This window comes from Bradyrhizobium sp. AUGA SZCCT0105 (assembly GCF_018129565.1).
Taxonomy (GTDB): domain Bacteria; phylum Pseudomonadota; class Alphaproteobacteria; order Rhizobiales; family Xanthobacteraceae; genus Bradyrhizobium.
The window spans coordinates 1-112,319 of the sequence record NZ_JAFCMK010000015.1 but is presented as its reverse complement, the minus strand read 5'-3'; the positions used below and the strand labels follow the sequence as shown (position 1 = coordinate 112,319).

The following is a 112,319-nucleotide window of genomic DNA, read 5'->3' as shown; positions in this document are numbered from 1 at the left end:
CGGCGCGCTCGAGGTGACGCTCGACCGCGGCCTCGAGGACGACTGGTTCGGCTCGCCCTTCATCATCACCTTTGCGGCGATCAGCGCCACGGCGTTCGTGCTGATGATCCCGTGGGAGATGACCCGCCGCAATCCGATGATCGACCTGCGCATGGTCGCGACCCGGCAGTTCGGCGCCTGCTTCCTGGTGATGCTGGCGACCGGCGCCATCCTGCTTGCGACCACCCAGTTCCTGCCGCAGCTGGTGCAGCAGGATTTCGGCTACACCGCGACCTGGGCCGGCCTTGTGCTCTCGCCCGGCGGCGTGGTCACCATGGTGATGATGTTCGCGGTCGGCCGGCTCGCCGCCAAGGTGCAGCCGAAATATTTGATCGTCGCCGGCGCACTGGTGATCGCCGCCTCGATGTACAGCATGACCAACGTGTATGCCGATCTCGGCTTCTGGTTCATGGCGCGCTCGCGCATGCTGATCGGCGTCGGCCTGCCCTTGATCTTCGTGCCGATCATGGCTGCGTCCTATGACGGCATTCCGCCCGACAAGACCGACCAGGCCTCCGCGCTGATCAACGCGGCGCGCAACACCGGCGGCTCGATCGGCGTCTCGATCGTCTCCAACGTGCTGACGCATCGCCAGCAATTCCATCAGAGCCGGCTGGTCGAGCAGGTGACACCGTCGAGCCCGCAATACCAGGACACGCTGCACCAGGTCACCGATTTCTTCGTCGCCCAGGGCAATTCACTGGCGCAGGCGCATCAACAGGCGATCCAGTGGATCGGGCAACAGGTGCAGACCCAGGCCTCGTTCCTGTCCTACATGGACGCGTTCTGGGTCCTGATGCTGATCTCGCTGTCGGCGATCCCGCTGGCGCTGACCTTGCGCAAGGTCAAGCTCGGCGGCCCCGCCCCCGTCGGCCACTGACGAGTGCAGAGGTCAACCGCGATACGCCCGCGCCGCAGATCGGCGCGGGCGTATTGATTCGAGATCGTTTCGACGCAGATCAGATCCCGCGCGTAGCGGCAATGATCGTGTCCCGCAGCCAGCGGTGCGCCGGCAGATCGTCGAAGCGGCGGTGCCAGCTCATGATGCTCTGCAGCTTCGATGCATCGAACGGCAGCTCCCGCATCTCGATCGGATAGGCGCGGCGGAATTCGAGCGCGAGCTTGCGCCCGAGGATCGCCACCATGTTCGATTGCACCAGGACCGAGCCTGCGGATAGATACGGCACATCTGACGCAATAGTGCGGCTCGCCTTGCGGGCCCGCAGCCAGGCATCGATAAAATCCAGATCTTCGCCGCTGGAGGTGATCGCAAGGTGCGGCAGCTCGACCAGCGTCTCGCCGGTCAGCTTCTTGCGCAACGCCGGATGACCGGCCCGCAGCACGGCGACAAAGCGGTCCTCGATCAATCGGCAGGCGGCAAACCGCTCGCCCTCCAGCGCGCGGGCGGAGATCGCAAGATCGAGCTCGGCGCGATCGAGCCTGTCGGCGAGATTGAGCGTCCCGCTCGGCACCAGCGTCAGCCGCACTTTCGGCGCCTGCGCGCGCACCGCCGCGATGATCGAGCCGGCCGCGACCACCGCGGCATAATTATTGACGGCAATGGTGAAGCGCCGTTCCGCCTGCGCCGGATCGAAACGATCCCCCTCGACCGCGAGTTGCAGCTCGTTGAGCGCCTTGCGAACCGGCAGCGCCAACGCTTCCGCCCGCGGCGTCGGCAGCATGCCGGACGGCGTGCGGACGAACAGCTGGTCTTTCAGCGCATGACGCAGCCGGTTCAGCGCGTGGCTCACGGCGGGCTGGCTGATGGCAAGCGCGCCGGCCGCGCGCACCACGCTGCGCTCGCGCATGACGGCGTCGAACACCAAGAGCAGATTGAGATCGAGATTGCGCATCCGCATGCCGTCATCATGCATGATCTGAATTGGTGGATAAAGACAATTCATTTGAATAATATCGGGCTAGAGCCCAGCTTCCGGGTATGTCCGAAAGCCCGCACAGCGCAATCGCAGCCCGACCCCGTCGCGCCACCACGGGCGTGCTGGTCGGCGTCCTGGTCGCCCCCGATGCCGCGTCCATCGCCATGCCGGAAACCTTCACGCGCTGGCGCCGGCTGACGCCGCTGGCGACGTGGCTGCCGATCGACCTTCGCGAAACCAGCTATGCCGGCATCCTGAGCGGCGTCGCCGCCGCGCTCGATCGCGTCGACATGATCCCGCGGCAGCTGATCCTGATCGGCGAGGGATCGGTCGCGCGGCGCATGCTCGAACTGGCGCTGCGGGGCGAGCTGCCCTGCGGCGGCATTGTCGCGATCGACGTCGCCTCCGACGCACTGCCGTTTCACATCGTGCCGACGGTGACCGCGATCCGGCTCGTCGTTCATCGCAACGACGATGCGCCGCAAGGCAGCCTGATCGGCGCGTTGCGCGCCGCCGATCTCGACGCACGCATCATCCACCTCGATTTGACCGCCGGCCGCGGAACGGAAGCGGCCGCCGCGAGCGCAACTGAAACCTTTGTCCTAGAGCTGGTCGCAACGATCGGCCGCCGGACAACCGATGGAGCTGGTGACCTATGATATCCAAAGCCTTCAAGATCGCTTGCGCGGGCCTGGTGGCCGCCGCCGCAATCGGCGCCGGCGCTTATGTCGTGCATCGGCCGGACGATGCAGCGGACCATGCAGCAGCGGCGACGCAGTCCGCCGCGGCCACACCCGTCGTTCCGGTGACGGCGGCGAAGGTCCTGCAGCATGATGTGCCGATCGTGCTGGAGGGACTGGGCACGGTGACGCCGATCAACACCGCCACCATACGCACCCAGGTGCAGGGCACGCTCGACAGCGTCGATTTCGTCGAGGGCAAGCAGGTGAAGCGCGGCGATGTGCTCGCCAAGATCGACCCGCGGGTCTACGAGGCCCAGGTCGACCAGGCCGAGGCCGCGCTGGCGCGCGACGAGGCGAGCCTGAAGAACGCTAGGACCAATTTGGCGCGAACCCAGCCGCTCGCCAATCGCGGCTTTGCGACCCAGCAACTGCTCGACACCCAGGACTCGCAGGTCACGCAGGGCGAAGGCACCGTCGCGCTCGACAAGGCCGCGCTGGAAGCCGCGCAAACCCAGCTGAGCTTCGCCACGATCACCGCACCGTTCGACGGCGTCACCGGCATCCGCCGCATCGATCCCGGCAACATCGTGCACCCGACCGACACCAACGGGCTCGTGGTCCTCACCCAGCTGCAGCCGATCGCGGTGATCTTCACACTGCCGTCCGGCGAGATCCCGGGCGTGCGGCAGGCGCTGGCGTCCGGAGACGCCTCGGTCGAGGTCTATGATGCACAGAACAAGCGCAAGCTCGACCACGGCAGCCTGATGCTGCTCAACAACCAGGTCGACAGCACGACCGGTACAGTGCAGCTGAAGGCGTCCTTTCCCAATGTCGGCAACACGCTGTGGCCCGGCACCTTCGTCAACGTCCACCTGACGATCGCCGTCCGCCACGACGCGCTCACCGTGCCGCTGACGGCGGTGCGCCAGGGACCGGACGGCGGCTTCGCCTATGTGGTTGGCGCGAACAACGTCGTCAGCATCCGCAATGTCACCACCGGCCAATCGCGCGACGGGCAGATCCTGATCGAGCAGGGCCTCGCGGCGAACGAGACCGTGGTCACCGCGGGCCAGTACCGGCTCAATCCGGGGACGACGGTCGAGATCGTGCCCGATGACAAGAAAGACCAGGTCCAGGACGCAACCACCGCAAGCGCAGGCATGCTGCCATGAACATCTCCGCAGGTTTTATCCGCAAGCCCGTCGCCACCGCCTTTCTGGCCATCGCCATCGTGCTGGTCGGCATGATCGCCTTCGTGCGCCTGCCGGTCTCGGCGCTGCCGACGGTGGATACCCCGACCATCCAGGTCACCGCGCAATTGCCCGGCGCCGATCCGCAGACCATGGCCTCCTCAGTCGCGACACCGCTGGAGCGGCAATTCGGCCAGATCGCAGGCCTCACCGGCATGAGCTCGAGCAGCGGGCTCGGCAACACCCAGATCACGCTGCAATTCGCGCTGAACCGCAGCGTCGATGCGGCCGCGCAGGACGTGCAGACCGCGATCGATGCGGCATCGGGGCAATTGCCCAAGACCATGCCGTCGCCCCCGACCTTCCACAAGGTCAACCCGGCCGACGTGCCGGTGCTGCTGATCGCGCTGATGTCGGACACCGAGCCGCTGACCAAGGTCGACGACTATGCCGACAGCATTTTGGCACAGAAATTGTCGCAGGTGCCGGGCGTCTCGCTCGTCACCATCGGCGGTATGCAAAAGCCCTCGATCCGGGTGCAGGTCAATCCGGCCAAGCTCGCCGCCGCGGGGCTCGATCTCGAGCAATTGCGCACCACGCTCGGCAACATCACCGTGAACCAGCCCAAGGGCGTGCTCTACGGCAGCCAGCAGGCCTATACGCTCGCCACCAACGACCAGGTGCTGGTCGCGAGCAAGTATGACGATCTGATCATCGCCTATCGCAACGGCGCGCCGGTCCGCCTGCGCGATATCGGGCATGCCGTGGTGGCGGCCGAGGACATCACGCTGCATGGCTGGTACAACGACAAGCCCGCGATCATCCTCGCGATCCAGCGCCAGCCCGGCGCCAACGTGATCAGCACGGTCGACGGCATCAAGAAGCTGCTGCCGCAGCTGGTGGCGAGCCTGCCGTCCGACATCAAGGTCCAGATCGCCTCCGACCGCACCCAGACCATCCGCGCCAGCGTCGCCGACGTTCAGCTCACTTTGGTGCTGACCATTGCGCTGGTGGTCGGCGTGATCTTCCTGTTCCTGCGCAATCTGTGGGCGACCATCATCCCCGCGGTCTCGGTCCCGATCTCGCTGATCGGCACTTTCGGCGTGATGTATCTGCTCAACTACAGCCTCGACAATCTGTCGCTGATGGGCCTGTCGATCGCGGTCGGTTTCGTCGTCGACGATGCCATCGTGATGATCGAGAACATCTCGCGGCATATCGAGGAAGGTCTCTCTCCAATGCAGGCCGCCCTGAAGGGCGCCGGCGAGATCGGCTTCACCATCATCTCGATCTCGGTCTCGCTGATCGCGGTGTTCATTCCGCTGCTGCTGATGGGCGGGGTGATCGGCCGCATGTTCCAGGAATTCGCCGTCACGGTCTGCGTTGCCATCGTGGTGTCGGTGATCGTCTCGGTGACCCTGACGCCGATGATGTGCGCCTATCTGCTGTCGCCGCACCAGGGCGCCAATGCCGGCGCAGTGTCGCGCACGCTGGAACGCGGCTTCGTCGCGATCCAGGCGGCCTACGAGGCGGTGCTTGCCAGGGCGTTGCGCTACAAGGCCACGACCCTGTCGGTCATGCTGGCAAGCGTCGTGGTGACCGGCCTGCTGTTCGTGAGCATCCCCAAGGGCTTCTTTCCCCAGCAGGACACCGGCATGATCACCGGCATCACCGAGGCCTCGGCGGACATCTCGCCGGCGCAGATGGCGACGCTGCAACGCAGTGTCATCGACGTCATCGCCAAGAATCCCTCGGTTGCCAATGCGACCGGCTATATCGGACCGGGCGGCCCGACCGTGACCGAGAACAACGGCCGCCTGTTCCTGCTGTTGAAGCCGCGCAACGAGCGCAATGCATCCGCCGACCAGGTGATCCGGCAGCTCGACACCGCGCTGCAGAAGATCAAGGGGATGTCGGTGTTCATGCAGGCGACGCAGGACATCAATCTCGCCAGCCGCCTGTCCAAGACGCAGTATCAGTTCACCCTCACCGACGTGAACCAGGACGAGCTCAATTTGTGGGCCGGCAAGCTGTATCAGAAGCTGAAGACGTTGCCGGAACTGGCCGACGTCGCGACCGACCAAGCCAACGCCGCGCGCCAGCTCAAGCTGCAGATCGACCGAGACGCGGCCTCCCGCCTCGGCATCGATCCGGCCGCGGTGGACAACACGCTCTATGATTCATTCGGCCAGCGTCACGTCGCCCAGCTGTTCACGACACTCAACACCTATTACGTGATCCTCGAGGTCGATCCGTCGTTCCAGCTCGGCCCCTATGCGCTCAACCGCATCTACGTCCGCTCGTCCGCGGGGACGATGGTGCCCTTGAGCCAGATCGCGAGCATCGATTACGGCACCGCGCCGCTCTCGGTGAACCACCAGAGCCAGTTTCCGTCGGTCACGCTGAGCTTCAATCTGGCGCCGGGCACAGCGGTGGGAACCGCGGTCGCGGCGGTCCAGAAGGCGACCGCCGACCTGCACGTGCCGTCGACCGTGATCACCAGCTTCCAGGGCAATGCGCAGGCGTTCCAGGCGGCGCTCGCGTCGACGCCGATCCTGATCCTTGCCGCGGTGGTCGCCGTCTATCTGATCCTCGGCATGCTCTATGAGAGCACGATCCATCCGATCACGATCCTCTCGACCCTGCCGTCCGCCGGGCTCGGCGCACTGCTCGCGCTGTGGGCGTTCGGCTTCGGGCTCGACGTGATCGGGCTGGTCGGCATCATCCTGCTGATCGGCATCGTGCAGAAGAACGGCATCATGCTGATCGATTTCGCGCTGGAGGCCGAGCGCCACCAGCATCTCCCTGCCGAGCAGTCGGTCTACATGGCCTGCAAGGCGCGCTTCCGCCCGATCCTGATGACGACGATGTGCGCGATGCTCGGCGGCGTCCCGCTGATGATCGGCACCGGCACCGGATCGGAGCTGCGTCAGCCGCTCGGCTTTGCCATCGTCGGCGGGCTGATCGTCTCGCAGCTGATGACGCTGTTCACGACGCCGGTCGTGTACATCTATCTCGATGGCTTGACCCAGTGGATCAACCGCATGCGCCGCGGCCGTTCGGGTGAGCCTGCGGCACATCCGACATTGTCGACCTGAACGCTGCCGGGGAGACGCGCATGGACATGCGTCATGTAGGGATGCGAGGGACCAGCGCAGTTCGCGAGGCCGCGTTCCGCTTCTGGGCGATCCGGACCTTTGCCGCAGCGCTGGGCGAAATCGGAGGCCATGCGGTCGCGGGCAAGGGCAGCCACGTCCTGGCCGCGGCCGGCGTGGTGTCGATCGGGGTCCTGTACGCGCGCGATCGTGCCGGTCGGATCGCCTTCTGGCCGGTGCTGGTCGGCGTCCTGGTCCTCAGCGCGGCATTGGCCCATATGGCGGACCGGTCGCTCGGGATCGGCGATCTTGTCGCCTCCGTTCAGCTGGCGGCGCTGTTCGCGCTCGCCCTGATCGTTTGGGCCCGGGTGGCGGGAGCAACGGGATTTCTCTGCGTCGGCTCGGTCCGCGACCAGGCTCCGTTCTGGATCGTCGCGATGCTGGCGGAGGCATTCGCCAGTTCGTTGGCCGACTGGGTAGTGGACCCCGGCCAGACCGGCTCGTCGATCGTGCTGCTGGCCGTCGCGATCGGCCTGCCGGCGGTGGCCGCGGCCCGATGGGCGCGGATCGGGCGTCCCGCGCTGTTCTGGACCGCGTTCGTGCTGACCGGGATTCTCGGCGCGCTATGGGGCGACATGCTGATCCGCCTGATCGGAGCCGGCCACGCGCTCTCGACCTGACCTCAAGCCGCCCGGCGGCGCCGGCCGCGCCACCACAGGCCGAAGGCGATCGTGACCGCGGCGGCCAGCGAGAACCAGGTGATGGCGTACTGCATGTGGTCGTCCTTGAGCCGCACCTTGAGCGGTCCGGGCTTCGGCGTGCCGCTGTCGGGCACCGGCCCCTCGAGGTCGATATAGAACGGCGCGATTTGAGCTCCATCTTTGCCCCAGCCGAGCGTCTGCGCCATCGCGCGATGATCGCGCACGAACCACAGCCGCTTCGGCAGATCTTCCTTCGGCGTCAGCCGGCCCGGCGGCTCGGGAAAGCGGATGTAGCCGGTCAGCTCAACCGGCGCGCCGGTGACGAGGCGGCCTGTGACGCGATCCTCGAAAGCGCGGTCCTGCATCGTGTTCTGGACAAAGCCGGTGTTGATCACGACGGTCTCGCCGCTGGCGAGCTTGGCCGGCAGGAACGCCCAGGTGCCGGGCCCCGAAACGTCGTCGCGCACCGCGGAGCCGGAGCTGAAGACCATCGCGTCCGGCTGCTTCGCGTAGGTCGCGGTCAGGGTGACGCGGCGGAATTCGTCCCTCGCCGAGGTCAGCGTGGGCCACGCCGACGGCGGCGGCAGCGCCTCGGTCGGGGCGGCCAGCCGCTCGTCGAGTGCGGCGACCAGCGCATGCTTCTCGACCCTGCGCTGCAACTGCCAGACGCCGAGAGCGATGAACACCGCGATCAGGATCAGCGTGAAAATGCCGAAGCCGGCCGCGCTCGGCCGAGTAGAACCTTTCGACGCGTTTTCTTGGCGCGAACCTGTATCCACTTCGCTGGAAAACGCCTTGTTCGTCGTGTCATTCATTCCGGGTCGCGCTCGATCAACTGGCCTTCGGCGGCCTTGTGGTGGAATTGCAGCGCGATCAGAAGCGCCTTCATCGAACGCAGCGGCAGGATCGTGGTGACCACGATCAACGGCAGCCACAACGCCGCATGCACCCAGAACGGCGGCTGGTACTTCACCTCGACGATCAGCGCCGCCGCGACCACGATGGCGCCGGCCAGCATGATGATGAAGACCGCCGGCCCGTCGCCGGCATCGATGAAGGCGAAGTCGAGGCCACAGGCCTGGCAGCGCGGCGCCAGTGTCAGGAAGCCGGAATAGAGCTTGCCCTTGCCGCAGCGCGGACAGCGGCAGGCGATGCCGCGCAGCGCGCTTTCGGTCACAGTGGGCGGGGTGTCCGTCATCGGTTCTCTTCAAAAGCAAAGGGGGCGGCCATCAGGCCGCCCCCTCTTAGCACGTCAGCGAGGTTAGTGTGCGCCGTGAGCCATGGACTCAGCGCCGTGGCCCCAGACGTAGATGCAGATGAACAGGAACAGCCAGACCACGTCGACGAAGTGCCAGTACCAGGCGGCGAACTCAAAGCCGAGGTGCTGCTTCGGCGTGAAGTGGCCGGCATAAGCGCGGATCAGGCAGACCAGCAGGAAGATGGTGCCGACCAGCACGTGGAAACCGTGGAACCCGGTCGCCATGAAGAAGGTCGAGCCGTAGACGTTGCCGCCGAACGAGAACGTCGCATGGGCGTACTCATAGGCCTGCACACAGGTGAAAAGGGCGCCGAGGATCACGGTGAGGATCAGGCCCTGCTTGAGGCCCTGGCGGTCGTTCTCCAGCAGCGCATGGTGCGCCCAGGTGACGGTGGTGCCCGAGGTCAGCAGCAGCAGCGTGTTGAGCAGCGGCAGATGCCAGGGATCGAAGGTCTCGATGCCATGCGGCGGCCACGTGCCGGGGACCGAGCAGGCCCCCATCGCCGTGCCGGCGCCGCAGCCGAACACCGCATCGCGGGTGGCATGCACCGCATCGGCCGGGAACAGCGCCGAATTGAAGAACGCCCAGAACCAGGCGACGAAGAACATCACTTCGGAGGCGATGAACAGGATCATGCCGTAGCGGTGGCTGATCTGCACCACGCGGGTGTGGTCGCCCTTGTACTGGGCTTCCTTGATCACGTCGCCCCACCAGCTCGCCATGGTGTAGAGCACGCCGATGGTGCCGACGCCGAACACGATCGGCGCGGCGGAGAACATGTGGTGCATCCAGCCGATCGCACCGAGCGCCATGATGAAGGCCGAGACCGAGCCGACCACCGGCCACGGGCTCGGGTCGACGAGATGATAGTCGTGATGCTTGACTTGCGCCTCAGCCATTGCCGTCTCTCCATTCGCGTGCCGCAAGGCACGTCTTAATCTTGAAATTCCAGAACTAGCCGCCCTTGCGCTGCTCCGCCTCGCCCGCAGCCACGGGCTTCGGCGCGGCATCGCGCACGGGGAAGAAGGTGTAGGACAAAGTGATGGTCTTCAGCGTGTCGTTCTCGCTGTCCCTGGCCAGCGCAGGATCGACATAGAACACCACGGCCATCTCGCGCTTCTCGCCCGGCGCCATGGTCTGTTCGGTGAAGCAGAAGCAGTTGATCTTCTGGAAATAGGCGCCGACCGTGAGCGGCGCGACGTTGTAGGCGGCTTGTCCGGTCGTGGTGCGCGCCGACTGGTTGGTCACGGTGTAATACACCGTGACGACCTGGCCGATCTTGACGTCGATCGTGTTCTGCTCGGCCTCGAACTTCCAGGGCAGGCCCGGCGCGACATTGGAATCGAAGCTGACCGAAATGGTGCGCGCGAGCGGCGCATCCGTCGGCACCGAGGTCGCGACCTGGGTGGTGCCGTTGAAGCCGGTGGTGCGGCAGAACCAGTTGTAGAACGGCACGGCCGCGTAGGACGCGCCGACCATCAGCACCACCACGAAGCCGCAGATCGACGCGACCACGGCGTCGCGTGTCAGCATGCGGCGCGTGACCTTGGCGCCCTCGCCTTGCGGAGCCTGCGGTGCGCCCTGGTTTGCCATCTCACTCACAGCGGCCGCACCAGCACGGCCGGCCCCTTGACGAGGGTGACGGCGAAGAACAGCACGACCATGACGCCGAGCGCGAGCGCAATGGCGATCGAGCGCTGGCGGCGGCTCTTGAGCTGCGCCTCGGTGAGGACGATTCCTTCTGGTTCGCGTTTCTCGTCCATTGGTATCCCATGCGCCCCCATCTTGCCCCCCGGCGTCCCTACCCGATGAAGACAGGCAGGATCGCGCGGACCACCACCTCGGCGAGGAGGACGGCAAACAGCGCGAACAGATAGAGGATCGAGAAGGCGAACAGCCGGCGCGTGGCGCGGTTGGCTGCAACGCCCTCACGGCGGCGATAGACCTCGATGGCGAGCCACAGCATGCCGGCGCCGAGAACCAGCGAAGTGACGCCGTAGATCGCGTCGAAATAGCCGAGCGGCCACGGCGCCAGCGCGATCGCGACCAGTACGACGGTGTAGAGCAGGATCTGCAGCCGGGTCGCGTCGGGACCGGCGACCACCGGCAGCATCGGGATGCCGGCGCGCGCATAGTCGTCGCTGCGGAACAGCGCCAGCGCCCAGAAGTGCGGCGGAGTCCAGAAGAAGATGATCAGGAACAGCAGAATCGGCTCGACCGAAAGCGAGCCGGTTGCGGCCGCCCATGCCACCACCGGCGGCAGCGCGCCGGCAGCACCGCCGATCACGATGTTCTGCGCGGTCCAGCGCTTCAGCAACATCGTGTAGATCACGGCATAGAAGAAGATGGTGAAGGCAAGCAGCGCGCCCGCCACCCAGTTGACCAGGATGCCGAGCGTCATCACCGAGAAGAAGGCGAGCGTCAGGCCGAAGGCGGCCGCCTCGGCCGGGGTGATCCGGCCGCGCGGGATCGGCCGGTTGGCGGTGCGCGACATCAAGGCGTCGACGTCGCTCTCATAGGCCATGTTGAGCGCGCCGGAGGCGCCGGCGCCGACCGCGATGCAGAGGATCGAGGTGAACGCCAGCACCGGATGGACATGCACCGGGGCGATCATCAGCCCGACCAGCGCGGTGAAGATCACCAGCGACATCACGCGCGGCTTCAACAGCGCGATGTAGTCGCCCACTTCGGCCTCGGAAATCCGGGGCAGCTCGATGGCGTTGTGATCGACAACCGACAAGATCAGGTCTCACTTCTCTCAAAAGGCGCGGCGCACCCAGGGTGCGCCGCGTTGTCTTGGACTTACTGCACGCGGGGCAGCACTTCGAACTGGTGGAACGGCGGCGGCGAGGTCAGCGTCCACTCCAGTGTGGTCGCACCCGCACCCCACGGATTGTTCGCGGCCTGCTCCTTGCGGACGAACGCATCGATCACGCCGTAGATGAAGATCAAGACGCCGATGCCGGAGATGTAGGAGCCCCAGGAGGAGATCAGGTTCCAGCCGGCGAATGCATCCGGATAGTCGACGTAGCGGCGCGGCATGCCCGACAGGCCGAGGAAGTGCTGCGGGAAGAACACCAGGTTGACGCCGATGAAGGTGAACCAGAAGTGCGCCTTGGCGATCCGCTCCGAGTACATGTAGCCGAACATCTTCGGGAACCAGTAGTACCAGCCGGCGAAGATGCCGAACACGGCGCCGAGCGACAGCACGTAGTGGAAGTGCGCCACCACGTAATAGGTGTCCTGCAGCACGCGGTCGACGCCGGCATTGGCCAGCACGACGCCAGTGACGCCGCCGACGGTGAACAGGAAGATGAAGCCGATCGCCCAGATCATCGGCGCCTTGAACTCGATCGAGCCGCCCCACATCGTGGCGATCCACGAGAAGATCTTCACGCCGGTCGGCACCGCGATCACCATCGTGGCGGCGACGAAATAGGCCTGCGTCGCCGACGACATGCCGACGGTGTACATGTGGTGCGCCCACACCACGAAGCCGATGCCGCCGATCGCGACCATGGCGTAGGCCATGCCGAGATAGCCGAACACGGGCTTGCGCGAGAAGGTGGAGACGATCTGGCTGACCATGCCGAAGGCGGGCAGGATCAGGATGTACACTTCGGGGTGGCCGAAGAACCAGAACAAGTGCTGGAACAGCACGGGATCGCCGCCGCCGTCAGCCGCAAAGAAGGCGGTGCCGAAATTGCGGTCGGTCAGCAGCATGGTGATCGCACCGGCGAGCACCGGCAGCGACAACAGCAGCAGGAACACGGTCACCAGGATCGACCAAACGAACAGCGGCATCTTGTGCAGGGTCATGCCCGGCGCGCGCATGTTGAAGATCGTGGTGATGAAGTTGATGGCGCCGAGGATCGACGACGCACCGGCCAGATGCAGCGACAGGATCGCGAAATCGACTGCCGGACCGGGATGGCCCGAGGTCGACAGCGGCGCGTACATGGTCCAGCCCGCACCGACGCCGTTGGCGCCCGGCTCACCCTCGACGAAGGTGGAGAGCAGCAGCAGCGCGAACGAAGCCGGCAGCAGCCAGAACGAGATGTTGTTCATGCGCGGGAACGCCATGTCCGGCGCGCCGATCATCAGCGGCACCATCCAGTTGCCGAACCCGCCGATCATCGCCGGCATGACCATGAAGAAGATCATGATCAGACCGTGCGAGGTCACGAACACGTTATAAGTGTGGGTTTCGTGGAATATCTGGACGCCCGGGTACATCAACTCGGCACGGATCGCGATCGACATCGCAGCGCCGATGATGCCCGCGATCACCGCAAAGACAAGGTACATCGTACCGATGTCCTTGTGGTTCGTGGAGTAGAGATAGCGCCGCCATCCGGTCGGATGGTGGGCGTGATCATCATGGGCGTGATCGTCGTGTGTCGCTGCGCCTGTCGCCATGTTCAAAATCCTGCCTTGCAGTCCCTCTCGGACCTTGCGGTCCCGTCGCCCTTATTCCGTCCGCGCCGTGAGCCGTCAGGCTTACTGCGCCGCCTGACCAGCCGAGGCGTAGGAATTCGCCGGGTTGGTCGCAAACTTCTTCTTGGCCCCTTCAACCCAGGTCGCGAACTCCTGGTCGCTGACGACCCGCACCGCGATCGGCATGAAGGCATGGTCCTTGCCGCACAGTTCCGAGCACTGGCCGTAGAACACGCCGGTCTTGGTGGCCTTGAACCAGCTCTCGTTGAGGCGACCGGGGACCGAGTCGATCTTCACGCCGAAGGCCGGCACCGCGAAGGAGTGGATCACATCGGCGCCGGTGGTCTGGATCCGCACCACCTTGTTGACCGGGACCACCATCTCGTTGTCGACGCCGAGCAGGCGAGGCTGCTTGTCCTTGTCGAGCAGCGAGTCGAACTCGAACTTGCCGTTATCCGGGTAGGCGTAGGACCAGTACCACTGCTTGCCGGTGACCTTCACGGTGAGGTCCGGCTTCGGCACGTCGAGCTCCAGAAACAGCAGGCGGAACGACGGCACCGCGATGCCGACCAGAATCAGGACCGGGATCAGCGTCCAGGCCACTTCGATCAGGGTGTTGTGGGTGGTCTTGGAGGGGACCGGGTTGGCCTTGGCGTTGAACTTCACCACCACGATGACGAGCAGCGCCAGCACGAACAGGGTGATGACGGTGATCAGCACCAGCAGGAAATTGTGAAACCAGATGATGTTTTCCATCACCGGGGTCGCAGCTTCCTGCAGCGTGTGTTCCCACGGCGCCGGCTGCCCCATTTCGGCGAAGGCCGATCCCGCGGCGACTGACGCCACACCCGCCACCGCCAACCCCAGCAATTGCCTGCCCAACCGGCCAATCGACATCTTCATGCCGTTCGCGCTCCCTTGCATTATTCCCCAACGCACCGCCGGCAATTGACCGGAGATACAGCACGATCCGCCCTGACAAATGGCCTTCCGGACATACCCGTCTCTGAGTCAAGGTGGGTACGGGAGCCAGATCGCTAGAACGCGTCGAAATCCAGCCTCTCAAACCATAATTCGCAGGCGCTCGCAATGCAGTAGTACGGCCGAAAGCCATGCGCGTGCGATGAAGCTGCCGCTCGCGATTTTTCCCGCAAAATCAAGCGAAAGTCGCCGAAACAACGCCGCGCACTGTTGACAGGGGGATTGCCGGATGTAGGCACAGACGGGATAGCCTGCAGGAACCTGATTCGCTGCGAGCTGCCCCAATCCGGCGCGGGAATGGCTTCAAGATCGCCTTCAAGGCGCCCAATTGCGGTATCAGTCGACTGATGCGTGCTACCCGGCGGCCTCGACGGCCGGACCGACCGAACAATCAAAGGATCGACCCCGGATGGGCGCTTCGAAAATTCAGGCAGGACGAAAGGCCGGCTGGCTCGGCGGCCTGCTGTTTCTGGCCCTTTCTCTCGGCCTGACCCAGCCGGCGAACGCGCAGGGCGCGGTACGCTCGGTCCATGGCGACTGGCAGATCCGCTGCGACACCCCGCCGGGCGCCCAGGCCGAGCAATGCGCGCTGATCCAGAGCGTGGTAGCCGAAGACCGCTCCAATGCCGGCCTGACCGTGATCGTGCTGAAGACCGCCGACCAGAAGAGCCGACTGATGCGCGTGGTCGCCCCACTCGGCGTGCTGCTGCCCTCCGGCCTCGGCCTGAAGCTCGACAACCAGGACGTCGGCCGCGCCGGTTTTGTCCGCTGCCTGCCCAATGGCTGCGTCGCCGAGGTCGTGATGGACGACAAGCTGCTCGGCCAGCTCAAGAACGCCAAGACCGCGACGTTTATTATCTTCGAGACCCCGGAAGAGGGCATCGGTTTCCCGCTCAGCCTGAACGGGCTGGCTGAGGGCTATGACAAATTGCCGTAGGGTGACTCACCCTGCTGCGTCACAGGCACAGCAGCACGTAGCCCCGGATGGAGCGCAGCGCAATCCGGGGCTAGTCAATCCGCGATTGGAGCGGTCCCGGGTTTCGCTGCGCTTCATCCGGGCTACGCCATCTCACCGCCCACCGCCCGCATAATAGTCGAACAACCCGCTCGCCTCCGCGGAGAGCCAGTCCGCCTCGCCCGTCATGTAGCCTTCGACCTGTCCGGTGATGCCGATCAGGAATGAGATCGGCATGCCGTAGAGCGCGAACGGCGTGTCGAGCTGGGCGGCGTCGACGCGCGAGACGAGACCGCCGGGATCGAAGCCGATCGTGAGGTGACGAAGCTTGAGCTGCCTGACGTAGGGCGCGACCAGCGCGCGGTTGCGATCGGTGCTGACAGCGACGACGACGAGATCGCTGCGGCCGCTGGCGGCGAGGCGATCCAGCATCGGAAGCTCGGTCCGGCACGCGGCGCACCAGGTGGCCCAGAAGTTCACCAGCAACAGCCTGCCTTTGAGTGCAGTGAGGTCGATCGCGCCGCCGGCCAGCGCCGGTATCGCCACCGGCGGAACCGGGCGGGCGCCTTGAACCAGCGTGAACTGATGCCGGATGGTGCCGAATGGCGGCGGTCCAGACGCTGCGCGCGTCCGCGCTGCCGGCATCGCGAGCGCGGCGCCGGCGCCGATCATGCCGGCGACGAAGGCGCGGCGGGTGGGCACGCGAACTGACGTCATGTTGGAGTTCTCCGCTCGGGCTTGTTCGCTCAGGACCGGATGTAGGACCAGCCGGCTTCTTGCAATTCGATGATGCGTCCGGGCCCGTTCGGCACCAGATCGACATTGTCGAGCAGGACCAGCGGATGTCCCTCGGCGCGTTCCATGCCGAGCTTGGTGGCTTCACAGACCACGAAGCGGATGTCCGGCGTGAGCCCCCGCACCACCCGCAACAAATCCTTCACCGGCGAGGTATCGGCGCGCAGCATGTGGACGCCGGCATTGTAGGCAACGACCTCGATCTCGAACGGCTCGTTGCGCTCCCGATAGTGTTTCGGGAGGTTGAGCGCGGTCGAGATCAGCGCACGCATCGTGGTCGGATCATCCGAGTTGATCGGCAAGACCACATGGTGCACGCGCGGCTCCGCCTTCTTCAGCTCCGGCTTGGAGACCGCCGCTACCGAACCGGTGAGCAGCAATGTCACGGCGAACGGCACCGCGAAGGCCAGTACGAGCCCCGCGGCCAGCGTCAGGATGCGGCGAGAGACTCGCATCGCACCCACCTCACGGTGCGCTCGGGACCAGGGCGAACTGGCTGCGCTTGGCGTAGGCGACGATCGCGCTCAACGTCAGCAGCACCAGGGCGGGCACCGGCGAGCCACCGATCAGGAACAGATGCGTGATGGTGGCGCCGATCATGATGCAGCTCAGCAGCAGGCCGCCGAAGGCCGCGACCGGGGGCACCAGGATCAAGACCGCACCGAGCAGCTCGAGCGATCCGGTGAAATAGCGGAACCACTGGCCGAGCCCGATATGCTCGAATTCCGCGACCAGCATCGGCACGCCATAGAGCTTGGCGGCGCCCGCAGCGGCAAACGCCAGAGCGAGCAGCCCCCTGACGACCCACAGGGTGACCGATTTCCAGCGCGACGGCGCGGCGGTAACGGCAACAGACATTGATGGCTCCCCAATTGTTCGTATCGACCGGACCGCGCGGCCACCCGCCCATTTCGGTGACCGGCCCACGGCTTTCGATGCACTAAATTCGGGAGTAAGATGAAAAGAACAAGTAGGATGCTTTTTGTGAGGTAGTATGAAAAAACTGACCATTGAGCCCGCCGAGCCTCCGGCGGCACCCCAGCCGTGCAATGGCGACCTGTCGGCGCAATTTCATCGGGCGCTGTCGGTGCTGGCCGGGAAATGGAAGGGCGACATCCTCTGGCAACTAGTCGAGCGCAAGCGCCGGTTCGGCGAATTGCGGCAGGCGATCCCCGGCGTGACCCAGCACATGCTGACCACCCAGCTGCGCGATCTCGAGGCCAACGGCCTAGTCAAGCGCACGGTTTATCCCGAGGTGCCGCCGCGGGTTGAGTACGAGATGACGCCGTCAGCCAAGGCGCTCAAACCGGTGTTCGATGAACTGTACCGGTGGGCGCAGGAGCATGGTTTCCCGACCTCGGCGCAGGGCGCCGCCGGTGGCGCGCAGCCGAAGCCGGCACCGCAATCGAGCGATGCCGACGAGCCGGAAAGCCAGCCGCGGAAGGCGGATCGGCGCGGGGTGATGACGACAAGGTGACGATCGCGTGGGGCTGCCGTGATCGACCGCATAGCCGCAGGCACTCCCGGTTTGCCGCCCCAAACACTATCTTTGCCGATCGCCGTCCAGGCCTGAACCGGGACCGGCACAGGTTTCCGGGTTGTAAGGTGAGTTTTCCGCTCGTCTCTGCTTCAATCGCCCGAAAGTCCTGCTGCGGGTTCCGCACTGGCAATCAGCTGCGCTTCAGGCAAGGATGACAGGGAACGCCTAAGGAATCGCACTGCGTCGGAGTGACCATGACCAATCCTGCCACCACCTCCCTGCTCGACCGCGCCAATCTGGACCGCGATGCCGTCCGCCGCGAGGTGTCCCGCGGACTTGAAGGCGCCGACGACGGCGAGTTGTTCCTGGAGTTCGGGCAGACCGAGGCGCTGGTGTTCGACAACGGCCGACTGAAACAGGCGACCTACGACACCTCGCAGGGCTTCGGCCTGCGTGCCGTCAAGGACGACGCGGTCGGCTATGCGCATTCCTCCGACGTCTCGATCCCGGCGCTGATTCGCGCAGCGGACGCGGTGGCGGCGGTGCGCGGCGGCTATGCCGGGACTTTCACCGCGGCGCCGGCCCACACCAATGTCAGGCTCTATGGCGACGAGAACCCGCTGGATGGCCCAGCGTTCGAGGCCAAGGTCAAGCTGCTCGGCGAGATCGACGCCTATGTCAGGGACAAGGACCCGCGGGTGCGGCAGGTCTCGGCCAGCCTCACAGCGACCTGGCAGGTGGTGGAAATCCTGCGGCCCGACGGCGAGAGCTATCGCGACATCCGCCCGCTGGTGCGCGTCAACATTTCCGTGGTCGCCGGTCAGGGCGACCGGCAGGAGAGCGGCAGCAAGGGCTATGGCGGCCGCGAGGGCTATGCGCGCTTCATCGAGACCAAGGCCTGGCGCGATGCCGCCGACGGCGCGCTGCGCGAGGCGCTGGTCAATCTCGAATCGGTGCCCGCGCCCGCCGGCGAGATGGACGTCGTGCTCGGCGCCGGCTGGCCCGGCGTGATGCTGCATGAAGCCGTCGGTCACGGGCTCGAGGGCGACTTCAACCGCAAGCAGACCTCCGCTTTCGCCGGCCTGATGGGCCAGCAGGTCGCGGCCAAGGGCGTTACAGTGGTCGACGACGGCACCATGGCGTCGCGCCGCGGCTCGCTGTCGATCGACGACGAAGGCACCCCGACCAACCGCACCGTGCTGATCGAGGACGGCGTTTTGGTCGGCTACATGCAGGACCGCCAGAATGCCCGCCTGATGGGCATGAAGCCGACCGGCAACGGAAGGCGGCAGAGCTATGCCCATGTGCCGATGCCGCGCATGACCAACACCTACATGCTGTCGGGCGATCGTGACCCGGCGGAGATTCTCGCCTCGGTGAAGAACGGCATGTATGCCGCCAATTTCGGCGGCGGCCAGGTCGACATCACCTCGGGCAAATACGTGTTCCAGTGCACCGAGGCCTACAAGATCGAGAACGGCAAGCTCGGCGCGCCGCTGAAGGGCGCCATGCTGATCGGCAATGGGCCGACCGATCTCCACAGGATCACCATGATCGGCAACGATCTTGCGCTGGATACGGGAATCGGCACCTGCGGCAAGAACGGCCAGGGTGTGCCGGTCGGCGTCGGCCAGCCGACGCTGCGGATGGAACGGATTACGGTCGGAGGAACGGGCTAGTGAGCAGCGGAAACGAAGTCGTGGCGGCCAAGCCGACCAGCTGGCGCGGGCAGGCCGTGCAACTGGCGGCGATCGTGGCCGTCGTGTTCCTCGCCAAGGGCGCGATCGCCGAGCCGTTCTACGTGCCGTCGGGCTCGATGGAACCGACGCTGCTGATCGGCGACGCGCTGGTCGCCTCGAAATTCCCCTATGGCTACGGCGCGGCGTCGCTGCCGATCCAGATCACGCTGCCGGAGACCGGCCGGGTGTTCGGCGAGACGCCGAAGCGCGGCGACGTCGTCGTGTTCCGCTGGCCGGGCGACCGCTCGCAGGCCTGGGTCAAGCGCGTGGTCGGGCTGCCCGGCGATCGCATCCAGATGCGGCAGGGCCAGCTCTTCATCAACGATCATCCAGCGGCACTGAAGCCCGATGGCACCGGCTTTGCCGAAGACGATCGCGGCGGCGGCGAGGATGCCTACCGCTATATCGAGACGCTGCCGAACGGCGTCAGCCACGCGATCTTCAAGATCCGCGACAATGGCAGGCTCGACAACACGGCCGAGGTGACGGTGCCGCCAGGCAATCTGTTCGTGCTCGGCGACAATAGGGACAATTCCGCCGACAGCCGCGTCCCGGTGCGCGACGGCGGCGTCGGCCTGTTGCCGATCGACAATCTGATCGGCCGCGCCGATGCCGTGGTCGGCTCCTGGGACATGGGCATCCGCAGCCAACCGGTCTGGACCTGGCTCTCCGGCTTCCGCCTCGCACGCTTCTTCACCTCGGTGCAGTAAGCTCTAACGGACCCGTAGCCCGGATGGAGCGCAGCGCAATCCGGGATCTCTCGCTCGGCAAGATGTCCCGGATTTCGCTTCGCTCCATCCGGGCTACATTCTTTATGGGATGATTGCCGTGACCTTCGACGACATCAGGCGCATTGCACTGGCGTGGCCGGAGGTCGAGGACGGCTCTTCCTACGGCACGCCGGCGCTGAAGGTGCGCAAGAAGATGCTGGTGCGGCTCAAGGAAGACGGCGACAGCCTGGTGGTGCCCGGCGTGCCGCCCGATGAGCGCGACATGCTGGTCGAGAGCCAGCCGACGGCGTTCTACTTCACTGATCACTACCACGACTATCCGATCGTGCTGATCCGCCTGTCGAAGGCCAAGCGCACGACCGTCGAGCCGCTGCTGCGCCGGCACTGGCGCACGCTGGCATCGAAGAAAGCGGTCAGGGACTACGACGCGACCGTTCCATCGTGACGCAAGACCAATTCCTCACTGCTGTGCTGCGCAACCCGGTCAATCAAGCGATAACCGACGAGCTGCACCGCGTTGCCCTGCCCGACGCCTGGCTGGTGTCCGGCTGCCTGGTGCAGACCGTGTGGAATGTGCTGACCAGCCGGCCGATCGATCACGGCATCGGCGACTACGACATCTTCTATTTCGATCCGGATACGTCGTGGGAGGCCGAAGACGTCGTCATCCGCGACCTCAAGGCGCGGCTTGGTCATCTCGGTGTCGCGATCGAGGCGCGCAACCAGGCCCGCGTCCATCTCTGGTATCCCGACAAGCACGGCCTGCCCTACCCCGCGCTGTCGCGCTCGACCGACGGCATCGATCGCTTCCTCACCGCGACCACGCAGATCGGTATCCGCCGCAGCACCGATGTTTGCGACGTCTATGCGCCGAACGGTTTCGACGATGTCGCCGGCATGATCGTGCGGCCGAACCTCACCGCGAATTTTTCCGCGGCGAATTATGCGAACAAGGCCGCGCGGTGGAAGGCGTTGTGGCCGGAGGTCACGGTGCTGGCGCCGGAGTAGCCTGTCGTCCCTGCCTAGTGCGCAATTGCGCACGGGAGCAGGGACTCATAACCACAGATGGAGGTTGTTGGGCGGTCCTGAAATGACAAGTCCCATTCGCCACGTCCGCCGCGGAGTATGGGTCCCTGCTTTCGCAGGGACGACGATGTATGTGCGGCCCTAACGCACCACGCCTGACGTGAACCCCGCCTTGCGATGCTGCGTGCCTGATCTAGGCGTAGATGATCAAGCTCAGACTCACCAGGAAAATCACGGCAACGCCAAGCAAGATGGACAGCAGGAACCAGTACCGGTCAAACATCGACGTCTCCAAAGGAGTTCTCCCAGCTTGTTGATTGGTATCAGCGGACAGCCGCGAGATGCATGTCGCCCAACGTCGTCGGCAGGCTACGCGTAATGAGGTCGACAATCGCCCGGTGCAGGCCCTCATCGTTGCCATCGCCCGAGCTGATCGGAAAATTCCCGTCGACCGGCCGGCTCGGACCGGCGAGCGGGACATTCCCGGCATTGCCCAGCGGCTGGGCCGCCTTCTTGTCGATGACGTCAAACGTCTTGCCGTCGATCACTCTGATTTCGTAGAGCGCATAGATCTGGCTGTAGGATTCCGTCACCGTGCGGTAAGTGATGAAGCCGACGCCTTCGACCTTTCGGTGGCCGCCACCGTAGACCGCCTGCGCCTTGGTGATGACGATATACGCATCGAGCCCTTGCGGAGACACTTCGGTTCGAACCAGCTGCTTGAACGGATCGCCGCGAACAAGGTTGGCGGGCGTGAACACGGAATCCTTGATCGTGGCAAAGGCGGAACGGCTGTAGGTGACCGGCTGCACCTGAAAGCGGCCGCCCAGCGCCGCCGTCGCCTGCTGGACGATCAGATCATCAAGTCCCCACGGCTCGATAGGGAAGCTTTTGCTGCCATTGTCCAGGCCCGTGAGCCCTCCCTTGGCGACGGTCACTTGATCGCCGACCGCCGAAATGATGCCGACGGTCTTGACCGCCTGCAGCTTGCTGTCGCTGGTCGCAAACGTCGCGCACCCGGCCACATTTGCGGCGACAAGAACGACCGCCGCGAAGCTCGCACATCGACCGCTGCGGCGCATGGGCACTCATTGAACCTTGACGTCGAATGAATAGGAGGCGCCGACGCCGAACGTAGTCTGATTTGCCGAGCCGCGGACCGTCACGATCGGGCTCTTCGCGGCGTCGCCGAGCAGTCGATCATATTCGACATAGGAATGAACTTCCCACTTCGGATTGATCCGATACGACAGCTGCGCGCCGACGCCGGCCGAATGCGCCCCGCCTTTGGCGTCAAAGACCGGCAGCCCGGTCGCCATCGCATGCACGGTATCGATGCTGAAATAGGGCGAGACCGCCTTCGCAGTCTCCACCGTGAAGCGCGGTCCGGCGGAAACGGTGAAGCCACCAAACACCGGCACGATGAAGTCCGCCGAGAAGTCGGAAACGATGCCGTGGTGCCCGCCAAGGCCCTGGCGCGTCTCGTTGCGCACACGAAACCAGTCGACCGGAAAGTATTCGACGAATCCGCCGAGCTCGAAGGCCGCGCTGACGTCAGCAAGACCGTTGAGCTCGGAATACCTGCTCGCTCTTCGCGACGTCACGAACTTGCCGACGGGGCCGGCCCGAAAATCACCGAAGTCGACGATCGCGATGCTTGCGTTGTCGCGCGGGCTGCGAAACTGGTCGACGGTGCCGGGGCGACGGATCGCGAAAATCGGGACCGGGGCGAACTTGCTGTGGTTTGTACCCTCGAAGTCCGGTCTGGACGCCCCGCTCGCGCCAATCATCACAGTCCAGTTGCCCGAGACCGAGGGCAGGAAAGGGACTGAAAAAGGCGGAGCCGGCAACGTGAACGCGGTTTGCGCGGCAGCCTGACCGGGAAAGGCCGCGACAACGCCGAATGCGGCAGGAAGAGCAGCAACGACGGCACGACGCGCGGCCTTCGCCGCGCAAGAACGGGAGAACTCTCGCATGGCGGAATGCTCAAAACCTCTGACCTGGGCCTTGTGGGAAGGGTTGCTGCATGGTCGCGGGTAGGTGGCCTGTGAACATTGCCCGAAGATTGCCGCGCCGCGAGCGCGCGCAAGACGCGAAAGATTCGTGGCTTGTCTCGTCAAAGCGGACTGTCGATAGGTGCTGTGAGCGCTGAACCATCGCTGGCGCGATGCCGACACAATCGTCTGCAAGATCATCGGCCGACCATGCGAGGGAAGGTCTGTGCGCTTTCTCGTGATCGAAGACGAACCGCAAATCGCCGCCTATCTCGACCGGCTGCTCGGACAGCTCGGCGGCGTTATCGACATCGTCGAATCCGTTACGGATGCGAGACATGCGCTCAGCAGTTTCAACTACGATCTGGCGATCGTCGACCGAATGCTGCCCGATGGCGATGCGCTCAATATCGTCACGACGCTGAGCCGACAGCCGGACAGGCCGGCCATCATCATGCTGACCGCCAAGGACGCCAAGGAAGACGTGATCGACGGGCTGAACGGCGGCGCCGACGACTATCTGGGCAAGCCCTTCGAGCCGCAGGAGTTCATCGCGAGAGCACGGGCCGTGCTGCGGCGGCCCCGCGTATCCGTGTCGTCAATGCTCTCGTTCGGCAATGTCGAACTGAAGATCGGCACCAACGAGGCGACCGTCGCCGGCCACAAGGTCCTGCTCCGGCGCCGCGAGGCCTTGATCCTCGAGGCGCTCTTGATGCGACGCGACCGCGTCATCGCCCGCGAGGCACTGATCGAGGCCATCTACGGATTCGACGACGAGATCGAATCCAACACGCTCGAGTCGCAGGTGTCTCGGCTTCGCAAGAGGCTGTCCGAACTTGGCAGCAACGTCGAGATCCGCAGCATGCGCGGCATCGGCTACATTCTGAGGATGGCAAATATCCGATGACGTCGATCGCGCGGACATTGACGCTCTCGCTCGGGACGGCCGCCGCCGTGATTTTCTTCGCCGCGCTCGGCCTCGTCTTCTGGCTGTTCATCGCGCAGGAGCCAGAACGCAGCGGCTGCTTTGCGGCCGCCTACGTTCTTGGTCGCGCCACCGAGGTCAACCCCGGCGACGGGGTCACAGTCCGCCCCACCGCCCGATTGGAAGAGCTGAAATCCCAAAGTCCGGATCTGTGGTACGTCGTGGCTTACGGCGATATGACAAGCGAATTCGGGCGCGAGCGCAGGCCACAGCTTCCGGTTTCGCTGCCCTTTGTCGGGCCGAGCGGTCTTTCCATGCTCAAGTCGCTCGACAAGAAAAGTTCGTTCTGCATGGTCGTCATGCACACCGGCCACGTCCCCGAACTCGTGATGATGATCGGAAACGCCCACGTCCGTCCTGACCAGATCGCGATGTGGTTCATCCTGAAAAATCTGTTGGAGATTTCCCTCTACGCGGCGGGGTACGTATTGATCGTGGCGATCGGCGTGTTCCTCGCCGCGCGCTTCGTGGCGCGCAGCATCGAACGGGTGACGAAGCTTGCGCTCGCGATCGATCCGGCCGCGCCGCAGGGATCGATTTCGCTCGATCGGGTCCCCGCAGAACTGAAGCCGCTGGCGACAGCGCTGAACCGCGCGTTTGATGAAATCCACGCCTACATCCGGACGCAGCGCCGGTTCCTGGGCAACGCCGCCCATCAGCTCCGCACCCCCCTGACGTTGCTGCGCGCAAGGGTCGAGGACGTGGCCGATCCCGCCTTGCGGGTGGAGCTGATTCACGATGTCCGCCGGCTGACATCGCTTGTTTCGGCCATGCTGGACCTGGCGCGGCTGCAAAACGGGACGCTCGAAAAGCGGCCGATCGACCTTGCGACCGTGACGCGCGACGTGCTGGCAGATTTCAGCCCGTCGGCTTTGGACGCCGGGATCGAACTCTCGCTGGAACACAGCGACGAACCGGCCACCACGGTACAGGGCGTCGAAGCTGCTATCAGGAGCGCGCTGGCCAACCTGGTCGGCAACGCACTGATTCACGCCCGGGGCGCCCGATGCATCAGGGCCAGCCTCAGCCGCGGCCGCGTATCGATCAGCGACGACGGCGCCGGACTCGCTCCGGGCTCGGAGCGCAAGCTGATCGAGCCATTCCAGACCGGCGGCACGGCCAGGAACAGCGCCGGCCTCGGCCTGTCGATCGTGCAGGAGATCATGGCCTCACATGGCGGTGAGCTCGTCATTGCGTCGAACCGTGGACAGGGAACGACCGCTTGCCTTCGCTTTCCGGAGGCCGCGTTGGCCATGCCAATTCAGCGCGCGGCCGGGGTAACCTGAGAGCGGCCGGTTGATGCGGATCGGATGGGCGATCATCGCGTCCAGAGGCCGGTCAACACCCAGCGACGCATCCGGGAGCCCGAGCGCCTGCCAGGGCGTCGCCCCTTTTCCCGGATCAGGTCACGCACCGACGATGCGCGGTGGCGCTACCGCACCACGCCCGACGTGAACCCCGCCTTGCGGCGCGGCGGCTTGATCTCCTTCTTCAGGAAGCAACGCGCGTCGCGGCCGGCATAGCCGGGCCGGGCATAGGTCCAGGCGCGGCACTTGTTGTCGGCGGTGCAGGCGGCCTGGCAGGCCTCGTCACCGTCGCTGCTCTTCAGCTCGAAATTCTTGTAGTCGCCGCCGAGGCGGTCGATCGAGGTTTCGATGGCGCCGTTGCGCGGTTCGACCACGCCCGCGCCACGCACCCCGGAGACGCAGCAGACGTCCTGCACCCGCGCCGGCACGCTGTTCTTCAGCCAGCACACCGCGCCATTGTTGGCGTCGGTCGGATAGTTGAAGCTCCAGGCGCGGCAGCGGCGGTCGCGCTCGCAGGTGAGCGCGCAATCGGCGGGATCGCCTGATGTCACCGGCGCATTCAGGTAGTCGCCGCCGGGACGGTCGAAATTGGTCTGCGCCAATGCCGGGCGTGCGACGAAAGCGGCCGCAAAAACCGCAAACACCACCATCCACGCCCTAAAGAGGCGACCTATCCCCATGACATTGCTTTCAAATTCGCACAGCCCCGCGCACTCCACGGGGCGTCATTTGAACGCCATGAACCTGTACGGCTGATGAACGGCGGGTGCGACACCACCGCCGTCCGCGCGCGTTGCGGACCCGAATTCAGGCTGAGCGGGGACTAGAACGCGTACTCCTGATAGGCCGGTTCCACCGAGCCCTTCCACGGACCGTTGAACTTCTCGAGCATCTCCTCCGCCGGCGAGCGGCCGGTCTCGATGATGCGCTCGAGCGGTTCGAGGAAGCGGCTCTCGTCGCGTCCGAGATGATCGATCCGGCCACGCCGCCGCAATCCGGCATGCGACAGGATCAGGCACTCCTTGGCGATCTCGAACAGATAGCGGTCCTTGATCCGCGCCTTGAAGCCGAAACGCGGCACGTCGTCGCGCAGCGCCTGCCGCTCCGGCGCGGTCCAGTGCCGGACGATGTCCCAGGCGGCATCGAGGCTGTCATTGTCGTAGAGCAGCCCGACCCAGAACGCCGGCAGCGCCGGCAGCCGGCCCCACGGCACGCCGTCGGCGCCGCGCATTTCAAGATAACGCTTCAGCCGCACCTCGGGGAAGATCGTCGACAGGTGATTGGCCCAGTCCGACAGGGTCGGACGCTCGCCGGGGATGGCGGCATTCTTGCCGGCGAAGAAATCGCGGAACGATGAGCCGGAGACGTCGATATATTCCTCGCCGCGCTTGACGAAATACATCGGAACGTCGAGCGCGTAATCGACATAGCGCTCGAAGCCCATGCCATCCTCGAATGCGAACGGAATCATGCCAGAGCGCGCATTGTCGGTGTCGCGCCAGATCTCGGAGCGGAACGACAGAAAACCGTTGGGCTTGCCTTCGGTGAAGGGCGAGTTGGCGAACAAGGCGGTCGCGATCGGCTGCAGCGCCAGCGACACCCGCAGCTTCTTCACCATGTCGGCTTCGGAGGAGAAGTCGAGATTGGTCTGCACCGTGCAGGTCCGGAACATCATGTCGAGGCCGTATTTGCCGACCTTCGGCATGTAATTTCTCATGATCTTGTAGCGGCCCTTCGGCATCGCCGGGATCTGCGCCCGCGACCAGGACGGCGTCATGCCGAGGCCGAGGAAGCCGATGCCGAGCGGGGTCGCGATCTCCCGCACCTGCGCCAGATGCGCCATCAGCTCCGACTGGGTCTGATGCACGGTCTCGACCGGCGCGCCCGACAATTCGAACTGCCCGCCCGGCTCGAGCGAAATCGCGCCGCCGCCGGTGACGTCATAGAGCCCGATGATGTTGCCGCGCTCCATGATCGGCTCCCAGCCGAGCAACAGCTTCATGCCCTCGAGCAGCGCGCCGATGCCCTTCGCGCCTTCATAGGGCACGGGGTGATGGCCCTCGAGCGTGAACGGGGTCTTCTCGTGCTCGGTGCCGATCCGGAATTCGGACTCGGGCTTCACGCCGGCTTCAATCCACGCCACGAGCTCGTCGCGCGACTGCAGCGGCGTCATGTCGATCTGGTCACGCGCCATAGAAAATCCAACTCAAGGGCGCTTCGATCGAAGGCGCGCGGTGGCAGGGACATCCGTGGGCCACAACGGCCGCGGATGATGGGGTCAGGAATATCATCGGGCAGGTACGCCGTCTCGCGCCGGCGCGGCCTTGGTATCGCTCTTTGCATCGACCTTGGTGTCACCTTTGGCGTCACCGCAGGAGCAGCCCAGACGGTCGAGCAGACCGCACAGCCTGGCCGCGTCGGCATCGGACAATTTCGAGCCGACATGCTTGTCGATCGCCGAGGAATAGGCGCTCCACATCTTCTTCTGGAGCTCGCGACCGGCCTCGGTGATCTCGACGAACTGGCCGCGCTTGTCGATCTTGCATTCGCGGCGGGCCGCTAGCCCTTCGTCGACCAGCTTGTCGATCAGCCGCGAGGTCGAATATTGCGGGATCAGCATCTGCCGCTCGAGCTCGACCGGGCGCAGCTCGCCCGACGGCGCGCGCGACAGCTCGAGCAAGGCGTCATACCAGGCGAGCGGCGGGAAGCCGGCCTTCTTCAAATCCTGCTCGACGCAGTCCAGCACCCGGCTCGGCACCCGCATCAGGCGGATCCAGGCGGCCGTCGCCTCGCTCGATAGCTTGCGTTTCATCGTCTAGCCCATATGGTCCCGGAACCGAGTGTACCGCACTGAATGCATCTGCATCAATCTTGACTATTTCATGCAGGTGCATGTAGGCAATCCCTCTCCGGACGCCAAGAACAAGGGAAGGAATACCCCCATGAAGCTTTATTACTCCCCCGGTGCCTGCTCCCTCTCCCCCCACATCGCCCTGCTCGAGGCCGGCCTGCCCTACGACCTGGTCAAGGTCGATCTGCGCGCCAAGAAGCTCGAAAACGGCGACGATTTCCTGCAAGTGAACCCCAAGGGCCAGGTGCCCGCGCTGGCGCTGGATACCGGCGAGATGGTCACCGAAGGGCCGATCATCATCCAGATGATCGCCGACAAGGTCGCCGACAGGAAGCTGGCACCGGCGCGGGACTCCAACGAGCGCTACAAGCTGCTCGAATGGCTGAACTACATCACGACCGAGCTGCACAAGAATCTCGGCCCGATGTTCTCGCCCGCGCTCGCCGACGACGCCAAGGCGTTCTTCAAGGACCGCGCCATGGGCAAATTCAAGTATGTCGAGAGCCAGCTCGCCGGGCGCGAATACCTGATGGGCAACCAGTTCACGGTCGCCGACGGCTATCTCTTCACCATGATCATGTGGGCCACCGACCGGCTGGGCTTCGATCTCTCCGGCCTGCCGAATGTGATGGCCTACAAGGCCCGCGTCGCCGCGCGCCCGAAGGTACAGGAAGCACTGAAGAAGGAAGGCCTGCTGAAGGCTGCCTGAGCTTTCGCGCCAGTTTCATCAGACGTGAAAGGGCCGGATCAAGGATCCGGCCCTTTTTTCTACGCGCGACCTAAGAGGTCGCGGCAAGCATCACCGCGCTGCAACGAGATTCGGCGCGGCTGCTCGACGAACGCGGCCAGCTCACCGCGTCGATCGCGCATGTTGCGCCGCAAGATATCGATCAGCTCAAGCTGGGCGCATCAGCGGTGCTGCGCTTCACCAACTTCAACCAGCGCACCACGGGAGAAATGAGCGGTGCAAACTTTCGGCACGCGCTGGAACAAATCAGATTTGATCCGCATTGTACCGATTAAGACTAAGTCGGTGTACTTCCGGCTGAGGGCGTTCTTGTCCTTGTTCGAGCGATCCAACTGACCGACTATGACCTGCGGCGCGCCCTCCGCTCCAACTGGTCTAAAAATGTGACGATCGCCTTTACGGTTTTGTTGACCAGTACGCTCGTCGGGCTGGCAACCAGTTTGTACTTTCGGGTTTGGACCTTGATGCTGGTGTCGCCGCTGGTCGCGGTGCTCGCGGCAATCGTGCTCCAATCCGACGGCTATGCCTTTGCCACCGGCGCTCCGATCGTCGTCGCCTGCCTCGTATTCAACCAGATCGCCTATCTCACCGGCGCTGTGCTCTCGCCGGGCCATGACGGCTCAATGGCGGAAGAAGTCGACGGCATTCCACGCGGCCGCCGCGAGCACAAGGTCCACGGCCAGAAAGAATAGCACCAGGCCGAACCAGGAAGGACCTTTGCCCCGCAAGCGCAGCGGATTTCCTCGTCGCGGCGGTGAGAGCAAGACGGAATGCTTGCCCGCGGCCTCAGCGGCACCTTCCTTGAGCATAGAATGCATTGCAGGACACCCCAACCCTGATCGTCATCTTTGGTGATCGTCTTGGCGATCGACCAGCAAGAGTGATGCCAGCAGCATGGTGCCAGTGGGGAGCAAGCGTGGCGGGACTTTGACCTGCGCGACCGTCACGCAACAGGATCAAGTCGGATCGATGACCGGCTTGATCCTGTGCGAACTGGCTCAGAACGTAACGACGCCTACGCCGCCTGCTTCTTCGGCGGGAAACGGCCGTAGAAGGTCTCGCCCTTGGCCGCCATCTCCTCGAGCAGCTTCGGCGGCGTGAAGCGCGAACCGTATTTCTTCTCGAAGGCGTGGCAGAGCACAACGAAATTCTTGGTACCCATGAAGTCGATGTAGGACAGCGCACCGCCGGTGAACGGCGCGAAGCCGAAGCCGAGGATCGAGCCGACATCCGCCTCGCGCACGTCGGTGATGACGTGATCCTCGACGGTGCGCGCGGCTTCCACCGCCTGCACCACCAGGAAGCGCTGCTTCAATTCCTCGACGCTGAGCGTGTCGGGATCGAGCTGCTTCGGCTGCAAATCGGCCAGTCCCGGCCACAGGCTCTTCTGACCCTTGCCCTTCTCCGGATAGTCGTAGAAGCCCTTGCCGTTCTTGCGGCCGAAGCGGCCCTGCTTCTCGACCATCTCGACCATCAGCTTCTTCTGCGCCTGGTCGATCGCGTTGGGGCCAAGATCGGCCTCGGTCGCCTTGGTGATCTTGAGGCCGAGATCGAGCGCGACCTCGTCCTGCAGCGACAGCGGCCCGACCGGCATGCCGGCCATCTTGGCGGTGTTCTCGATCATCGCCGGCGGCACGCCTTCGAGCAACATCTCATTGCCCTCGGAGATGTAGCGCATCACGCAGCGATTGGCGAAGAAGCCACGGGAATCGTTCACCACAATCGGCGTCTTGCCGATCGCGCGGACATAGTCGAGCGCGGTCGCCAGCGCGACGTCGCCGGTGTTCTTGCCCAGGATGATTTCGACCAGCATCATCTTCTCGACCGGCGAGAAGAAGTGGATGCCGATGAACTTGCCCTGGTCCTTGAACTCCTCGGCCAGCGAATTGATCGGCAGGGTCGAGGTGTTGGAGGCGAAGATCGCGCCCGGCTTCAGCAGCGGCTGCGCCTTGGCATAGGTGTCGGCCTTGACCTTGCGGTCCTCGAACACGGCCTCGATGACGAGGTCGCAGTCCGAGATCACGTTGTAGTCCGCCGTGGCCGAGATGCGCGCGAGGATGGCGTCGCCCGCCTCCTGCTTCATCCGGCCCTTCGCGACCAGGCCGTCGACCACGGTCTTGGCGTGGCCCTTGCCCTTGTCGGCGCTGTCCTGGTCGCGGTCGACCAGCACGACGTCGATGCCGGCCTGCGCCGAGACATAGCCGACGCTGGCGCCCATGAAGCCGGCGCCGATCACGGCGAGCTTCTTCACCTTGGTCGGCGGCACGCCTGCCGGGCGGCGCGCGCCCTTGTTGAGCTCCTGCATCGACAGGAACAGCGAGCGGATCATCGCGGCGGCTTCCTTCGAGCGCAGGACCTTCGTGAAGTAGCGCGACTCGACCCGCAGCGCGGCGTCGATCGGCAATTGCAGCCCTTCATAGACGCAGCTCATGATGGCGCGCGCGGCCGGATAATTGTCGTAGGTCTCGCGGCGATAGATCGCGTTGCCGGCCGGGAACATCTGCATGCCCATCTTGGAGAAGACGGGGCCGCCGGGCAGCTTGAAGCCCTTCTCGTCCCACGGCGCGACGGCCTTGCCACCGCCCTTGATCCAGTCCTTCGCGGCCTTGATCAGATCGGCCGCGGGCACGACGGCGTGAATCAGATTGAGCGCCTTGGCGCGGGTCAGATTGACCGCCTCGCCCTTGAGCAGCAATTGCATCGCGTCCTGCGGCGACACCAGGCGCGGCACACGCTGGGTGCCGCCGGCGCCCGGGAACAGGCCGACCTTGATCTCGGGCAGGCCGAGGCGAGTCTTGGGGTTCTCGGCCGCGACGCGGTAGTGGCAGGCCAGCGTGATCTCGAAACCGCCGCCGAGCGCGAGGCCGTTGATCGCGGCGACCCACGGCTTGCCCGAGGTCTCGATCGCGCGGAACGACTGCGACATCTGGCGGCTCTGCTCGAACAGCATCTGGTTCGCGGCTTCCTCGCCCTTCTCCTTGAAGAGCTGCGCGTAGCTGCGGTTCATGCCCTCGAGCATCGAAAGGTCGGCGCCGGCGCAGAACGCCTCCTTGGCCGACGTGATCACGACGCCCTTGATCGCGGCATCGCTGGTCGTCTGCTTGATGATCTCGCCGATCTCTTGCGTCGAGACCTCATCGAACACGTTCATCGAACGGCCCGGGATGTCCCAGGTGACGAGCGCAATGCCGTCGGCGTCGACGTCGAACTTGAAATTCTTGTAAGCCATCTTTTGCTCCCTCGGTGCCGGCGGCCGATCTCAGGCGCGGCGGTTGCGTCTCGATCTCGTAGGGTGGGTTAGCGAAGCGTAACCCACCATCTCTCTCGCGGTGACATGGTGGGTTACGCCTTCGGCTAACCCACCCTACGCAGCAGCGTTACACGCGCTCGATGATGGTGGCGGTGCCCATGCCGCCGCCGATGCACAGCGTCACCAGCGCCGTCTCCTTGTTGGTGCGTTCGAGCTCGTCGAGCACGGTGCCGAGGATCATCGCGCCGGTCGCGCCGAGCGGATGGCCGAGCGCGATCGCGCCGCCATTGACGTTGATCTTGGCGTTGTCGATGTCGAAGGCCTGGATGTAGCGCAGCACGACCGAAGCAAAGGCCTCGTTGAGCTCGAACAGGTCGATGTCCGACTTCTTCATGCCGGAACGCTCGAACAGCTTTTCGGTGACGTCGACCGGGCCGGTCAGCATCATCGCCGGCTCCGAGCCGATATTGGCGAAGGCGCGGATCCTGGCACGCGGCTTCAGCCCGTGTTTGGCTCCTGCCTCCTTGCTGCCGAGCAGCACCGCGCCGGCGCCGTCGACGATGCCGGAGGAATTGCCGGCGTGATGCACGTAATTGACCTTCTCGACCTCGGGATGCGACTGGATCGCCACCGCGTCGAAGCCGGCCATCGCCGCCATCGCCGCGAAGGACGGCTGCAGCTGCGCCAGCGACTGCATCGTCGTGGTCGGGCGCATGTGCTCGTCCTTGGCGAGGATGGTCAGGCCGTTGATGTCCTTGACCGGCACCACCGACTTGTTGAAGCGACCTTCGTCCCAGGCCTTGGCCGCACGCTGCTGGCTCTGCACGGCGTAGGCGTCGACGTCGTCGCGCGAAAAACCGTATTTGGTCGCGATCAGATCGGCCGAGATGCCCTGCGGCATGAAATAGGCCGGCACCGCCATCGAGGGATCCATCGGCCAGGCGCCGCCGGAGGCGCCGATGCCGACGCGGCTCATCGATTCCGCGCCGCCGCCGATCACGAGCTCATGCTGGCCGCTCATGATCTGGGCCGCGGCGAAGTTCACGGCATCGAGGCCGGAGGCGCAGAAGCGGCTGATCTGCACGCCCGGCACCTTCTCGCCGAGGCCGGCCTTCAGCGCGGCGAAGCGGGCGATGTCGGAGCCGGCCTCGCCGACCGGATCGACCACGCCGAGGATGACGTCGTCGACGGAGTCCTCGGGCAGATTGTTGCGCTCCTTGAGCGACGTCAGCGGCACCGTGGCGAGCGCCAGCGCGGTGACCTCGTGGAGCGCGCCATCGGCCTTGCCGCGGCCGCGCGGAGTACGAACGTGATCGTAGATGTATGCCTCAGGCATGACGCCCTCCTTGATATGAGGATCATAATATATACGGAAGGAAGCGCCGCCGCACGGGTGCGGCGGCAATTTTCAAGGCTTTCTTGTTTGACGCGTTTTCTTCATGCGAACCGGTATCCACTTCGCTGGAAAACGCTTCAGAACGCTTCCGCGGCCAATTCCATCGTGGTGGCGCTGCCGCTCTGGATCCGGGCCAGATGCACGGCGGTCTCGGGCAGCAGCCGCTCCATGAAGAAGCGGCCGGTCACGAGCTTGGTGTTGAGGTAAGGCGTGGTGCCGGCGGCGGCCTTGTCCTGCGCCACCTTGGCCATCTTCGCCCACATGTAGCCGAGCGCGACGAGGCCGAACAATTTCATGAAATCGGTCGCCGCGGCGCCGGCATTGTCAGGCTTGGTCAGCGCGTTCTGCATCAGCCAGCCGGTGGCCTGCTGCAGATGGCCGAGCGCGGTGGAGAGCGGGGTGATGAACGGTTTCATCGCCTCGTCGGCGCCATGCTCCTTGGCGAAGGCGGTGACCTCGCCGAAGAACGCCATCGCGGCACGGCCGCCGTCGCGCGGCAGCTTGCGGCCGACGAGGTCGAGCGCCTGGATGCCGTTGGCACCCTCGTAGATCATCGCGATGCGGGCATCGCGCACGAACTGCTCCATGCCATGCTCGGCGATATAGCCGTGGCCGCCGAACATCTGCTGCGCCGAGACCGTGTTGGCGAAGCCGGTGTCGGTCAGAACGCCCTTCAGCACCGGCGTCATCAGGCCCATGTGGTCGTCGGCGGCCTGGCGATCCTTCGGGTCGTTGGAGCGGTGCGCAACGTCGCTCTTCAGCGCGGTCCACACCACCATGGCGCGCGCCGCCTCGTTGAAGGCGCGGATGGTGAGCAGCGTGCGGCGCACGTCGGGATGCACGATGATCGGATCGGCCGGCTTGTCGGCGGCCTTGACGCCGGTCAGCGCGCGGCCCTGCAGGCGCTCGCGCGCATAGGCGACCGCGTTCTGATAGGCGACCTCGGACTGCGCGAGGCCCTGCACCGCGACGCCGAGGCGAGCCTCGTTCATCATCACGAACATGCCCTGCATGCCCTTGTTCTCTTCGCCGATCAGCCAGCCGGTGGCGTTGTCGTAGTTCATCACACAGGTGGAATTGCCGTGGATGCCCATCTTGTGCTCGATCGAGCCGCAGGTGACGCCGTTGCGCTGGCCGAGCGAGCCGTCGGCATTGACCAGCACCTTGGGAACGACGAACAGCGAGACGCCCTTGATGCCGGCCGGCGCGCCTTCGATGCGGGCCAGCACGAGATGGATGATGTTGTCGGCGAGGTCGTGCTCGCCGGCGGAGATGAAGATCTTGGTGCCCGTGATCTTGAAGCTGCCGTCGGCCTGGCGCACCGCCTTGGTGCGGAGCAGACCGAGATCGGTGCCGCACTGCGGCTCGGTCAGGTTCATCGTGCCGGTCCACTCGCCGGCAACCATCTTCGGCACGTAGGTCTTCTTCTGCTCGGGGGTGCCGTGCACCAGGAGCGCGGCGGTCGCGCCCATGGTCAGCCCGCCATACATCGAGAACGCCATGTTGGCGGAGATCTGGAATTCGTTGACCGCCTGCGAGAGCGTCACCGGCAGGCCCTGGCCGCCAAATTCAGTCGGCGCCGACAGGCCGAGCCAGCCGCCTTCGGCGACCTGCTTGAAGGCTTCCTTGAAGCCCTTCGGCGTGGTGACGCTGCCGTCGTCATTACGCTTGCAGCCTTCGAGATCGCCCGTGCGATTGAGCGGCTGCAACACCTCTTCGCTGAGCTTGGCGGCTTCGCCGAGGATCGCCTCGCGCACATCGGCCGACGCATCGGTGAAGCCGGGAAGATTGCCGTAGCGGTCGATCTGGAAAACGTCGTTCAACAGGAAGCTGACGTCTTCGACGGGGGCTTTGTAGGTCGGCATGCTGATCTCCCGGCTGGCTCGCGGTCGCACGCGCGACCGATGCTGCGCAGCCTGTCCTTGGGTTTGTTGGAACGGACCTTATCCGGTTCGGAAGGTCCGCGGCAGGTCCTAGCGAGACTGTGATTGCGACGTTGCGCCGCTCTGCTTCATCAACTCCTCGCCCATCATCCGATGCAGCAGGTTGATCGCCTTGAGCGGACGCACCATCACCTTGAAATGCGTGATCCGGCCGTCACCGTCGAATGTGATGATGTCGACGCCGTTGAGCTTGATGCCTTCGATCTCGTTCTCGAACTCGAGCACCGCGCCGGTGTCGTTACGCCACTCGCCGAGATACTTGAAGGTCGGGCCGCCGAGCACCTTGGCGGCGCTGGTGAGGTATTTGAAGGTGATGTCGCGGCCGCGCTGCGGCGTGTGCACGACCGGGCTTTCGAACACCGCGTCGGGATGCAGCAGATCCCACAGAGCGACGGTGTCGTGGGACTTCATGTAGGCGTACCACTTGTCGAGGCCCGGCTTGCTCATTCGGACGTCTCCTGCGGCGGGGGGTTGAGGGGCCTGAACATCGGCCGCGCGCGACAAGGCGGCACGCCGATCACCATATGCATATTGACGCATATGCACAGTTGCGCATAAAGTCAAGCGAACTTCAGAATGGCCTTCCTGGGAACTGAGATGGAGGTGGGCGTTGGCACTCGGTGACGCAATCCTCGCATGCCTCACGGAACGTCCGATGACGGGCTATGAGCTCGCCAAGACGTTCGACGCCTCGATCGGCTTCTTCTGGAAGGCCGACCATCAACAGATCTACCGCGAGCTCTCCCGGCTGCGCGACAAGGGCCATGTCCAGGGCCGCGAGGTGGTGCAATCCGGCAAGCCGAACAAGCTGGTCTACACGCTGACGGCCGAGGGCCGCGCCGCGCTGAAGCACTGGGCGGCGCGGCCGAGCGTTCCGCCCTCGATCAAGGACGACCTGCTGGTCCGGCTCTATGCGCTCGACTGCGTCGACATCGAGCCGCTGCGCACCGACCTGATGGCGCGACTGGAGCATCACCGCGACCGCTACGAGCGCTACGGGCGTCTGCTCAACAAGCGCTTCCCCGACGGCACCGCGCCGCCGGCCGATGTCGGCAAGATGCTCAGTCTGCGCCTCGGGATGCGCCATGAGCACATGGTGGTGGAGTGGTGCGAGGAGGCGCTCGACGCGCTCTCGGCGATGTCCGGTCGCGGCAATGTGCTGTCGCTCGACGACGGCAAGCGCGAAGGCAACGGCTAGAAACAATCTCAGGTCATGCTTTGCGCATGCCGGCACGCGACGCGGAATCCGCTTTGCCGGAAAGCGATAGGCGTGTCCTGATCCGGCGCAACAGGTTCCCGGATTCCCTAACTTTAAGGCCCGCCGGCCGCATTCCTTAACCCGTTATTTACCGTGACGGGAAAAAGTCAGCAGCTGAAGCAGACGACCAGCGCAGAATTCGATTGTCTCTTAACGGGAATGCGCGGGGAGGCTGCGGGCGCAGGGTGTAGCGCCGGAGTCGGGACCGGACGGAATCATGAATTCGCGCGTATCGTGGAGTGTTGATGGCATCGATCCCTCCGTCCGCGACAGGGCCGAGGCGGCTGCGCGCCGCGCCGGCATGTCGCTGAACGACTGGCTCAATTCCACCGTCGGCGAGCCGAGCCCGCCGGATTGGCGGACGGCGCCCGAGCAACGGCAGCCGATGCCGAGCCGGGAAAGCCGCGAGGTCGCCGATATCCATCAGCGGCTCGACGCGATCACCCGCCAGATCGAACAGATTGCAAAGCCAATGTCGCGCGCCGAAGCCGTGCGCGCCGAAGTGCCGCGCGGCCAGCCCGCCGTCGCACGGCAGCTGAACGACGCGATTTCGCGCCTCGATGCGCGGCTGTCGCAGATTTCGCGACCGCAGCCCACGCGCGAGCCGCAACCCCAGCCGATGCGTGAAGCGCAGATGCAGCGGGAGCCGCAGATGCAGGACCGGCAACTGGAGGAAAGGCTGCGCCAGGCGGAAGCGGTCGAGCGCGCCGCAGCCCAGGTCTACCGCCCCTCGCCGCCGCTCAGCCCGGCGTCGTTCGATTCCGCGATCGCGGAGATCGCCGCACGTCAGAACGAGCTCGACGGATCAGCGCAACGGCAGATGCCGCCGCGCAACGCTCAGCCGATGCCGCAAGCGGCTCCGCCGATGGCCGCCTATGCGCCGCCGCCGGCTGCGCCGGCCGGGCCCGATTTCTCCTCGCTCGAGCGGCACCTGCTCAAGATCACGAGCCAGATCGAGGCGCTGCAGCGGCCCGATCATATCGAGCAATCGATCGCGGCCTTCCGCGGCGAGCTTGCCGAAATCCGCCAGGCGATCACCGAGGCGATGCCGCGCCGCGCGATCGAATCGATCGAGAACGAGATCCGTTCGCTGCATCACCGGATCGACGAGATCCGCCAGGACAGCAGCAACGGCCAGGTCCAGGTGATTACCGGCATCGAACGCGCGCTGGCGGAAATCCGCGAGGCGCTGCGCACGCTGACGCCCGCCGAGCAGCTCACCGGCTATGACGAGGCGATCCGCAATCTCGGCGCCAAGCTCGACATGATCCTGCGCGCCAACGACGATCCGTCGACGGTGCATCAGCTCGAGAGCGCGATCGCCGCGCTGCGCGCCATCGTCTCCAACGTCGCCTCCAACGACGCGCTGCTGCAGCTCTCCGGGGACGTGCATGCGCTGGCCGCGAAGGTCGACCAGCTGTCGCAGATGTCGCGCGCCGAGTCCCACGTCGATGCCTTCGCCGGAATCGAGCAGCGCATCGCCGCATTGGCGTCGACGCTGGAGACCCGCGAGCGGCCGGTCGCTGGCTACGACAATACCGACGCCATCGAGGGCGCCCTGCGCTCGCTGTCGGAGCGGATCGACCGCCTGCAGGTCGGCAACGACAGCTCGTCGGCGTTCACCCATCTCGAGCAGCGCGTCTCGTATCTGCTCGAACGCCTGGAGTCCGCCGACCAGCGCTCCGGCAATCTCGGCCGGGTCGAGGAAGGGCTGCATGACATCATGCGGCACCTCGAGGCGCAGCACGCCCATATCGCCTCGCTCGCCGACGCCACCCGCAACAACGTCAGCAGCTCCTCGCCGCAGCCGATGATGGACAGCGGCATCGTCGACCTGGTGAAGCGCGAACTGTCCGACATCCGCTTCAGCCAGTCGGAGACCGATCGCCGCACCCAGGATTCGCTGGAGACCGTTCACAACACGCTCGGCCATGTCGTCGATCGGCTGGCGATGATCGAGAACGATCTGCGCGCGGTCCGCACCGCGCCGCCGGCTCCGCCCGCCCCTGCTTATGCCGAACCGCGGATGGAAGCACCGCGGATGGAGATGCCGCGCGCGGCGATGCCGCAGCCGACCGCGCAGCCTGAATCATACAAGGCTGAATCATATAAGCCTGAATCGTACCGGCCTGAATCGTACAGGCCCGAATTGCCCAATCCTGCGCTGGCGCAGGAGCACTTCATGTCCGCGCCGCGCGAATTCCATGCCGCGCAGCCGGTCGAGACCGCGCCGCCGCCGCTGCCGCCGCTGCCGCCGCGCGCGATCAGCGAGATCCTCGAGCCGCATGCCGCCTCCGCGCGCGCCGCGATCGCGCCGGATCTGCCGCCGGATCATCCGCTCGAGCCGGGCACGCGCCCTACGGGCCGCGCGTCGTCGCCGTCGGAGCGGATCGCGGATTCCGAACGCGCGATCAGCGATCTACCCGCCGGCAAGAAGGAGCCGGTCTCGACCTCGAGCTTCATCGCCGCCGCGCGCCGCGCCGCGCAGGCCGCCGCCGCACAGCCCGTCAACGACAAGGCCGCGCGCGCCGCGAGCAAGGCCGCCGCCAAGGCCAAGGAGAAGGCCGACAAGGCTGCGAAGGCCGCTGCCGGCAAGGCCGGCGTGCCCGCGACTGGTGCGGCGGCGACTGGCGCGCCGGAGGCCCAGCCTTCGACCATCACCTCCAAGATCCGATCGCTGCTGGTCGGCGCGAGCGTGGTCGTGATCCTGCTCTCGACCGCCAAGATGGCGATGAACCTGCTCGATACCAGCTCCGCGCCGCAGACGCCGGCGATCGAGCACAGCGAGCCGGCCGCGCCGCCCGTGCAGCTGCCTGCCGAGAACTCTGTCGTCCCAACGCCGGCTGCGCCGTCCGGCACGCCCGGGCCGTCGATGACCTCGCCGACGCCGCTCGGCCGCCAGTCCAACAATACGGCCGCGCCTAACACGCTCGACAGCGCGCAGGTGACGATCCCTCAAGCGCCCGCGCCCGTCGCGGCGCCGGAGCCGGCTGCGGCACCGATCGCCGCCGCCAGTGATATCACCGGCACGATTCCGACCGCACCGCCGCTCGGCGGCAAGCTTGCCATGGTCCAAATTCCGGCGGGCGAGAAGCTGCCCGACGCGATCGGCGGTCCGGCGCTGCGCACGGCCGCGATCAGGGGCGATGCGGCCGCGGCCTATGAGGTCGGCGTCCGCTTTGCCGAAGGCAAGGGCGTGCCCGCCAATGTCGACGAAGCTGCCAAATGGTATGGCCGCGCGGCACAGGCCGGCGTGGTGCCCGCGATGTTCCGGCTCGGCACGTTCTACGAGAAGGGTCTGAGCGTGAAGCGCGATTTCGATGTCGCACGGCGCTATTACGTGCAGGCCGCCGAGCGCGGCAATGCCAAGGCGATGCACAATCTCGCGGTGCTCGACGCCGATGGCGGCGGCAAGGGCGCCGATTACAAGAGCGCCGCGCAGTGGTTCCGTAAGGCGGCCGATCGCGGCGTCGCCGACAGCCAGGTCAACCTCGGCATCCTCTATGCCCGCGGCATCGGGGTCGAACAGAACCTCGCCGAGTCGTTCAAGTGGTTCAGCCTCGCGGCTGCACAGGGCGACGCCGACGCCGGCCACAAGCGCGACGATATCGCCAAGCGCCTCGACCCGCAGTCGCTGGCCGCAGCGAAGCTTGCGATCCAGACCTTTACCCCCGAGCCGCAGCCGAGCGATGCGGTCAACGTGCCGGCCCCGGCCGGCGGCTGGGACGGCGCGCCCGTGCAGCCCGCGGCGGCGAAGTCCGTCAAGCAACCGTCGAAGCGGACCGCGGCGCTGGCCGCACACTAATCGCACTCATTTGAAAGCTGCTGCGGCGCCTTGACGGCGCCGCTGTCCTATCCCTCCGCCCTTTCGCCGTGTAGATAGGCGCAAACCCCGCGCCAACGGCGCACGCGCTCCGGAGGGTCAGGCTTGTCTGTCGACGATCGTCAGGATGATGGAACAGGCCATCGTTCGTCGCCGACCGGTCCCCGCGTCGCGCCGCCGCGTCAGACGCCGTCGCCATTTGCCGCGCCTCCTCCCAAGGCTCGGCCTTCTCCTCGGCCTCCGCCCCCGCAAGGGCAAGGACAAGAGAACGTGGCATCGCCGCCCGGCACGTTCCGGTTCTCGCTCTTGTCCGTCATCATCTTCGTGCTGCTGTTGTCGAGCGTCGCCATTCAGGCCTATCGCGACCTGTCGAAGCCCGGCGCGTGGGACTTCTGGCGCGAGACCTACATCGCGGCGAGCATGAATTCGGCGGTGATTCCCGACGTCGACATCGACGGGTCGGGCCGCGGCCGGCGTGCGCTTGCGATCAGCGGCACGATCGGCTCGGCCAGCGCGAGCTGGTTCCGCGACCGGCTCAGCGAGGCGCGTCTCGTCCCTGGTGACGCCGTGCTGCTGTCGTCGCAGGGCGGTGCGCTGAACCAGGCCGCGATCATGGGCGAGGTCATCCGCACCCATGGGCTCGTCACCGCCGTCGCCACATCAGACGCCTCGGGCAAGCTCCGCGCCGCCGCCTGTGCCAGCGCCTGTGTGCTGGTCTATGCCGGCGGCCAGACCCGCTATGGCATCGCGGGCTCACGGCTCGGCGTGCATCGCTTCACGACCAGCGCACCGGTCAGCGATCCCCTCGCCGAGGCGCAACGCATCCAGGGCATGGTGCTGGGCTACATGACCAAGATGGGCGTCTCGTCCGGGATCGTGGAAGCGATGTCGCAGACCTCGGATATCCGCTGGCTGAGCCCGAAGGAAGCGCTCGCGCTGAACCTGATCACCAGGCCGGTCGATCGGCCCTGAAGCATGATCCGGAAAAGTGCGGAGCGGTTTTCCGAAAAGATCATGCTCAAACCAGCCGACACCGGCGTCATTAATCTGAATTATCAACCACGTCCGGAGCCGAGCGGCCACGTGCGGCGAAAAATGCCATCGAGAGCGGATTCTTTAGTCCCTCCCCTCGCCGATTTCGGTTATGCAAGAACGCGGCAATCGACCCGCGTTCGCCTGCTTCTTGCGCGCCGACCGGATTCGTTCAGCCGGAGAATGCCCGACCAGAACGACATCACGCCGTGATGCGGCCTTGCGCCCCAGCATGTGGCGAACCGACAAGAAGCGACGCGCGTGCAGCTCTACCTCCCGATCGCCGACATTCCGGTCAATGTCTTCCTCATCCTGGCGATGGGCGCGGCGGTTGGCTTCGTCTCCGGCATGTTCGGGATCGGCGGCGGCTTCCTGATGACGCCGCTGCTGATCTTCGTCGGCATCGCGCCCGCGGTCGCGGTTGCCTCGGTGGCGAGCCACATCGCGGCCTCCTCATTCTCCGGCGCGATCTCCTATTGGCGCCGGCGCGCGATCGACCCGCTGCTGGCGGCGGTGCTGCTGGTCGGCGGCACGATCGGCACCGCGCTCGGGGTGTGGACCTTCACCTTCCTGCGTTCGCTCGGCCAGCTCGACCTGATGATCGCGCTGTCCTACGTCATCCTGCTGACCACGGTCGGCGGGCTGATGTTCTGGGAAGGCCTGCGCGCGATGCTGCGTTCCCGGCGCGGCGGCCCGGTCACGCTGCGCAAGCCCGGCAGCCATGGCTGGATTCACGGCCTGCCGCTGAAGCTGCGCTTCAAGCGCTCCAAGATCTACCTCTCGGTCATCCCGGTCGTCGTGGTCGGGCTCGTGATCGGCTTCATCGGTGCGGTGATGGGCATCGGCGGCGGCTTCATCCTGGTGCCGCTGATGATCTATGTGCTGCGGGTGCCGACCTCGACCGTGATCGGCACCTCGATGGTGCTCACCCTCGTCACCATGGTGTTCGCGACCATGCTGCACGCGGTGACCAACCATCTGGTCGACGCCGTGCTGGCGCTGATCCTGATGATCGGCGGTGTCACCGGCGCGCAGTTCGGCGCCCGTGCCGGCCAGAAGATCCGCGGCGAGCATCTGCGGCTCTTGCTCGGCCTGCTCGTGCTCGCGGTCGGCATCCGCTTTGCGGTCGAGCTGGTGATCCGGCCGCAGGACCTGTTCAGCATCCGCGAAACCGGCGGAGCCCCGCCATGAGGCTGCGCGCGGCGCTTGCGATCATCGGCCTCGCCGCCAGCCTGGTGGCCACACCCGCGCGCGCCGAGCGGCTGATCGTGTCGGTCTCCAACCACCGCGTCACCGTGACGCCGAACTATTCCGGCGGCGAGCTCGTGCTGTTCGGCTCGGTCGAGAAGGACGACAAGACGCCGTCCAATCGCGGCAATTACGATCTCGTCGTCACGGTGGCCGGTCCGCGCGCCGACATGGTGACGCGGCGCAAGGAGCGCAAATTCGGGATCTGGATCAACACCGACTCGCGCCAGTTCCTGCAGGTACCGGGCTATCTCGCGCTGTTCTCCAATCGTCCGTTCGAGCAGATCGCCTCGCCGGAGGTGCAACGGCGGCAACAGCTCGGCCTCAACAACGTGCTGCTGATGCAGCGGGTCGGGCCCGACTTTGCCGACGTAGTGCCGAACGACCCGTTCCGCAGCGCCTTCGTCCGGCTGCGCTCCGAACACGGGCTGTACCGCGAAGCCACCTCGGCGGTGACGTTCCTGACCCCGACCTTGTTTCGCACCGGCATTCCGCTGCCGGCGGAGGTGCCGATCGGCACCTACAATGTCGAGATCAAGCTGTTCTCCGACGGCGCGCTGGTGACCAAGACCGAGACCGCCTTCGAGATCGTCAAGGTCGGCTTCGAGCAGTTCGTCGCCACCACCGCGCGGCAGAACGGCCTGGTCTACGGCCTCGTCACCGCTTTCATGGCGCTGATGACCGGCTGGATGGCCTCGATCGTGTTCCGCAAGGATTGATTTAGAGCGTTTTCGAGCGAAGTGGATACCGGTTCGCGTGAAGAAAACGCGTCAAAACAAGAATCTAGAGCCCGTTCCGATTCATTCGGAACGGGGCTCTAGTCACGCATCTGCTGCAACGCGCTTTCGAACGCTCCGCTCAGGATCGAGAGGCCAAGATCGATCTCGTCATCGCTGATCGTCAGCGGCGGAGCGATGCGAAAGACGCTGCCCATGCCGGGCAACTGCACGATGTTGGTGCTCAGTCCGAGCTCCAGGCAACGCTGCGACACCAGCGTGCCGAGCGCTTCGTCGGGCTCCTTGCTGAAGCGGTCGCGCACGATCTCGATGCCCTGCATCAGCCCTCGGCCGCGGACGTCGCCGATACATTCGAACCGGTTCTGAAGCGCGAGCAGCCCATCCCTCAGCCGCGCGCCTGCGATCCCCGCGCGCTCGGCCAATCGGTCGCGAAGGATGATCTCGATGACCTTCAGCCCGACCGCGGCCGGCATCGGGTCCGACACATGCGTCGTGTAGAACAGGAAGCCCCGCTCGTGACAGCGCTCCTCGATTTCCGCTGACGTGACCACCGCGGCCAATGGCAGCCCGGCGCCGAGCGTCTTCGACAAGGTCAGGATATCGGGCACGACGCCGTCACGCTCGAAGGCGAACATGGCGCCGGTTCGCCCGAGCCCGGTCTGCGCCTCGTCGACGATCAGCAGCATGCCGCGCGCGCGGCACAGCTCCTTCAGCGCGGCGAGATAGCCCTCCGGCAGATCGATCAACCCGCCGGAGCTCAGGATCGGCTCGGCGATCATGCAGGCAAGCGAGCCGGTCGATTGGCGGTCGACGAGATCGAAGGCGTAGGCCAGTTCGGCCCGCCAGTCGGCCGCATTGCCGAAGCGGGGCCGATAGGGGTTCGGCGTTGGGATCGCGAGCGAGCCGACCGGCGCCGGACCATAGCCCTTGCGGCCGGCCGAATAGGTCGCCCCGGCTGCACCCGATGTCATGCCGTGCCAGGACTGCGCGAACGCGACGGTCTCGAAGCGGCCGGTGGCGAGCTTGGCCATCTTGATGGCCGCCTCGTTCGACTCAGCCCCCGTGCTCAGCAGCAAGGCGCGATCGAGCCCCGGTGGCAAGAGCTCCGCGAGCTGTTCGGCGAGCGCGACGACCGGACGCGTCAGCATGCCGCTGAACAGATGGTCGAGCCGCTCGGCATGCTCGCCGATGGTCTTGACGATCTCCGGGTGACCGTGACCAAGCACGGCGCTCATCTGCCCGGACGTGAAATCCAGGATGGCGCGGCCGTCGGCGTCATAGACGAAGGATCCGGAGGCGCGCTCGATGATGACGGGAGCGAACGTCCCGCCATAGCGGATGAGGTGACGCCGCGCGCGATCCCAGAAGGATTTGTCGTCGTTTCCGGCCATGCCCGTTTCCTTGCTGCTCGGTCGCCGCGATGAACGACCTTTGCAGCGCATCTTATGCATCCCACACAGCAATGACATTGCGATTTGAGATGCAATTTGCCCGTGCTTCTGCAATCAATTGCGCAAAAGACGGCAAATGCGAAAGAAATGGGAACTACGATCGTGATCGACGAGATGGACCGGAAAATCCTCGACGTGCTGCAGGTCGAGGGGCGCATCACCAATCTCGAGCTGGCCGAGCGGATCGGCCTCTCGTCGGCCCCCTGTATGAGACGCGTCCGGACCCTGGAAGAGACCGGCGTCATCAATTCCTATGTGGCATTGGTGGACCCTGCGCGAATTGGACTCGGGTTCGACGTGATCGTCGAACTCCGCCTCAAGCAGCAGAACAGGGAATCCTTCGCGCGTTTCGAGAAAAAGGTGATCGACCTTCCGGAGGTCGTCGAATGCTGCATGATTGCCGGCGACTGGGATTACGCGCTGCGGGTCGTGTCCTCAGATCTCGCAAGCTATCAATCGTTCATCCTCGACCGCCTGATGCATCCCGACACCGATATCGCGAGCTACCGCACGACCATCATCCTGCGGAAGGTCAAATCGACGACGAAGATCGACAGCGCCCTGTTCTGAGCGCAAAGATCAAACAAGCACCCCGACCGCCATCGCGATCACGCTGAGCGCCATCGCGCCGGTCGAGAGCCAGCCGAGCCAGTAGAGCCACCCGCCGATCACGAAGCGTCCCATGACCGCCTTGTGGCGGGCCATGACCATCAGCAGAACCATCACCGGCACCGCGAGCACGCCGTTGACGACCGCGCTCCAGTACAGCGCCGAGATCGGATCGATCGGCGTGAAGTTGAGCGCGATGCCGATACCGCCCGACAGCGCCAGCACCGAATAGAACGCCATCGCCTCCTTCGGCTTGCGTGCCAGTCCGACCGGCCATCGCCGGCCCTCGCCGACGGCATACGCCGTCGCGCCTGCGAGCACCGGGATCGCCAGCAGGCCCGTGCCGACGATGCCGAGCGCGAAGATCACCTCGGCAAAGGGACCGGCGATCGGGCGCAACGCCTCGGCGGCCTGCGCCGAGGTCTGGATATCGGTCTTGCCGGCAGCATGCAGCGATGCGGCGGCGGTGACGATGATCGACAGCGCGATCAGGTTGGAGAACGCCATGCCGGTGACGGTGTCGGCACGGATGCGGGAAAACTCCTTCCGTACGCCGTAAGCTTTCTCGATCAACGGATGCTTGGTGACGTCGACCCGCTGCTCCTCCGCCTCCTGCGAGGCCTGCCAGAAGAACAGATAGGGCGAGATAGTTGTGCCGAAGATCGCCACGATGGTGGTGAAATAATCGGAGCTCCAGGTCAGGCGCGGAACGAGCACGCCCGCCAGCGCCTGCATCCAGGACACCTTGGCGAAGGCGAGCGCCGCGACATAGGCGAACAGGCTGAGCGTCAGCCATTTCAGGACGGCGACGTAGCGCCGGTAGTTCATGAAGATCTGGGCGGCGACCGAGGTCACGCCGAACAGCACGACATAGAGGATGGCCGGACCGCCGATCAGGAGCTTGGTCGCGTCCGCCATGGCCGACAGGTCGGCGGCGATGTTGACGGTGTTGGCGATGAACAGCAGCGTCACCACGATGATCAGCAGCCAGCCTGGATAATGCCGGCAGACATTGCCCGATATGCCGTGCCCGGTGACACGGCCGACCCGCGCCGAGATTTCCTGGATCGCGGTCATCAGCGGGAAGGTCAGCAGCATGGTCCAGCCGATGCCGTAACCGAGTTGCGCGCCGGCCTGGCTGTAGGTGCCGATGCCCGAAGGATCGTCGTCGGAGGCGCCGGTGATCAGGCCGGGGCCGAGCGACTTCACGATGCGCTTGAAACTGAACGGCTCGCGCCGCGGCTTTGCCGGCGGCGCATCTTCATCCTTGTCGTGTCGCGAGATCGTCTCTTGCCGCGTCATGTCCGGTTCCAGCCGTCTGACAACGGGCCGGATGCCGCCAAGGTTCCTGGGATGAAACCTATCCCTCGATGTCCGTGGCGACGCCGGGCGCGAGGATGCGCAGACGGCGGCCGAAGCCGAGCGTATCGAAGCTCGCGCGCAGGTCACTCGCGTTCTGCCGGAAATGCGCCCAGCCGTCGGTATGAACGGGCACGATGACTGCGTCCGCAAAGGCGCGCGCGGTCTCGATGGTGTCGTTGGTGTCCATGGTGAGATGGAACGGGCCGCGCGTCTGTGCAGCACCGGCGAACGGCAGCACCACGCCGCAAGTAAAGCGCCGCGCGACCTCGGCGACACCGTCGAACCAGGTGGTGTCGCCGCTGACATAGACCGGACGGCCGGGCTTCGCCGGCTCCAGGACGAAACCGATGACGTCGCCGGACAACGGCTCGATACCTGCGGGCCCGTGCCGCGCGGGCGTCGCAGTGACGGCGAGCGTCCGGCCGCCCTTCATCAGGGTGGTCGAGGCCCAGGGCGCAAAACCCTCGGCGTTGCCGCCAAGCCGCTTGGCACCGGCCTCCGTCGTCAGCACGCGCTTCGCCTCTTTAAGGAAATCCCGTCCGGAATGGTCGAGATTGTCAGAATGCTGGTCATGGCTCAGCAGCACCGCATCGATCTCGCCGACGTCGCCCGCGCTGAGCGCGGGCCCCGTCAGCTTCTCCAGCTTCACATGCGGCAGTTGATAGTCGCCGGGCGCATCGAAGGTCGGATCGGTGAGCAGGCGGAACCCGTCGATCTCGATCAGGGCGGTTGGGCCTCCGATCAGGGTGATGGTGATGCTCACGTCACACTCCTCTTGGGCGAAGCCGCGGCGGGGCGGGTCACCAGGTAAATGCCGAGCGCGACCGGAATGATCCCGAGCAAATCGCGAAATTCGACATGCTCGCCGAGCACGAGATAGGCGAACAGCATGCCGAGCGGCGGCATCAGGAAGTGATAGGCGCTTGCAGCGGTCGCGCCACACACTTTCAGGAGATGAAACCAGAGCAGATAGGCGAGGATTGAACCGCCGAGCACGAGGAAGGCGAAGGCGCCGGCGAGCCGCATGCTGGGCACGATGTCACTAACGCTGGAGAGCGTGAGGGCGAACGGCATCACCGCAAGGCCACCGGCGATGTTCTGGATGCCGTTGCCGATCCACAGGCTGCCCTTCGGCGCCAGCAGCTTGAACAACACGGTGCCGGCGACGATCGAGGCAAGCGAGGCCAATGTGAAGAGTATGCCGTGCGGGCTATCGGTGCCGACCTTCATGCGATGCCAGACGATGAACGCGACGCCGACGATGCCGAGCAGGAGGCCCACCACCTTGCGCAAGGTCATGCTCTCGCCGAGGAACATCGCCGCCAGCATGGCGGTGAATACCGGGTTGGCCGACACGATTAGCGCGCCGAGGCCGGCGGAGACCGTCTTCAGGCCGGTATAGCCAAGCCCGAGATAGAGCGCGTTATTGGCGACGCCGAGCACGGCGAACACCGCCGCGTCACGCCAGGTGAGATCCCATTGATCCCGGCGCAGCAAGGAGATGCCGAGGATCAGGACTCCAGCGAGCGAGAATCGCGCGGCGAGCAGGATCAGCGGCGGACAATCGGTGACGCCGATCTTGCCGGCGACGAAGGCGTAGCTCCAGAGCAGGCAGAACAGGGCGATCAGCAGCGGCAGAGTGTTGAAGCGGGTGCGGGGGACGGACATCGAGGTTGCGGCGGACATGGGAGCTTCTCCTGGCGATTTCGCCATCGCTCATGATCTAGGCCCGCGCCTTGCCATTTGGAAATTAAATGATAGACTGACATCCAGTGGATTTATGAATGGAGGCTGCGATGCTCGACCTGGAGCTCCTGCGCAGTTTCGTCTCGGTGGTCGATGCCGGCGGCTTCACCCGCGCCGGAGAGCGCGTCCACCGCACGCAATCGACGGTGAGCCAGCAGATCAAGCGCCTGGAGGAGGATGTCGGCCAGCCGCTCCTGATCCGCAGCGGCAAGGACGTCACCCCGACGGAGGCCGGCGAGCGGCTGCTGACCTATGCGCGGCGGCTGCTGTCGCTCGCGGAAGAAGCCCGCGACGTGCTCTCGCGCCCCGGCAGCGAAGGCGCGATCCGGATCGGCATCACCGAGGATTTTGCCGCCTATCGGTTGACGAGATTGCTCGCGACCTTCGCGCGCAGCCACCCGAATTTGCGGCTCGACGTGCGCTCGGGCCAAAGCCTGTTCCTGTACCGCGATCTGGAGCGCGGCGACCTCGATCTCGCGCTGATCAAGCGCGCCGCCAGCGAGAAGGGCGGCATCGCGGTGTGGCCGGAACGGGTGCACTGGGTCACCAGCAAGAGCCATCCACGCGACACGGCGACCGGCTCGGTGCCGCTGATTGGCTTCGGCTCGGGCTGCCTCTATCGCGCCCATGCCATCCATGCGCTGGAGCGCGCGGGCCGTAACTGGCACATGGCCTACACCTCCTCCAGCCTCGCCGGCATCCAGGCCGCAGTCGCCGCAGGCCTGGGCTTAAGCATCCTGTCGGAGATGTCGATCCAGGCCGAGCATCGCGTGCTGACGGCAATAGACGGCTTTGCCCCGATCGAGCGGACCGAAGTCGCCCTTGTCGCCACTCCCGAAGCCAGCCCCGCGACATTGCGGCTGGCGGATCGGCTGGCGGAGTATTGCGAGAGTGTGCAGGCGAAGGCGGCGTAGCGGCGATGCTACAGTCTCCATCCCGTCATCCTGAGGTGCGAGCGCTTGCGAGCCTCGAAGGATGAACGGCCCGGACGGTGGCCGTGCATCCTTCGAGGCTCGCTCTGCTCGCACCTCAGGATGACGGTGATAGAAATGCTTGGATGTCTCAATAACACCGCGACGCCACGAACGCGTGGACGCGGTTGTCGCCGAGCACGTGGGCCATGAAACCCGGCGATCCGAAAATCCGTGCGAATGCCGCGTCGCGGATGCTCAAGCCCCCGGTATAGGCGCCGAACGCCGGCATCACCGCGCGCTCGCCGTCACTCGCAAAGCAACGGCGCTCGATCGAGCGGCCGCGCGTCGGCACCCGCGCCTTGGGGTGAAGGTGCCCGGCGATCTCGCCGGCAGCGCCGGTCGGCTCATGGCGGAATACGATCGGGCCGATCGCGACCTCGGTCGCGACCACGCCGCCGAGACTGGTCGGCAGCGCCGGATCGTGATTGCCCGCAATCCAGATCCAGTTGCGCCGCATTTGCAGCGCCGCCAGCGCCTCGCGATCCGGCTCCGACAGTCGCGCATGCGCATCGCGGTCGTGAAAGCTGTCGCCGAGCGCGATCACCTGCCTGGGATCGTGCCGCGCGATCACAGTGGCAAGCCGGCTCAACGTCGCCACCGTGTCGTAGGGCGGCAGCAACACGCCGCGGGCAGCAAAGCTCGAGCCTTTTTCCAGATGCAGGTCGGACACCACGAGCAGGCGCTGCTCTTCCCAGAACAGCGCGCCGGAGCAATCCGCCACGAAGCCGACATCCGCCACCGTGACCGTCGAAACGCGCATGTCGTCACCGTCTCGCAAAGCTAGCGCGCTTGCCGCCACGTGCTGTTCCCCAAAATACCAGCGTTACGTCGTCGCCTCCCGCACGAGTTCCTCGGCCGCCTCGGCCAGGAGCTCGTCGGATGCTTCGCCATAAACTGACTCGCGGCCGATTTCCAGCAGCGCGGGCACGGCAAGCGGAGAAACGTGGTCGAGGTCCTTGTGGGTGATTCGGCCGTGGATGCGCGAAAGCATGTCGCTGAGGCGGCGGAGATCGAGCAATCCCGTGGCGGCATCGCCGCGCGCGGCGCGCAGCAGCACGTGATCGGCCTGGTGCTTGCGCAGCACGTCGTAGATCAAATCGGTCGAGAACAGCACCTGGCGGCGCGACTTTTCCTCGTCGGTGAAGCGGCGCGCGATCAAGCCGGAAATGATAGCGCAGTTGCGGAAGGTGCGCTTCATCAGCGCGGATTCCGCAAGCCACGCTTCGAGATCGTCGCCGAGCATGTCGGGGTCGAACAGCGCGCTGAGGTCGAGTCTGCCGTGCCGGATCATGAAGGAGAGATCGCCGACGCCCCACACCGCCAGAGCATATTCATTGGCGACGAAGCCGAGCGGGCGGGCGCGGGCGCGTTCCAGCCGGCGCGTCAGCAGCATGCCGAGCGTCTGATGCGCGAGCCTGCCCTCGAAGGGATAGCAAACCAGGTAATGGCTGCCGCCGCGCGGAAAGGTTTCCACCAGCAGCTCGCGCGCTGCCGGGACGCGTGAGAATTTTCGCTGCAACGACAGCCAGTCGTGCACCTGGTCCGGCAAACCGTTCCAGGCCTGGCTGTTGTCGAGTAGTTTGCGGACGCGTTCGGCGAGATAGGTCGACAGCGGGAACTTGCCGCCCATATAGGACGGCACCTTGGCATCCTTGTCGTTAGCGCGGGAGACATAGACCTGGTCTTCAACCAAGGCCTCGTAGCGTACCACCTCACCGCCAAAGACAAAAGTGTCGCCGGGCACGAGGCCCTCGATGAAGACCTCCTCGATCTCGCCGAGCATCCGGCCGCCGCGGGCGATCGCGCCGGTCGAACCGCTACTTTTTCCTTGGCCGCCGGCACGCGAGCGCACCAGCCGCACCTTCAGCATGGTCTCCTCGACGATGGTCCCGACGTTGAGGCGGTAGCTCTGCCGTACCTTGGGATTGGTGACGCGCCAGCGGCCCTGCTTGTCCTGCTTGATCCGCGCGAAGCGTTCGTAGGTCTTCAGCGCGTAGCCGCCGGTCGCGACGAAGTCGACCACATCGTCGAAATCGGTTCGCGCCAGCGACGCATAGGGCGCCGCGGTCCTGACTTCATCGTAGAGTTCGTCGGACAGGAACGGCTTGCCGCAGGCGCAGCCGAGCACGTGCTGAGCCAACACGTCGAGCGCGCCCGAACGCAAGGGCGGCGTGTCCTGCGCATTTTCGGCAATGGCGTCGATCGCGACGCGGCATTCCAGCACCTCGAAGCGGTTGGCCGGCACCAGCACGGCGCGCGAGGCTTCGTCGAAGCGGTGGTTGGCACGGCCGATCCGCTGCATCAGCCGCGACGAGCCCTTCGGCGCACCGATATTGATGACGAGATCGACATCGCCCCAGTCGACGCCGAGATCGAGCGAGGAGGTGCAGACCACGCCGCGCAAGCGGCCCGCGGCCATCGCATCCTCGACCTTGCGGCGCTGCGCGACATCGAGCGAGCCGTGATGCAGCGCGATCGCGAGCCCGTCGTCGTTCATGCGCCACAGATCCTGGAACAGCATCTCGGCCTGGCTGCGGGTGTTGACGAACACCAGCGTGGTCTTGTTGCGCTTGATCAGCTCATAGACCTCGGGCAGCGCGTGGCGCGCACTGTGGCCCGACCACGGCAGCCGCTCCCGCGTGTCGAGCATCTCGACCACCGGCGGCGCGGCGCCACCGGCGATTACGACGTCGGCGGACACGCTCTCGCCGCCCGGCTGCGGCACCAGGAAACGCGCGAGCTGTTCCGGCTCGGCCACCGTCGCCGAGAGACCGATCGCGCGCGCCTGCGGCGCGATGGTCCAGAGCCGCGCAAGCCCGAGCGACAGCAGATCGCCGCGCTTGGAAGTGACCAGCGCATGCAGCTCGTCGAGCACGATGCGCTTCAGCGAGGAGAACAGAAAAGGCGCATCGTCGGAGGCGAGCAGCAGCGCCAGCTGCTCCGGCGTGGTGAGCAGAATATCCGGCGGATAACGCCGCTGCCGCTGCCGCCGCGACACCGGCGTGTCGCCGGTACGGGTCTCGATCTTGATTGGCAGCCCCATCTCGGCAACCGGCGTCTCCAGGTTGCGCGCGATGTCGACCGCGAGCGCTTTCAGCGGCGAGATGTAGAGCGTATGCAGCCCGCCGCTGCGGCGAACGCCGCGGCCGGTGGAGATGAGGTTGGGGCGGATTATCGCCGGTTCAATTTTGCCGCTTGCGAGGTCGTCAGGCTCCCTCTCCCTGAAAGGGGGAGGGTTGGGGTGGGGGTCAGCCGCGCTGTCGCGCGCCTGTTCGCGCCGACCTCCCCCTTTCAGGGGGAGGTGAGAATTCTTGCCCTGCCCTTCCCCACTCAATTCCACCAGCGTCGGCAGGAACCCCGCCAGCGTCTTGCCCGCACCGGTGGGCGCAATCAGCAGCGCTGAGCGTTCCTCGCGCGCCTTCGCCAGCAGCGCGAGCTGATGCTCGCGCGGCGACCAGCCGCGCGAAGCGAACCAGTCGCGAAACCGGCGCGGCAAGAGATCGGCCGTTTCCGACGGCGTGACGGAAAAGAGATCGAGCGTCGACACGCCCAAGAGGTAGGTGGTTCAGCGGGTTTCGTCGAGGGCAGGACGGAAATGGCGGCAGGTGGCAGGGGCGATCATCTCGCTCTGTGGGCTGCGAAGCACCCGGAAGTCACCTCGCCCCGCCTGCGGGGAGAGGCATAGGCCGCCTCCGGCGGCCGTCCTGAGAAGGACGCCGAAGCGAAGCTTCGGTTATGTCGCATCGTCAGATGCGATCCGGGTGAGGGGGTACAGGTGTCTCAGCTCACACTGCCTGGTGGAGAGAGCCCCTCACCCCAACCCTCTCCCCGTAAGAACGGGGAGAGGGAGAAGAGAGAGCTTCTCCCCCCTACTCCGTCATCGGCTCGCCCAAGAGATCCCAGTCCTTGCCGTTGAAGATCGAGACATAGAGCGTCTTCATCGGGGTGTAGTCGTCGGGCGTATAGCTGTAATTGATGCCGTCGAGGAAATAGGGCGAGTGGAAGCCGGCCAGCGTGGTAGCGTGCTTCAGCACGTTGGCGCGGGTCAGATCGTCGCCGCAGCGGCGCAGGATTTCACCCATCGTCGCCGCCTGGCCGTAGCCGGCGAAGGCGATGGTGTTGTCGGGATCGATGTTCGGCAGGTACTTCTTGCGCAGCTCCTCGAACGCGACCACATCCGCATCCTTCTCGTAGCGGGGCACGCCGACTTCCTTGTTGTAGCGGATCGCGACGATGTCCTTGGCGTTCTCGAGGCCCGCGGCGCTCAGGATCGAGCGGCCGGTCGAGCCTGCCGACAACAGCTGCAACGGCTTCCAGCCGAGCTCGGCCACCTTGCGGATCGACTGCGACGTCGCCTTGCCGGTGGTGATGTTGTAGAACACGTCGGCGCCCGATTTCGAGAGATTGATGAGCTGGGAATCGACCGTCGGATCGGTGAGATCGTAGGTCTGCTCCATGATCACCTGTGCCTTGCCGCCGGCATCGGCCAGCACCTTCTTGAACGGGCCGAGGAAGTCGCGGCCGAAATCGTCATTCTGGTAGAGGATGCCGATCCTGGCGTTCGGCTTCACGCTGACGACGTGTTTCGCCAGGATGCGGGCTTCGGTCGGATAGAGCGGCAGGCCCGCCATGGTCCATTTGAAATTCTTCGGGTCGTTCCATTTCGAGGCGCCGGTGTTCAACAGCAATTGGGGAACGCCCTTGGAGTTGAGATATTTGTGCACGGCGGTCTGCGGCGCGGTGCCGAGCGAGCCATAGAGCGCCAGCACCTCTTCCTGCTCGACCAGGCGGCGCGTCGCCTCGACGCATTTCGGCGCGCTGTAGGCGTCGTCCATGGTGAGGAATTTCACCTTGCGGCCGTTGATGCCGCCCTTGTCGTTCAGCATCTGGAAATAGGCTTCGCCGACCCGGCCCAGCACACCATAGAGCGAGCCGGGGCCGGAATGCGGCACGGTCTGGCCGAGCTTGATCTCGGTGTCACTCGAACCCGGATCGTACTTCTTGTCGGCGGCGCGGACGAACGGCGCAGGCAGCACGGAGGCTGCGATCACGGACAATGCGGTGGCGCCGAACTCGCGCCGCGTATGTTTTTTCATTGGTTCTCTCCCTGAGGCGAAAAGCTCTCGCATTCCGCCCTGCGCCGGGCAAGCGCGAAGTCACCGCTTTGCGGCGCAATGCCGCGTCACGGCAAATGTGTAGCGTGTAGACTCAAGTTGGGATCGCGAGATGTATAGGATCGCGCTCTTATCCTCCCCTGGAGGGGGAGGATCGACGCGAATGCAATGAGCGGCGAGGTGGGGTGAAGGTCTCTCCACCTCAGCGCTGCTCGTGTTGAGGGATTCACCCCACCCCGGCTCTCATTTCGCTCCGCTCAATGCGAACCGACCCTCCCCCTCCAGGGGAGGGTAAGCGCCTCACGGCTTGACGGCGACGGCGACAAGCCCGGGCGCCGGGATGTTGTCCTCATTGCGCGCCGAGAGATCGTCGAGCAGCGCCAGCGTCAGCCCCGCGGCGGCGACGGAGGCGCGCACATAAGCTGCGCTGTGGGCGTAGCGCAGCCCTTCGCCGAGGATGACGCCCTCGCCGTCATGGGTCTCGGTGGTGAAGGCGAGCACGCCGCCCGCCACCAGCACGCGCGCGGCTTCGGCAAGCACGGGCGCGAGATCGGCGACATAGACCATCGCATCGGCAGCGAGGATCAATTCAGCGCTGGCATCCGGCTTGCCCGAAATGCCCTTCAGCATGTCGTCGACCTCGAGCTCGGCATAGAGTCCCGTGGCGCGCGACTTGTCGATCATGCGCGGCGACAGGTCGATGCCGATGAAGCGATCGACGTGCTGCGCGAATGCAGCGGCCGCGAGGCCGGTGCCGCAGCCGAGATCGATCGCGCGCTTGAAGAACGCCGGCTTCTTCGCAGAGGCGCGCACCGACAGCACCGCCTTGAACAGCAACGCCGGGCCGCGATAGCCGAGATCGCCGACCAGCGCGGCCTCGAAGCGCGGCGCATATTGATCGAACAGCGTCTGCACATAGCCCGGCGGCATCGCGCTGATGGCCTCGACGCCGAGCTGCATCAGATGCAGGCCGGCGCCATGGCGGTCTTCGGGATCGGCATCGCGCGCGGCGCGGAAGGCTGCGATCGCGGCCTCGCGCTGGCCGAGCTCGAGGCGGATCTTGCCCAGCGTGTACCAGGCCGACGGGAATTTCGGCACCAGCTCGATGGCCTGTTCGAGCAGCTCGGCGGCAGCCGGCAGATCGCCCTTCAATTGCAGGTCGCGCGCGAACTCGTAGCGGCGGTCGGCAACGAGGTCGCCGGAGGACAGAAACAGGCGGGGGGCCATTTTTTCTTACGGAACCGATCTTGTCTTAGGGATCCTGGCCAAGTCTGGCCGTCCATTAGAACACGGACTTTTTCCGGAGATGGAAGCGCGGGTCAAGCCCGCGGATGACGGCTAAACATCGCGGATCGATCGCCTATATAGGGACAATGCGCCCGCAAGACATCCTGATGCCCGTCCCGGCCGGGCTTTGCTGCAAGCCCGGTGGCTTCCACATCGATCCTGTCAGGCCGGTCGAGCGAGCCCTGATCACGCACGGCCATTCCGACCATGCGCGGGCGGGGCATGGCGCAGTGCTCGCGACCCAGGAAACGCTCGACATGATGCGGCTGCGCTACGGCGAGAACTTCGCCGGGTCGACGCAGGCGGTCGCTTATGGCGAGGAGATCAAGCTCGGCGACGTCACGGTGACGTTTCATCCCGCCGGCCACGTGTTGGGCTCCGCCCAGATATCCGTCACCTGCACGGATACCCGCATCGTCGCCTCCGGCGACTACAAGGACGCACGCGACCCGACCTGCGCGCCGTTCGAGCTCGTCCCTTGCGACGTCTTCATCACCGAGGCGACCTTCGGTCTGCCGGTGTTTCGCCACGGCGATGCCGCCGACGAGGTGAAGAAACTGCTGGCCTCCGTAAAACTGTTTCCGGAGCGGGCGCACCTGGTCGGCGCCTATTCGCTCGGCAAGGCGCAGCGCGTCATCGCGCTGCTGCGCGAGGCCGGCTACGATGCGCCGATCTATCTGCACGGCGCGATGGAGAAGATCACCAATTATTATCAGGAGCGCGGCATTCCGCTCGGCGAACTCCGGCCGGCGCGCGGCATGAAGAAGGCCGAGCTCGCCGGCACCATCACTCTGGCGCCGCCGAGCGCGACATCGGATGTCTGGACGCGGCGCTTCCCCGATCCGGTCACGGCTTTTGCGTCGGGCTGGATGCGCGTGCGCGCCCGGGCCCGGCAGGGTGGCATCGAGCTGCCGCTGGTGATCTCGGATCATGCCGACTGGGACGGGCTGACGGCGACGATTGCGGCTACCGGCGCCGGCGAGATCTGGGTCACCCACGGCCAGGAAGACGCGCTGGTGCATTGGTGCAAAAGCAAGGGCCTTGCCGCGCGGCCGCTCGATCTGGTCGGCTATGGCGACGAGGACGAAGGCGAGACGGCGGCGGTCACCGGCGAGGCGGAGCCCACCGGCGAGGCACAGCCCGCCGACGAGGCCGAAACATGAACCGCTTTGCCGAACTGCTCGACCGGCTCGCCTACGAGCCGGGCCGCAACAACAAGATCAAGCTGCTGGTTGCCTATTTCCGCGAGACCGAGGATCCCGACCGCGGCTACGCGCTGGCGGCACTGACCGGCGCGCTGTCGTTCAAGCACGCCAAGCCGGGCTTGATCCGCGACCTGATCACCGAACGCACCGACCCGGTGCTGTTCGGTTATTCCTATGATTACGTCGGCGATCTCTCCGAAACCGTCGCGCTGATGTGGCCGAAGGCGGAGCTGCCAGGCCACAACAACCCGCCTCCTCCCACCCTCACCGAGGTCGTCACCACGCTGCGCACGCTCGGCAAGGCCGAACTGCCGGCACAGCTGGCGCGCTGGCTGGACGAGCTCGACGAGACCGGACGCTGGGCGCTGCTGAAGCTCGTCACCGGCGCAATGCGGATCGGAATCTCGGCACGGCTGGCGAAGACGGCGGCGGCGGCGCTCGACGACAAGGACCCGCACGAAATCGAGCTGATGTGGCCCGGCCTGTCGCCGCCCTATCTCGAATTGTTCGCCTGGCTCGAAGGGCGCGGCGACAAGCCGGTCAATAGCGACCCGACGCCGTTCCGCCCGGTGATGCTGGCGCATGCGATCGAGGATGGCGATTTCGCCAATCTCGACGCTGCCGATTTCAGCGCGGAATGGAAGTGGGACGGCATCCGCGTGCAGGCTGTGGCCGGCCACGACGCGCGCGGCCACGTCCAGGCGCGGCTCTATTCACGCACCGGCGAGGACATCACCGGCAGCTTCCCCGACCTCGTGCCGTCGCTGCATCTGCAAGATACTCTAGATCTGAAGCATGATGACTCCCGAAAGCCGCTTCACACTTTTCGGCATCATGCTTCGATCGCGATCGACGGCGAATTGCTGGTGCTGCGCGACGGCCGCGTGCAGACCTTCAACGTGTTGCAGCAGCGGCTGAACCGCAAGGTGGTTTCGCCGAAACTGATCAAGGAATTTCCGATCCATCTGCGCGCCTACGACCTGCTCGGCGACGGCGAAAACGATCTGCGCGAGCTGCCGTTCACCGAACGCCGCGCGCATCTCGAAGCCTTCGTCGCCAAGCTGAACGATCCGCGCATCGATCTGTCGCCGACGGTCCCGTTCGCGAGCTGGGAAGAACTGGCCGCGGCGCGCGCCGATCCGAAGAGCGCCGGCGCCGGCGACGATGCCGACGCAGTCGAAGGCGTGATGCTGAAGCGGCGCGACGCGCCCTACCTGCCCGGGCGACCGAAGGGCCCATGGTGGAAGTGGAAGCGCGACCCGCACATCATCGACGCCGTGCTGATGTATGCCCAGCGCGGCCACGGCAAGCGCTCGTCCTATTATTCCGATTACACGTTCGGGGTCTGGACTCGTGGCGAGGCCGGCGACGAGCTGGTGCCGGTCGGCAAAGCCTATTTCGGCTTCACCGACGAGGAACTGCTGCAGATCGATCGCTTCGTCCGCCGCAACACCACCGAGAAGTTCGGCCCGGTGCGGCATGTCGTGCACGAGCCGGATCAGGGGCTGGTGCTGGAAGTCGCCTTCGAGGGCTTGCAGCGCTCGCCGCGTCACAAATCCGGCGTCGCGATGCGCTTTCCCCGGATCAGCCGCCTGCGCTGGGACAAGCCGCCGCGCGAGGCCGACCGGCTGGAGACACTTGAACGGATGTTAATCTCCATGACAGGAAGTTAAACCCGCAAGCCACATCGCAGCCATTGATCGCGGCTCACGGGTTTCCCATGTGCTGCGCCGTGACCTATAATGCGGGCGATTCCGCGAGGAGAGAGTGATGCCAGACAACATCCGGGACTTGCCGGCCGGCCAGAGCGACGGCCTGTACCGCTTTCTCGGCGGATCGCCGCTCTCGGTGGCGTTCCGGCTGATCCTGCTCTCGATCCTAGTCGGCGTCGTGCTCGCCGCGATCGGACTCGACCCGTGGAACATTCTGTACAGCGTCCGCCGGCTGTTCCAGAGCCTCTGGGATTTCGGCTTCGACGCAATCAACTGGGCGTGGCGCTACTTCCTGCTCGGCGCCGTGATCGTGGTCCCGATCTGGCTGTTGTCGCGGCTGTTCGGCGCACCGCGCGGCCGCTGATCCCAGGGAAAGCCCGCAGCCGATGCAATTGCAATTTGTCGGCTGCGGCGATGCATTTGGCTCCGGGGGCCGCTTCAACACCTGCTTCCATGTCAGCGGCGAGCGCGTCAATTTCCTGATCGACTGCGGCGCCTCCTCGCTGCCGGCGCTGAAGCGGCTCGTGATCGACCGCGACGCGATCGACCTGATCCTGATCACGCATTTCCACGGCGATCATTTTGCCGGCCTGCCGTTCTTCTTGCTCGATGCGCAATTCTCCCGCCGCACCCGGCCGCTGGCGATTGCCGGACCGCAAGGGATCGAGACGAAACTGCCCGCGGTGATGGAGGTGATGTTCGAGCATTCCTCCAAGACCAGACAGCGCTTCGATCTGTCCGTCGTCACGCTCGCACCGCAGGAGCGGCGCAGCTTTGGCGAGGTGACCGTGACGCCCTATCCTGTGGTGCATGGCGAATCCGGCGGGCCGTTTCTCGCCTATCGCGTCGAGGCCGAAGGCCGCGTCGTCAGCTACAGCGCCGACACCGAGTGGACCGACGCGCTGATCCCGGCCGCGCAAAACGCCGACCTCTTCATCACTGAGGCCTATACCTACGACAAGATGGTCAAGAACCATCTCAGCCTGAAAACGCTGGAGGCTCATTTGCCGGCCATCAACGCCAGGCGGGTGGTGCTGACCCATATGAGCGACGACATGCTCGGCCGCGTCGACGACCTGCCGTACATGGCGGCGAGCGACGGCATGGTCGTGGTGTTCTGACCATGCCATGCCTCGTCGGCCGCCCCTCCGCCACCGCATTGCTCTGAGTACAATTCCGGCATGGTCGCCCGACGGATGTCGCGATAGAAACGCCTATTCCTTGCAACTGTAGCCATGCACGCACCCGTCCACCCAAAGATCACGACCCGCCAGGTATTCGCGATCGCCGGTCCTGCGATGGTCGCCAACCTGACCACGCCGCTGATCGGCATCGTCTCGACCACCGCGATCGGCCGCCTCGACGATGCCGCGCTGCTCGGCGGGGTGGCGATGGCCTCGGTGATCTTCGACTGCCTGTTCTGGCTGTTCGCCTTCCTGCGCATGAGCACGCTGGCCTTCACCGCGCAGGCGCAGGGCGCGGGCGAGCCGCAGGAATATGCCGCGATCCTGGTGCGCGGCTTCATCGTCGCCGGCCTGATCGGCGCTGCGCTGATCGCGCTGCAGCTGCCACTGGCCGCGGTTACATTCCAGCTGATGGGCGGCAGCGAAGGCGTCACGCGCGCGGCCAAAACGTATTTCATGATCCGGATCTGGTCGGCGCCGCTGGCACTCGCCAATTACGTCATCCTGGGCTGGCTGGTCGGGCAGGCGCGCGCCAATCTGGCGCTGGCGCTGCAGATCGTGATCAACCTGATCAACATGGCGGCAACCGTGCTGCTGGTGCAGGTCTACGGCGCCGGCATTGCAGGCGCCGCGATCGCCGCCGTGCTTGCCGAGACGACCGGTTTTGCCGTCGGCATCGTCGTGGCGTGGCGGATCTCGCAAGGCGGCTTTGCCGTTCCTGCGGCCACGCTGTTCGACCGCGCCAAGCTGATGCGCATGCTGGCCGTCAACCGCGACATCATGGTCCGCACCGCGGCGCTGATCGTCGTGTTCCTGTTCTTCACCGCCAAGGGCGCACGCGAGGGCGACGTGACGCTGGCGGCGAATTCGGTGCTGAACAATTTCCTGCTGGTGAGCGCCTTCTTCCTCGACGGCCTCGCCAACGCCGCCCAGCAGCTCTGCGGCCGCGCCTTCGGCGCCCGCGATGCACGTGGCTTTGCCGATTCGACCCGGCTGGTGCTGCTGTGGGGTGTCGGCTTTGCGCTGGTGGTGTCGGTGCTGTTCGCGCTGTTCGGACCGGCGCTGATCAATTTGATGACGACCAGTGAGGACGTGCGCCGCTATGCGCGCGAGTTCCTGGTGTTCGTGATCCTGGCACCTCTTCCCGGCGTGTTCGCCTTCGGCTTCGACGGCATCTATGTCGGCGCGACCTGGGCGCGCGAGATGCGCAATTTGATGCTGGCCTCGCTCGCGATCTTCCTCGCCGCCTGGTGGGCGCTCAGCTCGTTCGGCAACACCGGGCTGTGGATCGCGCTGCTCGGCTTCTACGTCGCGCGCGGCGGGTTGCAGGGCCTGCGTTATCCGGCGCTGCTGAGGAAGTCGTTCAAGACTGCGTAGCTCTGTAGCCCGGATGGAGCGAAGCGAAATCCGGGGACCCTATCCGCGGTAACACTGTCCCGGATTGCGCTTCGCTCCATCCGGGCTACAGCCCTACCGCACCGGCCAATCCTCGGCCGTGATGGTCGCAGCATCGGCCCCGACGATTTCCGACAGCGAGTCGCGGCCGGTGCGCAGCAAGGTCGAGGACAGATCGCGCTTGATGTCGTCGACCAGGCCGATGCCCTTGTATACCAGCGACGAATAAAGCTGGATCAGGCTGGCGCCGGCGCGGATCTTGGTCAGCGCGGCGCCGCCCGAATCGATGCCGCCGACGCCGATCAACGGAAATGCGCCTTCGACGCGGACATAGGTCTCGGCGACCATCCGCGTCGAGAGGCGGAACAGCGGACGGCCCGACAGGCCGCCCTGCTCCCTGGCCCGGTTCTCCTCGCGCAAGGCCGAGGGCCGCGCCAGCGTGGTGTTGGCGACGATCATGCCGTCGACGCGGCGCGAGCGCGCGATGTGCACGACGTCGTCGAGTTCGGCGAGGCTCAGATCCGGCGCGATCTTCAGCAGGACCGGTGAATCGCCGGCGTTCTTGCGCACGCGCTCGCGGGTATCGATCACCCGCGCCAGCAAATCGTCGAGCGCGGCCGATTGCTGCAGATTGCGCAGGCCCGGCGTATTCGGCGACGAGACGTTGACGGTGAAATAGCTCGCGACCGGGGCAAAGGTCTCGATCAGCTTCACATAATCGGCGACGCGGTCGGTCGAATCCTTGTTGGCCCCGACATTGACCCCGATGATGCCGCCGCCGCTGGCACGCGCGGCGAGCCGGCGCAGCACCGCTTCCGCGCCGTCATTGTTGAAGCCCATGCGGTTGATGACGGCTTCGTCGCGCTCGAGGCGAAACAGCCGCGGCCGCGGGTTGCCGGCCTGCGGCTTCGGCGTCACCGAGCCGATCTCGACAAAGCCGAAACCAAGCCGCAGCAGCGCGTCGGGCACCTCGGCGCTCTTGTCGAAACCCGCCGCCATGCCGATCGGGTTCGGAAAGTTCAGCCCGAAGGCGCGCACCGCGAGCTTGGGATCATCCACCCGTTGCCGGATCGGCGGCAGCAGCTTCAGGCCCTGGATCGCCATGCGATGGGCATCTTCAGGATCGAACCAGCGCAGCAGCGGCAGCGAGAAGGCGTCGAAGGCACGGATCACGGCATGAGCTCCGGAACGTCGTGGCCGCCGTCGGAGCGCGCGCGAAGGCTGAGGATTTCGGTGACCGCGCCGAGGTCGAGTTCGCCATAGAGATGCGGGAACAGTTCGTCATTGCGCGAGCGCTCCCAGCGCAAGGCGTCGCCGAGCGCATCGGCATCGACCGCGACCAGGAACAGGCCCGTCTGCCCGTGATAGTGCTTGCGCGCGGTCTCCGCCACCTGGGAGGCGGTGGAAAAATGGATGAAGCCGTCGCGATTGTCGTCTGCACTGCCCCGGTAGACGCCCTGCCGCTCGGCCTCGCGCCAGGCCGAAGCGGGAGTGATTTTGTAGATCATGGGCACGGCCCGGCCTTCCCTTTTGTCCTTGAGTCTCTTGGGGTTTTATCCGGATTTGAGGGGAAATGCCCCAGACGCCATATGGCGAGCGAGGGACCGTATCGGCGGCAGCGGCGCAACTCAAGCGGTGGCGGGACACATCCGACGGCAGATTTGCGGAAACGCCAGGTTTCAGGTAATAATTCCTACCATCCGGGGTGTCCTCGATGGCCAAACAGTCCAAAGCCGCCCGACCGCTGACCCACGCGCAGGTCTGGGCCGCGCTCGACCGGCTCGCCGAACGCGCCGGCCTGTCGCCGTCCGGCCTTGCCAAGCAGTCAGGTCTCGACCCCACCACCTTCAACAAGTCCAAGCGCGTGACCGGCGACGGACGCGAGCGCTGGCCGTCGACCGAATCGCTCTCCAAGGCGCTGGCGGCGAGCAATGCCAGCATGGAGACCTTCGTGCAGCTGCTCGGTGATGGCCCGCGCGCCGGCCAGTCGGTGCCGTTGCTCGGCTTCGCGCAGGCCGGCGCCGGCGGCTATTTCGACGACAGCGGCTTTCCCGCCGGCAAGGGCTGGGATGAAGTGGCGCTGCCGGCGACATCAGACGAGCACGCCTATGCGCTGGAGATCGAGGGCGACTCGATGAAGCCGGCCTATCGCGAAGGTGACATCATCGTGGTGTCACCCGCGACCGCGATCCGCCGCGGCGACCGCGTGGTGGTTCGCACCACCGGCGGCGAGGTGATGGTGAAGGAACTGAAGCGACGCACCGGCAAGGTGCTGGAACTCGCATCGCTCAATCCGGAGCACCCCGACCGCATGCTCGATGCCGAGGAGGTCACGTGGATCGCGCGCGTCGTGTGGGCGAGCCAGTAGCTGAGGAGTTTCAGTCGCCACAAAACCAGTGTCGTCCCGGCGAAGGCCGGGACCCATAACCACCGCCGTTTGAATTGTAGCGAGTTGGGGCCACAGCTCGCTTCGACAACATGACCCTGTGGTAATGGGTCCCGGCCTTCGCCGGGACGACGGTGAAATTTGCGGCGCTGCCATCCCCCTACGTCGCGTAGTCCGGCTCCTTGCGGTCCAGCATCCGCTTCAGCGCATCGAAATGCCGCTGCGAGGGGCTTGGGCCGTTGTAGAGATGGTCGTCACGGAAATCGCGCTTGGTCTTCTCGACCACATGCTGCGGCAATTGCTTGAACGGCTGCTGGGTCCACATCGCATAGATCTGCACCTGCGCGGCGCGCTCGATGTAATAGAGCCGGTCATAGGCATCGGCGACGGTCTCGCCGACGGTGGAGATGCCATGGTTGGCCATGAACAGGATGGTCTTGTTGCCGATCACCTTGGCGAGCCGCGCGCCCTCCTCGGGATCCAGCGCCGGGCCGGTGTAGAGATCGTCATAGGCGATCGCCTCCGACAGCCCGACCTCGGTCTGGCCGATCTCCTTGATGCGCGGATCCTCGAGCCGCGTCAGCGCGCTCGCATACGGCATGTGGGTGTGGAACACCGCCTTGGCCTGCGGCAGCGCCTTGTGGATCGGCGCATGGATGCAATAGCAGGAGCGCTCGACCTCACCCTCGCCGCGCTTCACCTCGGCATCGTCGATGCCGACCTCCATGAAGGACGACGCGGTGACCTCCGACCAGTGCATGCCGAACGGGATCTGGTAGTAGCGATCGCTCCGGCCGGGCACCACGAAGGTGAGATGGTTGAAGATGCCTTCCGAAAAGCCATGGATGTAGGCGAGCCGATGCGCGGCCGCGAGATCGACCCGCGCCTGCCATTCCTCGGCGCTCGAACTATCCTGCAGCGATGTCGGCGAAACCCTGAACTGCATGCGCATGCTCCCATCTGTGCCGGCCTCTCGGCGGAGGCCGTGCTGATTTCATGGAGCGAGTGTAGCGCAAGCCGGCTGCGGCCTCCGCTGACAATGCCGCTGGCCAGCTATCCGCATTTTGCGGCCTTGTCGCCGCAAACACTCCTGTCGTCCCGGCCTTGAGCCGGGACCCATAACCACCACTCATCGTGTTGAAGAAGGCTGGGGCCACATCTCGCCCTGACAACACGATCCTGCGGTTATGGGTCCCTGCTTTCGCAGGGACGACAACAGTCAGAGTCCGCCCACCTACGACGACCGCGCCAGCGCGCCGTCGATCATGTTGACGGCGTTCTGCACACCGTAGACCGCGACGAAGGAGCCGAACCGCGGGCCCTTCTCCTGGCCGAGCAGCACCTGGTAGAGCATGTTGAACCAGTCGAGCGAGACGCCGGGACGGCCGTCCTTGCCCTTCTTGACCGTGTCGAGGAACGGCTCGCGGCGGCCGATCTCGTAGACCACGTTCTGGATATCTTCCGCGGTCGCGTCAGCCGGCATGTTGGCGAGCGCATCGCGCAGGTCCTGCAACGCGGCGCGCTCACCTTCGGTGGGCTCGCGGAACTGCTTGGTCGGCGCCACGAAGTCGCGATAGTAGTTGATGGCGTAGCCGACCATCGCATCGAGCTTCGGATGGGTCTGCGGCGTCACGCCCGGACGATAGCGGCCGATGAAGCCCCACAACGTCTCGGCATTCTCCGCATTCGACGACGACACCAGCGTCAGCAGCAGCTGGAAGGTGACGGGCATGTCGGCCTGCGGCGGCTTGCCGGAATGGATGTGCCAGACCGGATTCTGCAGCTGCTGCCGCGCCTCCTGCCGCGTGAAGCCGTCGAGGAACTGCTGGTAGTCGTCGACATTGCGCGGGATGACGTCGAAATAGAGCCGCTTCGCCGCCTTGGGCTCGCGATACATGAACAGCGACAGCGATTCCGGCGAGGCGTAGCGCAGCCATTCGTCGATCGTCAGGCCGTTGCCCTTCGACTTCGAGATCTTCTGGCCCTTCTCGTCGAGGAACAGCTCGTAGTTGAAGCCTTCCGGCGGCGTGCCGCCGAGCGCCGCGCAGATCTTGGCGGACAGCTTCACCGAGTCGATCAGATCCTTGCCGGCCATTTCATAGTCGACGCCGAGGGCATACCAGCGCATCGCCCAATCCGGCTTCCATTGCAGCTTGCAGCGGCCGCCGGTGACGGGAACGGTGACGCTCTCCTTGGTATCGGGATCTTCATAGGAGATGGTGCCGGCCTTGGCGTCGTGTGCCGTCACCGGCACGTAAAGCACGAGGCCCGTGCGCGGGCAGATCGGCAGGAACGGCGAGTAGCTCGCGGCGCGCTCTTCGCGCAGCGACGGCAGCATGATCGCCATCACCTTCTCGATCCGCTCCAGCATGCGCAGCAGCGCGGCATCGAACCGGCCGGAAGTGTAATACTCGGTCGAGCTCGCGAACTCGTAGTCGAAGCCGAACTGATCGAGGAAGGCGCGCAGCCGCGCATTGTTGTGCTGGCCGAAGCTCGGATGGGTGCCGAACGGATCGGGCACCTTGGTCAGCGGCTTGCCGAGATGCTGCGCCAGCATCTCTTTGTTCGGCACGTTGTCCGGCACCTTGCGCAGGCCGTCCATGTCGTCGGAGAAGGCGAGCAGGCGCGTCTTGATCTTGTCCTCGGTGAGCACGCGGAAGGCATGGCGCACCATCGTGGTGCGCGCGACCTCGCCGAACGTGCCGATATGCGGCAGGCCGGACGGGCCATAGCCGGTCTCGAACAGCACCTCGTCCTTCGGATTTTTCTTCAGCCGCGCCACAATCGCTTTCGCCTGCTCGAACGGCCAGGCGTTGGATTGTTCGGCGAGCGCCCGCAGGTCGCTCGGGCTGGCAGCAAGATCAATCACGGACATTTCTTCAGGCTTTCTCCAAAATGGCCGCGAAAACTAACGCTTTCGCGGCAAAATGCAAAACGACGGGAAGTTTGTCGTCATTCCGGGGCGATGCGCAGCATCGAACCCGAATGACGAATTCAGAACGGGCTGATCGAGAAATAGCGCAGCCACAGATCGGTGAAGCGGCCTTTTTCCCAGATCCGGAACAGCGCCCAGTTCAGCGACTGCCGGAGCAGATCGTTGCCCTTGCGCACGGCGATGCCGACGCCCTCGCCGAAATAGCGGCTTTCGACAAAGGGCCCGCCCGAAAACGCGCAGCATTCGGCGGAATCGGTGCCGTTGATCCAGAACGCGAGCGAGATCGCATCGCCGAAGATGAAGTCGACCTCGCCGCGGCGCAGCGCTGCGCGCAGCGCGTCGTTATCCGGATAGGAATGGATCTCGGCGTCGGTGAACATCGCCTTGAGGTAGGCCTCGTGCGAGGTGCCGGCGATGACGCCGATCTTCTTGCCCTCGAGATATTCCGGGCGGATTTCCGGCATCACGTTGTCGCGGCGCGACACGAAGCGCGCCGGCGCGCGGTAATAGGGATCGGTGAAATCGACCTTGGCGCGCAGCTGCGGCGTCACCGCCATCGACGCGATGATGGCATCGCCGCGGTTGGTGGCCAGCGCATCGATCAGGGTCTCGAAGCGACGCATCTGGATGGTGCAGGTGACCTTGATCTCGTCGCAGAGCGAGCGCGCCAGGTCGACATTGAAGCCGGCGGGATTGCCGTCTGGCCCCGTGAAGTTGAACGGCGGATAATCGGTCTCGGTCAGGAAGCGGATCACGGTGAGGCGCGACAGGTCCGGCCGATCCGGCCGTCGCCGCGGGTCCCAGAAGCCCGGCACCGCCTGCGGCGCGGCCTCGGCGGCCTTGGGCGGCTGGATCGGAGGCGACGGGGCGGCAGCTGCTGGCGGCGTTGCTACCGGGGGCGTCGCTGGTGCCGCTTGTGCGGGGGCAGGCCTGGCGGGCTGGGCTGGCGCAGGCGCCGGCTTGGCCGCCGGTGTCAGCGGTGCCGAGGGCGTCTGCCCGAGCGCAGGCTCCGCCAAGGCCAGCAGGGCGGCCGCCATCATCCCTACGGCCAGGCGAAGCTGGCGCGAGCGGACGGCAAAGGGCTGGGCGGATAAATCTGGCATAACCGGCAATTTTAGGGAATTGAACGGCTTATAGACCATCCGGCGCGTGATGCGAGCGCCGAATGGGTTAATTCTGAACCGGAAAAAGGGGTCAGAGATACCGTTTGAGATCGGTCGCCGCCTCTTCCGGCGTGCGTTTCAGATTGAACGGCGCAACGAAATGGCCGTCGCGGTCCATCAAATAGATCAGCGCGGTGTGATCCATCGTGTAGTCGCCATCCTTCAGCGGCACCTTCTTGGCGTAGACCCGGTAGCTCGACAGCACCTTGGCGATCGCGGCGGGATCGCCGGTCAGGCCCTTGAGGTGCGGATCGAAGCTCGAAAGGTAATCCTTCATCGCCGTGGCGGTGTCGCGTTCCGGGTCGACCGAGACGAAATAGGCGTTCACGCGGTCGGCGTCCTTGCCCATCGCCTTCAGGACCTCCGAGATCTCGAACAGCGAGGTCGGGCAGATGTCCGGGCAATGGGTGAAGCCGAAGAAGATCAGCGTCGGCTTGCCCTGAAGGTTCTTGTCGGTGACGGCCTGGCCGGACTGGTCGGTGAGCTGGAACGGCCCGCCGATCGCGGCTGGCGCGGCGACGGTGCGCAGGCCGCCGACCGCCCACAACATGAGGAACAGGCCGACCGCCAGACTGCCTGCGAAGGCAGCAAAGATCACCAATGGGCGCGTGGTCCGGGGCATGATGCGAGGGCGTCCTTGTCAGAAGCAGGCGGCGATGCCGGCCGTGATCATTTCGAAAAACACCGCGGTCCCGTAGTGGAACCAGAGCGCGGCAGCGGCGAGCGAGGCCAATCCGCCGATGCCGGCAGCGCCCCACAGGATTGCAGAGGCCACCCGGCCCTGCGGAGCCGTCACGAACTCGGATCGGGTGGAGATCGGCTGAACCATGCGGTTGAGATAAGCCGGGTTCCGGCAGGCAGCAAGCGCAATGGTCGTGGCAGGCCGTCAAATGATAGCGAGGCGATTCCGGGCCCTTACCTCGTCATGCCCGGTCTGCCGGCGATGACGAGAGAGGACGCTTGCCGAGATCGGTCAGCGCGCCGGCTCGGCGGGTTTGGGCGCCGAGGCCTGGGCGTTGAGGTAACACGGCTTGTACAGCGCCTGCAGTTGCTTGCCGCGCAGGAAGATCATGTGCCGGGTCAGGCCACCGCGGTCCGCGATCCATCTGCGTACCGCCGGCGGGTACATCAGGTACAGCATGTGGGTGGCTTCGGGATTGGGGACCGGGCGGCCGTTGTCGCCGTAATCCCAGGCGGCATGGAAGCCGAGACTGGCGTGTGAGGTCACACAGATCCGGTCATGCGGGACCTTGCCGAGCACGATGGTGCAGGCCGAGGCGCACAGCCCGTCGATGATCACGGTCTCACCGGATGTGCGCAGGTCCTGATATTTGTCGACATAGATGCCGATCTTGCCGCCGCGATCGTCGGCGATCCTGACCACTGCCTGAGACGCCCCCATTCCCGCCAGCAGGAGAACCGCAGCGAGCAACCCCGTCATCAACTTCATTTTGGCCAGCCCCAGTCGAAACCGAATCTGTTTGGTCTGTGATGCAAGACAATCGTGAGCGTGTTGCCGCCGGCGATTTTTGTCCAGACGAGCGAAGCCGGTCAAAACAAATTCAAATTGGGTGTTGCGCGGGCGCTGCAGTGGCGTGTGGAAAAGGTCCCAAACTGGAACAACTTGCCGCAACCATTTGATGCCTCGCCGCCACAGGCAAGGTCCATTTGGCGTTGACCGCGCACAACGACGCGGTCTTGAATCCCGTTGGGACGGGGGAAATCAAAATGGCTGACGATGCAGATGTGATCGTGATCGGCGCCGGACTTGCCGGTCTGGTCGCCGCGACCGAGATCGCCGACGCCGGCAAGCGCGTCATCGTGCTCGACCAGGAAGGGGAGCAGAGCATCGGCGGCCAGGCCTTCTGGTCGTTTGGCGGATTGTTCCTGGTCGATTCGCCGGAACAGCGCCGCCTCGGCATCAAGGATTCCGTCGAACTCGCGTTGCAGGACTGGATGGGCACCGCCGGTTTCGATCGCGAGGAGGATCATTGGCCGCGCAAATGGGCCGAAGCCTATGTCGCGTTCGCCGCGGGCGAGAAGCGCAACTGGCTGCGCGCGATGGGCCACCGCATTTTCCCGGTGGTCGGCTGGGCCGAGCGCGGCGGTTACGACGCCATGGGCCACGGCAATTCGGTGCCGCGCTTCCATGTCACCTGGGGCACCGGCCCCGGCATCGTCGAGCCGTTCGAGCGGCGCGCGCGCGAGGCTGCCAGGAACGGACAACTGGTGTTCAAGTTCCGCCATCGCGTCGATGCGCTCAGCATCAGCAACGGCACGGTCGATGGCGTGAGCGGCGCGATCCTGGAACCGTCAGGCGTCGAACGCGGCAAGAGTTCCTCGCGCAACGTCGTCGGTGATTTTTCGCTGCGCGCGCAAGCGGTGATCGTCGCCTCCGGCGGCATCGGCGGCAATCATGATCTGGTGCGGCAGAACTGGCCGAAGCGGCTCGGCGAGCCGCCGAAGTTCATGATCTCGGGCGTGCCCGAACATGTCGACGGCCGCATGATCGGCATCACCGAGCAAGCAGGCGGCCGGCTGATCAACCGCGATCGCATGTGGCACTATGTCGAAGGCATCCAGAACTGGAACCCGATCTGGCCACGTCATGGCATCCGGATCCTGCCGGGACCGTCGTCGCTGTGGTTCGACGCCACGGGCAAGCGGCTGCCGGCGCCGCTGTTCCCGGGCTCCGACACACTCGGGCAGCTGCACTACATCATGGGCACCGGCTACGATTATTCGTGGTTCATCCTGACCCAGAGCATCATCAAGAAGGAATTTGCGCTGTCGGGCTCGGAGCAGAACCCCGACCTCACCGGAAAAAGCTGGCGCATGACCATCAAGCGCGCCACCAACAAGGGCGCGCCGGCGCCGGTGGAAGCCTTCAAGCAGCACGGCGCCGACTTCATCGTGCGCGACAATCTCACCGACCTCGTCGGCGCCATGAACAAGCTCGCCGGCAACGACCTCTTGCAGCTCGACGCCATCAAGACCCAGATCGAGGCGCGCGACCGCGAGATCACCAACCCCTATGTCAAGGATGCGCAGGTGATGAACCTGCACAATGCGCGGCGCTATATCGGCGACAGGCTGATCCGCACCGCGAAGCCGCACCGGATTCTCGATCCCGAACACGGCCCGCTGATCGCGGTGAAGCTCAACATCCTCACCCGCAAGACGCTCGGCGGCTTCGAGACCGATCTCGATTCACGCGTGTTCGGCAGAGATCACCAGATCATCCGCGGGCTCTACGCCGCCGGTGAAGCCGCCGGCTTCGGCGGCGGCGGCGTGCACGGCTATCGCTCGCTGGAGGGCACGTTCCTCGGCGGCTGCCTGTTCTCGGGGCGGAATGCGGGACGAGCTGCTGCGAAGGCGGTGGGCTAGGAGCGCAGCGATGTTGGGCAACTGGTTTCGACGCAAAGGCGGCGCCGTCGAGCCCGGCCCGTTCTATCGACCGTACCGGGACGATTCGGCAAACCAAATCTACAATCTGCTGTTCTGCGACAATATTTCCCTGCTGAACCAGCAGTCCAAGCAGGGTGATCTCGGCGCAGTCCTGTCCGACAACATCGATCGGGAGACGCTAGATCGGATCGGCAACGACCTTGATGTCGAAAGCCGTACCCGCGTCCTGGCGTTCAATCGTCTGCGCGCCATGAAGGCATCGGTCCCGCGCAAGCGGTTGCTCGGTACAATCGTCGAGATGCCGCTGCATGGAGGGATCGACACGTTGGCGATCTATCTCGACCACCGCCTGCGCTACATCAATCATACTGGAAAGATGGCGATCTTCGAGAGTACCCCTTCCCCGCTGTCAGCCTGTCTGGACAAGGTTTTGAGCGCATCGCAATTCGTGGTGAACCGCTACGGTCCATGGGACAGGGTACGCAAGGCTCCGCCGACCGGCGATCTCACCCGCATGACTTTTCTCGTCTCGGACGGGCTGTATTTCGGTGAGGGACACGCTTCGGACCTGCTGCGCGACCGATTTGCCGCGCCTGTCCTGAGCGCAGTCGGTCGGCTGATGCCGCTGCTTGTCGACGAAGCTCTCAGGATAAACCGCAGCAAGTCATGAGATCGATTCTGCAATCATCGAGTGCGCAACGTTTGGAACCCCGTCACTAGGGGCGCTGCCAAAAATATCGAAAACAACCCCATGCAAAGTAGCCGGCGGTGGCCGGCGTTCGGCCAAGCCACTTGACGCGACGGGCAACTCAGGGATATATTTCTATTATTCAGAATTAATGCAAATGTCCCGCTCATCCTGCGCCAGGCCGTGCACCCATAAGCCCGGCATGTGACACGTCCGCTTTGCTCTCATAGCGACCAGGTTCGTACCGCGGCGCAATAAGTCACGATGAGCCAACAGCAGACGCGATAGCCCAATCAGTTCGCTCGTTTCCAAATTACGTCGACTATATCTCCCGCCGGGGGACAAACGGTCAGCGTCAGTCGGTCTGCCGCAATCGCGACAAAGCGCTTCTGTTCGGTGCCATTCCAGTTTGGAAAGGAACTGCCTTCGACGTGGATTGCGATGCTGCTATCTGCCTCGTTCGCAGAATACGTTCCGAAGTAGGTTATCGTGCCGTCGGCGGTTTCCTTGTTTTCCTCGGGCGTGCCCTGCCACAGGGTATTGCTCGCGTATCTGGCTCGATCCGAGCGCATCACCGTGATGATGTATCGCCCACCCGCATCAAAGAACGCGATGCCTTGCGGAGCGGCCCCATAACGCTCGATCTTGGTGCCGTCGCCTTTCTTTTGCTCCCACGAGAGCAGCGTCCACGTACCAACCAGTTGATCTCTTAGCGATTGCTTCTGACCAAGCGCGTCGATTGTCATCATGAACGATCCAAAGGCCGCAACAGCGCATGCGGCGAAGATTGCTCGCAAAGTCATTGGTATCCCAAAGGGAGGATTGATAGCATCAGTCAAGCACCCGGACGTTACCATGCACGGGCGAGACGGGTAAGATAAAGGCCGCCAAGTCCGCCTTGGGCCAATACCGGACCTGTTGCCACTCCGCTGCCCGAAGGACTTGGCGTGGCGGGCCATGAGGCAGTCGTCGAAGGGCTCGCAGATTCATTCCCCCTGGTTAGTATGGCCATTCTCGAAGTCTGTTCCTTTCATGGGAGGACGGCATATGCGCTTCTTCGCCCTCGCTGTTGTCGTGTATTGCTATTTTACGCCTGGATTGGCTTTCGCGCAGGACACAGCGAGGCAGCTGGCCGGCAGTTGGAAGCTGACTTCGTGGACCATTCAGATCATCGGTGGAGACGTCACCGAACCGTTTGGTCGCAATCCGAAAGGCAGGGCGCTCATCACGCCGGACGGGTACGCGGCATTCGTCATCGCGGCGGCAAATCGCAAACCGGCGGCAAACGATGCAGAGTCGGCAGCTCTCCTCAAGACGCTGATGGTTTACACCGGCCCATTCACAATCGAGGACGACAAGTTCACAACCAAGGTCGATATATCCTGGAATGAGCTTCTGACCGGGCAGGACCAGGTGAGATTTTTCAAGTTGCAGGGCGACAAGCTGACCATTCGAACGGCAGAACAAGCCAGTGCCGTTTATCCCGGCAAGAAGGTGGTCGGAACCCTCACCTGGGAGCGCGAACGCTAAGACCGGCCGGGCTAGCGTTCGACGTTCTTGCACGCCGAAGCGCTGTGACGTCCGCTTGACCCCCGACACCGGACCTTCGATAGCAAGCGCGGCATTTCCGAAAAGGGCCAAGAGCTGACACAGACGCCGACCGGGTCGCCCATGGTCTAGAGTCGTCGCACACCTGGCCAGCAACGGGTAGCGTCGCGGAGATGTTACCCTTCGGCTGCGAATACGTAGCCGTTGCCATCCTTGGCCAGCGTGCCGACGTTCGGCATCAACCAGTGAGTACCCGAAATGGTGAGCTTGTCGGCGACCGCGCGATCGAAGATTTTCTTACGCGTTTCGACAGCCATTTGCGGATCCTGGTCGATGGCAAGCTGCCATTCCGGATTTGTTTGAATATGGGGCGAAAGATTGACCACGTCGGCGCTGATCAGGAACTGTTTGCTGCCGGATGACACCAGATGCGCCACCATCCCCGGGCTGTGGCCGGGCGCCTCTACGGCGCGTACGCCGGGCAGAAGCTCTGATTCTCCCTCAAAAGGTCTGACGTTTTTCCACGTCGCCACGGTAACTTGAATGCGCCGGGCAAGGCCTTTGCGCGTCGGTCCGAGATCGATCGACTCCACTCCCGGGCGTGTCCACCATTTCAACTCCGCAGCGGGCACCACGATCTCGGCATCCGGGAAGACTTGCGCATTGGTCTCATTATTCATGAGGCCATAAATATGGTCGCCGTGGAGATGGGAGATGAGAATCGTCTTGACTGCCTTGGGGTCAAGGCCTGCCGCCGCCATGCTCTCGAACAGCCGGCCGTTCCCCTCACCATAAATCGGATGACCGCCCGTGCCCGAGTCGATGAGGACCACTTGATCGCGCAGCTTGAGCGCCATGACGATAAACCGCAGTGGCGCCTGATTGTCGGGAAAACCGGCGCCACGCAACACGGTCTTGACCTGTTCGACGCTGACATTCCTGACCATGCCCTCCCGCAGCGGAACGTCACGCATGCCATCGATCAGAGAGAAGATTTCAATGTCGCCGACCTTGTATTTGCGAAAAGGTTGCGTGACGGACTGTTGAGCGTGAGCCGCGTCGACAAACGTGATCGGCTTGTCGAGTCCAAACGCGGCATAAGCACCGGCTGCGCCAAGTGTCACGTCCCGACGCGAGATACCGGACATCGTTCGGGGCTCCCCGCTGACTGAATGGATCGAGCATATCAATGGGGATGTGCACTGCACAAGGTCAGCTTTGGGTCAAACTGAGAAGGCGCCCGGCACGATCTTGGCGCCGGTCAGGGCCTCGGCGGCAGGATACCCGACGCCGGAGTCTGCGCCAAAGACGTCCGCTTTGCCGGAGCGCAGCAAGCCATCAGCATGGATTGAAGATCGTGACCCGGCCGGGATTTGCGAACTCCCATGGAGCGGGAGCTTTCGGCAACCTCGGGCCGCCCGCCAACCCCGGTGCCGCCCTTCCAAGGGGTTTTGTTCAGATGAGCCTGAAGGTGAGTGCGATCAAGAAGAACACGATCAGCCCGATGCCGACCAGCTTGAAGATATACGGGGCCTCAACGTCGTCGCCGAGCCGCTCGAAGGACGGCCCCCACAGGACCGTTGCGACGAACCCCAGAACAAAGAGCGTGATCGACAGGATTGTGGAGGCGGTATCGCCGATCGATGCTCCCATTTTGGACATTCCGCTCCTTGGATGTGGCTGAGAGATTTACAACATCTACGGGTTGAGGAAGAGTTTCCGACGCGCAGCAATCTGGGCAACAAGCCAAATGCGCTGTCGCTTCTTGGCCCATAGCTGACGGTCTGCATAATCGCCGCGAACGTCCGCTCTTTGAGGTCAGCCGGAAGTTCCCCGGTTCGGTCGCAATCGACAGCTTTTTGATCCACAGCGGACTTCGTGCGCATCGCGTTCGGTTACGGAGCCAATATCGCAATTGATAAACTTTGATCGGCTCGGCAAGTCTTTCTTTGGAACGAGCCGATAAAGCCTTCAGGCACGAAGGATTATGTCCATGTACTTCCTCACCGCCTGTCTGATCGTGGTCGTCTTGAGTTTCGAGGTATCGTTTCGTCGATCCTGGCATCTATCACGGAACTCTCGGGGGGCTGCCCCGGCCCAGCGGCTCGTAGCGCGGCGGCGGGCACTTGGGCCCGCATTCTGCGCTCTAATTTGTACGCTGGTGGTGCTGATCGGATTCGATCATGTTCAAGACAAGCTTGGTCTCTCCGCAACGACCAATCTCATGATGCTTGGTGCCTCTTTCTTCAGTGGCTGGTTTCTTGGCGTCATTGCCGGGATGGATCGGGATTGAAGCCGCGATCAACGTAAGCGAAAAATGCCATCGGGCTATGGCCGCCGCCGCTCCAGTTTTGGCCCTTAGCATGTCCGTCGGAGTGCTGGACATTCGCTTTTGACCCCGAAACGCCCGAGGACCAAATGGCCGAATTTGTCATTCGCGCAATCGGCGCTCTCATCGAAGCCGTATTGGACGCGCTGGTCGCTCACACGGGAAGACGAGTGCTGGCACTTTGTGGATTGCAATCGAACCTGTTCGTCGAGTTTCTGATCGGGTTTGTTGTTTGGGCGATTTTCGGACTCGCGCTGACAGTGCTCATCACCGTGCTGTTTGTGAAACCATAGCGATTCTCGCCGAAGTCCTCTAAGAGGTCTGCTATTGGCCCATAGCCCTTACGCAGCGGCCCTAATCCGCCTCCGCGCTGAGAAAGCGGACGCCGAACGTGTCGGCGTTGGCCTCGCCCCAGTCGTAGAGCGCCTGCAGCATCGGCTTCAGCATCTCGCCGCGTTTGGTCAGGCAATAACGCGAGGAGCCGCCGCCGCGCTCCTGCTTGACGAAGCCTGAATTGCAGAGATCGCGCAGGCGCTCGGTCAACACCTTGTCGCTGAGCTGCGGAATGTCGTGGCGCAATTCGCCGTAGCGCATCGGCCGCACCTTCAGCCGGCTCAGGATCACGGTCTTCCATTTGCCGCTGAGCTGATCGATCGAGAACTCGACCGGGCAACCATATTTGCGCTTGGTCTTGCGGATCATCGCAACTCTCCCGCGGCACTTTCCATCTGGTTCGTTGAGAGCCGCCGTCGATCCATCTAAGCACGCTTTGCACGGGTTGGGCGAGTTCAGGGATCATTGCAAGGCATGACAGAGGACAGTTCCGCCCGAGGCCCGAGCGGCGAGCGACATCCGCGCAAGCGCATTATCGTCAGACGCAACGGGCCCTACGAACCCGACCCCGGCATTCCGATTGTCGATCATCTCGGTGTGCCGATCACAGCCGAGGCGCCGGTGCGGCTCTGCCGCTGCGGGCAATCGCAGACCAAGCCGTTCTGCGACGACAGCCACATCGCGCGCGGCTTCACCGGCGCCAGGGATCCACGGCAGGTGCCCGACAAGCTCGACGTCTATGCGGGGCAGCAGGCCTACGTGTTCGACAATCGCGGCACCTGCGCGCATTCCGGCTTCTGCACCGACCGGCTCAACTCGGTGTTCCATCTCGGCGAGGAACCGTTCATCGCGCCGAGCGGGGCGCGCCTCGACGACCTCATCAATGCGGTGCGCCGATGTCCGTCGGGCGCGCTCGGCATCGGCATCGGCCCCGCGCGGGACGCCAACCTGTCCGACGTCGACCGGCCGCCGCAGATCGAAGTATCGAAGGATGGCCCCTATCGCGTCACCGGCCAAATCGAACTGGTCGACGAGGATGGCGCGCCGATCACAGGGAATGCGGGCGCGTCGCAGGAGCATGTCAGCCTGTGCCGCTGCGGCTCGTCGCTGAACAAGCCGTTCTGCAGCGGCATGCACTGGAACGTCGGATTTCATGATCCGGTTCCGGATCCGATGCGCGAGCCGACGCTGTTCGAATGGGCCGGCGGCTATCCCGCACTGCTCGACATGACGCGCATCTTCTACAGCCGCTACGTGCCGGAAGATCCGCTGCTCGGCCCGCTGTTCGCCGAGATGTCGCCGGATCATCCCGAACGGGTGGCGGCCTGGCTCAGCGAGGTGTTCGGCGGCCCGCGCTTCTACACCGAACGCTATGGCGGCTATCGGCGGATGGTGTCGCAGCACATCGGCAAGGAGATCCGGCCGGAGCAGCGCGCGCTGTGGGCCACCTACATGGTGCAGAGCGCCGACGATGCCGGGCTGCCGTCCGATCCGGAATTCCGCGCCGCGTTCGTCGCCTATATCGAATGGGGCTCACGGATCGCGGTGGAGAATTCCGGCGCCGACGCGAAACCGCCACCGAACATGCCGGTGCCGCGCTGGTGGTGGGTCTGCAACGCAACGCCCGCCACGCGGCTGCCCGCAATCGCAACCCATGCGCAGGCTGCGAACGAAGTCAGCGTCGCGCTGCCCGGCCCCGACGAGGCCGTGCAATTCGAGCAGCACATCCGGCCGCTGTTCCGGCCGATGGACCGCGACTCGATGCTGTTCGCCTTCGATCTCTGGAAGGAGGCTGATGTCGCCAAGCACGGCCGGCAGATCCTGGCCCGCCTCGAGGCCGGCACCATGCCGTGCGACGGCGCCTGGCCGGCCGATCAGATCGCGCTGTTTGCGCGCTGGGCCGATGCCATGAACGAGCCAACCTGATCGTGACGCCAGGCTCCCGACAGACTGGTTGAACCCGCCTCGCCGGCGTGCTGCAATCGCCGCAGCAAGGCGGGTTTCTTTGGCGATGCGACAGTGCCCAATCGGCTTACTGGCTTTGGCCGGCGCACTTGCGTTGAGCGGTGGGCCGGCGGCTGCGGATTCGCTCGTCGTCAACGGCACGACGCGAACCTTCACGCTGCAGGCTCCAGCCACCAAGCCGGCGCCGCTCGTGATCGTGCTGCACGGCAAGACCCAAAGTAGCGCCGACATGATCACGCGGACGTCGTGGCCGTTGATCGCCAGGCGCGACGGCTTTGCAGCGGTCTATCCCGACGGGTTGAACCGCGCCTGGGCCGACTCCCGGCCGGACACACGCCGCGCCGGCAATCCGCCGCCGGAAGGCACCGACGACGTCGCCTTCATCACCCAGTTGATCGCAAAGCTCGTCGGCGACGGCACCGCCGATCCGAAGCGCATTTATGTCACCGGCATCTCCAACGGCGGCGCGATGGCCATGACGCTGGCCTGCGAACGCGCCGACCTGTTCGCCGCGGCGGCCAGCGTCGTCATGAACCTGACCGATGAGTCAGCTGGGGCTTGCCGGCCCGCGCGTCCGGTACCGATGCTGCTGATGAACGGCACCGTCGACCCGCTGATCCCCTACCAAGGCGGCCGCGGCACCAGCTATTTTGCAGCCGACGGATTCTGGTCGACCGAACGCACACTGGAATTCTGGCGACGTGTCGATGGCTGCGAGACCAAAGACGCCGCAACCACCGATCTGCCCGACCGCAATCCGTCCGATCAATCGACAGTCACGCGGATCGACTCGGCCTGCCCGCAGGGACGTGACGTCGTGCTTTACCGCGTGAATGGCGGCGGTCATCGCATGCCCGGCCACTTCCCGGACGCGCATTTTACGAAATTGGCGGCGACGCTGCTCGGCCCCCAAAACGGCGACATCGACGGCGCCGACACGATTTGGGCGTTCTTCGCGCGATTTCCGTGAGCGGTGCTGCAAATTGTGCAGTGGCGGTGGTCGCCGTGACAGGCTAGAGGGTTGGTTCTGATCAAATCAGAACCAAACCTCTCGATCTCTTGTCTTGACGCGTTTTCTTCACGCGAACCGGTAGCCACTTCGCTTGAAAACGCTATGGACATGCCCGCCATTCAAGTGGAGACCCAAATGAGCATTCAGCGTTTCGAAACCGGCCCGCGCATGAGCCAGGCCGTCGTGCACGGCAACACCGTCTATCTCGCCGGCGTTGTCGCCGGCAAGGCCGCGGGCGGCAGCGTCACCGACCAGACCAAGGACATCCTGTCGATCATCGACGGCCATCTCGCCAAGGCCGGCACCGACAAGTCGAAGCTGCTCAGCGCGACCATCTACATCACCGACATGAAGACATTCCCGGAGATGAACGCGGTGTGGGACGGCTGGGTCTCGGAGGGTAACACCCCGGCCCGCGCCACCGTCGAGGCCAAGCTGGCTGCGCCGCAGTACAATGTCGAGATCATGGTCGTCGCGGCGAAGTAGACGCGACGCGGATCATCGCAATGGAGCCCGATGCCCCGGATTGCAAGACTGCAGTCCGGGGCATTTCATTTGGCACCTCAGGCGCTGATCTGCAATCGCCCGCCCGCGGCCTCGCCGAGGTCGGACTGAAGCCAGCGGGCAATCCGACGCCACGAACCGGCCAGAGCCTTGCAGCCGATGAACAGGCCGAGGTGACCACACGGCTGGGTGTCGCATTGCAGCCACGCGGGCGGCGTGCCCAACAGTCGCAACGTCGCAAATGCCTGGTCGGGCGGAACAACAATGTCGTTCTCGGCTGCGAGCAGGAAAACGGGCTGCTTCACTGCAGCGAGATCGATCTTGCAGCCAAGCGCGACGAAGTCTCCGGCCGCGATCCGGTTCTGGCGAAAGATCCAGTCGGTCACTTCGAGGTAGTAGGTGCCCGGCAGATCGAGCGGCTCGCTGTTCCAGCGCGTGAAGCAATCGAGCAGCGCCCGTGCATCCTCCGACTTGTCGTCGAGCCGCCGCTGCAGCGCCGCTTCCACGTCAAGCGTGCTGAGCGGGACGCTCCAGACCTGCAGCATCTGCCTGCCACTGACGATTCCATTCCCCTGGCGCACCAGCGCCTCAAAACCTTGCTGCGGAAGCGAGGCGACCATCCTGGAAAGCTCCGACGGCACAGAGACGTCGACCGGGCTGCCCGCCAGCACGAGCCGCCGCACCTTGTCGGGAAAGCGCGCGGCATAGAGCAGTGACAGCCAGCCACCCTGACAGAGACCGGCAAGGTCGACGGGCGGCCCGATCGTGTCGACGGCCACGTTGAGATCGGACAGATAGGTGTCGATCGAGAAATATCGCATCTCCGGTGCCGCCGAGAGCCAATCCGTGAGATAGAGACGTGCAATACCCGCGCCTCGTAACGCCTCCATCAGGCTGTGGCCGGGCGCAAGATCCGCTATCTTCGCGCGATGCAGCGCGTAGGGCGCGCAGACCAGCAGTGGCGGCCCTTCGATAGCTCTCGAGAAATCCAGCAGGCGCATCGATGGCAGTTGCAGCGCCACCGAATGGGCCGTCGTCCAGGGCAGCCTCGCCACTTCGTCCGCCGCATCTGTCGGTTCGGGCGCGCGACCGGGGTACCATTGCGAGTAGATATCGAGCGCCAATCGCGTGGCTTCAAACGGCCATAGCCAAGCGTGCTGCACCCAGTCGGCGCTGGCACTTCGTTCCGATGGGTCCGTCTTTTCGTGCAAGCTCATTCACCGATTGATCGCCACCGGAATAGTCCGACCGGCACGGATCGAAGCCTTGACCCTGATCAAGAACCGACGAATTCACGTTGGTCACTCTACGCCAAACCCGCCGGGACGGCAGCCACGCCGGGACGTCACGATTTCGCGATCCCGGCACGCCTTGCAGCCAGGCGGGGACACCATCGCTTCGGCGGCTATGCGGCGCGCGCCGTGCCCTTCTCCGCCTCGAGCCTGCGTGCGAACAGCCAGCGAAAATAGGTCAGCGGCGCATCGGCGCCGATCGCCAGCAGCTGATAATCCGGATCGACGTCGAGCACCTTCTGCTGCGCCTCGATGAAATCCTTGTCCTCGTTGAAGGCCTCCTCGAGGGAATGCCGCAGCGACAGCGAAATGTTCAGATTGTCGATGTCGAAATCGTGCAGGTAATTCCAGAAGAAGTGCGTCGAGGAGCGCGTCTCCGGCGTCATGAACTGCGCGTTGCGGTATTGCCGCGTGCCCGGAACCTGAACGCCCTTCTCCACGCCCTGCCCCGCCGGCGCAAACGTCGTGTCGAGCGTGAAGATGCCAGGCACGATCATGCGGCCGATATTGCGACGATCGACCTTGTCGTCGCGGTTGGAGATCACCTTCTTGTGGTAGGGCGGCGCATCGGCGCCCATGTGCCAACGCTCGACGCGGAAGCCGTCATCGAGCTTCTCGATCGCCACCGGCTTGGTCTTGTAGGCGTATTCCTCGGAGCCGCCGAGCGTGTTGGTGTGCACGAAGGCCAGATGCGCGAAGTCGCTGAGGTTGTCGACGATCAGGAGCCAGTTGGCCTTGTAGTGCATGTAGCCCGGCAGGCCGCGCCATTTGGGATCCTCGAGCGGCGGATAGTCGAGGATCAGCTTCGGATCGGCCTTCTCGGCATCGCCGGTCCAGATGAAGATCATGTTGTAGCGTTCGACCACCGGATAGCTGCGCACGCCGAGCTTGGCGGGGATCGCGTCCTGCCCCGGGATCTGGATGCACTTGCCGTCGGCCGCGAACTTCATGCCGTGATACATGCATCTGATGTCGTCACCCTCGACGCGCCCCATCGAGAGCGGTGCGGCGCGATGGCAGCAACGGTCGTCGAGCGCGACCACCTTTCCGCTGGCGCCGCGATACAGCACGATCGGCCGCTCCAGGATGGTTCGCGCCAGCTTCTTGCCGTCGATCAGCTCGTGGTTCAGCGCGGCCACATACCAGGCGTTGCGCAGGAAAATTCCGTCATCGGCCATGTCAGCCTCCCAATGCAATGTTGCTTGCAATGAGGTTAGGTGATCCCGGTCATCGGGATAATCCGATTTGGCTGGACACACTGTACCGCTGGATGGACAATCGGCCATGGAGTGGCGCGACTGGGAGCTGTTTTGCGAGGTTGTCGAGCATGGCGGCTTCACCGCGGCCGCGCGGGTGCTCGGGCATCCCAAATCGAGCCTCAGTGCTGCGGTGCAGCGTCTCGAGGCCAATCTCGGGCTGCGCCTGATCGAGCGGACCACGCGGCACCTGCGGCTGACCGATTCCGGCGAGACCATCTATCGCAAGGTGCGCCCGCTGTTCGCCGCGCTGCACGACACCCACAGTGAGGCGCTGGCGATGTCTAGCGCCGTCGCAGGCACCCTGCGTATCAAGGCGCCGTACGAATTCGGCGCGCACCACGCAGGGCCGGTCGCCTGCGCCGTGATGGGCCGCTATCCGGAGCTTTCGATCCGGATCGATGTCGAGCACGACATCGTCAACCCGATCGCCGAGAACTACGACATCGTGTTCGCGATGCTGGAGGCGCCGCTGCCATCGGCGGGCATCGTGATCCGCCGCGTCTTCACCCTCGAGCGCGGCCTGTTCGCGGCACCGGCGCTATTGGAGAAGTTCGGCGAGCCGCGCACGCTGGATGAGTTGAGGAAGCTGCCGCTGTTGACCGGTCCCAGCGATCCGCCATGGGCGATCACCGCTCCCGGCGGTGTGGTCGAGCATCTCGCGGTCGATCGCGCGCGCCTCACCAGCTCGAACGCCCATGTCCGCCTGCAGGCGGCGCTCGCCGGCCATGGCGTGCTGCGGGTTACGGCGAGCTACACCCGCGCCGCGGTCGCGGCCGGCGAGTTGCGGCGGCTGCTGCCGGACCATGCCTGCGAGCCGCTCAACGTGCACGCGCTGCTGCCGGCGCGGCAATTCGTCCCGGCCAAGGTGCGCTGCTTCCTCGATGCGATGGAGGCGCACGCGCGCGGTGATCCGGAGGCTTACATCAGGCCGTAGCCGCTGACCGGCTCCATTTTGGCCGATCATCATTTTCTCGGGAACCTGTCCGGCCCGCCGGCATCCAATGGTAATATACCGCCAACAGTGAGGGCGAGCCCGCCATGCGCCAGGCCCATGTAACGTCCCTGCCGCCGATCCGCTCCGGCGATGCCGAACTCGTGCAACGCGCGCTCGCCCGCGACGAGGCTGCGATCCGTGCCATCATGCAGGCGAACAATCGCCGGCTGTTCCGGCTGGCGCGCGGCATCCTCCGCAATGACAGCGAGGCCGAGGATGCGGTTCAGGACGCCTATGCGCGCGCCTTCACCCATCTTGACCAGTTCCGCGGCGACTCCAGCCTCTCGACCTGGCTGTCGCGGATCGCGATGAACGAGGCGCTCGGCCGCCTGCGCAGCAAACACGCAAGCGTGGAGTGGTCCGAGCTGCCGGAAGACGCCGTAGAAGCTCAAATCATCCCGTTCCCGCTGTCGTCAGCGGACGATCCGGAAAAATCCATGGCCCAGCGCGAAATCCGGCATGTCGTCGAGCACGCGATCGACGAGCTGCCCGAGGCGTTCCGCCTCGTCTTCATCACCCGTGTGATCGAGGGCATGAATGTCGAGGAGACCGCTGATATCCTCGGCCTCAAGCCGGAGACCGTGAAAACCCGCCTGCACCGCGCCCGGACCATGCTGCGCGACAATGTCGAGCGGAAGATCGGCCCTATCGTGATGGAGGCCTTTCCCTTCGCGGGCCGGCGCTGCGAGCGATTGACCGAGGCGGTCCTGAAACGGCTCGGCGTCACAGCATAGATTTTTGGGAACCTCTGGCTATCAGCACCATCCAACTCCTGTGCAAGCAACGACGTGCCGTGCGCTACGCCCGGCTCAACAGGAGTGTCAAACCATGTTCGTTCGATTGAGCATTGCGGTCGCCGCGCTCAGCGTTCTCACCGGCGCTGCGCTGGCCCAGGGCGCAAAGCTGACCGACCCGCAGATCGCGCACATCGCCTACACGGCAGGTGTGATCGACATCAATGCCGCCAAGCAGGCGGAGACCAAAGCTTCCAATAAGGACGTCAAGGCGTTCGCCAAGGACATGGCACGCGACCATGAGGCGGTGAACAAGCAGGCGCTCGACCTCGTCAAGAAGCTGAAGGTGACGCCGGAGGACAACGACACCAGCAAGGCGCTGTCGAAACAGGCGGCCGACAAGCTCGCCGAGCTCGGCAAGCTGAAGGGCGCAGCCTACGACAAGGCCTACATCGACAACGAGGTCGCCTACCACAAGACCGTCAACACCGCGCTGGAGACACAGCTGATCCCCTCGGCCAGCAATCCCGAGCTGAAGAGCCTGCTGCAGACCGGCCTGAAGATCTTCCAGGGCCACGAGCAGCATGCCGAACACGTCGCGGCCAGCATGAAATAAGGAGACGCGTGATGTCGCCCGGACGCTATCTCGCAACGCTGGCTTTGCTCGCGCTCGGCGCGATGGCTGTCCCGGCGCATGCAGCCACCATCCAGATCGTGATGGAGAATTTGGTGATCTCGCCGGCCGAGGTATCGGCCAAGGTCGGCGACACCATCGAATGGGTCAACAAGGACGTATTGGCGCACACCGCCACCGCGAAGAACGGCGACTTCGACGTGACGATTGCACCGAAGAAGACGGCCAGGTCGGTTCTGACCAAGGCCGGTGCTGTCGACTATTACTGCCGCTTCCACCCCAACATGAAGGCGGTGCTGACCATCGCGCCATGACCTGCGCGATGAGTTGCACGATGACCTCCGAGGTAATCGATCGGCGCAGGCGAACCTTCGATAGTCCGGACAGCCGCACAGTCCGGCACATCGAAGGAGAGCACCATGACCGACCACACGACCATCGCCCGCCGCTATATCGAGCTCTGGAACGAGCGGATGCCGAGCCGGCGGCGCGAGATGCTGAGCGAGAACTGGACCGCCGATGCGCGTTATGTCGATCCGATGATGAGCGGCGACGGCCATGACGGCGTCGACGCGCTGATCGCAGGCGTGCAGCAGAAGTTTCCGGATTTCACCTTCAAGCTGATCGGCGAGCCGAACGGCTTCGGCGACCATGTCCGCTTCTCCTGGGGCCTCGGGCCCGACGGCGTCGACAGCCCGATCAAGGGCACCGACTTCGCCATGCTGAAGGACGGCCGGATCAGGAGCATCACCGGCTTCCTCGACCAGGTGCCGGGCGCCTGACCCAGGCTCCCCACAGTCGTCATTCCGGGGCGACGCGCAGCGTCGAGCCCGGAATCCATTCAGCCGCAGCGCTTGCGGTCCGATGGATTCCGGGTTCTCGCTTCGCGAGACCCGGAATGACGAGGGAAGTTCCACCCCCGCGATGTCGCTGCTAGTCTTCCCGAAACACAGGGAGGACACCATGAAGGCAGATTTCGCCTTCAAGACTTCTGTCGTCAGCGACATCACGCCGGCGCTGCTGGCGATCGGCCGCGACAGCTTTTCGCAGGCCTTGATCGGCGCGCTGCGCCGTGTCGCCGGTGTCGGTCACTGCATGGTGTTCTCGTTCACGGGCCCGCGGTCCGCCGCGTGCCTGCTCGACGTCGGCAACATCCCGACCGGGCGCGATCTCGGGATCGCCTATTCCGAACATTTCCATCAGGCCGACCCGAACCGCGACGCGGTGTTCGAGGGCAAGGCGCAGGCCGTGCCGATCGTGCTGCCGACCTTTGCGCGCCGGATGTACGGCGACGGCTACCGCAAGATTTTCTTCGACGATTCCGACATCGTCGACAAGTTCGCCTCGGCGATCTGGACTGGCGACACCTGCTTCTACGTCAATTTCTACCAGATCACCTCACAAGGCCGCTTCGGCCGCGAGCAGATCGCGCGCCTGGCCGCGGTCGCGCCCGCGTTGACCGCAGCCGTGGCGCGGCACTTCCAGCGCGATCCGGCAGCGGACGCCGATCCGATCGCGCGGCTGAAGACCCTGTTTGCGACCGCCGAACCGCTCGTCAGACTGACCGGCCGTGAGAAGGAGGTGTGCCTCGGCATCCTTTCGGGCCTCAGCTCGGAAGCGATCGCCGCCGAGCTCGGCATCGGGCTGCACTCCGCCCTCACCTATCGCAAGCGCGCCTATGACAAGCTCGGCATCTCCTCGCAGAACGAGCTGTTCGCGATCGCACTGCGCCTGATGGCGTCGACGCGCCGGCTGAACTGAAGAGCCTGAGCGGCAACCTCCTTCTGTCCCCAACGGTGGGGACAGACCGCTAGCGCGTGCCGGCCTATGCTTGGTCCCAAACCTGAAGCCAACCTGAGATCACGTCGTGAGCACCGCTCCCCATTTCGACATCGACGTCCCCGCCTTCTGGCAGGATCCCTATCCGACGCTGGCGCGCATGCGCAAGGAGGGGCCGATCGCCTTTGTGCCGCAGCTCGGCAGCACACTGCTGTGCAATCGCGACGACATCTTCGTCTCCGAGAAGCAGATCGACGTGTTCTCATCGCACCAGCCCGAAGGGCTGATGAACAGACTGATGGGCCACAACATGATGCGCAAGGACGGCGATGCGCACATGAACGAGCGCAAGGCGATCTTCCCGGCGATCTCGCCGAAGACGGTGCGATCGCACTGGACCGCACTGTTCGCCGGACACGCGAGCCGCATTCTCGATGAATTGACGCCGGACGGCGTGGTGGATTTCGTGCAGGCCTTCGCGCTGCCGTTCTCGGCCGAATGCCTGAAATCGATCACCGGCCTCACCAATATGCGCTTCCAGGACATGAACGCGTGGTCGCAGGGCATGATCGACGGCATCGCCAACTACACCGGCGATCCCGCGATCGAGGCACGCTGCCATGCGGCGACCTCGGGTATCGACGCCGCGATCGACGACATGGTCCCCAGGCTGCGCAAGACGCCCGACCTCAGCCTGCTCGGCGTGATGCTGCAGACCGACATGCCGATGGAGAGCGTGCGCGCCAACATCAAGCTCGCGATCTCGGGGGGCCAGAACGAGCCGCGCGACGCGATCGCCGGCACGGTATGGGCGCTGCTGACCCATCCGGATCAGCTGGCGCTGGCTGTGAGCGGCGCGATTCCGTGGCTGCAGGTGTTCGAGGAATATGCGCGCTGGATCTCGCCGATCGGGATGTCGCCGCGGCGGATCGCAAAACCCTGGACGATCAGGGACGTCGCATTCGAGACCAACGAGCGCGTGTTCCTGATGTTCGGCTCGGCGAACCGCGACGAGAAGCATTTCGACAGGCCTGATGCATTCGACGTGCGCCGCGACGCCAGCAAGAGCATCGCCTTCGGCGCCGGTCCGCATTTCTGCGCGGGCGCCTGGGCCTCGCGCGCCATGGTCGCCGACGTCGCGCTGCCAGCGATCTTCGACAGGCTGAACAATCTGCGCCTGATCGCGGACAAACCGCCCCGGATCGGCGGCTGGGCGTTCCGCGGCCTGCTGGATTTGCCGGTGACGTGGGACCGGTAGGACGTAGCGCCGCCCGGATCTATGCGAGCACAGACACATCGAGACATGAAACGATCGCCCGCCGAGGCTTGCCGCGCCCCATGCGGGCGCTCCCTCGATGGGCAAATACCTGTCCTGTTGCGTTGCGACACCGTGCCGCCGCAACCGGTCGGACGGCTGTAATCAAACTGTCACGAATCCATTTCAATCCGCCGTTATTGATGAAACTGCAGTCAGTTGTGCGGTCACAAGGGATTTCAGATGAACCCGAACACCAACGGTAGCAGTCACGATACCGCCTTCCACCATGACGCCCCCGAACAGGATTCCGACGAAGGCGGCGGCATCAACAAGACGGTTGCGGTCGTCGCGGTGGTGGCTGTCGGCGCTGCCGTGTTCGAGGCTGCCTTGCTCCCGGGACTTGCACTCGGCGTTGCCGCCGTCGCGGCGCCGAAGTACCTGCCGAAGCTCGCCGGCGCCCTCAATCCGCTGTTCAAGTCCACCGTTCGTGGCACCTACAAGTTCGCTCAGAAGTCGCGCGAGATGTTTGCCGAAGCCCACGAGCAGGTGAACGACATCGTTGCGGAAGTGAAGGCAGAGAACCAGGCGCAGGAAGGCAAGGCAGCGGCTGAGGGCCGGGCTTCGTCTGCGGCCTGAACGGGCCTCGACCGGCAGATGTAAAGCGGCGAGGCGCCGATGATCGACCTTGCGGCGCCGGCGCGGCGCGCAATCGTGTTCGACAACGGCATCATTCGCGTCCCCGCGCCGGCGTTGGAACGCTGTTAGAGGAATGCGATGACCAAGATGAAGCTGCAGATTGCGCATCAGGTTCCAGGCCGGATTCGCATGAAGGTGCCGTCGGCCAGGGAGAACCCCGAGCTTCTCGAACAGATCAAGCAAACCTTCAGCGTCATTCCCGGCATCGAGGACGTCATCGTCAACCCGGCGACGGGCAGTATCGTGCTGCACTACGACACCGACCGGCACGACGAATTTCACGGCCGGCTGGAGCATCACACCGGCGGCCACTACAAGCCGCCGGCCAATGAGATCGAGGCGCTGGCAACCAAGATCGAGCAGGAAGCCGAGTACCTCGCCGAACACTCGCATACGGCCAGGGTCGTTGTCGATTTCTTCAAGGAGTTCGACAACGGGATCAAAGTCGCCACCGGAAACGTGGTCGATCTGAAGATCTTACTCGCCGCGGGCATCGCCGGCTTCACCATCTTCGAGGTCGGCGCCAATGCCGCTACGCCGGTTTGGGTCACGCTGGCGATCTTTGCCCTCAACCACATGATCCAGGCCAACATGGCCGCCGCGGAGCAGGCGGATCCGGCAGGCGCGACGGCCTGACCCGCCAGGGGCGAGAGCGCAAATTCATGGACTTCAGTTTCTGCCACTCCATGCCAGGGCGCATTCGTCTGAGCATTCCCGCGCTCGGGCAAAACCGCAAGCTGGGCGAGATCTGCCTCGGGTGGCTGCGGGTACAGGACGGCATCAGGACCGCGCGGATCAACTACGACTGCGCGAGCCTCGTGCTGGAATACGATCCGGCTCACGAGCAACGGCTGCTCGCGCTGCTGAACGGCTTCAGGAGCATGAGCCTGGCCGACGTCAAGGCGCTCTGCGCCAGCGCCGCGCAGGACGCGGGCGCGCCACGCGCCAGCGTGCCGGAAGTGTCCAAGCGCTCGCCGCTGGCACTGCCGACGCTATCGCTGTTCATGGCCTTCAGCGCCAATCCGGTGATCGCGGCGGTCAACATGCCGCTAATGCTCTGGAATGCGATCCCGATCGCCAAGCGCGCCTGGAAGGTGTGGGCGAACGAGAGCCGGCTGAACATCGACGTCCTCGACACGCTCGCAATCACAGCCTCGGTGCTGCAGGGCAACCCGCTGGCCGGCTGCATCGTCACCTGGCTGATCAAGCTCGGCGACTGGATTCGCGACCTGACCGCTGCGGGCTCGCGGCGGGCGATCAACGAGTTGCTCGAATTCCAGTCGAAGACGGCCTGGCTGCTGCGCGACGGCGAGGTGGTGTCGATCCCGGCTGCCGAGCTGCAGAACGGCGACATCGTCGTGGTGTATCCCGGCGAGATGATCCCGGTCGACGGCGAGATCATCGACGGCTCCGCCACCATCGACCAGAAGACGATCACCGGCGAGGGCCTGCCAGTGCATCGCGGCAAGGGCGAGGCGGCCTTCGCCGCCACGGTGATCCGCGAGGGCCAGATCACGTTGCGTGCGCTGCGCGTCGGAACCGCGACCACCGCCGGCCAGATCGTGCGGTTGATCGAATCCGCGCCGATCGGCGACACCCGCATGCAGAACCATGCCGAACGCTTCGCCGACCGGCTCGTGACCCCGACCTTGGCGCTCGCCACCGGCACCGCCATGGTCTCGGGCGACTTCAATCGCTTCCTCTCGCTTGTCATCGTCGACTACGGCACCGGCATCCGCGTCGCCGCGCCCACCTCGGTGCTGTCCTCGATGACGCTGGCCGCCCGCACCGGCATGATCATCAAGAGCGGCGGCCACATGGAGAAGCTCGCCGGGATCGACACCATGGTGTTCGACAAGACCGGCACCCTCACCCACGGCACGCCCGCCGTCATCGACGTGATCTCCTACCAGAACTCGATCACGCCGAACCACCTGCTCGGGCTCGCCGCGGCCGCCGAAACCAAGCTGCAGCATCCGGTCGCGGAAGCGCTGCGCACGCGGGCCCGGCAGCTCGCGGTGAACATCCCGCCCTGCCACGAGACCACCTACCGCCTCGGCCTCGGCGTCGAGGGCCAGGTCAACGGCTACTACGTCCATGTCGGCAACCAGCGCTTCATGCGCCAGAGCGAGATCGCGGTCGACGCCTCGGCGCTCGATCGCGCAGCGCTCGACGAGCGCGGCTATTCGAGCCTCTACATCGCCGTGGACGGCAAGCTCGCTGGCCTCGTGCCCTACTCCGACGAGATCCGCGAGGAGAGCCGTTCGGTGATCCAGCGGCTGCATGCGCTGGGCGTCAAGAACAGCATCATGCTGACCGGCGACAATGCGGTGGTGGCGCGCGCCGTCTGCGAGAATCTCGGGCTCACCGAGCACTTCGCGGACATGCTGCCGGCCGACAAGGCTGATGTCATCCAGCAGCTACAACGCCAGGGACGCAGGGTCGCGATGGTCGGCGACGGCATCAACGATTCTCCCGCGCTCAGCTTCGCCGACGTCGGCATCGCGATGAAGCATGGTGCCGAGGTCACGCACGAATCCGCCGACGTCATCCTGATGGAAGACTCGCTCTGGAAGCTCGTCAAGGCGGTCGAGATCTCGCAAGGCGCCGTCAGCCTCATCAAGCAGAACTATGCCATCGTCGCCGCGCTCAACACGCTGGCGCTTGGCCTTGCCCTGCCCGGCGGCCTGATCACGCCCGAGGTCACCGCGCTCATCAGCAATGGCTCGGCGATCCTGGCGAGCTTCAACGGCATACGGCCAATCTTGCGCTATCAATGAGCCAGGATCTCACCCAGCTCGCAGTTCTTCCTCCCGGCGATCACGCCGCGCTACAAGCCGCCGTCAAGACGCTGGAGAGCTCCAACCTCGCGGCAAGGATCGCCGACTATGCCGGCGTCCCGGTCAATCGCGTTCTCAACCTGCTGCCGAAGGCCGCCAACCGCCAGCTCAGCGGGCTGGTGCGCACGGCGGTCATGAAGGGGCTGGAAGTTGCCGTCGACACGCTCGACGAGAAGCCGCCGCCATCACCAGCGGTGACCTTCTCATCGTTTCTCGCCGGGGTGACCGGAGGCGTGAGCGGCCTGTTCGGCTTCGGTGCGCTCGCGGTCGAGCTTCCGCTGACGACGACATTGATGCTGCGCGCGATTGCCGAGATCGCGCGGCACCAGGGCGAGGATCTCTCCAGGATCGAGGCAAGGCTCGCCTGTCTCGAAGTCTTCGCCTACGGCACCAAGCGAACCGACGAGAATGTCGACATTGGCTACTACGCCGCTCGCGCGCTGATCAGCAAATACACCAGCGACGCGGCGGCCTATATCCTGGAGCGCGGCGCGGTGGATGCTTCCGCCCCCGTGATCTCCAATCTGGTCAGCGAGATCGTCTCGAGGTTCGGGCTGGTGGTCTCGGACAAGGCCGCGGCAGGCGCGGTACCGATCATCGGCGCAGCGTTCGGCGCGACCGTCAACGTCATCTTCATGGACCATTTCCAGAAGATCGCGAAGGGACACTTCACCGTGCGCCGGCTGGAACGGGTCCATGGCAGCGCCGACGTTCGGCAACATTATGCGGCGATCGCGGCGAGGCTCGCGCCACGCCGCGGCGTCGTGACGGCATGAGGCGTTTGGCAGCAATTGGACATCGGCTCCGTGCTTCCGGTTGAGGACACCAGGCTGCGCGACCTTCGCCGCATGCGGGCGCTCGCCACGGCCCTGCTCGTGTTCATGCTGCTGGTTTTTCTGGCGACCTCGATGGCGCAACCGCACTGGCCGTGGCTGGCCTATCCGCGCGCCTTCGCCGAAGCCGGCATGATCGGCGCCTGCGCCGACTGGTTCGCCGTCGTCGCACTGTTTCGGCATCCGCTCGGCATCCCGATTCCGCACACCGCGATCGTGCCGCAGAGCAAGCAGCGCATCGCGGTGGCGCTGGGCCGCTTCATTGCCAACAACTTCCTGTCGCCTCGCGTGATCGGCGATCGCATCCGCGACGTCGATATCGCCGGCTGGGCGGTGCACTGGATCGAGCGGCCGTCGCATGCCCGCAGCGCCGCGCAACGCACGGTCTCGGCGGCGCATCAGGCCCTGCAGGCCACGCCGAGCGCCGACCTCAACGCCTTTCTGACCCGCCGCACCCGGCAGGGGATCGCGGCGGTTCCGGCGGCTCCGCTCGCCTCGCGCGTGCTGGCGCTGTTGTGGGCGCATGGTGACGCGCAGGCCCTCGTCGAGCGCATGATCACATCGGCAAGCACAGCGCTCGCCAACAACAAGGAAACCATCCGCAAGAAGGTCTCGCAGCGCTCCTACCGGTTCGTGCCGAAATGGGTCGATGGCATGGTGGCCGACCGCGTCATCTCCGGCATCGGCCAGACGCTCGACGAGATGCGCGAGCCGAACCACCCCTGGCGGATCGAACTCAAGGCCGAGATCGAGCGTCTGATCGACCGGCTCGCCACCGATCCCGACTACCTCGCCAAGGGGGAGGAACTGAAGCAGCAGATGCTCGACAATCCCGCGGTGATCCGGCAGATCGACGCGATGTGGCAGGCCATCGAGGCGCGGCTGAACTCCGCGGCGACCTCGGCCGCGATCGCGGACGCCATCGAAACCGCGCTGATCTCGGTTGCCGCACGGGTCCGTGACGATGCCGACATGCGCGATCGCATCAACCGCTGGCTTCGCGTCGCCGCATTGCGGGCCGTTGCATCGCGACGCCAGGAGATCGCGGCCTTCATCCGCAAGGTGGTCGAGAACTGGGACACCGAAACGCTGATCATGCGGATCGAATTGCAGGTCGGCCGCGACCTGCAATTCATCCGGATCAACGGGACCGTCGTCGGAGGGCTCGTCGGCCTGCTGATCTTCTCCGTCTCGCGCTGGCTTTAGGTCAGGGAAAACGAATTCGCAGCAGCGGCAACTGCTGGAGCCTGTCGAGCAGGCGCACCATTTGGCTTGCGGCCAGGCTGAGGCAGCCGAGCATGAAGTGGCGGCGGGTCAAGCCGCGCCCGAGATCCGCGAATTCCAGGCGCTGGAGACGCGGTTCGGGCGGCGCGTGCGTACGCAGGGCGGGGAGCGTCGTCATAGGCATCAGCCGATCGGAATGCGGATTTCCGGCGCCGTGGTCATCTGCTCGATCGTCTTGTCGAACGACAGGCAATCCGGGTTCTCACCCGGCATCCGGCGCAGCGTCTCGGCGAACTGCTCCTGCTCCAGCAGGAACGAGCGGCCGTCACGCAGGCGGGCATAGGCCGCCCAGGGAACGAATTTGGTGAACGGAAACGGGAATCCCTCGCGCGGCGACACGTCGATGTTCAGGCCGGAGACGAACAGCACGTTCTTGGCCTGAAACGCCGGCTCACGCAGAATGCTCCGATAGGTGCGATCGAACTCGGCCTGGGTGACGAAGCGGGCGGCATCCAATGCGGGATGCGGCGACGTCACCAGCGCCGGCATCACAGGCGCGAGCGCGGCCTCGAGAATGTCATGGCCCTCGGGACCTTCGGCCGGCGCACGGCGGAAGTGAAACAGATCGGGTGACAGCGCCGTGCCGATCGGCGCCGGTGTTTCGCGAAAGCAGGCTTCGCCGAGCCGTTCGCGGATCGCTGGGCCCGCACGAAAGACCTTCGACGTGGCCAGCACGCTCAGCGGCTGAAGCGGCGTCTCGACCATGCGATCGAGCCACAGAAAGAGACCTTCGCTGCGGTAAAAGGTTCCGAAATGCTGGGCCAGCAGCATGACCGGATAGCCCTGGCTCTCATCGGAGCAAAAGGCGCGCGATGGCAGCATGTGCTGCCGCTCAAAGCCGAGCGACCGGCAGTAATTGTAGAGCCGCGGAACGAAATGGCCGTAGCGCATCGCAAAACGACCAACCCGGAAGGTTTCGATCATCCCGCTGCCGCCCGACCGCTCCGACCAATCCAGAGTGCACGCGGAGCACGTTCCCCGCTTCCCTTAACCGACGGGAACGGTAGATGCCCTTGTTGACGGTTATGTGAACATAACAGCCGGGTGGCGCGCTCAGCGCCCCCAGCGCAGCACGACCGGATCGAGCGTGCGCGCGATCTCGATCAGGCCTGCGCGCGTGGCCGGATGCAGCGGTTGCAACGGGTGCCGCACCGCGTCCGACTTGATGACACCGCCCTCGCGCATCAGCACCTTGCAGGCCTGCAGCCCGCATTGGCGGTTCTCGTAGTTGATCAGCGGCAGCCAGCGCGCATAGGCCTGCACGGCCTCGTCGCGGCGGCCGGCGAAGAACAGATCCATGATCTGGCGGATGCCGTCGGGGTAGCCGCCGCCGGTCATCGCACCGGTGGCGCCGGCATCGAGATCGGCCATCAGCGTGATTGCCTCCTCGCCGTCCCACGGCCCCTCGATCACGCTGCCGCCCTTCTCGATCAGGCCGCGCAGCTTGTTGGCGGCCATCGGCACCTCGATCTTGAAATACCTGACATTGGCGAGCTCTTTCGCCATCCGCGCCAGAAAGTCCACCGAGAGCGGCGTGCCCGCGACCGGCGCATCCTGAATCATGATCGGAATGTTGATGGCATCCGACACCACCCGATAAAACTCGTAGATGCCCGGCTCACCGACGCGGAAGGTCGCGCCGTGATAGGGCGGCATGATCATCACCATCGCAGCACCCGCGGCCTCCGCCTCGCGGCTGCGCGCGGCGCACACTGCCGAGGAGAAATGCGTGGTGGTGACGATCACGGGAATGCGGCCTGCGACGTGCTCCAGCACAGCATGCATCACGGTCTCGCGCTCGGCATCGGTCAGCACGAACTGCTCGGAGAAGTTGGCGAGGATGCAGATGCCGTGCGAGCCGGCATCGATCATGAAATCGATGCAGCGCCGCTGTCCGTCGAGGTCGAGGTTGCCGCTGGCGTCGAAGATGGTCGGCGCCACCGGGAAGACGCCGCGATAGGGACGCTGTGCCGAGATCGTCATGTCAAATCCTCCCTCGTGAACTGTCGCAGCTTGATCCGTCACACCTTGCGGAACGGCAGCGGCGGACCTTCGAGCCTGCGCAGGCCCGGCTCGCGCCGCTCCAGCCACCAACCATACTGCTTCGGCCAGGACGCGAACACCTCGCCGCCTCCGCCGCCAAGCGCAAGCTCGGCATGCAGCGGCCAGTTCGGATCGAACAGCGCCTCGCGGCCGATCGCAATCAGATCGGCCTGGCCGCCCGCCAGGACATCTTCCGCCTGCTGCGGATGCAGAATCAGGCCGACGGCGATGGTGGCGACCTCGGCGGCGCGACGGATTTCCTCCGCATAAGGCACCTGGAAGCCATAGCCGCGCGGAATCCGCGCTGCGGTTGCCGAGCCGAGCAGGCCGCCCGACGAACAATCAATGAGATCGGCGCCGCGCGCCTTGGCTTCGCGCGCGAATGCGACCTGATCCTCGAGCGTCAGGCCGCCTTCGACACCATCGACCGAGGAGATGCGCACCGCCAGCGGCCGCTCCGCGGGCCAGGCGGCGCGCACGGTCTCGATGATTTCGAGCGGATAGCGCATCCGCCCGGCGCGGTCGCCGCCATAGGCATCGCTGCGGCGGTTCGACAATGGCGAGAGGAATTCGTGCAGGAGATAGCCATGCGCGCAATGCACTTCGACGAATTCGAAGCCGGCCTCCACCGCGCGCAAGGTGGCGCGCCGCCATTGCTCGCGCAACGCGGCGAGCTCGGCCACATCGAGGGCGTGCGGCATCAGCCAGCCTTCCTCCATCGGGATTGCGCTCGGCGCCACGGTGCGCCACGGCAGATCGCCGCGGGCGCGGTCGGCTTCGTCGAGTGCGGCATTGCCGTACCAGGGGCGCTGCATGCTGGCCTTGCGGCCGGCATGCGCGAGCTGGATCGAGGGCACCGCGCCGTTGTCCTTCAGGAACGCGGCGATGCGTTCGAGCGGCGCGATCTGCTCGTCGTTCCAGATACCGACATCGCCATGGGTGATGCGTCCCTCGGCGGTGACCGCCGCGGCTTCGACCATCACGAGCCCGGCGCCGCCCTGGGCGAACTTGCCGAGATGCACGAGGTGCCAGTCATTGGCGAGACCGTCGGTTGCCGAATACTGGCACATCGGTGAAATCAGGATGCGGTTTCGGGAGGTCACGCCGCGAAGCGTGATCGGCTGAAACAGAAACGGCTGCGACATCGGGTCCTGCGGGAACGTGGTGGCGGGAGAAAATCGTGGCCGAAAACTAGGCGGCGCGCGAGCTGATCGCAAGCCGCACTGTGGCGCAGGCGGCAGGACCAGCGCGCATGCAGCGCGTGCACGGCGGCGCGGTCCGCAAAACCCGCAACACTTGCCGCACGAATTTTCCCCGGTTGGTAAACATTTTCCGTCATCGCCGGGTCACGCCACGGATCGCAATTCGCGCCTGATATGCCTACATTGCCGACATGAAAAAAATCGGATTCCTGTCGTTCGGGCACTGGACGCCCTCCCCGCAATCCCAGGCCCGCTCGGCCGCGGATGTGCTGCTGCAATCGATCGACCTCGCGGTCGCCGCCGAAGAGCTCGGCGCGGACGGCGCGTATTTTCGGGTCCATCACTTCGCCCGCCAGCTGGCCTCGCCCTTCCCGCTGCTGGCGGCGGTCGGCGCCAAGACCAGCCGGATCGAAATCGGCACCGCCGTGATCGACATGCGCTACGAAAATCCGCTCTACATGATCGAGGACGCCGGCGCGGCCGACCTGATCGCGCGGGGACGCCTGCAACTCGGCATCAGCCGCGGCTCGCCCGAACAGGTGATCGATGGCTGGCGCTATTTCGGCTATCAGCCCGGCGAAGGCGAGACCGACGCCGACATGGGCCGCCGTCACGCCGAGATCTTCCTCGATATGCTGCGCGGACAAGGTTTTGCGCAGCCGAATCCGCGGCCGATGTTTCCCAATCCGCCCGGCATGTTGCGGCTCGAACCGCTCTCGGAAGGCTTGCGCGAGCGCATCTGGTGGGGCGCCGGTTCGAACGCCACCGCGGTCTGGGCAGCAAAGCTCGGAATGAACCTGCAGAGCTCGACGCTGAAGAGCGACGAGACCGGAGAGGCCTTCCATATCCAGCAGGCCGCGCAGATCCGGGCCTACCGCGCCGCATGGAAGGAGGCCGGCCACACCCGCGAGCCGCGGGTCTCGGTCAGCCGCAGCATCTTCGCACTGGTCGACGACCGCGACCGCGCCTATTTCGGCAACGGGCAGGAGGAAGACCAGATCGGCTTCATCGACGAGCGGACGCGCGCGATCTTCGGCCGCGGCTACGCCGCCGAGCCGGAGAAACTGATCGAGCAGCTCAAGACGGACGAGGCGATCGCGGAGGCCGACACCCTGCTGCTGACGGTCCCCAATCAACTCGGCGTCGCCTACAACGCGCATGTGATCGAGAGCATCTTGACTCACGTCGCGCCCGCCATGGGATGGCGCTGATCACCCCCGAAGGATGACGCAACCTCGGCCACTTGCCGGCCGCTCTCGCATTCCGGCGGAACTCCGTTCTCAAACGCGGAGAACTACGGAAACATAACTGCGCCTTGTGAGAAGAACAGGTCGAGTACAGTGCGTTAGGCGCGGACGTTGCGTGAACAGACCGCCGTAATATCCCGGAATCATCGCGCGAGGCCGGTTTGTGGATTTGCCCAGGTCAGGAATCCCGATCGCGATTGCGGCGCGTGAGATCGAGGCGATCGACATGCTCATCAATCCGCCGGTTCAGTTCCTGATCCTCGCTCGAATTCCTGCCGCGACGGGCGCGAACGACAAATGCGCATCCGATCACAACAATCGCAAACAGCCCGTAGTACCACCATTCCATACATTGATCTCAAATGAACGCTCGCGGTTACGAGCGGAAGGGTCATCGTTCGGGCCCGCCGCGATGCACCGGTCTTGGTGCATAAAAAGGATTAACCAGGCAGGTTGCCGGATTCCCCGCAGCGCTGGCCTGGCACTCCTTCATCGACATGAAGATACAATCCATTCGATCGCCGACCAGTTCCCCGTAAACACGCATGCAGACCGGGTAGCGAGGATCATACATTTGTGCCGATGCCGGCTTCGTCGTGCAAAGCGCGCCCAGCGCGAGCAGCAGCGCTCCAAGCAACCTCACGTCGAGTCTCCGGCTATTGTCGAGAAATACATTGTCTCGCCGACAAGACCGTCCCGCGCTATTTAGCTTTGGGGCTGGAGCGGGCGAAGGGAATCGAACCCTCGTATGCAGCTTGGGAAGCTGCCGTTCTACCATTGAACTACGCCCGCGATCTCAATTGCTTGAGGTCGACCTTATGGGTGCGACCGCCGGACCATAGCCCGGGCCGAGGCAGAGGATCAAGCGTGCATTGACACCGATCATAGCAGCGCCACCCGCTACCAGCCTATCCTCACAAGCACGTCATTGATCACAAAGGGCGCAGCGGCGGATGCGTCGCAGCTTCCGCCGCGTGCATAGATGCAGGCATCGCTGAAGCCGACGCGGGCGCAGCTTTGCCGAGAAAAATCCGCCGGCAGATCGCCTGCGGCCTCGGGCCGCGCAAGAATGCGATTGAAGGCCGGCTTGGTTGCCCGCAGCAGCAGCGGCGGCAGGATCAGCTCGGCGAGCGGATCGGCGGACTGCAGCGCATAGAGCGGCACCGGGCCGACCAATCGTTCCCGCCCCGGCAACTGCTGGAAGCGAACGTCATAAAGCGCAAGGCCGCACATCTGCGGATCGCTGCGCAGCTCAGCCGCGAGCCGCGCAGCACCGACGCCGCGCGTCCAGTACTCGCGCATATCTTCGCTGGCGCCGGCCAGCGCCACCGACAGCAGCGCCCAGCCGCCGAGGACGATCGGCAATGCCCAGCGGCGCCACGCAACCTTCGTGCGCAGCCATTGGACCCAATCGGCCGATCCCAGCGCCGCGACGATGGTGAGCAGCACCACCGACAGGAAGATGAAGCGGTATTCCTTGTGCGCGATCAGGCTGTGGAAGACGAGGTTGACCAGCGCCACGGTCGCGAGCAGCGGTGCGTGCCGCCAGCCGCGCCAGATCGCAGCAAGCGGGAGCAGGATCGCCACCGACCACACGGTCATGAAGTCGATCAGATAGGCCGACGGCGGCGACACGCCGAATTCGATGGCGCGATCGTGGACAAGGTTTTCCCTGATATTGGCGATCAGCCACGCGAACGGCACGCTGCCATGCGCAAGGTCGATCGCGGCGGCGAGCAGAAGCGCAACCAGCCCGCCGGCGACCAGCGGAACCAGGTTTCGCCAGCGCGTCCAGCACGCCCCGAGGGCAAGCACGGCGATGGCCGGCGCAAACTGGAAGCGGCAGACAAAGGCGAAGGCGAGCAAGGCGCCGCCGATCGCGAGACGCCGCGGTGACGGACGATCGGTGACCAGCAGCGCCGCCGGAACGATGAGCGCCGTCGCCAGCGGCTCGCCCAATGTGTGTGGCGCGAGCATGATCAATTCGAACCAGACCGCGGCCGCGAAGGCCGTGACGACGGCATGGGTTCGCGAGACCCGCGCGCCAAGCAGCCAGGCGCTGACCACGATCGACAGCGACGCGCATGCGGCGATCAGGCGCGGCACCAGGAACGCACCCGCGCCGGCAGGCGCAATCGCATCGCCGAGGGCAACCGGCCCGGCCATCAATGTCGGCAGGAACCAGCCGCGAATGCCGTCGCGCCATTCCCACGTCAAAATGCCGTCATGGCCGAGCATCCGCCACGCCGGCTCGAGATACTGAAAGGTCTCGTCGGGATAGATCACGTTGGGCCAGACGGCGGCCGCAAGGCGCAACACCAACGCCAGCAGCAGCAACGCAAAGAGCGGGTGAACACGCCCGCTCGCGCGCGCGGCCATGCCTGCGCTGCCGGGCGCGGCTTCGGCGCTCGTGCTCGTCATCGTTCCGCCGATCGTCTTTTGCAGCAGCATGCCGGCGACCAGATAGCGGGCAAAGCCTTTAAGATGCGTGACCGGAGGATGCGTGACTGGACGTTGGCGGGGTCACACAGCACCGGCCGCGACATGCTTAATCAATCGTCAAGATTCCGGACGCGCCGGACCGCGGCGATGTTATGCTCGCATGTGGGGGCGTCATGGCGGGGCGTGGGTACACCATTTTCGACACGGCAATCGGCCGGTGCGGCATCGCATGGGGGCGAAGGCGGCGTGGCCGGTGTGCAGCTTCCCGAGCTCCGCGAAATCGAAACCCGCAAACGGCTGTTCCGGCACTACCCTGACGCGCGCGAGATGCGGCCCCCCGAGGAGATCGAGGTCGCGATCGAGGGCATTGCAGCGATCTTGCGCGGCGGCGATGCCGATCTCACAGGCGTTGCGCTCGACATGAGCGGCATCCCGGCCTTCAACCAGCGCGTCTACCAGACCGTCCGCAATATTCCCCGCGGCGAGACCCGGACCTATGACGAGGTGGCGGGCGCCCTGCGCACGTCCGGCGCGGTCTATTCGGTGGCGCAGGCGCTCGGCCGCAATCCCTTCATGATCATCGTGCCCTGCCACCGCGTGCTCGAGGCGGGCCACTATGCCGACCGGATCTCGCCGAACGGCGGCAGCGTCTCCAAGCGGCGACTGCTCTCGATCGAAGGCGCCCAGCCGACCATCAGCAAGACCCTGTTCGACGTGCTGCTGCCCGTTGCGCGGCCCCGACCGCAAGCCTAGATCTGGGGTATGACCCGGACCACGCTGTTGCAGCGCGATCGCATCACGGTGAACGAGTTTCGCTGCACGGCGGAGCCCGGCGACAAGCCGTTCGTCGAGCAGTTCGCCTGCCACTCCGTGTCCTATGTGCGCAGCGGCAGCTTTGGCTGCCATTGCCGCGGCCGTTTCCATGAGCTGGTGGCAGGCTCGATCCTGGTCGGCCATCCCGGCGACGAATACACCTGCACGCACGACCATGTGGTCGGCGACGAATGCCTGTCGTTCTTCCTCGACCCGGAGCTCGTCGAGACGATCGGCGACCGCACCTCGGTCTGGCAGGTCGGCTCGGTGCCGCCGCTGCCGGAATTGATGGTGATCGGGGAGCTCGCCCAAACGGCGGCAACTGGCAACAGCGACGTCGGCCTCGACGAGATCGGCCATCTCCTCGCCAGCCGCCTTGTCGAGCTGGTGTCCGACCGCAAGGCGAAGCCCCTCACCGCCGGCCTGCGCGACCGCCGCCGTGCCGTTGAAGCGGCGCTGTGGATCGACGCCAATTCGCACCATCAGATCGATCTCGACGATGCCGCGGAGCAGGCTGGCTTAAGCACCTTCCATTTCCTGCGGCTGTTCTCCGCGGTGCTCGGGGTGACCCCGCATCAATATCTCGTGCGTTCGCGGCTGCGGCATGCGGCGCGGCGGCTGGTGGACGACAACAGCCCGGTCACCGATATCGCCTATGACGTCGGCTTCGGCGATCTCTCCAATTTCGTGCGCAGCTTCCACCGCGCCGCCGGCGCCTCGCCACTGAAATTCCGCCAGGCCTCCCGCGGCGACCGCAAGATTTTCCAAGAACGTCTCGCGCTGCAATAGCTAGGTTCGCTCCGGTCCGCGCGTCGATCGACGCGCCCAACGACTGGAGACCCCATCATGTACGACCACATCGGATTGCGCGTCGCCGACCTCGACGCCAGCGTGCGTTTCTACACCGCGGTGCTGGCGCCGCTTGGCTTCGTGCTGTGCTCGCGCGACGACAGCGGTGCGGGCTTCGGCCCCAAGGGCGAACCCGCGCTCTGGCTGCATCTGCACAAGGGCAAGGCGCAAGGCGGCGCCCACATCGCGTTCCGCGCCCCGAACCATGACGCGATCAAGACATTCCACAGCGAAGGCGTGAAGGCCGGCGGCAAGGACAACGGCGCGGCTGGCCATCGCAAGGACTACAGCCCGACCTACTACGCGGCGTTCCTGCTCGACCCCGACGGCAACAATGTCGAGGCGGTGTCTACCTAGCGCATGCCACAAACTCCGCCGTCATTGCGAGCGGAGCGAAGCAATCCATTGCGCCGCATGTGAGGAGGCATGGATTGCTTCGTCGCTACGCTCCTCGCAATGACGACGCATCTGAAACCAACAAGGACTTAACGATGGCTTCCATTCACAAGGATATCCCGATCGACGCGCCGGCCGATCATGTCTGGGACGCACTGCGCGATTTCGGCGCGCTGCATACGCGGCTGGTGCCAGGCTTCGTCACCGACACGCAACGCGACGGCGACGTCCGCACCGTCAACTTCGCCAACGGCACCGTGGCGCGCGAGACGCTGGTCGATTGCGACGACACGCGACGTCGGCTGGTCTATGCAATCACCAGCGAGCGGGTGAAGCAGCATTCCGCCTCGGTGCAGGTGTTTGCCGAGGGCGATACGCGCTGCCGGGTGGTGTGGATCGCCGATGTGCTGCCGCACGAGATCGCGCCCTACATGGACGCGCAGATGGACCTCGGCGCGGCGGCGATGCAGGCCGCACAGGCCAAATCGGCCAAGGAGAAGAACGCGGCGTGAATCCTGTAGGCCGCGCCCAAACTGTGACCGTCACCCTGAGGTGGATGCTTCTTCAGCGGCCCTCCAGCGACAAAGGCGAAGCCTTTGCGCGGGGATGACGATGTGTGATTGTAGCGAGCCGCCTCCCCACGCCGTCGTCCTGGCGAAAGCCAGGACCCATAACCACCGAATTCGATTGAGAGTGCGATAGTGGCCCCAGCGTCGCACAACAACAAGCGGTTGGGGTAATGGGTCCTGGCTTTCGCCAGGACGACGCTGAATACATTCACATTCTCTCAGGACGACGGTGTGAGAGCCCAGACGGCCCTTTCAGCGATTCAAGACAACGCCGGCCGCACTTCCGCGACCGGTGCAGATCTGCCCCAGCGCGTCAGGATCACGCTGAGGCAGGAGAGCACGCCGAGCACGCCCATCGACGCGGCGGCGAGTGCGAAGAAGTCTTGCGCACTCGCCTCATGGGTCGACAGCCACCAGCCGCCGGCGCCGATGAAGATCAACCGCGCGGTCTGCGCCAGCACCGGACCCAGCACCTTCGCAGCACCTTGCGAGGAGAAATACATCGACATTGCGAGGCCGATGAAAGCGTACATCGGCGCGGCGGTCGAGAGGTACTGATGGCTGGTCGCCCGCACATGCGGATCGTTGGTGAAGAGGTTGACCCAAAGATCGGGGAAGACGGCGATGAAGCTGCCGACCACACCGACCGCGAGGAACGACAGCGTGCCCGCGGTCCAGGCGATGCGCCGCGCCCGCGCGACGCGTTCGGCCCCGACGGCCATGCCGATCATCGGCACCGAGGCGATGCCGACCGCGAACGCCACCGAGGTCAGCATGAATTCGAGCCGCGCGCCGATGCCGTAGCCGGCGAGCACCGCGGTGCCGAACTGCGCCAGCATGTGGGTGAAGATCGAGATCGTCAAAACCGATTGCAGCGGCGAGAAGCAGGAGATTGCGCCGACCTTGAGGATGTCGATGAACATCGCCCATTGCACGCGCAACCCCCTGAGTTTCGGCTTCACACGGGCGCGGCCCGAGAACAGATACCAGCCCATCACGCTGATGCTGATCGAATAGGCGATCAGCGACCCCGCCGCGACGCCGCGCATGCCGAATTGCGGCACCGGCCCGAGGCCGAGCCCAAGCGTGCCGCCGAGAATGATCTGGCACACCGCCGAGGACAGGATCATGGTCGACGGCAGCTTCATGTTGCCGGTGCCGCGCAGGATGCCGGCCATCGTGTTCATCAGCCAGGGCAGGATCGCGCCACCGAAGAAGATCTGCGAATAGGCGATCGCCTGCGCCAGCACATTGCCGCGGCCGCCGAGCAATTCGAGCAGGCGCGGACCGAAGGTCAGCATGCCAAGCATGAAGGTAAGACCAAACGTCAGGCCGATCAGCAGCGCATGCATTGCAAGTGTCGAAGCGCGCTCGATCTCGCCGGCGCCGAGCGCGCGCGCGATCGCGGATGCGACACCGCCGCCCATCGCGCCACCGGACATCGTCATGGTGAGGATCACGCAGGGAAACAGCAGCGCCATCGCCGCGAGCGACTCGACGCCGAGCCGGCCGATATAGGAGGTCTCCGCGATGACGACGCAGGTGCCGGCGGAGAGCGCGATCACGTTCGGCCATGCCAGCCACAACAGCGTGCGCAAAATCGGCCCGTCGAGCAGCGCGTTGCGCGCCGGCCTGGTCACCGGCGGCGGCAGCGGCCGTTCTTGTTCGTCGACAGGTATTTCGGCGAGGCCGAGGTCGGACATTTCTACTCCCACGCGCGATCTGGGGAGCCGCGCCATGGTGTTTCCCTACCATGGCGAACGCGGATTCCACGTGCGCGGGACGCAAGGGGGGCCTGCGTGATTGCAGGTGAACCTCTGATCTAGCCGATCGACCAGACGAACGACGCACCGGCAGCGCCATTCGGCTTCAGATGCACCGGAATATGCCGTCCGCAGCCAGCCGCGAGCCCTTCGAACAAGCCTGTCAGGACGCTGGCGCAGGCCGGGTGATAATCGGCCACGTCGGCCATCAGCTTCCAGCCCTGCTGGCGGATCTCGAACTGGCCCTCGGACTCGCTGATTTCAGCGACATCATCCTGCGACTCGAAGAGCGCACGCAGGAATGCGGCAAATTCCGCGGCACGGCCACGACGGCCATCGAGCGCCTCGGCGACTTCGTCGTAATACTGCATGCCAATGAGCTTGCCGGTGAGATGCAGCAGATAGCTCGCATCCTCGGGGCCGAACACCTGCACGATGACCGGCGCGGCGGTCTTCACATATTCCATCGCATAGTTGCGATAGGCCTTTTCCAGCCGCGGCTTCGGCCAGCTGTCGACCGGCAAAGCCGGCGCGGTTCTGGGATCGAACAGCGGCGCCTCGAGGTGGCGCGCGAACACCAGTCGCTGGTCGAGCTCGAGCGGATGATCGTATTCGCAGTAATAGCCCTCGAGCCCGTCCTGGCCGTCGACACTCTGCTTGGTGCAGACGAAGCCGAGCCTGAGATCGCCAAGCGCGACGCCATTGTTGGCGTGCCAGCCGCGCAGCATCGCGCGCGAGACCTCGCCGGGCACGCCGCAGATCGCCGTGCCCTTCCAGATCCAGCGCGGCGGCGGATAGCGGATCCAGGCCTTGCGGTCGGTCTCGTACATGTATTCGACATGCACGCCGCCGATCCAGTTGGAGAGATAGTGATATTGCGCGGCCGCGACCGCAGGCGGCAGCCCGTCGAGGCCGAGCTTCTTCAAGCCGGGCAGGAAGCGCTCCTGCTGCTGGCGGCGAAACACGCGGAAGACGAACTCGGCGGCGTCAGCGGTGCCGCGCCGCGTGACGACGGTGAGGATCAGCCCGGTGAAGAAGGCGTGATAGAGATCGGCGACGCTGCGCCACTTCCGCCACTGCGCTTCTTGCGCGCTTTCGCCTGCAGTCATGTTCGCTCCCTGGCTCTTGTTGGCGAGGTCGAGCTCGCATGCGCGATCGTAGCCCGGATGCAGCGAAGCGCAATCCGGGGCAGCTCGATCCGCGTATGCACCGTCCCGGATTTCGCTGCCGCTTCATCCGGGCTACGGAATTACACGCGCGCGAAACGGAATTACACGCGAAAATGCTTCGAGAGCTTCAGACCCTGCGCCTGGTAGTTCGAGCCGATGCGCTGGCCGTAGAGCGCGTCGGGACGCTCGAGCATGCGTTCGTAGACGAGGCGGCCGACGATCTGGCCATGCTCGAGAATGAACGGCACCTCGCGCGAGCGCACTTCCAGCACGGCGCGCGCGCCCTTGCCGCCGGCACCGGCATAGCCGAAGCCGGGATCGAAGAAGCCGGCATAGTGGACACGGAATTCGCCGACCAGCGGATCGAACGGCACCATCTCAGCGGCGTAGTCCGGCGGCACCTGCACGGCCTCTTTCGACGCCAGGATGTAGAACTCGCCGGGATCGAGGATGAGGCTGCCGTCGGGCCGCGCCTTGATCGGCTCCCAGAACTCCTCGACCGAGTAGCCGCCGCGGCGATCGACATCGACCACGCCGGTGTGGCGCTTGGCGCGATAGCCGACGAAGCCGCCCGAGTTCTCGCCGGACAGATCGACCGACAGCGCGACGCCGTGGGTAAGGTCGGCATTGTCGGCATCGACCAGCCGCTCGGCAGCATGCAGCGCGTCGAGCTCGTCGGCAGTCAAGGTCGCCTCGCCGATCCGGAAACGGACCTGGCTGAGCCGCGAGCCCTCGCGCAGCAGCACGGGAAACGTCTTCGGGCTGATCTCGGCATAGAGCGGGCCGTGATAGCCGGCACCGATCATGTCGAAACGGCGGGTGCCGTCGGCGATCACGCGGGTGAACACGTCGAGCCGTCCGGTCGAGCTCTTCGGGTTGGCCGCGGCGACGATCTCCGGCGGCAGCGCGAGGCTCTCCAGCAGCGGCACGATGTAGACGCAATTGGTCTCCAGCACCGCGCCGTCGGACAGATCGATCTCGTGCAGCTTGAGCTGGTCGATCCGCTCGGCGACGGTGGCACCGGGCCCCGGCAGGAAGCTGGCGCGGACGCGGTAGGCGATGTCGCCGAGGCGCAGATCGAGGCTCGCCGGCTGGATCTGGCTCTCGACAAAGTCGTAGGCGGGCAGGATGAGGCCAGCCTCCGCCATCTCCGCGATCATGCGGTCGGGCAGGATTCCGTTGGATTCATCTTCCAGCGTGAACGACACGGCACGGTCCCTCAAGATGGCCCAAAATCATACTCTGAGCGGCCACCAAGCCCCAAATTATGGGCTTTTACGGGTTATCCGATGACCGTCTTGACGGAAAGGGCGCGAGGGAATATCAGCTGCACTTATCCCGTGGTGATTTGAGCCGGCCGGCTTGCAGCCACGTTAAATAAGTCGCTAAACAGGCCGGGGACAGTGTGATCCCGGCTTGTGGAGGTTTCTCCAGGCCGGTTTTTTTGTGGCCAGTTTCCGAGGGAAATGGCCACTTCGGAGGTCACATGTCTGAATCCAAGTCTTCTGAATCCAAGTCTACCGCCCGCTACCGTCCCGAAACCCGCCTCGTCCATGGCGGTACGCTGCGCTCGCAATTCGGGGAGACGTCGGAGGCGCTGTTTCTCACCCAGGGCTATGTCTACGACACCGCCGAGCAATGCGAGGCGCGCTTCAAGGGCCAGGATCCCGGCTTCATCTATTCGCGCTATTCCAATCCGACCATTGCGATGTTCGAGCGCCGCATGATCGAGCTCGAGGGCGCGGAAGCCGCGCGCTCGACCGCGACCGGCATGGCCGCGGTAACGACCGCGATCCTCGCGCCGCTGAAGGCCGGCGACCACGTGGTGGCGTCGAAGGCGCTGTTCGGCTCCTGCCTCTACGTCGTGCAGGACCTGCTGCCGCGCTACGGCATCGAGACGACGCTGGTCGACGGCCTCGATCTCGACCAATGGCAGCGCGCCTTGCGGCCGAACACCAAAACCTTCTTCCTGGAGAGCCCGACCAATCCGACGCTCGACGTGCTCGACATCGGCGCGATCGCCAAGATCGCGCATAGCGGCGGCGCCCGGCTGATCGTCGACAATGTGTTCGCGACGCCGATCTGGCAGAGCCCGCTGTCGCTCGGCGCCGACGTCGTGGTCTATTCCGCGACCAAGCATATCGACGGCCAGGGCCGCTGCCTCGGCGGCGTCATCCTGTCGTCGGAGGCCTTCATCGCCGAGCACATCCATAATTTCATGCGCCAGACCGGCCCGTCGCTGTCGCCGTTCAACGCCTGGGTGCTGTTGAAGGGACTCGAGACGCTCGGCATCCGCGTCCGCGCGCAGACCGAGAACGCGGCGAAGATCGCCGAGGCGCTGGCCAACCATCCGAAGATCACACGGCTGGTCTATCCCGGCCGCCCCGATCATCCGCAGGCCGAGACTGTGAAGAAGCAGATGGGCGCCGGATCGACGCTGGTCGGCTTCGAGGTGAAGGACGGCAAGGCCGGCGCGTTCCGCTGCCTCAACGCGCTGAAGATCTCGCGCATCTCCAACAATCTCGGCGATGCCAAGAGCCTGGTGACGCATCCCGCGACCACGACGCATCAGCGCCTGGCGCAGGAGGCCCGCGCCGAACTCGGCATCAGCGAAGGTTTTATTCGCTTCTCGGCGGGGCTCGAGCACCCCGACGATTTGATCGAGGACTTTGAGCGCGCGCTCGAGCAGGTTTGAGGCGAACACGCGTCGCGGCCGGGCTAACCCGGCCACGATGGCTTCTCTTGAGAACTACGTCGCAGCCGTCGTCACGCCGCCGTCGACCACGATGGTCTGGCCGGTCATGAAGGTCGAGGCATCGGAAGCAAGATAGGCCACCGCGCCCGCGATCTCGTCGGGCTCGCCGATGCGGCGGAGCGGTGTCGATGCGGTGCGGCGCTTCAGATTGTCCGGATCCTCCCACAGCGCGCGGGCGAAATCGGTCTTCACCAGGCCCGGCGCCACGCAATTGACGCGCACGCCCTTCGGGCCCCATTCGCCGGCGAGGCTGCGGCACAGCGCGAAGTCCGCCGCCTTGGAGATGCCGTAGGCGCCGATCACGGTCGAGCCGCGCAGGCCGCCGATCGAGGAGATGATCACGACCGAGCCCTTGCCGCGTTCGGCCATCTGCGGGATCGCCAGCGCGGAAAGCCAGATGTTGCTCTTGACGTTGGAGCCCATGATCTTGTCGAAGGCCTCGTCCGTGATGTCGAGCAGCGGGCCGTAATAGGGATTCACCGCAGCGTTGCAGACCAGGATGTCGATCTTGCCGTAGTGCTTGATCGTGCCGGAGATCAGCCCCTCGACCTCCGCGCGGCGCGCGATGTTGCAGGGGATGACGAGCGCATCGCCGCCGGCCTTCTTGATGCCATCGGCGACCTCCTGGCAGGCATCCGCCTTCCGCGAGGAGATCACGACCTTGGCCCCGAGTTTTGCGAGCAACTCCGCGGAGGAGCGGCCGATGCCACGGCTCGAGCCGGTGACGACCGCAACCTGGCCGGTGAGATCGAACGGGGTGTTTTTCATTGTTGTTTCCTCCAAGGCGTCATTCCGGGGCTCGCGAAGCGAGAACCCGGAATCCATCGAGCCGCATGGTTCGTGGTGGAATGGATTCCGGGCTCAGCCCTTCGGGCTGCCCCGGAATGACGGATGAGAGCTACGCCAACAGCCCGCCGCCCTCGCTGACGCGACGGAGGTGATAGTCGGTGTCGCCGAGCGTGTTCTCGATCATGGTCAGCCGCTTGAAGTAGTGGCCGATCTTGGCTTCCATGGTCATGCCGATGCCGCCATGAAGCTGGATCGACTGCTGGCCGACGAACTTCAAGGATTTGCCGACCTGCACCTTGGCGGCCGCGACCGCGGACGAGCGCTCCTTGGCATCGCTGAAGTCCGACGCCATGGTCGCGAACATCGACATGCTGCGGGCCTGCTCCAGCGCCACGAACATGTCGGCGGCGCGGTGCTGTAGGCTCTGGAACGAGCCGATCGCAACACCGAACTGCTTGCGGGTCTTGATGTACTCGACGGTCTCCTTCAGCGACTCGTCCATCGCGCCGACGGCTTCCGCGCACAGCGCAATGCGGGCTTCGTCCGCCACGCGCTCGATCAGGGGCAGGCCGTTCTCGGGATCGCCGATCGCAGCATCCGCACCCACCTCGACATTGGTGAAGGTGATGTCGGCCGCGTGCAGGCCGTCCTGGGTCGGATAGCCCTTTTTGGTGACGCCCTTGGCGTCCGCCGGAACCAGGAACACGCCGATGCCAGACTTGTCGCGCTGGCCGCCCTTGGTGCGCGCGGTCACGATCAGCGTGTCGGCGTTCTCGCCGTTCAGCACGACGAACTTCTCGCCGTCGATCACCCAACCGTCGCCCTTCTTCTTGGCCGTGGTCACGACGTCAAACAGGTCGTAGCGCGAGTTCTTCTCGAGCTGCGCAAAGCCGAAGGTCTTGCTGCCGTCAATGATGCCCGGGATGTACTTGGCCTTCTGCTCGGCCGAGCCGCCATGGCGCAGGAAGCCGCCGGCGACCACGACGGTGGCGAGATACGGCTCGACCACCAGCGCCTTGCCGAGCGCTTCCATCACGATCATGGTCTCGACCGCGCCGGCGCCGAAGCCGCCATCGGTCTCCGCGAAGGGCAGACCAAGCAGGCCCTGCTCGGCGAGCTTGCCCCAGAGCGCTTGGCTCCAGCCGCCCTTCTCCTTCATGTACTTCTTGCGCGCATCGAAGTCGTAGGCATCAGCCAGCAACCCGTCGACGCTTTCCTTGAGAAGCCGCTGCTCCTCGGACAGATCAAAATCCATGTTCGTTTCCTATTGTCAAAGTGCTGATGCCATCCGCGGCGTCATTCCGGGATGGCCTGAAGGGCCAGGCCCGGAATCCATACTCACGATGGTGGTTATGGATTCCGGGCTCTTCGCTACGCGAAGCCCCGGAATGACGATAATGGTGAGGCCTACAGCCCCAGCACCGCCTTGCTGATGATGTTGCGCTGGATCTCGTTGGAGCCGCCGTAAATCGAAACCTTGCGGTTGTTGAAGTAGCTCGGCGCGATCTGCGCGGTCCAATCCATGCTCTCGTTCGAGCCGGCGTCGCCGTGCTCGTCATAGGGCGCGGCGAACGGACCGATGATCTCCATCAGAAGCTCGGTGGTGGTCTGCTGGATTTCGGAGCCCTTGATCTTGAGCACCGAGGAAGCCGGATTGGGCTTGCCCTTGCCGTGCTTGCCTTCGTCGGCGACGACGCGAAGCTGGGTCAGCTCGAGCGCCTTCAGCTCGATCTCGCAGGCCGTGAGCTTCTCGCGGAACGACGGATCCTCGATCACCGGACGGCCGCCGGACTCGACCTTGGAGGCCAGCGCGCGGATGCGGCGCAGCCGCTCCTTCGACACGCCGACCCGGGCGATGCCGGTGCGCTCATTGCCGAGCAGGAATTTGGCGTAATCCCAGCCCTTGTTCTCCTCGCCGATCAGGTTCTCGTAAGGCACCTCGACGTCGTCGAAGAACACCTCGTTGACCTCGTGGCCACCGTCGATGGTCTGGATCGGGCGCACGGTGACGCCCTTCGACTTCATGCTGAACACGATGAAGGAGATGCCCATCTGCTTCTTCGCGTTGTTGTCGGTACGGCAGAGGCAGAAGATCATGTCGGCGTGCTGGGCGAGCGTGGTCCAGGTCTTCTGGCCGTTGATGATCCACTTGTCGCCACGGCGCTCGGCCTTGGTCTTCAGCGAGGCAAGATCCGAACCCGAGCCCGGCTCCGAGAAGCCCTGGCACCACCAGTCGTCGACATTGGCGATGCGCGGCAGATATTCCTTCTTCTGCTTCTCATTGCCGAACGTGTAGATGACCGGGCCGACCATGCTGACGCCGAAGGCGAGCGGCTGCGGCGCGGGATAGGACTGCAGCTCCTCGTTGAAGATGTAGTGCTGCACGGTGGTCCAGCCGGTGCCGCCATATTCCTTCGGCCAGTGGGTGACGCCCCAGCCCTTCTTGTTAAGGATGCGCCACCAGGTGACCATCTCGTCCTTCGACAGGTGGCGGCCTTCCTGCAGCTTGCGCCGGGTCTCCGGCGGCACGTTGTTCTTGAAGAACTCCCGTACCTCCTCGCGAAACGCTATCTCTTCCTTGGTGAAAGCGAGATCCATCGGATCCTCCTTTTTGAAGTTCAACTTCCTCGTCATTCTCGATGTCGTCCCGGCGAAAGCCGGGACCCATAACCACCGGCCGTCGGGATTGGCAGAGCCGGCTGCCACTGTGCCTCTTACATAGGCCGCAGCGTATGGGTCCCTGTGTCTTGGAAGTCTGTCATGATGGGGTGGGCGGGAAGCCGTTGGGTCCTTGGCGCTTGACGCCGTG

109 protein-coding genes, 1 tRNA gene, 1 pseudogene and 1 riboswitch (1 of these 112 running past the window's edge) are annotated in these 112,319 nt (G+C 65.0%); of the genes and pseudogenes, 55 read left to right on the top strand and 56 right to left on the bottom strand.

All coding sequences use genetic code 11. From position 1 onward, the window contains the following. A protein-coding gene (locus tag JQ573_RS37495) for a DHA2 family efflux MFS transporter permease subunit (protein ID WP_212319933.1) crosses the window boundary here: on the top strand, positions 1-919 show its 3' portion. The gene continues 686 nt to the left of window position 1, outside the view; only the last 919 of its 1,605 coding nucleotides appear in the window; the start codon falls outside the window, past its left edge; the stop codon is at positions 917-919. A 79-nt stretch (positions 920-998) separates the two neighbouring features. Here the strand turns inward: JQ573_RS37495 and JQ573_RS37490 are convergent, their stop codons facing one another. Further along, a complete protein-coding gene (locus JQ573_RS37490; protein ID WP_212319931.1) occupies positions 999-1,898 on the bottom strand; it encodes a LysR family transcriptional regulator in 900 nt (299 codons plus the stop codon). 80 nt (positions 1,899-1,978) lie between these two features. Here JQ573_RS37490 and JQ573_RS37485 point away from each other — a divergent pair, with 80 nt between their 5' ends. The 4 genes from JQ573_RS37485 to JQ573_RS37470 are packed head-to-tail and all read left to right on the top strand — an operon-like array spanning position 1,979 to position 7,564. After that, a complete protein-coding gene (locus JQ573_RS37485; protein ID WP_249132710.1) occupies positions 1,979-2,575 on the top strand; it encodes a hypothetical protein in 597 nt (198 codons plus the stop codon). Then, positions 2,572-3,771: an efflux RND transporter periplasmic adaptor subunit gene (locus JQ573_RS37480; RefSeq protein ID WP_212319929.1), complete on the top strand. Its 1,200-nt coding sequence runs from the start codon at positions 2,572-2,574 to the stop codon at positions 3,769-3,771. The genes JQ573_RS37485 and JQ573_RS37480 overlap by 4 nt, the downstream gene beginning before the upstream one ends. Beyond that, on the top strand, positions 3,768-6,887 hold the full coding sequence (locus JQ573_RS37475; protein WP_212319927.1) for an efflux RND transporter permease subunit: 3,120 nt from the start codon (positions 3,768-3,770) through the stop codon (positions 6,885-6,887). Before JQ573_RS37480 ends, JQ573_RS37475 begins: the two co-directional genes overlap by 4 nt. 20 nt (positions 6,888-6,907) lie before the next feature. Continuing rightward, positions 6,908-7,564 (top strand): hypothetical protein, encoded by a 657-nt coding sequence (locus JQ573_RS37470; RefSeq protein WP_212319925.1) that lies wholly within the window; start codon positions 6,908-6,910, stop codon positions 7,562-7,564. Between the two features lie 2 nt (positions 7,565-7,566). On the opposite strand, the gene JQ573_RS37465 is transcribed toward JQ573_RS37470, so the two are convergent. The 8 genes from JQ573_RS37465 to coxB form a co-directional block, all read right to left on the bottom strand. Continuing rightward, a complete protein-coding gene (locus tag JQ573_RS37465) occupies positions 7,567-8,400 on the bottom strand; it encodes an SURF1 family protein (RefSeq protein WP_249132709.1) in 834 nt (277 codons plus the stop codon). Beyond that, the gene (locus tag JQ573_RS37460; RefSeq protein ID WP_212319923.1) at positions 8,397-8,783 is read right to left on the bottom strand and encodes a DUF983 domain-containing protein; all 387 of its coding nucleotides are present in this window, start codon (positions 8,781-8,783) and stop codon (positions 8,397-8,399) included. Before JQ573_RS37460 ends, JQ573_RS37465 begins: the two co-directional genes overlap by 4 nt. A gap of 63 nt (positions 8,784-8,846) precedes the next feature. Further along, on the bottom strand, positions 8,847-9,743 hold the full coding sequence (locus tag JQ573_RS37455; protein ID WP_212319921.1) for a cytochrome c oxidase subunit 3: 897 nt from the start codon (positions 9,741-9,743) through the stop codon (positions 8,847-8,849). A 55-nt stretch (positions 9,744-9,798) separates the two neighbouring features. Next, the gene (locus JQ573_RS37450) at positions 9,799-10,437 is read right to left on the bottom strand and encodes a cytochrome c oxidase assembly protein (RefSeq protein ID WP_212319961.1); all 639 of its coding nucleotides are present in this window, start codon (positions 10,435-10,437) and stop codon (positions 9,799-9,801) included. Between the two features lie 5 nt (positions 10,438-10,442). After that, positions 10,443-10,607 carry a CoxF protein gene (locus JQ573_RS37445; RefSeq protein ID WP_176528844.1) on the bottom strand — a complete coding sequence of 55 codons (165 nt, stop codon included), beginning with the start codon at positions 10,605-10,607 and terminating at the stop codon, positions 10,443-10,445. 38 nt (positions 10,608-10,645) lie between these two features. Continuing rightward, positions 10,646-11,584: a heme o synthase gene (locus JQ573_RS37440; RefSeq protein ID WP_212319919.1), complete on the bottom strand. Its 939-nt coding sequence runs from the start codon at positions 11,582-11,584 to the stop codon at positions 10,646-10,648. Between the two features lie 62 nt (positions 11,585-11,646). Then, positions 11,647-13,263, bottom strand: a complete 1,617-nt coding sequence (gene ctaD / locus JQ573_RS37435; RefSeq protein WP_176528842.1) for a cytochrome c oxidase subunit I — start codon at positions 13,261-13,263, stop codon at positions 11,647-11,649. An 81-nt stretch (positions 13,264-13,344) separates the two neighbouring features. After that, positions 13,345-14,184 carry a cytochrome c oxidase subunit II gene (coxB, locus tag JQ573_RS37430; protein ID WP_097676655.1) on the bottom strand — a complete coding sequence of 280 codons (840 nt, stop codon included), beginning with the start codon at positions 14,182-14,184 and terminating at the stop codon, positions 13,345-13,347. Positions 14,185-14,671: 487 nt separating this feature from the next. Here coxB and JQ573_RS37425 point away from each other — a divergent pair, with 487 nt between their 5' ends. Further along, the gene (locus tag JQ573_RS37425) at positions 14,672-15,199 is read left to right on the top strand and encodes an invasion associated locus B family protein (RefSeq protein ID WP_212319917.1); all 528 of its coding nucleotides are present in this window, start codon (positions 14,672-14,674) and stop codon (positions 15,197-15,199) included. Positions 15,200-15,331: 132 nt separating this feature from the next. On the opposite strand, the gene JQ573_RS37420 is transcribed toward JQ573_RS37425, so the two are convergent. Genes JQ573_RS37420 through JQ573_RS37410 form a run of 3 tightly spaced genes read right to left on the bottom strand, consistent with a single transcriptional unit; the run spans position 15,332 to position 16,870 of the window. Continuing rightward, on the bottom strand, positions 15,332-15,934 hold the full coding sequence (locus JQ573_RS37420; RefSeq protein ID WP_249132708.1) for a TlpA disulfide reductase family protein: 603 nt from the start codon (positions 15,932-15,934) through the stop codon (positions 15,332-15,334). A 29-nt stretch (positions 15,935-15,963) separates the two neighbouring features. Further along, on the bottom strand, positions 15,964-16,467 hold the full coding sequence (locus JQ573_RS37415) for a DsrE family protein (RefSeq protein ID WP_212319915.1): 504 nt from the start codon (positions 16,465-16,467) through the stop codon (positions 15,964-15,966). A 10-nt stretch (positions 16,468-16,477) separates the two neighbouring features. Continuing rightward, on the bottom strand, positions 16,478-16,870 hold the full coding sequence (locus tag JQ573_RS37410) for a DoxX family protein (RefSeq protein ID WP_212319913.1): 393 nt from the start codon (positions 16,868-16,870) through the stop codon (positions 16,478-16,480). A 136-nt stretch (positions 16,871-17,006) separates the two neighbouring features. Here JQ573_RS37410 and JQ573_RS37405 point away from each other — a divergent pair, with 136 nt between their 5' ends. From JQ573_RS37405 to JQ573_RS37385, 5 genes are all read left to right on the top strand, one after another. Then, positions 17,007-17,489 carry a helix-turn-helix domain-containing protein gene (locus tag JQ573_RS37405; RefSeq protein ID WP_212319911.1) on the top strand — a complete coding sequence of 161 codons (483 nt, stop codon included), beginning with the start codon at positions 17,007-17,009 and terminating at the stop codon, positions 17,487-17,489. A 257-nt stretch (positions 17,490-17,746) separates the two neighbouring features. Further along, positions 17,747-19,171 carry a metalloprotease TldD gene (gene tldD / locus JQ573_RS37400; protein ID WP_212319909.1) on the top strand — a complete coding sequence of 475 codons (1,425 nt, stop codon included), beginning with the start codon at positions 17,747-17,749 and terminating at the stop codon, positions 19,169-19,171. Beyond that, complete coding sequence (lepB, locus tag JQ573_RS37395; RefSeq protein WP_207834863.1) at positions 19,171-19,941, top strand: signal peptidase I; 771 nt, start codon at positions 19,171-19,173, stop codon at positions 19,939-19,941. Before tldD ends, lepB begins: the two co-directional genes overlap by 1 nt. 118 nt (positions 19,942-20,059) lie before the next feature. Further along, the gene (locus JQ573_RS37390; protein ID WP_212319907.1) at positions 20,060-20,407 is read left to right on the top strand and encodes an MmcQ/YjbR family DNA-binding protein; all 348 of its coding nucleotides are present in this window, start codon (positions 20,060-20,062) and stop codon (positions 20,405-20,407) included. Continuing rightward, the gene (locus tag JQ573_RS37385) at positions 20,404-20,970 is read left to right on the top strand and encodes a nucleotidyltransferase family protein (RefSeq protein WP_212319905.1); all 567 of its coding nucleotides are present in this window, start codon (positions 20,404-20,406) and stop codon (positions 20,968-20,970) included. Before JQ573_RS37390 ends, JQ573_RS37385 begins: the two co-directional genes overlap by 4 nt. Positions 20,971-21,311: 341 nt before the next feature. Here JQ573_RS37385 and JQ573_RS37380 read toward each other — a convergent pair whose 3' ends face one another. Further along, positions 21,312-21,926, bottom strand: coding sequence for a hypothetical protein (locus JQ573_RS37380; RefSeq protein ID WP_312011737.1), 615 nt, complete (start codon positions 21,924-21,926; stop codon positions 21,312-21,314). A 150-nt stretch (positions 21,927-22,076) separates the two neighbouring features. Then, on the bottom strand, positions 22,077-23,183 hold the full coding sequence (locus JQ573_RS37375) for a MipA/OmpV family protein (RefSeq protein WP_249132707.1): 1,107 nt from the start codon (positions 23,181-23,183) through the stop codon (positions 22,077-22,079). A 25-nt stretch (positions 23,184-23,208) separates the two neighbouring features. On the opposite strand from JQ573_RS37375, the gene JQ573_RS37370 reads away from it, so the two are divergent. Both JQ573_RS37370 and JQ573_RS37365 read left to right on the top strand, forming a co-directional pair. Then, a complete protein-coding gene (locus JQ573_RS37370; protein WP_212319901.1) occupies positions 23,209-23,889 on the top strand; it encodes a response regulator transcription factor in 681 nt (226 codons plus the stop codon). Next, on the top strand, positions 23,886-25,253 hold the full coding sequence (locus JQ573_RS37365) for a HAMP domain-containing sensor histidine kinase (RefSeq protein WP_212319899.1): 1,368 nt from the start codon (positions 23,886-23,888) through the stop codon (positions 25,251-25,253). The genes JQ573_RS37370 and JQ573_RS37365 overlap by 4 nt, the downstream gene beginning before the upstream one ends. A gap of 146 nt (positions 25,254-25,399) precedes the next feature. Here JQ573_RS37365 and JQ573_RS37360 read toward each other — a convergent pair whose 3' ends face one another. The 3 genes from JQ573_RS37360 to JQ573_RS37350 all read right to left on the bottom strand — a co-directional run bounded on the left by JQ573_RS37360 (position 25,400) and on the right by JQ573_RS37350 (position 28,086). Next, positions 25,400-25,924: a PAN domain-containing protein gene (locus JQ573_RS37360; RefSeq protein ID WP_212319897.1), complete on the bottom strand. Its 525-nt coding sequence runs from the start codon at positions 25,922-25,924 to the stop codon at positions 25,400-25,402. A gap of 173 nt (positions 25,925-26,097) precedes the next feature. After that, positions 26,098-27,468 carry a glutamate--cysteine ligase gene (locus JQ573_RS37355; protein ID WP_212319895.1) on the bottom strand — a complete coding sequence of 457 codons (1,371 nt, stop codon included), beginning with the start codon at positions 27,466-27,468 and terminating at the stop codon, positions 26,098-26,100. Between the two features lie 93 nt (positions 27,469-27,561). After that, on the bottom strand, positions 27,562-28,086 hold the full coding sequence (locus JQ573_RS37350; protein WP_212319893.1) for a MarR family winged helix-turn-helix transcriptional regulator: 525 nt from the start codon (positions 28,084-28,086) through the stop codon (positions 27,562-27,564). Positions 28,087-28,216: 130 nt separating this feature from the next. On the opposite strand from JQ573_RS37350, the gene gstA reads away from it, so the two are divergent. Together gstA and JQ573_RS37340 are read left to right on the top strand one after the other, a co-directional pair. Beyond that, on the top strand, positions 28,217-28,834 hold the full coding sequence (gene gstA / locus JQ573_RS37345) for a glutathione transferase GstA (RefSeq protein ID WP_212319891.1): 618 nt from the start codon (positions 28,217-28,219) through the stop codon (positions 28,832-28,834). Positions 28,835-29,313: 479 nt separating this feature from the next. After that, positions 29,314-29,565: a hypothetical protein gene (locus tag JQ573_RS37340; RefSeq protein ID WP_249132706.1), complete on the top strand. Its 252-nt coding sequence runs from the start codon at positions 29,314-29,316 to the stop codon at positions 29,563-29,565. A gap of 323 nt (positions 29,566-29,888) precedes the next feature. Here the strand turns inward: JQ573_RS37340 and JQ573_RS37335 are convergent, their stop codons facing one another. From JQ573_RS37335 to JQ573_RS37320, 4 genes are all read right to left on the bottom strand, one after another. Then, on the bottom strand, positions 29,889-32,102 hold the full coding sequence (locus JQ573_RS37335; RefSeq protein ID WP_212319890.1) for a 3-hydroxyacyl-CoA dehydrogenase NAD-binding domain-containing protein: 2,214 nt from the start codon (positions 32,100-32,102) through the stop codon (positions 29,889-29,891). A gap of 148 nt (positions 32,103-32,250) precedes the next feature. Further along, positions 32,251-33,459 carry an acetyl-CoA C-acetyltransferase gene (locus JQ573_RS37330; protein WP_212319888.1) on the bottom strand — a complete coding sequence of 403 codons (1,209 nt, stop codon included), beginning with the start codon at positions 33,457-33,459 and terminating at the stop codon, positions 32,251-32,253. Between the two features lie 137 nt (positions 33,460-33,596). Further along, positions 33,597-35,384, bottom strand: a complete 1,788-nt coding sequence (locus tag JQ573_RS37325) for an acyl-CoA dehydrogenase C-terminal domain-containing protein (protein WP_212319886.1) — start codon at positions 35,382-35,384, stop codon at positions 33,597-33,599. Between the two features lie 108 nt (positions 35,385-35,492). Beyond that, positions 35,493-35,909, bottom strand: a complete 417-nt coding sequence (locus JQ573_RS37320) for a nuclear transport factor 2 family protein (RefSeq protein WP_212319884.1) — start codon at positions 35,907-35,909, stop codon at positions 35,493-35,495. A 163-nt stretch (positions 35,910-36,072) separates the two neighbouring features. Between JQ573_RS37320 and JQ573_RS37315 the strand changes: the two genes are divergently transcribed. From JQ573_RS37315 to JQ573_RS37290, 6 genes are all read left to right on the top strand, one after another. After that, entirely contained in the window at positions 36,073-36,660 is a 588-nt protein-coding gene (locus JQ573_RS37315; RefSeq protein ID WP_212319882.1) for a PadR family transcriptional regulator, read from the top strand. 277 nt (positions 36,661-36,937) lie between these two features. Further along, complete coding sequence (locus JQ573_RS37310; RefSeq protein ID WP_212319880.1) at positions 36,938-40,525, top strand: tetratricopeptide repeat protein; 3,588 nt, start codon at positions 36,938-36,940, stop codon at positions 40,523-40,525. 123 nt (positions 40,526-40,648) lie between these two features. Continuing rightward, positions 40,649-41,515 carry a hypothetical protein gene (locus JQ573_RS37305; protein WP_212319878.1) on the top strand — a complete coding sequence of 289 codons (867 nt, stop codon included), beginning with the start codon at positions 40,649-40,651 and terminating at the stop codon, positions 41,513-41,515. A gap of 3 nt (positions 41,516-41,518) precedes the next feature. After that, positions 41,519-41,788, top strand: coding sequence for a hypothetical protein (locus JQ573_RS37300; protein WP_212319876.1), 270 nt, complete (start codon positions 41,519-41,521; stop codon positions 41,786-41,788). Between the two features lie 48 nt (positions 41,789-41,836). Beyond that, positions 41,837-42,766 (top strand): sulfite exporter TauE/SafE family protein, encoded by a 930-nt coding sequence (locus tag JQ573_RS37295; RefSeq protein ID WP_176528822.1) that lies wholly within the window; start codon positions 41,837-41,839, stop codon positions 42,764-42,766. After that, complete coding sequence (locus JQ573_RS37290; RefSeq protein ID WP_212319874.1) at positions 42,763-43,542, top strand: TIGR02186 family protein; 780 nt, start codon at positions 42,763-42,765, stop codon at positions 43,540-43,542. The genes JQ573_RS37295 and JQ573_RS37290 overlap by 4 nt, the downstream gene beginning before the upstream one ends. Before the next feature lie 98 nt (positions 43,543-43,640). Here JQ573_RS37290 and JQ573_RS37285 read toward each other — a convergent pair whose 3' ends face one another. Further along, positions 43,641-44,951, bottom strand: a complete 1,311-nt coding sequence (locus JQ573_RS37285; protein WP_212319872.1) for an aspartate aminotransferase family protein — start codon at positions 44,949-44,951, stop codon at positions 43,641-43,643. 147 nt (positions 44,952-45,098) lie between these two features. Here JQ573_RS37285 and JQ573_RS37280 point away from each other — a divergent pair, with 147 nt between their 5' ends. Continuing rightward, positions 45,099-45,581, top strand: coding sequence for an Lrp/AsnC family transcriptional regulator (locus JQ573_RS37280; RefSeq protein WP_212319870.1), 483 nt, complete (start codon positions 45,099-45,101; stop codon positions 45,579-45,581). 9 nt (positions 45,582-45,590) lie between these two features. Here JQ573_RS37280 and JQ573_RS37275 read toward each other — a convergent pair whose 3' ends face one another. From JQ573_RS37275 to JQ573_RS37265, 3 genes are read right to left on the bottom strand one after another with little or no spacing between them, the layout of a single operon-like run. Further along, entirely contained in the window at positions 45,591-46,922 is a 1,332-nt protein-coding gene (locus JQ573_RS37275; RefSeq protein ID WP_212319868.1) for an NRAMP family divalent metal transporter, read from the bottom strand. 58 nt (positions 46,923-46,980) lie between these two features. Further along, positions 46,981-47,745, bottom strand: a complete 765-nt coding sequence (locus JQ573_RS37270) for an MBL fold metallo-hydrolase (protein WP_212319866.1) — start codon at positions 47,743-47,745, stop codon at positions 46,981-46,983. Continuing rightward, positions 47,742-48,668 (bottom strand): DMT family transporter, encoded by a 927-nt coding sequence (locus tag JQ573_RS37265; RefSeq protein WP_212319865.1) that lies wholly within the window; start codon positions 48,666-48,668, stop codon positions 47,742-47,744. The genes JQ573_RS37270 and JQ573_RS37265 overlap by 4 nt, the downstream gene beginning before the upstream one ends. Before the next feature lie 110 nt (positions 48,669-48,778). Here JQ573_RS37265 and JQ573_RS37260 point away from each other — a divergent pair, with 110 nt between their 5' ends. Continuing rightward, positions 48,779-49,642: a LysR family transcriptional regulator gene (locus JQ573_RS37260; protein ID WP_212319863.1), complete on the top strand. Its 864-nt coding sequence runs from the start codon at positions 48,779-48,781 to the stop codon at positions 49,640-49,642. Between the two features lie 148 nt (positions 49,643-49,790). Here the strand turns inward: JQ573_RS37260 and pdeM are convergent, their stop codons facing one another. The 4 genes from pdeM to JQ573_RS37240 all read right to left on the bottom strand — a co-directional run bounded on the left by pdeM (position 49,791) and on the right by JQ573_RS37240 (position 56,043). After that, entirely contained in the window at positions 49,791-50,462 is a 672-nt protein-coding gene (gene pdeM / locus JQ573_RS37255; RefSeq protein WP_212319861.1) for a ligase-associated DNA damage response endonuclease PdeM, read from the bottom strand. A 63-nt stretch (positions 50,463-50,525) separates the two neighbouring features. After that, complete coding sequence (locus JQ573_RS37250; protein WP_312011739.1) at positions 50,526-53,249, bottom strand: ligase-associated DNA damage response DEXH box helicase; 2,724 nt, start codon at positions 53,247-53,249, stop codon at positions 50,526-50,528. A gap of 322 nt (positions 53,250-53,571) precedes the next feature. Further along, complete coding sequence (locus tag JQ573_RS37245) at positions 53,572-54,798, bottom strand: ABC transporter substrate-binding protein (RefSeq protein WP_212319859.1); 1,227 nt, start codon at positions 54,796-54,798, stop codon at positions 53,572-53,574. A gap of 318 nt (positions 54,799-55,116) precedes the next feature. Beyond that, a complete protein-coding gene (locus JQ573_RS37240) occupies positions 55,117-56,043 on the bottom strand; it encodes a methyltransferase domain-containing protein (protein ID WP_212319857.1) in 927 nt (308 codons plus the stop codon). Positions 56,044-56,189: 146 nt separating this feature from the next. Here JQ573_RS37240 and JQ573_RS37235 point away from each other — a divergent pair, with 146 nt between their 5' ends. From JQ573_RS37235 to JQ573_RS37215, 5 genes are all read left to right on the top strand, one after another. Beyond that, a complete protein-coding gene (locus tag JQ573_RS37235) occupies positions 56,190-57,266 on the top strand; it encodes a ligase-associated DNA damage response exonuclease (protein WP_212319854.1) in 1,077 nt (358 codons plus the stop codon). Further along, a complete protein-coding gene (locus JQ573_RS37230; RefSeq protein ID WP_212319852.1) occupies positions 57,263-58,981 on the top strand; it encodes an ATP-dependent DNA ligase in 1,719 nt (572 codons plus the stop codon). Before JQ573_RS37235 ends, JQ573_RS37230 begins: the two co-directional genes overlap by 4 nt. A gap of 97 nt (positions 58,982-59,078) precedes the next feature. Beyond that, positions 59,079-59,384 carry a DUF6460 domain-containing protein gene (locus JQ573_RS37225; protein ID WP_212319850.1) on the top strand — a complete coding sequence of 102 codons (306 nt, stop codon included), beginning with the start codon at positions 59,079-59,081 and terminating at the stop codon, positions 59,382-59,384. Positions 59,385-59,406: 22 nt separating this feature from the next. Then, positions 59,407-60,141 (top strand): MBL fold metallo-hydrolase, encoded by a 735-nt coding sequence (locus JQ573_RS37220; RefSeq protein WP_212319848.1) that lies wholly within the window; start codon positions 59,407-59,409, stop codon positions 60,139-60,141. A gap of 114 nt (positions 60,142-60,255) precedes the next feature. Beyond that, complete coding sequence (locus JQ573_RS37215) at positions 60,256-61,581, top strand: MATE family efflux transporter (protein ID WP_212319846.1); 1,326 nt, start codon at positions 60,256-60,258, stop codon at positions 61,579-61,581. Between the two features lie 93 nt (positions 61,582-61,674). On the opposite strand, the gene JQ573_RS37210 is transcribed toward JQ573_RS37215, so the two are convergent. Both JQ573_RS37210 and JQ573_RS37205 read right to left on the bottom strand, forming a co-directional pair. Next, on the bottom strand, positions 61,675-62,772 hold the full coding sequence (locus tag JQ573_RS37210) for a quinone-dependent dihydroorotate dehydrogenase (protein WP_212319844.1): 1,098 nt from the start codon (positions 62,770-62,772) through the stop codon (positions 61,675-61,677). Further along, on the bottom strand, positions 62,769-63,113 hold the full coding sequence (locus JQ573_RS37205) for a DUF952 domain-containing protein (protein WP_212319842.1): 345 nt from the start codon (positions 63,111-63,113) through the stop codon (positions 62,769-62,771). The genes JQ573_RS37210 and JQ573_RS37205 overlap by 4 nt, the downstream gene beginning before the upstream one ends. A gap of 200 nt (positions 63,114-63,313) precedes the next feature. Between JQ573_RS37205 and JQ573_RS37200 the strand changes: the two genes are divergently transcribed. After that, positions 63,314-63,967: a helix-turn-helix transcriptional regulator gene (locus JQ573_RS37200; protein ID WP_212319840.1), complete on the top strand. Its 654-nt coding sequence runs from the start codon at positions 63,314-63,316 to the stop codon at positions 63,965-63,967. Positions 63,968-64,145: 178 nt separating this feature from the next. Here JQ573_RS37200 and JQ573_RS37195 read toward each other — a convergent pair whose 3' ends face one another. From JQ573_RS37195 to JQ573_RS37170, 6 genes are all read right to left on the bottom strand, one after another. Then, complete coding sequence (locus JQ573_RS37195) at positions 64,146-64,931, bottom strand: class II aldolase/adducin family protein (RefSeq protein ID WP_249132703.1); 786 nt, start codon at positions 64,929-64,931, stop codon at positions 64,146-64,148. A gap of 288 nt (positions 64,932-65,219) precedes the next feature. Continuing rightward, positions 65,220-66,860, bottom strand: a complete 1,641-nt coding sequence (locus JQ573_RS37190) for a lysine--tRNA ligase (RefSeq protein WP_212319836.1) — start codon at positions 66,858-66,860, stop codon at positions 65,220-65,222. Between the two features lie 119 nt (positions 66,861-66,979). Continuing rightward, positions 66,980-68,023 carry a transporter substrate-binding domain-containing protein gene (locus tag JQ573_RS37185; RefSeq protein ID WP_212319834.1) on the bottom strand — a complete coding sequence of 348 codons (1,044 nt, stop codon included), beginning with the start codon at positions 68,021-68,023 and terminating at the stop codon, positions 66,980-66,982. 91 nt (positions 68,024-68,114) lie between these two features. Next, complete coding sequence (locus JQ573_RS37180) at positions 68,115-68,705, bottom strand: SCO family protein (RefSeq protein ID WP_212319832.1); 591 nt, start codon at positions 68,703-68,705, stop codon at positions 68,115-68,117. 18 nt (positions 68,706-68,723) lie between these two features. Further along, entirely contained in the window at positions 68,724-68,912 is a 189-nt protein-coding gene (locus JQ573_RS37175; protein ID WP_212319830.1) for a hypothetical protein, read from the bottom strand. A gap of 144 nt (positions 68,913-69,056) precedes the next feature. After that, the gene (locus JQ573_RS37170) at positions 69,057-69,533 is read right to left on the bottom strand and encodes a hypothetical protein (protein ID WP_212319829.1); all 477 of its coding nucleotides are present in this window, start codon (positions 69,531-69,533) and stop codon (positions 69,057-69,059) included. Between the two features lie 278 nt (positions 69,534-69,811). Between JQ573_RS37170 and JQ573_RS37165 the strand changes: the two genes are divergently transcribed. Then, the gene (locus tag JQ573_RS37165; RefSeq protein WP_212319826.1) at positions 69,812-71,470 is read left to right on the top strand and encodes an FAD-binding dehydrogenase; all 1,659 of its coding nucleotides are present in this window, start codon (positions 69,812-69,814) and stop codon (positions 71,468-71,470) included. Positions 71,471-71,480: 10 nt separating this feature from the next. Then, entirely contained in the window at positions 71,481-72,161 is a 681-nt protein-coding gene (locus tag JQ573_RS37160) for a hypothetical protein (RefSeq protein WP_212319824.1), read from the top strand. Between the two features lie 311 nt (positions 72,162-72,472). On the opposite strand, the gene JQ573_RS37155 is transcribed toward JQ573_RS37160, so the two are convergent. Further along, positions 72,473-72,928, bottom strand: a complete 456-nt coding sequence (locus tag JQ573_RS37155; protein ID WP_212319823.1) for a lipocalin-like domain-containing protein — start codon at positions 72,926-72,928, stop codon at positions 72,473-72,475. A 298-nt stretch (positions 72,929-73,226) separates the two neighbouring features. On the opposite strand from JQ573_RS37155, the gene JQ573_RS37150 reads away from it, so the two are divergent. Further along, positions 73,227-73,709, top strand: coding sequence for a lipocalin-like domain-containing protein (locus JQ573_RS37150; RefSeq protein WP_212319821.1), 483 nt, complete (start codon positions 73,227-73,229; stop codon positions 73,707-73,709). Positions 73,710-73,903: 194 nt separating this feature from the next. Here JQ573_RS37150 and JQ573_RS37145 read toward each other — a convergent pair whose 3' ends face one another. Beyond that, the gene (locus JQ573_RS37145) at positions 73,904-74,875 is read right to left on the bottom strand and encodes an MBL fold metallo-hydrolase (RefSeq protein ID WP_212319819.1); all 972 of its coding nucleotides are present in this window, start codon (positions 74,873-74,875) and stop codon (positions 73,904-73,906) included. 307 nt (positions 74,876-75,182) lie between these two features. Beyond that, positions 75,183-75,389 (bottom strand): hypothetical protein, encoded by a 207-nt coding sequence (locus tag JQ573_RS37140; RefSeq protein WP_212408788.1) that lies wholly within the window; start codon positions 75,387-75,389, stop codon positions 75,183-75,185. Positions 75,390-75,720: 331 nt separating this feature from the next. On the opposite strand from JQ573_RS37140, the gene JQ573_RS37135 reads away from it, so the two are divergent. Both JQ573_RS37135 and JQ573_RS37130 read left to right on the top strand, forming a co-directional pair. Next, the gene (locus JQ573_RS37135; RefSeq protein WP_212319815.1) at positions 75,721-76,020 is read left to right on the top strand and encodes a hypothetical protein; all 300 of its coding nucleotides are present in this window, start codon (positions 75,721-75,723) and stop codon (positions 76,018-76,020) included. Between the two features lie 125 nt (positions 76,021-76,145). Then, positions 76,146-76,349, top strand: coding sequence for a hypothetical protein (locus JQ573_RS37130; RefSeq protein ID WP_212319813.1), 204 nt, complete (start codon positions 76,146-76,148; stop codon positions 76,347-76,349). 61 nt (positions 76,350-76,410) lie between these two features. Here the strand turns inward: JQ573_RS37130 and JQ573_RS37125 are convergent, their stop codons facing one another. Further along, entirely contained in the window at positions 76,411-76,758 is a 348-nt protein-coding gene (locus tag JQ573_RS37125) for a helix-turn-helix domain-containing protein (protein ID WP_163153530.1), read from the bottom strand. Positions 76,759-76,863: 105 nt separating this feature from the next. Between JQ573_RS37125 and JQ573_RS37120 the strand changes: the two genes are divergently transcribed. The 3 genes from JQ573_RS37120 (at position 76,864) to JQ573_RS37110 (ending at position 79,852) form a co-directional block, all read left to right on the top strand. Further along, entirely contained in the window at positions 76,864-78,315 is a 1,452-nt protein-coding gene (locus tag JQ573_RS37120) for a CDGSH iron-sulfur domain-containing protein (protein ID WP_212319811.1), read from the top strand. Positions 78,316-78,400: 85 nt separating this feature from the next. Continuing rightward, positions 78,401-79,324, top strand: a complete 924-nt coding sequence (locus tag JQ573_RS37115) for a PHB depolymerase family esterase (protein WP_212319809.1) — start codon at positions 78,401-78,403, stop codon at positions 79,322-79,324. A 177-nt stretch (positions 79,325-79,501) separates the two neighbouring features. Next, a complete protein-coding gene (locus JQ573_RS37110; protein ID WP_028339041.1) occupies positions 79,502-79,852 on the top strand; it encodes a RidA family protein in 351 nt (116 codons plus the stop codon). 77 nt (positions 79,853-79,929) lie between these two features. Here the strand turns inward: JQ573_RS37110 and JQ573_RS37105 are convergent, their stop codons facing one another. Then, a complete protein-coding gene (locus JQ573_RS37105; protein WP_212319953.1) occupies positions 79,930-80,925 on the bottom strand; it encodes an alpha/beta fold hydrolase in 996 nt (331 codons plus the stop codon). Between the two features lie 350 nt (positions 80,926-81,275). Further along, positions 81,276-82,340, bottom strand: a complete 1,065-nt coding sequence (locus JQ573_RS37100) for an aromatic ring-hydroxylating dioxygenase subunit alpha (protein ID WP_212319807.1) — start codon at positions 82,338-82,340, stop codon at positions 81,276-81,278. A gap of 106 nt (positions 82,341-82,446) precedes the next feature. On the opposite strand from JQ573_RS37100, the gene JQ573_RS37095 reads away from it, so the two are divergent. From JQ573_RS37095 to JQ573_RS37040, 12 genes are all read left to right on the top strand, one after another. Beyond that, positions 82,447-83,355 carry a LysR family transcriptional regulator gene (locus tag JQ573_RS37095; RefSeq protein ID WP_212319805.1) on the top strand — a complete coding sequence of 303 codons (909 nt, stop codon included), beginning with the start codon at positions 82,447-82,449 and terminating at the stop codon, positions 83,353-83,355. A 104-nt stretch (positions 83,356-83,459) separates the two neighbouring features. Beyond that, on the top strand, positions 83,460-84,149 hold the full coding sequence (locus JQ573_RS37090) for an RNA polymerase sigma factor (RefSeq protein WP_212319803.1): 690 nt from the start codon (positions 83,460-83,462) through the stop codon (positions 84,147-84,149). A gap of 94 nt (positions 84,150-84,243) precedes the next feature. Continuing rightward, on the top strand, positions 84,244-84,765 hold the full coding sequence (locus tag JQ573_RS37085; protein WP_212319801.1) for a DUF4142 domain-containing protein: 522 nt from the start codon (positions 84,244-84,246) through the stop codon (positions 84,763-84,765). An 11-nt stretch (positions 84,766-84,776) separates the two neighbouring features. Next, on the top strand, positions 84,777-85,097 hold the full coding sequence (locus JQ573_RS37080; protein ID WP_212319799.1) for a cupredoxin domain-containing protein: 321 nt from the start codon (positions 84,777-84,779) through the stop codon (positions 85,095-85,097). 105 nt (positions 85,098-85,202) lie between these two features. Continuing rightward, positions 85,203-85,565 carry a nuclear transport factor 2 family protein gene (locus JQ573_RS37075; RefSeq protein WP_092119311.1) on the top strand — a complete coding sequence of 121 codons (363 nt, stop codon included), beginning with the start codon at positions 85,203-85,205 and terminating at the stop codon, positions 85,563-85,565. Between the two features lie 181 nt (positions 85,566-85,746). Further along, positions 85,747-86,544 (top strand): helix-turn-helix transcriptional regulator, encoded by a 798-nt coding sequence (locus JQ573_RS37070; protein ID WP_212319797.1) that lies wholly within the window; start codon positions 85,747-85,749, stop codon positions 86,542-86,544. 106 nt (positions 86,545-86,650) lie between these two features. Next, positions 86,651-87,820, top strand: coding sequence for a cytochrome P450 (locus JQ573_RS37065; protein WP_212319795.1), 1,170 nt, complete (start codon positions 86,651-86,653; stop codon positions 87,818-87,820). 240 nt (positions 87,821-88,060) lie between these two features. Beyond that, on the top strand, positions 88,061-88,456 hold the full coding sequence (locus JQ573_RS37060) for a DUF5132 domain-containing protein (protein WP_212319793.1): 396 nt from the start codon (positions 88,061-88,063) through the stop codon (positions 88,454-88,456). Positions 88,457-88,594: 138 nt separating this feature from the next. After that, on the top strand, positions 88,595-89,152 hold the full coding sequence (locus tag JQ573_RS37055) for an HMA2 domain-containing protein (RefSeq protein ID WP_212319791.1): 558 nt from the start codon (positions 88,595-88,597) through the stop codon (positions 89,150-89,152). Between the two features lie 26 nt (positions 89,153-89,178). Continuing rightward, entirely contained in the window at positions 89,179-91,296 is a 2,118-nt protein-coding gene (locus tag JQ573_RS37050) for a heavy metal translocating P-type ATPase (RefSeq protein ID WP_212319790.1), read from the top strand. Next, positions 91,293-92,132, top strand: coding sequence for an EcsC family protein (locus JQ573_RS37045; RefSeq protein ID WP_212319788.1), 840 nt, complete (start codon positions 91,293-91,295; stop codon positions 92,130-92,132). The genes JQ573_RS37050 and JQ573_RS37045 overlap by 4 nt, the downstream gene beginning before the upstream one ends. Positions 92,133-92,162: 30 nt before the next feature. Then, positions 92,163-93,395, top strand: a complete 1,233-nt coding sequence (locus JQ573_RS37040) for a DUF445 domain-containing protein (protein ID WP_212319786.1) — start codon at positions 92,163-92,165, stop codon at positions 93,393-93,395. A 1-nt stretch (position 93,396) separates the two neighbouring features. Here JQ573_RS37040 and JQ573_RS37035 read toward each other — a convergent pair whose 3' ends face one another. The 4 genes from JQ573_RS37035 to JQ573_RS37020 all read right to left on the bottom strand — a co-directional run bounded on the left by JQ573_RS37035 (position 93,397) and on the right by JQ573_RS37020 (position 96,661). Further along, a complete protein-coding gene (locus tag JQ573_RS37035) occupies positions 93,397-93,591 on the bottom strand; it encodes a hypothetical protein (RefSeq protein WP_212319784.1) in 195 nt (64 codons plus the stop codon). Between the two features lie 5 nt (positions 93,592-93,596). Next, positions 93,597-94,397 carry a hypothetical protein gene (locus tag JQ573_RS37030; protein ID WP_212319782.1) on the bottom strand — a complete coding sequence of 267 codons (801 nt, stop codon included), beginning with the start codon at positions 94,395-94,397 and terminating at the stop codon, positions 93,597-93,599. 129 nt (positions 94,398-94,526) lie between these two features. After that, positions 94,527-95,456, bottom strand: a complete 930-nt coding sequence (locus JQ573_RS37025) for a dihydrodipicolinate synthase family protein (RefSeq protein WP_212319780.1) — start codon at positions 95,454-95,456, stop codon at positions 94,527-94,529. A gap of 38 nt (positions 95,457-95,494) precedes the next feature. Then, the gene (locus JQ573_RS37020; protein ID WP_212319778.1) at positions 95,495-96,661 is read right to left on the bottom strand and encodes an NADH:flavin oxidoreductase/NADH oxidase; all 1,167 of its coding nucleotides are present in this window, start codon (positions 96,659-96,661) and stop codon (positions 95,495-95,497) included. A gap of 248 nt (positions 96,662-96,909) precedes the next feature. Between JQ573_RS37020 and JQ573_RS37015 the strand changes: the two genes are divergently transcribed. After that, positions 96,910-97,929, top strand: a complete 1,020-nt coding sequence (locus JQ573_RS37015; protein WP_212319776.1) for an LLM class flavin-dependent oxidoreductase — start codon at positions 96,910-96,912, stop codon at positions 97,927-97,929. A gap of 427 nt (positions 97,930-98,356) precedes the next feature. Here JQ573_RS37015 and JQ573_RS40960 read toward each other — a convergent pair whose 3' ends face one another. From JQ573_RS40960 to JQ573_RS37000, 3 genes are all read right to left on the bottom strand, one after another. Continuing rightward, positions 98,357-98,608, bottom strand: a complete 252-nt coding sequence (locus tag JQ573_RS40960) for a DUF3551 domain-containing protein (RefSeq protein WP_212319774.1) — start codon at positions 98,606-98,608, stop codon at positions 98,357-98,359. Positions 98,609-98,683: 75 nt separating this feature from the next. Next, positions 98,684-98,757 (bottom strand) — tRNA-Gly (locus JQ573_RS37005). A 108-nt stretch (positions 98,758-98,865) separates the two neighbouring features. Continuing rightward, positions 98,866-100,416 (bottom strand): 4-amino-4-deoxy-L-arabinose transferase, encoded by a 1,551-nt coding sequence (locus JQ573_RS37000; protein ID WP_212319772.1) that lies wholly within the window; start codon positions 100,414-100,416, stop codon positions 98,866-98,868. Between the two features lie 164 nt (positions 100,417-100,580). On the opposite strand from JQ573_RS37000, the pseudogene JQ573_RS36995 reads away from it, so the two are divergent. From JQ573_RS36995 to JQ573_RS36980, 4 genes and pseudogenes are all read left to right on the top strand, one after another. Continuing rightward, positions 100,581-101,160, top strand: a pseudogene (locus JQ573_RS36995) (methylated-DNA--[protein]-cysteine S-methyltransferase). A 9-nt stretch (positions 101,161-101,169) separates the two neighbouring features. Next, entirely contained in the window at positions 101,170-102,009 is an 840-nt protein-coding gene (locus JQ573_RS36990) for an AraC family transcriptional regulator (RefSeq protein ID WP_212319770.1), read from the top strand. Between the two features lie 57 nt (positions 102,010-102,066). Continuing rightward, a complete protein-coding gene (locus JQ573_RS36985) occupies positions 102,067-102,426 on the top strand; it encodes a VOC family protein (RefSeq protein WP_212319768.1) in 360 nt (119 codons plus the stop codon). Between the two features lie 134 nt (positions 102,427-102,560). Continuing rightward, positions 102,561-102,977, top strand: a complete 417-nt coding sequence (locus JQ573_RS36980) for an SRPBCC family protein (protein WP_212319766.1) — start codon at positions 102,561-102,563, stop codon at positions 102,975-102,977. Positions 102,978-103,294: 317 nt separating this feature from the next. On the opposite strand, the gene JQ573_RS36975 is transcribed toward JQ573_RS36980, so the two are convergent. From JQ573_RS36975 to JQ573_RS36965, 3 genes are all read right to left on the bottom strand, one after another. After that, positions 103,295-104,737 (bottom strand): MATE family efflux transporter, encoded by a 1,443-nt coding sequence (locus tag JQ573_RS36975; RefSeq protein WP_212319764.1) that lies wholly within the window; start codon positions 104,735-104,737, stop codon positions 103,295-103,297. Between the two features lie 119 nt (positions 104,738-104,856). Further along, positions 104,857-105,906, bottom strand: a complete 1,050-nt coding sequence (locus JQ573_RS36970) for a hypothetical protein (protein ID WP_212319762.1) — start codon at positions 105,904-105,906, stop codon at positions 104,857-104,859. Between the two features lie 161 nt (positions 105,907-106,067). Beyond that, on the bottom strand, positions 106,068-107,174 hold the full coding sequence (locus JQ573_RS36965; protein WP_212319760.1) for a 2'-deoxycytidine 5'-triphosphate deaminase: 1,107 nt from the start codon (positions 107,172-107,174) through the stop codon (positions 106,068-106,070). Between the two features lie 122 nt (positions 107,175-107,296). Beyond that, positions 107,297-107,376, top strand: a riboswitch (SAM riboswitch). 76 nt (positions 107,377-107,452) lie between these two features. Between JQ573_RS36965 and JQ573_RS36960 the strand changes: the two genes are divergently transcribed. Continuing rightward, positions 107,453-108,661 carry an O-succinylhomoserine sulfhydrylase gene (locus tag JQ573_RS36960; protein WP_212319758.1) on the top strand — a complete coding sequence of 403 codons (1,209 nt, stop codon included), beginning with the start codon at positions 107,453-107,455 and terminating at the stop codon, positions 108,659-108,661. Positions 108,662-108,715: 54 nt separating this feature from the next. On the opposite strand, the gene JQ573_RS36955 is transcribed toward JQ573_RS36960, so the two are convergent. From JQ573_RS36955 to pimC, 3 genes are all read right to left on the bottom strand, one after another. Beyond that, complete coding sequence (locus JQ573_RS36955; protein WP_092119436.1) at positions 108,716-109,489, bottom strand: SDR family NAD(P)-dependent oxidoreductase; 774 nt, start codon at positions 109,487-109,489, stop codon at positions 108,716-108,718. Between the two features lie 130 nt (positions 109,490-109,619). Beyond that, positions 109,620-110,765 (bottom strand): pimeloyl-CoA dehydrogenase small subunit, encoded by a 1,146-nt coding sequence (pimD, locus tag JQ573_RS36950; protein ID WP_212319756.1) that lies wholly within the window; start codon positions 110,763-110,765, stop codon positions 109,620-109,622. A gap of 152 nt (positions 110,766-110,917) precedes the next feature. Further along, entirely contained in the window at positions 110,918-112,108 is a 1,191-nt protein-coding gene (gene pimC, locus JQ573_RS36945; RefSeq protein WP_212319754.1) for a pimeloyl-CoA dehydrogenase large subunit, read from the bottom strand. Positions 112,109-112,319 lie beyond the last annotated feature (211 nt).

What these genes read in the sequence shown, in the direction of transcription:
- JQ573_RS37490 (WP_212319931.1), bottom strand. Translation starts at nt 1,898, where the DNA reads ATGCGGATGCGCAATCTCGATCTCAATCTGCTCTTGGTGTTCGACGCC.
- JQ573_RS37485 (WP_249132710.1), top strand. Translation starts at nt 1,979, where the DNA reads ATGTCCGAAAGCCCGCACAGCGCAATCGCAGCCCGACCCCGTCGCGCC.
- JQ573_RS37480 (WP_212319929.1), top strand. Translation starts at nt 2,572, where the DNA reads ATGATATCCAAAGCCTTCAAGATCGCTTGCGCGGGCCTGGTGGCCGCC.
- JQ573_RS37475 (WP_212319927.1), top strand. Translation starts at nt 3,768, where the DNA reads ATGAACATCTCCGCAGGTTTTATCCGCAAGCCCGTCGCCACCGCCTTT.
- JQ573_RS37470 (WP_212319925.1), top strand. Translation starts at nt 6,908, where the DNA reads ATGGACATGCGTCATGTAGGGATGCGAGGGACCAGCGCAGTTCGCGAG.
- JQ573_RS37465 (WP_249132709.1), bottom strand. Translation starts at nt 8,400, where the DNA reads ATGAATGACACGACGAACAAGGCGTTTTCCAGCGAAGTGGATACAGGT.
- JQ573_RS37460 (WP_212319923.1), bottom strand. Translation starts at nt 8,783, where the DNA reads ATGACGGACACCCCGCCCACTGTGACCGAAAGCGCGCTGCGCGGCATC.
- JQ573_RS37455 (WP_212319921.1), bottom strand. Translation starts at nt 9,743, where the DNA reads ATGGCTGAGGCGCAAGTCAAGCATCACGACTATCATCTCGTCGACCCG.
- JQ573_RS37450 (WP_212319961.1), bottom strand. Translation starts at nt 10,437, where the DNA reads ATGGCAAACCAGGGCGCACCGCAGGCTCCGCAAGGCGAGGGCGCCAAG.
- JQ573_RS37445 (WP_176528844.1), bottom strand. Translation starts at nt 10,607, where the DNA reads ATGGACGAGAAACGCGAACCAGAAGGAATCGTCCTCACCGAGGCGCAG.
- ctaD (WP_176528842.1), bottom strand. Translation starts at nt 13,263, where the DNA reads ATGGCGACAGGCGCAGCGACACACGACGATCACGCCCATGATGATCAC.
- coxB (WP_097676655.1), bottom strand. Translation starts at nt 14,184, where the DNA reads ATGAAGATGTCGATTGGCCGGTTGGGCAGGCAATTGCTGGGGTTGGCG.
- JQ573_RS37425 (WP_212319917.1), top strand. Translation starts at nt 14,672, where the DNA reads ATGGGCGCTTCGAAAATTCAGGCAGGACGAAAGGCCGGCTGGCTCGGC.
- JQ573_RS37420 (WP_249132708.1), bottom strand. Translation starts at nt 15,934, where the DNA reads ATGACGTCAGTTCGCGTGCCCACCCGCCGCGCCTTCGTCGCCGGCATG.
- JQ573_RS37415 (WP_212319915.1), bottom strand. Translation starts at nt 16,467, where the DNA reads ATGCGAGTCTCTCGCCGCATCCTGACGCTGGCCGCGGGGCTCGTACTG.
- JQ573_RS37410 (WP_212319913.1), bottom strand. Translation starts at nt 16,870, where the DNA reads ATGTCTGTTGCCGTTACCGCCGCGCCGTCGCGCTGGAAATCGGTCACC.
- JQ573_RS37405 (WP_212319911.1), top strand. Translation starts at nt 17,007, where the DNA reads ATGAAAAAACTGACCATTGAGCCCGCCGAGCCTCCGGCGGCACCCCAG.
- tldD (WP_212319909.1), top strand. Translation starts at nt 17,747, where the DNA reads ATGACCAATCCTGCCACCACCTCCCTGCTCGACCGCGCCAATCTGGAC.
- JQ573_RS37375 (WP_249132707.1), bottom strand. Translation starts at nt 23,183, where the DNA reads ATGATCTTGCAGACGATTGTGTCGGCATCGCGCCAGCGATGGTTCAGC.
- JQ573_RS37365 (WP_212319899.1), top strand. Translation starts at nt 23,886, where the DNA reads ATGACGTCGATCGCGCGGACATTGACGCTCTCGCTCGGGACGGCCGCC.
- JQ573_RS37360 (WP_212319897.1), bottom strand. Translation starts at nt 25,924, where the DNA reads ATGGTGGTGTTTGCGGTTTTTGCGGCCGCTTTCGTCGCACGCCCGGCA.
- JQ573_RS37355 (WP_212319895.1), bottom strand. Translation starts at nt 27,468, where the DNA reads ATGGCGCGTGACCAGATCGACATGACGCCGCTGCAGTCGCGCGACGAG.
- JQ573_RS37350 (WP_212319893.1), bottom strand. Translation starts at nt 28,086, where the DNA reads ATGAAACGCAAGCTATCGAGCGAGGCGACGGCCGCCTGGATCCGCCTG.
- gstA (WP_212319891.1), top strand. Translation starts at nt 28,217, where the DNA reads ATGAAGCTTTATTACTCCCCCGGTGCCTGCTCCCTCTCCCCCCACATC.
- JQ573_RS37335 (WP_212319890.1), bottom strand. Translation starts at nt 32,102, where the DNA reads ATGGCTTACAAGAATTTCAAGTTCGACGTCGACGCCGACGGCATTGCG.
- JQ573_RS37330 (WP_212319888.1), bottom strand. Translation starts at nt 33,459, where the DNA reads ATGCCTGAGGCATACATCTACGATCACGTTCGTACTCCGCGCGGCCGC.
- JQ573_RS37325 (WP_212319886.1), bottom strand. Translation starts at nt 35,384, where the DNA reads ATGCCGACCTACAAAGCCCCCGTCGAAGACGTCAGCTTCCTGTTGAAC.
- JQ573_RS37320 (WP_212319884.1), bottom strand. Translation starts at nt 35,909, where the DNA reads ATGAGCAAGCCGGGCCTCGACAAGTGGTACGCCTACATGAAGTCCCAC.
- JQ573_RS37310 (WP_212319880.1), top strand. Translation starts at nt 36,938, where the DNA reads ATGAATTCGCGCGTATCGTGGAGTGTTGATGGCATCGATCCCTCCGTC.
- JQ573_RS37300 (WP_212319876.1), top strand. Translation starts at nt 41,519, where the DNA reads ATGATCCGGAAAAGTGCGGAGCGGTTTTCCGAAAAGATCATGCTCAAA.
- JQ573_RS37290 (WP_212319874.1), top strand. Translation starts at nt 42,763, where the DNA reads ATGAGGCTGCGCGCGGCGCTTGCGATCATCGGCCTCGCCGCCAGCCTG.
- JQ573_RS37285 (WP_212319872.1), bottom strand. Translation starts at nt 44,951, where the DNA reads ATGGCCGGAAACGACGACAAATCCTTCTGGGATCGCGCGCGGCGTCAC.
- JQ573_RS37280 (WP_212319870.1), top strand. Translation starts at nt 45,099, where the DNA reads ATGGGAACTACGATCGTGATCGACGAGATGGACCGGAAAATCCTCGAC.
- JQ573_RS37275 (WP_212319868.1), bottom strand. Translation starts at nt 46,922, where the DNA reads ATGACGCGGCAAGAGACGATCTCGCGACACGACAAGGATGAAGATGCG.
- JQ573_RS37265 (WP_212319865.1), bottom strand. Translation starts at nt 48,668, where the DNA reads ATGTCCGCCGCAACCTCGATGTCCGTCCCCCGCACCCGCTTCAACACT.
- JQ573_RS37260 (WP_212319863.1), top strand. Translation starts at nt 48,779, where the DNA reads ATGCTCGACCTGGAGCTCCTGCGCAGTTTCGTCTCGGTGGTCGATGCC.
- pdeM (WP_212319861.1), bottom strand. Translation starts at nt 50,462, where the DNA reads ATGCGCGTTTCGACGGTCACGGTGGCGGATGTCGGCTTCGTGGCGGAT.
- JQ573_RS37245 (WP_212319859.1), bottom strand. Translation starts at nt 54,798, where the DNA reads ATGAAAAAACATACGCGGCGCGAGTTCGGCGCCACCGCATTGTCCGTG.
- JQ573_RS37240 (WP_212319857.1), bottom strand. Translation starts at nt 56,043, where the DNA reads ATGGCCCCCCGCCTGTTTCTGTCCTCCGGCGACCTCGTTGCCGACCGC.
- JQ573_RS37235 (WP_212319854.1), top strand. Translation starts at nt 56,190, where the DNA reads ATGCGCCCGCAAGACATCCTGATGCCCGTCCCGGCCGGGCTTTGCTGC.
- JQ573_RS37230 (WP_212319852.1), top strand. Translation starts at nt 57,263, where the DNA reads ATGAACCGCTTTGCCGAACTGCTCGACCGGCTCGCCTACGAGCCGGGC.
- JQ573_RS37225 (WP_212319850.1), top strand. Translation starts at nt 59,079, where the DNA reads ATGCCAGACAACATCCGGGACTTGCCGGCCGGCCAGAGCGACGGCCTG.
- JQ573_RS37220 (WP_212319848.1), top strand. Translation starts at nt 59,407, where the DNA reads ATGCAATTGCAATTTGTCGGCTGCGGCGATGCATTTGGCTCCGGGGGC.
- JQ573_RS37215 (WP_212319846.1), top strand. Translation starts at nt 60,256, where the DNA reads ATGCACGCACCCGTCCACCCAAAGATCACGACCCGCCAGGTATTCGCG.
- JQ573_RS37200 (WP_212319840.1), top strand. Translation starts at nt 63,314, where the DNA reads ATGGCCAAACAGTCCAAAGCCGCCCGACCGCTGACCCACGCGCAGGTC.
- JQ573_RS37195 (WP_249132703.1), bottom strand. Translation starts at nt 64,931, where the DNA reads ATGCAGTTCAGGGTTTCGCCGACATCGCTGCAGGATAGTTCGAGCGCC.
- JQ573_RS37190 (WP_212319836.1), bottom strand. Translation starts at nt 66,860, where the DNA reads ATGTCCGTGATTGATCTTGCTGCCAGCCCGAGCGACCTGCGGGCGCTC.
- JQ573_RS37185 (WP_212319834.1), bottom strand. Translation starts at nt 68,023, where the DNA reads ATGCCAGATTTATCCGCCCAGCCCTTTGCCGTCCGCTCGCGCCAGCTT.
- JQ573_RS37180 (WP_212319832.1), bottom strand. Translation starts at nt 68,705, where the DNA reads ATGCCCCGGACCACGCGCCCATTGGTGATCTTTGCTGCCTTCGCAGGC.
- JQ573_RS37175 (WP_212319830.1), bottom strand. Translation starts at nt 68,912, where the DNA reads ATGGTTCAGCCGATCTCCACCCGATCCGAGTTCGTGACGGCTCCGCAG.
- JQ573_RS37170 (WP_212319829.1), bottom strand. Translation starts at nt 69,533, where the DNA reads ATGAAGTTGATGACGGGGTTGCTCGCTGCGGTTCTCCTGCTGGCGGGA.
- JQ573_RS37165 (WP_212319826.1), top strand. Translation starts at nt 69,812, where the DNA reads ATGGCTGACGATGCAGATGTGATCGTGATCGGCGCCGGACTTGCCGGT.
- JQ573_RS37160 (WP_212319824.1), top strand. Translation starts at nt 71,481, where the DNA reads ATGTTGGGCAACTGGTTTCGACGCAAAGGCGGCGCCGTCGAGCCCGGC.
- JQ573_RS37155 (WP_212319823.1), bottom strand. Translation starts at nt 72,928, where the DNA reads ATGATGACAATCGACGCGCTTGGTCAGAAGCAATCGCTAAGAGATCAA.
- JQ573_RS37150 (WP_212319821.1), top strand. Translation starts at nt 73,227, where the DNA reads ATGCGCTTCTTCGCCCTCGCTGTTGTCGTGTATTGCTATTTTACGCCT.
- JQ573_RS37145 (WP_212319819.1), bottom strand. Translation starts at nt 74,875, where the DNA reads ATGTCCGGTATCTCGCGTCGGGACGTGACACTTGGCGCAGCCGGTGCT.
- JQ573_RS37140 (WP_212408788.1), bottom strand. Translation starts at nt 75,389, where the DNA reads ATGTCCAAAATGGGAGCATCGATCGGCGATACCGCCTCCACAATCCTG.
- JQ573_RS37135 (WP_212319815.1), top strand. Translation starts at nt 75,721, where the DNA reads ATGTACTTCCTCACCGCCTGTCTGATCGTGGTCGTCTTGAGTTTCGAG.
- JQ573_RS37130 (WP_212319813.1), top strand. Translation starts at nt 76,146, where the DNA reads ATGGCCGAATTTGTCATTCGCGCAATCGGCGCTCTCATCGAAGCCGTA.
- JQ573_RS37125 (WP_163153530.1), bottom strand. Translation starts at nt 76,758, where the DNA reads ATGATCCGCAAGACCAAGCGCAAATATGGTTGCCCGGTCGAGTTCTCG.
- JQ573_RS37120 (WP_212319811.1), top strand. Translation starts at nt 76,864, where the DNA reads ATGACAGAGGACAGTTCCGCCCGAGGCCCGAGCGGCGAGCGACATCCG.
- JQ573_RS37115 (WP_212319809.1), top strand. Translation starts at nt 78,401, where the DNA reads ATGCGACAGTGCCCAATCGGCTTACTGGCTTTGGCCGGCGCACTTGCG.
- JQ573_RS37110 (WP_028339041.1), top strand. Translation starts at nt 79,502, where the DNA reads ATGAGCATTCAGCGTTTCGAAACCGGCCCGCGCATGAGCCAGGCCGTC.
- JQ573_RS37100 (WP_212319807.1), bottom strand. Translation starts at nt 82,340, where the DNA reads ATGGCCGATGACGGAATTTTCCTGCGCAACGCCTGGTATGTGGCCGCG.
- JQ573_RS37095 (WP_212319805.1), top strand. Translation starts at nt 82,447, where the DNA reads ATGGAGTGGCGCGACTGGGAGCTGTTTTGCGAGGTTGTCGAGCATGGC.
- JQ573_RS37090 (WP_212319803.1), top strand. Translation starts at nt 83,460, where the DNA reads ATGCGCCAGGCCCATGTAACGTCCCTGCCGCCGATCCGCTCCGGCGAT.
- JQ573_RS37085 (WP_212319801.1), top strand. Translation starts at nt 84,244, where the DNA reads ATGTTCGTTCGATTGAGCATTGCGGTCGCCGCGCTCAGCGTTCTCACC.
- JQ573_RS37080 (WP_212319799.1), top strand. Translation starts at nt 84,777, where the DNA reads ATGTCGCCCGGACGCTATCTCGCAACGCTGGCTTTGCTCGCGCTCGGC.
- JQ573_RS37075 (WP_092119311.1), top strand. Translation starts at nt 85,203, where the DNA reads ATGACCGACCACACGACCATCGCCCGCCGCTATATCGAGCTCTGGAAC.
- JQ573_RS37070 (WP_212319797.1), top strand. Translation starts at nt 85,747, where the DNA reads ATGAAGGCAGATTTCGCCTTCAAGACTTCTGTCGTCAGCGACATCACG.
- JQ573_RS37060 (WP_212319793.1), top strand. Translation starts at nt 88,061, where the DNA reads ATGAACCCGAACACCAACGGTAGCAGTCACGATACCGCCTTCCACCAT.
- JQ573_RS37055 (WP_212319791.1), top strand. Translation starts at nt 88,595, where the DNA reads ATGACCAAGATGAAGCTGCAGATTGCGCATCAGGTTCCAGGCCGGATT.
- JQ573_RS37050 (WP_212319790.1), top strand. Translation starts at nt 89,179, where the DNA reads ATGGACTTCAGTTTCTGCCACTCCATGCCAGGGCGCATTCGTCTGAGC.
- JQ573_RS37045 (WP_212319788.1), top strand. Translation starts at nt 91,293, where the DNA reads ATGAGCCAGGATCTCACCCAGCTCGCAGTTCTTCCTCCCGGCGATCAC.
- JQ573_RS37035 (WP_212319784.1), bottom strand. Translation starts at nt 93,591, where the DNA reads ATGACGACGCTCCCCGCCCTGCGTACGCACGCGCCGCCCGAACCGCGT.
- JQ573_RS37030 (WP_212319782.1), bottom strand. Translation starts at nt 94,397, where the DNA reads ATGATCGAAACCTTCCGGGTTGGTCGTTTTGCGATGCGCTACGGCCAT.
- JQ573_RS37025 (WP_212319780.1), bottom strand. Translation starts at nt 95,456, where the DNA reads ATGACGATCTCGGCACAGCGTCCCTATCGCGGCGTCTTCCCGGTGGCG.
- JQ573_RS37020 (WP_212319778.1), bottom strand. Translation starts at nt 96,661, where the DNA reads ATGTCGCAGCCGTTTCTGTTTCAGCCGATCACGCTTCGCGGCGTGACC.
- JQ573_RS37015 (WP_212319776.1), top strand. Translation starts at nt 96,910, where the DNA reads ATGAAAAAAATCGGATTCCTGTCGTTCGGGCACTGGACGCCCTCCCCG.
- JQ573_RS37000 (WP_212319772.1), bottom strand. Translation starts at nt 100,416, where the DNA reads ATGCTGCTGCAAAAGACGATCGGCGGAACGATGACGAGCACGAGCGCC.
- JQ573_RS36990 (WP_212319770.1), top strand. Translation starts at nt 101,170, where the DNA reads ATGACCCGGACCACGCTGTTGCAGCGCGATCGCATCACGGTGAACGAG.
- JQ573_RS36985 (WP_212319768.1), top strand. Translation starts at nt 102,067, where the DNA reads ATGTACGACCACATCGGATTGCGCGTCGCCGACCTCGACGCCAGCGTG.
- JQ573_RS36980 (WP_212319766.1), top strand. Translation starts at nt 102,561, where the DNA reads ATGGCTTCCATTCACAAGGATATCCCGATCGACGCGCCGGCCGATCAT.
- JQ573_RS36975 (WP_212319764.1), bottom strand. Translation starts at nt 104,737, where the DNA reads ATGTCCGACCTCGGCCTCGCCGAAATACCTGTCGACGAACAAGAACGG.
- JQ573_RS36970 (WP_212319762.1), bottom strand. Translation starts at nt 105,906, where the DNA reads ATGACTGCAGGCGAAAGCGCGCAAGAAGCGCAGTGGCGGAAGTGGCGC.
- JQ573_RS36960 (WP_212319758.1), top strand. Translation starts at nt 107,453, where the DNA reads ATGTCTGAATCCAAGTCTTCTGAATCCAAGTCTACCGCCCGCTACCGT.
- JQ573_RS36955 (WP_092119436.1), bottom strand. Translation starts at nt 109,489, where the DNA reads ATGAAAAACACCCCGTTCGATCTCACCGGCCAGGTTGCGGTCGTCACC.
- pimD (WP_212319756.1), bottom strand. Translation starts at nt 110,765, where the DNA reads ATGGATTTTGATCTGTCCGAGGAGCAGCGGCTTCTCAAGGAAAGCGTC.
- pimC (WP_212319754.1), bottom strand. Translation starts at nt 112,108, where the DNA reads ATGGATCTCGCTTTCACCAAGGAAGAGATAGCGTTTCGCGAGGAGGTA.